A 111,499-nucleotide genomic window follows, 5' to 3' on the forward strand; every position below is an offset into this window, starting at 1 on the left:
ACCATACATCAGGAAGCCCGCATCGAAAGATGCGGGCTTTTTGCTTTCTGCCTTTTTTATCCTCCTTTATCTCTTTTGCCCTCCTGGGCTGGAACGGCTTTGCCCGGCGGAAGTCGAATGCAATGCCTGTGAGCCTATCTCTCCGACTTTTTTCCTGTGCTGTGTGTTTTCTTTTTCTGTCGAGGCGTCGCAGTCTCATAGATTCGGACGTTGCTCAGCTTTATGCCGCAAGCGCTTGTTCTTGCCGCGATTTTTTAACGTTTAAAACCGTCAAGCGGTGTATGATTGCGCCCGTCAGCCCCGCCGGGGCTTGTGGAATACCTCCATGGACTTACCCAGTAGTTACTCAGTATCCCGTTTTAACAATCATGAACTGACTGATTGATCCTTCCGGCGTGCTCCTCTGCTGGGAGTGGAGTTCGCCTATGACCGAAGTAGAAGTAAAGAAAACGCAGGAAAGCCTGCAAGACCGCCTGGCTCAAGTCGTCGAGCTGCTGCAGCGCCAGCGGGTAGTTGAAGACCTGACGCACCGTCAGGAAGGCCATCATCATGACCGGGTCGAGAACCTGGTCCATCGGCAGAACCTCGTCGAGTTGCAACGCAAGCTCGATGATCTGCACTCTGCTGACGTTGCCTACATCCTTGAAGCCTTGCCTCTGGAAGAGCGTCTGACCGTCTGGCAGTTGGTCAAGGCCGAGCGTGACGGCGACATCCTCCTCGAAGTATCCGATTCCGTACGTGAAACCCTGATCGCCGACATGGACGATCACGAGCTCCTGGCTGCCGCCAAGGAGATGGACGCTGACGAACTTGCTGACCTGGCCCCCGAGCTGCCGCGAGACGTCGTCCATGAGCTGATGGAGGCTCTCGACGGCCAGCAGCGTGAGCGTGTTCGCTCCGCGCTGTCCTATGACGAGGAGCAGGTCGGTGCGCTGATGGACTTCGAGATGGTGACCATCCGCGAGGATGTCAGCCTGGAAGTGGTCCTGCGTTATCTGCGTCGCCTGAAAGAATTGCCAAGCCACACCGACAAACTGTTCGTGGTGGACTACGACGGCGTGCTCAAAGGGGTGCTGCCGATCAAGCGTCTGCTGGTCAATGACCCGGACAAGCAGGTCGCCGAGGTCATGGCCAGTGATCCGGTGAGTTTTCACCCGGATGAAGATGCCTACGACGCGGCTCAGGCATTTGAGCGTTATGACCTGATTTCGGCCCCTGTGGTCGACAAGAACGACAAGTTGATCGGCCGTTTGACCATCGACGAAATGGTCGACCTGATTCGTGAGGAAAGTGAGACCGAAGTCCTCAACATGGCCGGTCTGCGGGAAGAGGAAGACATCTTCGCCTCGGTCTGGAAATCCTTGCGCAACCGTTGGGCCTGGCTGGCAATCAATCTGATTACCGCGTTTGTCGCGTCCCGGGTGATTGGGCTGTTCGAGGGCTCGATTGAAAAGCTGGTGGCGTTGGCGGCCCTGATGCCCATCGTTGCGGGTATCGGTGGCAACTCGGGTAATCAGACTATCACCATGATTGTCCGGGCAATGGCCCTGGACCAGGTGAGCACTGGCAACACCTCGCGCTTGATGCGTAAAGAGCTGGCCGTAGCCCTGATCAATGGCCTGGTCTGGGGTGGGGTGATCGGTGTCGTGGCGTACATGCTCTACGGGAGCTGGTCGCTGGGGGTGGTCATGACCGCTGCCATGACCTTGAACCTGCTGCTGGCGGCGCTGATGGGGGTTCTGATCCCCATGACCCTGGCGCGCCTGGGGCGTGATCCGGCGATGGGCGCTAGCGTGATGATCACCGCCATGACTGACAGTGGCGGCTTTTTCATCTTTCTCGGCCTGGCGACCATTTTCCTGCTTTGAGCCGTTCTTCCCTGCTGGTTACCGACGAAGCGCCTAAATGGCGCTTCGCTGCTTTTGGCGGGGCAAAAAAAAGCCAGCGACTAGGCTGGCTTGAGCTTGCGAGATGCAATCAGGTGGCGTCTGCGGCCATTTCAGCGTCATGGGCGATCAGCGAAACCAAAGCGTTTTGCTGGCGATGTGAGAGTTGGCGGAAACGTTGAAGCAGTTCGCGCTCATGCAAGGACAGTTCGGGGCTGTCCAGGCGCATGCTCAGCTCTTCACCCAAGGCGCCTTCCTGAATAAGACTCTGTTCCAGGCGCGCGATGATTTCGGAGTTCATGCTGCGGTGATGATTGCGAGCCACCTCGGCAATGCGTTCACGCATCCCGTCGGGTAGACGTACGACGAACTTGTCAGCCGTACGGCTGGAATAAATTGCCTGTTTCAATGGGCGCATATATTTAACCGGTTAGTTCAGGGGGAGCGGTTCTCGGAATTGGCCGCGGGCTGTCTTTTAGGACAAGCCTGAATGCCAAATGTTCAACCTGAATTGTTAAGAGGCCCGCATCATGCCTCAAAATTGCCAGATCCTTGGCGTCAATTCTGTGACAAATATTGAACTGGATAAAGGCGTTATGCCAGCACCAATTATCAGAAATGCGGACTGGTTTGAAAAGTTCGTCGGGTCCGCGTTGCTGGCCGCATTCTCCCATCCTGCGGGAGTGTCAGTGCACCGACGAAGGTGCATGCTATGCGGGTGAAAGTGTAATCCCTACCTTTCAGAGGATAGTGGCAAATGGCCGATTTACTAGTTGTGCTCTGCGGAGCAGCCACCCATGCCGGGTAGGTTGATCTACTTGATGGGGCCTTCAGGGGCCGGCAAGGATAGCCTGATTGATGCGGCCCGGCAGCCTTTAAGTGCGTTGGGCTGTGAAGTGGCAAGAAGGGTGATCACGCGCTCTGCCGAGTCGGTGGGAGAGGAGGCGATTGAGGTCACCGCCGAGGAGTTCGCGGGACGAGTAGGCCGGGGGGATTTCGCTTTGTTCTGGCAGGCCAATGGCCTGGGTTATGGGATTCCCGTGGTGATCGATAGCTGGTTGGCGCAGGGGCGCAATGTCCTGGTCAACGGGTCCAGAGGCTATCTGTCCAGGGCGCGAGCTCGGTATCCCGATCTGATTCCGATAGTTCTGACGGTTGATAACGAAGTATTACGCCGTCGCTTGCTACGTCGGGCCAGGGAAAGCCTGCCGGAGATAGAAGAGCGCCTGCAGCGTAATGAACAGTTTGCCCATGCCGGCTGGCTGGATGAGGAGGGAGTGGTTCGCCTGGATAATTCTGCCGAATTGCAGGTTACCTTGAGGCGCCTCTTAGGCATATTGCAAGAGCACGGTATCAGCGCAATACAGGGTCGAACTTGATCCTGCGGCCAGCCAGCAGTGCCAGCAGGAACAGGCCGAACAGTGAGCCGCTGATGATTAGTGGCGCGCTGCCCAGAGGTTCTTCAGGCAGGAACACAGCGGCAATGGCGCTGAGTAGCGTCAGAACAAGCAGGCTTTTGGCGGCGGTGGACATAAATGGCTCCTGTAGTCTCGGTCTCAAAATACCCAGCGTTCAGTGGGTGCGGCGGCTGGCTGTTGTGAGGCTTTTCCCTGGGTAACCCGGGTCACTGAGCCAGGCTCAATCTGGGTGTTCATGACTGCCAGCTGGGGTGCCAGGCGTTGCTGGTAATGGGCGAAGGATGTCCCGCCAGGGGCAGCGTCATCTGCAGGTTGAAAGTGAAAGGCCGCCAATACGGCGATGGCAATCGCATTCAAGAGCAACAGAGCGCTATTCATGGGCGGCATCTCCTCAGTGTTTATCCACTGATTAAGCAGCCTGCGTGCCAAGAGTTTACCTGGCGATAAAGTCTTTAAAAACAATATGTTGAGCTGATTTTTAAAGTCTCTTTAATTGCATTTTGCAATGATGGCTTTTTGCAGTGATGCAATTTGCACGACGCGGCATCGAAGCCGCGGGGCGAGCCTGATGCTTCCTGCAAAAAGCCCTATGGATCACATGACAAATGCAGCCTTGGCCGTTAACATGCACGCCGTCCTCCGCGCCGTGCCGCAATGGCGCTCGCTGTTTTGTCTCAGTAGCTCAATTGGATAGAGCATCCCCCTCCTAAGGGGAAGGTTGGCAGTTCGAACCTGCCCTGGGACACCATATAATTCGTATCTTTCTGGGCTGATCCCTGCGCGGTTGATCTGTTCTTGGACCCTGGAGCGAAAGAATAAAGAAAAGCCCCACCGGGCGATCCTCGGGCGGGGCTTTTTTGTTTTCGTCTATCCGAGGGGCACGTTAAATAACGGGCTCTTTTTCTTGTATTGGTGACAGCCTGACCAGCGTGGGGCTACGTGCTTGTGAATAGGGCCACAGTGAGTGTTTTTGATGGCCTGCAAGGATTCACGTTGTTTTACTGATCTGGCTGCTTGTCGCCAGGGCCAGAAATGTCAATCCGCTACCGGACAGAGCGCCGGCAATCCCTTCCAGTCAACGCTTGCCCACACTCCGCTGCCGGGTGCAAGCAACTGGCTCAGCTTCGCTTCATTGAATGAAGTTCCCAGCGAATCGGCCCTGAATGCGGCTATCCATTGCTGGCGGCCCAGCATGAAGGCCTTGCCGAAGTCTTCCCAATCGTTGAAGCAGTCCTGGGCCCGCTGGGCGTTGAGCAGCATGATGCGCCACCCTGTTTCAGGTTCGAGCCAGCTCATCAACATGGCGCAACGGACAAAAAATGCGCTGCGCACGCAGGCGAAGGCCATGGCTGCTCGCGGGTCGTCACTGGGATTCAGGCCATGCAGGTCAATACGAAACCACTGGCGCTCCAGGGTGCCATTGAGGTGGGCGCAGACTTCGTCGTCGGTGGCGTTGCTGCGAAAACCGATCTGGTGCAGCAACGAGGCCCGCAGGGTGCTTTTCGCCTGATCCATGAAGTGGGTGGTATCGGGGTCGTAGAAACCGGTCATTCCGGTGGCATCGACCATGGGTTGTGCCAGTGTCAGTGCCCAACGCTTACGTGGTGTGAATACCACCAGGGATGTTCCCGACGGGCGGCGAAAGTGACGCCAGCCCAGCCAGGCGCCGAATAGCACGACAATTACCGTCATCATCTGCGTATTACCTGCTTCTGTTTTGCCATGTGCTGATTTCTTCGGCCAGGGATGGGGACATATCTGACCAGGGCACGCCTTCGGTCCGATACTGCGGGTCCTCGGCCTGACGTGGTGGCAAGGGGGTTTTCTTGAAGATGTGGCGGGTGGCGTACTTGACGGTCGGCGCCTGGGGCGCGACCTCCAGCAGCAGGTCGGACTGGCGTGCCGCGACCAGCCACTCGACCATGGCCGAAGGGGCTTCCAGCCGTCGGAACAACTGTGGGTAACGGGCTACCAGACGGGTCTGGGTTTGAGGGTCGCTGACTTCTTCGATACGCAGCCAACCCGCCTCGGTACGTACTATGCCGATGGCAATGCAGTCGGCCGGGGTCTGTTGGTCGGTACCCAGGGTGTTGAGAAAGCGCAGCAGGTCGTGGAAATAACGTTCGACGGGCGGGCGGTTCTGCTTGCCTTTGACCTGCTCCACCGTCAGTGCACCGTCGTCCTGGATGATCAGGCTGAGGGTGATGTGGGGGTGGCCTTGAGCATCGCGCAGGCTGAACACGCGCATGCTCTGCTGTTCCACCGCTTCGGCGTAACGCTCTCCGTAGCCGCCGGTCAGGGCCCGACGGTCGGCGAACTGCCCGAGGCAATGGCGCATCACGTAGCTTTCAAAAGCCATCTCGGCCCGCAACTGCGGGCTTTGCGGGCGCAGTTCGACCCAGGTGTGCTCGGCACAGGTAAGGGTCACGGTCAGGGCTTGGGCAGAGCTCTGGCGCCATCCCTGATCGACCCGGGCCGCCATTTGTGCATGCTCCCTTTCCCACAATGCCAGCGCTTGCGGGCAAGTGATGCGATCCAGCTTGCCCTCCAGGGCCGTGCCTTTGCGTGAGGTCAGGAACTCCACCAGTTGGGCCTCCTGGTGCAGCAGATGCGGGTCCTGCGGGTTGACCCAGACCAGAGGCGCCAGGGCTTTGGCGCAATCTTCGGATTGCGCCTTGGCAGCGCGCTCGAAATAGCCGCTCACCCAGGCCGGCACCGAGTCGCTACCCAGAGCCGTACAGGCGTCATCCAGGGACTGGATGCGCCGTGCCGGTTCGAAGTTGCCCGCCAGGTGGCGATAGAAGTGGTTCAACAGCCAGCCCTGCACTGCTTGCTCGTCCCTGCGCTGCTGGCTGCGCTGGGTGATGCCGCGTTTCAGTTCATCGGCATTGAGCAGGTTGCGCGGGGCGTAGCTGGGGCTGCGCTTGTCGGCGCTTACTTCCATATCTGCCACCAGTTTTTCTTGCCGGCCGGTTGAGCCGGGGCTTGCAGCTCGCTCAGGATTTGCTCGATCCGGGCACGGCACCGGATGTCGTAGTCATCGTCCGGGGCACACAGGGCCAGGGTGCGTGCGCAGTAGTCAATGGCTTCGGCGGCCCGCCCCCGGGCCTTGAGGAAGTCCACCGAGGCGGACATGACCGAGACCTCGTTCAGGGACAGTACCGCCGGCTGGTAACGCTGCCAGAGGCTGTCGGCGTTGTCCGGATGGGCATGGGCCAGGTAGCGTGCGACCTGGATCCGGGCAAACAGCGCCGAGCTGTCGAGTTGCTGATCGCTGATGCCTTGCTCTTCCTGCCACTTGAGCAGGCGTTCGAGCCAGATGAGGATCTCATTGTCGCGATCGAGCTTGTACAGGGCGTACGCCACCGAGGCTACGTATTCATCCGGGTTGTGGCGGCTGTAGCCGAACTCGGCCGAATAATGCCAAAGCTGTTCCGCGGCATCGATAATGCCGGGCAGATCCTCCAGGCTGATACGCGCACTGAGCAGCCCGTTGTAGTGTTCGGCGAACGGGCTGGCGGCGATGCCCCGAGTATGCAGTTCGATGGCGTCTTCGTAGCGAATCGGGTTGTAGTAGCGGTAGTTGATCGCCAGGTTGTTGCAGAGCATGGAATACAGGTGCGCGCAGGCATCGTACGGGTGGCCGCTGCCGCTGGCGAAATAGCGCTCCATATGGGCCTGGCCCTGCTCGTAGGCATCTCTCTGGGCTTCGCTCAGCAACGAATAGGCCTGGTTCCGGGCGTCCGAGGGCAATTTGTCGGCTTCTGCTTCGGCCAGGTCTTCAATGCCCAGTGCGTAGTTGTAGGCGTGCTTGCCGCAGGACAGGACGGGCTTGGGCGCTTTGAGTGCCTCGATAATCCCCAGGCTGTTGATCCGAGCGGCAAACAGCGAAAACGCACTGCGGTTGTCTTGCATGCGGCCCGCCTGGATGGCGGTTTGCAGCAGGCTGACTTCAGTGGCCGCATCGATCAGGCCGTGCTCAGCGTCATGCACGGCTGCCAGGCGGGTGATCCAGGGGTGATCGGGCGCACGACGCACCGCTTCTGCACGAGCTTCGGTATACAGCGCGTCGCCAGCTTGCAGGTCCTCCATGGCCAGGGAGAGGGCGGCCAGCAGTGGCGTGGTGGCAGACTCGCTGGTTTCGATACTTGGCAGTGCTTGCAGGAAGCTCTGCAGCACTTCCTCGGTGATACAGGCACGCATCACGCAAATCGGCCACCAGGCACTGCGCTCATCAGGGTCCTGCAGGCGATCGAGTACCAGGCGGGCGGTGGCTGGCCATAGCTCGGTTTGCCGGTCATAGACATCGATGAATGCGCGAAATCCGGCTTCGTCGATGCGGCCAGCTTCCATCAGCCAGGGCAATTCGTATTCGATAAAGTTGTTGCCCCCGTCGGAATCCAGGCTCAGGGCTGCGGCATTGCAGATCTTCAGGGCGCCGGCCAGGTCGCCCTGGGCGTGCAGGGCGCGGGCCGCCAAGCGTGCAGTGCGCACTTCCCATTCGCGGCGCTGGGGCAGGGAGCGGCCAGCGGTCAGTTGCGCGATGGGTTGCTCGAACAGTGCCAGGCGCAGCGGAATGATCTCGATCAGCGAGTTGCCCAACCACAGCCAGTCGCCTTCATCGATATCCTGGTCCGGGCCGGCGGTACGTACGGCGTTGACCGCCTCCAGGGCTGCACTACGGGCCTCTTCATTGCGGTCGTGGTAGGCCAGGACTCGGGCGCGGCGCTGATACTGATCGGCGGCATCCCAGGCACGCAGGGCCGCGCGGGCAGGGTTGCCCAAGGTCAGGGCGTAGCGCACTTCGATGGTTTTCAGTGCTATTTCACAACTAGCGCGTTCCAGATCGTCGAAGATCCGATAGCGGCGGTAATGCTCGACATTGAAATCCAGGGTTTGCGTGGCCATCTGTTCGAGCTGTCCGAGCACTTCGATCAGGGTTGGCTCGTCATCGAGGTAGTTGGCGACCCGCAGGCGCAGGATAGCCAGGTTCATCATCAGCTCGGCGCGGGCCGACTCTGGGGCGGCTTGTACAAGAGCGTCGCCATCCCGATCGATGACGGCCCGGGCTGCCGCTGAATCACCGGCCTGCATCCACAGGGTGTGCAGGCGGTCGATGGACGCCAGGGAGTCGGCCTGCAGCGGTTGTGCCTGCAACTGAGCCAGCAGGGCATCGGTTTCCTGTTCTTGCTGTTGCGCCTCCAGGCGGTCCATGAACTGTTCCAGTTCAATGCCGGTTATCGCACTGCTGTTATGCGCCATCGTTAACTCCATTTGATAATGACCTGCGCATCACGTGATGCACTGCCTGGCAGACCGGCACTTCCTCGTCGTTGGTACCTCCGTGGGGTGTCATGCCGATCCTTCGACACCCGGGTCGCAAGCCTGAGACGCTTGCGACTGATGGACCCTTTATTGCGCGGCAGACCCTCTGCGATGCAGGGGCATTTCCGGCAAGAAACGATCGAGGCTGTGAGGCGCAGCACGCTATCAGGTGATGTTTCAGAATCCAAGGTTTGAGCGTGCAAACGGGCCTCTTTTACGGCCGAGTACACGGGCTGGTCGAGACTTGTGCAATCCGCGGTGAAATGCCGCCCGTCGGCTATAAGGGAATGCGTAATCCGGCCGATAACCTCAGTGGACAATTGTGTTCCCAAGTGGCGGCCTGGATCACAGGCCGACCGGAAAGTGCTTGATAGCCCGTGGCCAGCAGCTATTATCTGCGCGCCAAAAACAGGCTGCGAAGCCGGGTGGGTCCTGCTGTCTTTGGATTGATCTTCTTACTTGCCTGGAATCTTCGATGCTGGCGTACCACCAAAAGAGCTTTTTGATCGTCGATGATTTCTCGGACTTCCGCAGTTCGGTGCGTTCGATGCTGCGTGAGCTGGGCGTCAAGGATGTAGACACCGCCGACACTGGCGAGCAGGCCCTGCGCATGTGCGCGCAGAAGCGCTACGACTTCATCCTCCAGGACTATCACCTGGGCGACGGCAAGAAAAACGGCCAGCAGGTGCTCGAAGACCTGATGCTGGAAAAGCTCATCAGCCATGAGAGCGTGTTCCTCATGGTCACCGCCGAGAGCAGCCAGGCCATGGTGCTCAGTGCCCTGGAGCATGAGCCCGATGCCTACCTGACCAAGCCTTTCAACCGCTCCGGTCTGGCCCAGCGCCTGGAGCGCCTGCAGCAGCGCAAGACGTTGCTCAAACCCATTCTCCAGGCCCTTGACCGGGGCAAGCCGGTGGAGGTGCTCAACGCCTGCATCGCCCTGTGCAAGCAGGACCCGCGTTATGCGCCGTTGTGCCTGCGCTACCGCGCCGATGCCCTGCGCGACATGCATCAGAACGAGGCCCTGGAGCGCCTGTACAACAGCATCCTGGCGGACCGGCCGCTGCCCTGGGCCTACGTCGGGCTGGGGCGCCTGCTGTTCAAGCGCGGGCAGGTTGGCGAGGCCAAGGCGGTTTATGAAAAGGCCTTGAAGGCCTTTCCGATGATGCCGGGCCTCTACGACGGGCTGGCAGAGGTGCTGGTAGCCGAAGGCGATACCCAGCGGGCCCAGAACGTGCTGGAAGAGGCGGTGCGCCTTTCTCCCCTGGCCGTGCGGCGCCAGGCATTGCTGGGCAAGCTGGCCATGGCCAACGAAGACTTTGACAGCGCTTCCCGGGCCTATCGCCAGGCGGTGTCCCAGGGCGCGCAGTCGCGTTTCAAGGACCCGGAAAGCAACCTCGGGCTGGCCCATGCCCTGATCAGCAAGGGCAGCGAGAGGGGCCTGGACACGCGCACCCGGCTGGAAATCAACCAGACCCTGAGTGCCGTGGCCAAGGAGAATCCCACTGACCCGGGCCTGCAGATTCGCGCGCGGCTGATGAAGGCCACGAGCCTGTTGCTCAATGATGCCGAGACCGCGGAAAAACTCACCGAGCAGGCGCTGCTGCGCCTGGACGGCATGGAGCAGTTCATGAGCCCCGAAGCGGCGCTGCTGGTGGCCAAGCAACTGCAGATGCTGGGGCAGGCCAGTGCCGGTGCTTCGATGCTCAAGAACTGTGCGGAGATCTATGGTGACGATCCGAAGGTCATGCAGAACATCGCCAAGCTGACCGACGACCCGACTATCCTCAGTTCTTCCAATGCCGCCGCCGATATCAACCGTCAGGGCGTGCGCAGCTACAAGGGCGGCAACCTCGTGGAAGCGCGGGAGTTGTTCCGCAAGGCCCTGGCCATGCAACCGAAGAACATCAGTATTGCCCTGAACATGGCCCAGTCGCTGCTGCACGGCGCCGACGCCAATCCGGACGCGGCACTCCTGGAAGAATGCCGGGCGTGCCTTAAATTGGTGGGCATGATGCCCGATACCGACGCGCGTTATCCGCGCTATCAGAAGCTGCGAAGCAAGGCGTTTGGCCAATGATCGAAAAGCAACAGGCGCTCGACTTTTCCACGGTGATCGCCTCCACCGTACATGACATGAAGAACTCCCTGGCCATGCTGATGCAGGCTCACGCCCAGTGGCTGGCGCGCTTGCCCGAGCAGCAGAATGCGCCAGAGCAGGGGGTGATCGACTATCAGTTCGCCCACCTCAACGGCATGCTGGTGCAACTGCTGGGGCTGTACAAGCTGGGGATCAACCAGCTGCCGTTGCAGCCGGCCTACCACGAACTGGATGACTTCATCGAAGCGCAACTGGTGAGCCATCAGGACGTGTTCAAGAGCCGTGGCATTTCCGCCGCCTATGAAGTCGATCCGCTGAGCCCCCTGGGGTTCTTCGATCGTGAGCTGATCGCCTCGGTATTGGCCAATTGCATCAACAATTCCATTCGCCATGCACGTCATGCCCTGCTGATCAGCGTCAGTGATGAGGAAGGGCAGGTGGTGCTGTCCATCAACGACGATGGCGAAGGCTATCCCCAAGGGATGATCGAGCGTCAGGCCGACTATGTGCAGGGCATCAATCAAAGCAGCGGCAGCACCGGGCTGGGCCTGTACTTTGCCGGGCGCATTGCCGAATTGCATCAGCGCAATGGCGTGTGCGGCCACACTCGGATCAGCAACGGCGGCCCATTGGGCGGCGGGTTGTTCAAGCTCTACTTGCCCTGAGCCGCGAGTGGTTGAAGGTGTGCCTCGCCCAGTTGCCGCCCGGCCAGGGCCAGGCATTCCAGAAAGGTTGCCAGTGCGACCTTGGGTTCCTGGCCCTGGCGGGTGATGCAGTGAAAGTGCGAGCGGTAGGCCAGGCGCTCGGGTAGCAAGGCGCGCAGTTGGCCCTTGGCCACCCAGGCCGTTGCATAGTGGCTGGGCAGGTAACCCAGGTAGGTGCCGGAGAAAATCAGCGTGGCGATGGCCTCCATGGCGTAGGCGCTGACGCTCTGGTTGAAGTGCAGGTCATGGGGGCGCTGGTGCTCCGCCATGTAGCCCCGGCTCACATAGTCGGCGGCGCAGATCTCTTCCAGGGTCAGTGTTTCGTCGGTGCGCGGGAACAGCGGATGGCCGTTGGCGCAGTAGAGGTTCTGTTCCTCCTCGAACAGGTGCTGATAGTGCAACCCCGACAGTTGATGGTGGAAAGCGCCGATGGCCAGGTGCAGGCGTTCGTCGAGCACGGCCTGTTCCAGTTCGTCGGGGCGCATCAGGTGCAGGTTCGGCCGTACCTGGGGCAGGCGCCGGCGCAGATGGCCCAGGGCCAGAGACAGGGGGGCATAGGGCAGGCTGATCAGGCTGTCGACACTGCCGATCTGCAACTGCTCGCGGGTGATGGGGCCGAGGCGGTTGGCGTGCTGGCGAAAGCGCTCGATGTCGGCGAACAGCAACTGTGCTGCCTCGAACAGCTCCTGGCCCTGATCGGTCAGCTGAAATCCGCTGCTACCGCGCCTGCACAGGGAGTAGCCCAGGCGCTCCTCAAGGTCCCGGACCACCACGCTCAGTCGCGACAGGCTGGTGTTGAGCCGTGCCTGGGCTGCGGTGAACCCGCCGGCATCAACGATGGCGCAGAACACCCGCAGCATCCGCAAATCAATATCGGCAAGGCTTCCCAGCATGGGCGCTCCCTCAAGTTGGCGTAGGCGACGTGTCGAGCCTACTCCCTTGTCCTGATTGATGGACACCATGGACCTGTAACAAGGCTGGCGGCCTGCTTGCCCCGCCAGTGGGGGCAGGGCCGGGGATTTTACTCACGCCTGCTTGAAATCCTGAACGGGTGGTGCGTATTTTGTACGGGTCGCCGTTCGCGGCTCGTATAACAACAAGGATTGAGTCATGACAACCGATGGCCACAGTTCACTCGCCGAGCGATTGACGGGCATTGATGAGATCGAATGTGTCACCGCGGATCTGAATGGCGTGCCGCGGGGCAAGGTAATGACCGCCGAGGGGTTCCTCGAAGGGCGGCGCTTGCAGATGGCGCGGGGGGTGCTGCTGCAATGCATCATGGGCGGTTATCCGCCAGCACGTTTCTACGGCAGCGACGACGGCGACCTGGCGCTCAATGCCGACCCCCGGCAGATCCACCGCCTGCCCTGGAGCGAAACGCCCAGAGCGCTGGCTATCTGTGACGCCGATGAGCTCAGCGGCGAGAGTTCGCGGCTCTCCACTCGTGGGCAGCTCAAGCAGGTAATCGCCCGTTATGCCGCCCTGGGCCTGGCGCCGGTGGTGGCCACCGAGCTCGAGTTCTTCGTGTTCGCGGCCAATGACGATCCAGCGCAGCCCTTCCGGCCGCCGGTCGGCCTGGATGGGCGCCGGGAGGAAGGCTATTCGGCGTTCAGCGTGAGTTCCAACAATGGTCTGCGGCCATTCTTCAAGGAGGTCTACGAAGGCATGGCCGCCCTGGGCCTGCCCCGCGATACCTTCATGCACGAGATGGGCGTCAGCCAGTTCGAAATCAACCTGTTGCACGGTGACCCGCTGTTGTTGGCGGACCAGACCTTCCTGTTCAAGCACCTGCTCAAGGAGGTGGCGCTCAAGCACGGCCTGATCGTGGTCTGCATGGCCAAGCCCTTGGCTCACACGCCGGGCAGCTCGATGCATATACACCAGAGCCTGGTGGAGATGGGTAACGGCCGTAACGTTTTCAGTGACGACGCCGGGCAACCTACGGCGATGTTCCGGCATTTCATTGGCGGCCTGCAGGCCGGCCTCGCCGACTTCACCGCCTTGTTCGCCCCCAATGTGAACTCCTATCAGCGCTTGTGTCATCCTTACGCTTCGCCGAACAATGCGTGCTGGTCCCACGACAATCGGGCCGCTGGCCTGCGGATTCCGGCCAGTTCACCGGTGGCGCGACGGGTGGAAAATCGTCTGCCGGGGGCGGACGCCAATCCTTATCTGGCGATCGCCGCGAGCCTGGCAGCAGGTTTGCATGGCATCGAGAACGAGTTGGAGCCAACCGCTGCCATCCAGGGTGAGTTCGAAGTGCCGGACAATCTTTCGTTGCCCTGTACCTTGCATGCGGCCCTGGAGCGTCTGAAACGTAGCCAGTTGGCCAGGGAACTGTTCGGCAACGAGTTCATCGAAGGCTACATCGCTTCGAAGACCATGGAGTTGACCAGTTTCTTTGATGAAATTACTCCCTGGGAGCGGCGTGTGTTAGCGGCCCAGGCATAACCGAACCGTCGCTGGTCGGGCCCCGGTTTGCCGGGGCTCGATACCTCATTCAAGGAGCCGCTCGGAACGCCGATGCGCCAAATCTGGAAATCCTTTCGAGCGCTTTATTTCGCGTCGCTGATGATGCTGATCGGCTCTGGCCTGCTCAGCACTTATCTGGCCCTGCGCCTGGCCGCCGATCATGTCGACGGGCTATGGGTGGGGGCCTTGATGGCGGCCAACTATTTCGGCCTGGTTTTGGGGGGCAAGCTGGGGCACCGACTGATTGCCCGGGTCGGGCATATCCGTGCCTACGCCACCTGTGCCGGGATTGTCGGCGCGGCAGTGCTGGGCCACGGCCTGGTGGACTGGTTGCCGGCCTGGCTGGTGCTGCGGATGATCGTGGGCCTGGGGATGATGTGCCAGTACATGGTCATCGAAAGCTGGCTCAATGAGCAGGCCGACGCCAAGCAGCGCGGGCTGGTGTTCAGCGGCTACATGATTGCCTCTTACCTGGGCCTGGTGCTGGGGCAGTTGATACTGGTCATGCACCCGGCCCTGGGCCTGGAGCTGCTGATGCTGGTGGCGCTGTGCTTTGCCCTGTGCCTGGTGCCGGTGGCCATGACCCGGCGCATTCACCCGGCACCCTTGCGCCCTGCACCCATGGAGCCGCGCTTCTTTATCAAGCGTGTACCGCAATCGCTGAGCACGGTACTGGGTTCGGGGCTGATCGTCGGTTCGTTCTACGGTCTGGCGCCGCTCTATGCCTCGCAACAGGGCTTGAGCACCGAGCAGGTGGGTCTGTTCATGGGTAGCTGCATTTTCGCCGGGCTGGTGGTGCAGTGGCCGCTGGGCTGGCTGTCCGACCGCTATGACCGGGCGCTGCTGATCCGCTGTTTCGCCTTGTTCCTGGCGGTGGTGGCCCTGCCCCTGGCGATCCTGCCTTCGGTGCCGCTGGAGGTCCTGTTTGTTCTGGGCTTCCTGTGTTCCCTGGTGCAGTTCTGTCTCTATCCACTGGCGGTGGCGTTCTCCAATGACCATGTGGAAGGGGATCGACGGGTCTCGCTGACGGCGATGCTGCTGGTGACCTATGGCGTGGGTGCGAGTATTGGTCCTTTGGCGGCAGGGGTGCTGATGAAGTTGTTCGGTAGCCAAATGCTCTACGCCTTCTTCAGTTTCTTTGCCCTGGTGCTGGTCTGGCGGATTCGGCCGAAGGCCGTGACCAATCTGCATCAGGTCGACGATGCGCCACTGCATCACGTGGCGATGCCGGACAGCATGTCCAGTTCACCGTTGGTGGCGGCTCTGGATCCGCGGGTTGACGAACAGGTGGTTCAGGACCAGATGCAGAGCGCGCCCGCGCCGGAAGCTGCGCCTGATGAACCTGCAGCGGATACCCCGCAGGCTGCGGATGAACCGCCTGCCGAGGAATGCGCCCGGGAACACCTCAGCGGGGCCAGGCCTTAGGCGCAAAAAAAACGGGCAGTTGCCGCAAGGCAGTGCCCGTTTTCATTGATGCCTTTGAGTCAGAGGTCGTCTTTATCGAAGCGCCGCGCTTCACGCTGCAGTTGATAGACGAAGCGTTCGACCTGGCGCTGTACCAGGCCGCTCATGTTGTGGAAGCGTACGCCGGCAAAGGTGGTGTCGATGCGTTCTTCGTGGTGCAGGTAACGCAGTTCCACCGGGGCCGTCATGCTGCCGAAGGGCAGGGCGGCGATAAAGCGCTCGTAAACCTGGCCCAGTTGCAGGCGTGAGGAAATATCGCCGTCGAAACGCAATTTGCAGCCGGTGGCGGAAATGTCCAGCAGCTTGCCGCTGAGGGGCGACTTGAGTTTTTCGCCGCTCAGTTCGATGTCTACCAGTTGTGCCAGCTTCAGGGCGGCACGAAAGGCGTTGCGGCGCTGGTGGTAGACCACTTCGTCCGGCAGGGTGGTGCGGTAGCAGCGGCCGCCGTTGGATTCGTCGAGGGTGGGCAAGCCGTTGCTTTCCCAGGCGATGCGTACGCCTTCATGAAAGCCTTCAACGCGAAACGGTTCGCCTGCGAGCAGGAAGCGTTCACCGTCGCGGGGGATCATTTCGTCGAGGGCGATCATGTTGCTATCGCGGTCCACTTCCACCAGATAGCTTTGGAAGCGCTGGCTACGCTCGTGGAAAGTGATGATCAGCGGGTCATGGCTCTCTTGCAGCAACCGCAGGTTGGAAGAGATCTCCAACGCAGTGGTGAGCACCTTGGGTGGCTGCGGAGTATCTTCCGCATTTGAGGCGTTGAACACGGTTCATCAATCTCCAGACAAAATACAACTACACGCAGGAGCCAGCATTTTGCCAGCATGTTTCACGGCTTGGTAGCGCGCGCTCATTTTTTGGGTTTAAGCCTGACTGAGTGGGCGTGGCTTCGCAAGCATTGAGGTAGAGCCGCGGGCGTCGTATAGGGCAGGAGGTTCGCCACCATTGAGGATTTTCAGCTGGTTGGCGGTGGTGGCCTGTTGGATCTGGATCGAGCGACCATTGAGCTCGTTGGCAGCTTGGCACTCGGCAAGCAATTGGGTCAGGACATTGCTCTGTTCGAGCAATTGCGCGCCCAGGCTGGAGTGGCTGGCCAGTTGCTCGAGCCCCTCGCGGTTGGTCGGCAGGTTCAGGCTGGCAAGAATTTGCGTGCGCTTACGGCCATGCTGTTCCAGCAAGATGACCAAGGCTTGCTTCTGCGCCAGGATATCTTCCAGCAGCGGCATGTCGCGGCCGTGGAGGGCGATAGACTCGGCGCGTAGCAGCTCCAGCAAGTGTTGCGCTGGAGCAAGGTCATCGTTGATCAATTGCAGTAGGTTGGTGTCGTGCATGGCTGGCCTTGGGGATTAAGCGTCCAAAAGCCTGGCGCAAGCCTGGGGCTAGCGCTGGGCTTCGAAGTTAAGCAGTTTGCTGGCTACGCGGTTGCTGTCGACCTTATAGCTGCCATCGGCAATCGCTTGCTTCAACTCGGCCACCCGGGCTTTGTCGACGGCAGGCTGATCACGCAGCTTGTCAGTGACTTTCTGCAACTGTTGAGCCTCATTGCTCAGGTGTACCGATTCCCCGCTTTTGCTGGTCTCGGCGGCGGTTGTCAGCGGCGTGGATTTGCCGGCATCACCGGTTTCCTTGCTGGTGCTGGTACGCGTACTGCCTGTCAGTGAAGGGGAGCTGTTTAAACGGCTGAAGTCGATGACCATGATGAAGTAAACCTCTGGGTATTTGGACGCTTGCCATGTTTTCGGCCATACCCTGAAAAACTTTAGGCTCGATTGTCGACAAACCAGGTCAGGTATCTGCGACCCTTTATCGGCCACAGTTTAGGGAACGCACGGCTTGAGCGCCAGCTATCTACATGGCCACTTCCACTTGCCCTGGCGCCGTGATGCGGGCCTTGATCACTCGTTGCGAATTGAGATTCTTGACCCGGATCTGTTCGCTCATGCCGCCGTTGGACAGCGCCTCGCCCGGCATCCGTACATTCAACGTGCCGCTGCGTGCCGATATCACCACTTGATCGCCCTTGCGCACGACTTCCGCCTGCTCCAGATGGGCCAGGGTAACGAGCTGGTCGGCGACCATTGGTCGGACAAGTTTCTGACCAATGGCTTGGTCCACTGAGGTGAGGTAGCCCTGATTGTTCTGGCTGATGTCCCGTTCGCGCAGCACCACGTCTTCCGGTTCGATGATGCCGGCGCGCTTGAGCGGGCGTGCAGTGGTGACCACCTCGCGAAACAGCTTGACCTGCGCCGGCACGAATACCGTCCATGGCGAGGCGCCTTCGCAGCGCACTTTGACGGTGACCCGCCCCAGCGGTTGGGCCGGGCTTTCCAGGTTGGCTGTCAATTCCTTGTCGCAATTGGGCATGCGCATGCGCGGGTCCAGCTGGTTGACCTGGATTTCATAGCGACCTTCCGTTTGACTGGTGGCCAGGTAGTCTTCTACCGTGAATTCAAGAAACCCTTGAGTGACGCCGATAAGAAGATCAGGCAGGGTGACCGAATCAGCAACGGCAGGGTTGCCGGGGTTTAAAATGCACAAAGCCGACAGCCCGCACAGCAAAGTGCGGTAGCGGGATGTCAGGCGTCGGAAAAATGTCGTTTTGGCGTTCATAACAGTTAAAAAGCAAGCGCCGTGCCGTTTAGCAATGAGCGTGCGTCGGATCTTAAAGCTTTGGGGAGTCTGGGCATGGCTGGTGTAATGGATTCGGTGAACCAGCGCACGCAATTGGTTGGGCAGAATCGACTAGAGTTGTTGCTGTTCCGTCTGGACGGTGGGCAGCTCTACGGGATCAACGTATTCAAGGTTCGCGAGGTGCTGCAATGCCCTAAGCTGACCCTGATGCCCAAATCCAGTCCTGTGGTGTGCGGTGTCGCGAATATACGAGGGGCAACCATTCCGATCCTGGATCTGGCAATGGCTACGGGTTCTGGTGGCCTGCAGGACCAGAGCAATCCGTTCGTCATCATCACTGAGTACAACACCAAGACCCAGGGTTTCCTGGTGCGCTCGGTGGAGCGCATCGTCAACATGAACTGGGAAGAGATCCATCCGCCGCCCAAGGGGACCGGACGCGATCACTACCTGACGGCGGTCACTCGGGTGGACAACCAGTTGGTGGAAATCATCGACGTGGAGAAGATCCTGGCGGAAGTCGCGCCGACCTCGGAGGCGATCTCGGCAGGAGTGGTGGATGTCGAAACCCAGCACAAGGCTGTTTCCCTGCGGGTGCTGACCGTCGATGACTCGTCGGTGGCACGCAAGCAGGTCACCCGTTGCCTGCAAACCGTAGGTGTCGAGGTAGTGGCATTGAATGATGGCCGGCAAGCGCTGGATTACTTGCGCAAACTGGTGGACGAGGGCAAGAAGCCGGAAGAGGAATTCCTCATGATGATTTCCGACATCGAGATGCCCGAAATGGACGGTTACACCCTCACGGCCGAGATACGTAATGATCCACGCATGCAAAAGCTGCATATCATCCTGCATACTTCGTTGTCAGGGGTGTTCAATCAGGCGATGGTGAAGAAGGTCGGTGCCGATGACTTCCTTGCCAAGTTCCGCCCTGATGACCTGGCATCCCGGGTAGTCGACCGGATCAAAGCAGCAGATCACAGCTAAGGGCACTCGCCCTGGCGGACATAAGATTTAAGAGGCGGCAGCATTGTCTACGGGTAATTTGGATTTTGAACAGTTCCGGGTCTTCCTGGAAAAAGCCTGTGGTATTTTGCTCGGGGAAAATAAGCAATATCTAGTCTCGAGCCGTCTCAACAAACTGATGGAGCAGCAAGGGATAAAAACCTTGGGTGAGCTGGTCCAGCGGATTCAGACCCAGCCCCGCAGTGGTTTGCGCGAGATGGTCGTGGATGCCATGACGACCAACGAAACCTTGTGGTTTCGCGACACCTACCCATTCGAGGTGTTGAAGAACAAGGTGCTTCCCGAAGCCATCAAGGCCAGTCCCAACCAGCGCTTGCGCATCTGGTCGGCGGCCTGTTCGTCGGGGCAGGAGCCCTACTCGCTGTCGATGTCCATCGATGAGTTCGAGCGTAGCAACATGGGGCAGTTGAAGATGGGGGTGCAGATCGTTGCCACTGATCTATCCGGGACCATGCTCAACAACTGCAAGACCGGTGAATATGACAGCCTGGCAATTGGTCGTGGCCTGTCGGCCGAGCGCCTGCAGCGTTACTTCGACCCCAAGGGGCCGGGGCGCTGGGTGGTCAAGGCGCCGATCAAGAGCCGGGTGGAGTTTCGCTCGTTCAACCTGCTGGACAGCTACGCCAGTCTGGGCAAGTTCGACATCGTGTTCTGTCGCAATGTGTTGATCTACTTCTCGGCGGAGGTCAAGAAGGACATCCTGATGCGCATTCACAGCACCCTGAAGCCTGGCGGCTACCTGTTCCTGGGGGCTTCCGAAGCCCTCAATGGGCTGCCGGATCATTATCAGATGGTGCAATGCAGTCCGGGCATCATCTACCAGGCCAAGTAGCCAGCAGATCGTCGTACCGAAAAAGGAGGCCATTGGGCCTCCTTTTTTGTGCCTGCAATTATCTGGCGCGCCGGCTGAAAGCGGCAGGGTGGTTGCCGCTTTGCCGGTGTTTCGCGGAAATCCATTGCCGCTTTTCTGGCATTGCCGCCTTGCCGTCGCCGGCAAACCCCTGAAATACGGGGTTTGAAGACTTGGCACGCAGCTTGCTATATCCGAGTTACGAAAAATCAGGTCACCCAAAGGTTTCCGCCATGAGCATCAGCTTCGATAAAGCGCTCGGTATCCATGAACAGGCCCTTGGCTTTCGCGCCAAGCGTGCCGAAGTTCTGGCCAACAACATCGCCAACGCCGATACCCCGAACTACAAGGCTCGGGACCTGGACTTCTCTGCCGTGCTTGCCGAGCAGAATCAGAAGGCCCAGAACGGTACCTTCGCGTTGAACATGACCAACAACCGGCATATCGAAGCCCAGGGCTTGAGCAGTGGTGATGAATCGCTGCTGTATCGCACCCCGATGCAACCTTCGATCGACCAGAACACCGTGGACGCCCAGCTGGAGCAATCGAGCTACGCGCAGAACTCGGTGGATTTCCAGGCCAGCTTCACGCTGCTCAACAGCAAATTCAAAGGGCTGGTAGCAGCCCTGCGCGGAGAGTAATCCATGTCCCTCGCCAGTGTTTTCAATATTGCCGGTAGTGGCATGAGCGCCCAGACCACCCGTCTGAACACCGTCGCCAGTAACATCGCCAACGCCGAGAGCGTCTCGTCGAGCATCGACCAGACCTACCGCGCTCGTCACCCGGTGTTTGCCACCATGTTCCAGGGGGCGCAAAGCGGCGGCAGCGACTCGCTGTTCCAGAACCAGGACGCTGCCGGCCAGGGCGTGCAGGTACTGGGTGTGGTCGAAGACCAGAGCAACCTCGAAGCTCGTTACGAGCCGAACCATCCCGCCGCTGATGCCAAGGGTTATGTCTACTACCCCAACGTCAACGTGGTGGAAGAAATGGCCGACATGATTTCTGCCAGCCGTTCGTTCCAGACCAACGCTGAAATGATGAACACCGCTAAAACCATGATGCAGAAGGTCCTGACCCTGGGTCAGTGATAAGGGGCGAAGACCATGAGCGTTACTGATACCACCAACGCCCCATCCCTCAAGGATATCCTGGCGAATTCGTCGAAAACGACGAGCAATACCAGTGCCGACGGCCTGGCCGCGGCGACCAACAGCGCCACCGGCAAACAGAGCCTGGGCAAGGACGCATTCCTCAAGCTGCTGGTAACCCAGCTGAACAACCAGAACCCGCTGGATCCGCAGGACAACAGTGCGTTCGTTGCCCAGTTGGCGCAGTTCTCCACCCTGGAAGGCATCACCACCCTCAACTCCTCGGTGAATGCGATCACGGGTAACTACAAGTCTTCCCAGGCCTTGCAGGCTTCGTCCCTGGTGGGGCGCTCGGTCATCGTGCAGACCGGTACCACCCAGGTCGACACCAGCAAGAGCATGACCGGCTCGGTCACCGTGCCATCCAGCGTGAACTCGGTCACCGTGACCGTCACCGACAAGGACGGCAATACCGTCAAGACCATCGACATGGGCAGCCAGAAGGCCGGCAACGCCAGCTTTGTCTGGGATGGCACCAAGACTGACGGCACCAAGGCGGATCCGGGCAACTACACCTTCAAGGCCAGCACCACCATCGATGGCAAGGGCACTGATCTGATCACCTACCTGCCGGCCACGGTCAATAGCGTGACCATCAGCCAGACCGGCGGCGAGTTGATGTTGAACCTCGCCGGCATGAGCAGCCCGATTGCCCTGTCCAAAGTACAAACCATTGGTATCTAGAGCCGACTAACCGGCACAAGGAGTGGAATATGTCTTTCAATATCGGCCTTAGCGGTCTCTACGCTGCCAACAAACAGCTGGACGTTACCGGCAACAACATCGCCAACGTCGCTACCACCGGCTTCAAATCCTCCCGTGCGGAATTCGCCGACGTCTATTCGGCCACCAAGCTGGGCAGCGGTACCCAGGTGATTGGTAACGGTGTGCGCCTGGCCAACGTTTCCCAGCAGTTCACCAACGGTGATATCAACAACACCGGTAATGTGCTGGACATGGGCATCCAGGGCCAGGGCTTCTTCGTGCTGAGTACCAACGGCTCCCTGACCTACACCCGTGCCGGTACCTTCAAGACCGACAAGGAAGGCTACATCACCAACAGTGACGGCACTGCCCGCCTGCAAGGTTATGCGGTCGATGCCAACGGCAAGATCATCAACGGTGTGCTGACCGACCTGCGGATCGATACTTCGAACCTGGCGCCAAAGCCAACCGACTCGATCTCCTCGACGATCAACCTGAACTCCGATTCGACGCCGATCGATGTGGGTGCGACCACTCCGGCGTATGTGTTCAATCCGACCGACAACACCACCTACACCAAGCAGTTCAGCACGCCTGTGTATGACACCCAGGGCAACAAGCACGTCATGGATCAGTACATGATCAAGACGCCGAACGCCAATGAGTGGCAAACCTACACGCTGATTGATGGTCGCAACCCGGACGGTACTGCATTCACCATGGCCAACCAGTCGCCGATCACCATGAAGTTCGACTCGTCGGGCAAGCTCAGCAGCATGACCCCGCCAGCTGCGCCTGGGACCACGCCGTATACCATTACCGGTAACAGCATTGTCATGTCGGCTGCGGCCTGGACCCCGGGTACCGTCACTAACGGCGTGTTCACTCCCAATGGCGCCAAGCCTGCACCTAACGGTGTCAGCATCGACATGACCAAAACCGGTTCGGTGTTTGGCGAAAGCACCCGCTCGGTGATCGCGCAGAACGGCTACTCCACTGGCCAGATCAGCAGCCTGACCATCGATGGCACCGGTGTGATGCTGGCCAACTTCAGCAACGAGCAGACCAAGCCGATCGGTCAGATCTCCCTGGCCAGCTTCACCAACGAGCAGGGCCTGCAGCCGGTAGGCGGCACTCAGTGGAAAGAGACCTACTCGTCCGGTATTCCAGGTTATGACGCGCCGAAGACTGGCACCCTGGGGGCGATTCAGTCCAACTCCCTGGAAGAGTCCAACGTCAACCTGACCAACGAACTGGTAAACCTGATCAAGGCCCAGAGCAACTATCAGGCGAACGCCAAGACCATCTCCACCCAGAGCACCATCATGCAGACCATCATCCAGATGACCTGATGCTGGTTGGCTGAAACGCTTTACGAAAAGCCCCTCCTCGAGGGGCTTTTTTGTGCCTGTTCGATAGTGCTGTTCGCTCTGCAAGAACCGCTGCCGCAGGGGCTGGCTTGCCAGCGAAGGCGCTCTCGGTGCAGTGCAAGGCTTCGGGCCTCTTCGCTGGCAAGCAGGCTCCTGCAGCTTTGTTGCGGGCAAAAGAAAACCCCCGATAAACCGGAGGTCTATCGGGGGTTGGGGCAGGTGCCCGCAGGCACCTGTCGGCTCAGCTTATTGGCAAGCTTCGCAATCCGGCTCGTCGATGGCGCAAGCCTTAGGTACAGGAGCTGGGCCGGCTGGAGCCGCGAGGACCGAGTCGTCACCGTGGTTGCCGCCGCTGGAAACAGCGTTCAGCTTGCCGGTGTTGATGGTGGACTTCTCGGTGCTGGTGGCGGCCAGGGCGCGGAGGTAGTAGGTGGTTTTCAGGCCACGGTACCAAGCCATGCGGTAGGTCACGTCCAGCTTCTTGCCCGAAGCGCCGGCGATGTACAGGTTCAGCGACTGAGCCTGGTCGATCCACTTCTGGCGACGGCTGGCGGCGTCGACGATCCACTTGGTTTCCACTTCGAAGGCAGTCGCGTAGAGCTCCTTGAGCTCCTGCGGGATGCGCTCGATCTGCTGTACCGAACCGTCGTAGTACTTCAGGTCGTTGATCATGACCGAGTCCCACAGACCGCGAGCCTTCAGGTCGCGAACCAGGTACGGGTTGATCACGGTGAATTCGCCCGACAGGTTGGATTTCACATAGAGGTTCTGATAGGTCGGTTCGATCGACTGCGACACGCCGGTGATGTTGGCGATGGTGGCGGTCGGTGCGATGGCCATGATGTTGGAGTTACGAATGCCTTTCTGTACACGGGCGCGAACCGGTGCCCAGTCCAGGGATTCGTTGAGGTCCACATCGATGTACTTCTGGCCACGGGCTTCGATCAGGATCTGTTGCGAATCCAGCGGCAGGATGCCCTTGGACCACAGCGAACCCTGGAAGGTCTCGTAGGCGCCGCGCTCGTCGGCCAGGTCGCAGGAAGCTTGGATTGCGTAGTAGCTGACCGCTTCCATGGACTTGTCGGCGAACTCGACGGCTGCGTCGGAACCGTAGGCGATGTGCTGCAGGTACAGCGCATCCTGGAAGCCCATGATGCCCAGGCCGACCGGACGGTGCTTGAAGTTGGAGTTCTTCGCTTGCGGCACCGAGTAGTAGTTGATGTCGATCACGTTGTCGAGCATGCGCACGGCAGTGTTCACGGTGCGTTGCAGCTTGGCGGTATCCAGCTTGCCGTCGACGATGTGGTTCGGCAGGTTGATCGAGCCCAGGTTGCAGACTGCGATCTCGTCCTTGTTGGTGTTCAGGGTGATCTCGGTGCACAGGTTCGAGCTGTGGACCACGCCCACGTGCTGCTGCGGGCTGCGCAGGTTGCACGGGTCCTTGAAGGTCAGCCATGGGTGGCCGGTCTCGAAGAGCATGGACAGCATCTTGCGCCACAGGTCTTTGGCCTGGACGGTCTTGAACAGCTTGATCTTGTTGTACTCGGTCAGGGCTTCGTAGTACTCGTAGCGCTCTTCGAAGGCCTTGCCGGTCAGGTCGTGCAGATCAGGCACTTCCGATGGCGAGAACAGGGTCCACTTGCCGTCGTCGAAGACGCGCTTCATGAACAGGTCGGGGATCCAGTTGGCGGTGTTCATGTCGTGGGTACGACGGCGGTCATCACCGGTGTTCTTGCGCAGCTCGATGAACTCTTCGATGTCCATGTGCCAGGTTTCCAGGTAGGCACAGACAGCGCCCTTGCGCTTGCCACCCTGGTTCACGGCCACCGCGGTGTCATTGACCACTTTCAGGAAAGGCACGACGCCCTGGGATTTGCCATTGGTGCCCTTGATATAGGAGCCCAGTGCGCGTACCGGAGTCCAGTCGTTGCCCAGGCCGCCGGCGAATTTCGACAGCATGGCGTTGTCGTGGATGGCGCCGTAGATGCCCGACAGGTCGTCCGGAACGGTGGTCAGGTAGCAGCTCGACAGCTGTGGACGCAGGGTGCCGGCGTTGAACAGGGTCGGGGTCGAAGCCATGTAGTCGAAGGACGACAACAGGTTGTAGAACTCGATGGCGCGGTCTTCACGCTGTTTCTCTTCGATTGCCAGGCCCATGGCCACGCGCATGAAGAAGATCTGTGGCAGTTCGAAACGCACGCCATCCTTGTGGATGAAGTAGCGGTCGTACAGGGTCTGCAGGCCCAGGTAGGTGAACTGCTGGTCGCGCTCGTGGTTGATCGCCTTGCCGAGTTTTTCCAGATCGAACTCAGCCAGTACCGGGTTCAGCAATTCGAACTCGATACCCTTGGCGACGTAGGCCGGCAGCGCCTTGGCGTACAGCTCGGCCATTTCGTGGTGGGTGGCGCTTTCGGCTACTTCGAGGAAGCCCAGGCCTTCGGCACGCAGGGTGTCCATCAGCAGGCGGGCAGTCACGAACGAGTAGTTCGGCTCGCGCTCGACCAGGGTGCGGGCGGTCATCACCAGGGCGGTGTTGACGTCTTTGAGTGCCACGCCGTCGTAGAGGTTCTTCAGGGTTTCGCGCTGGATCAGGTCGCCGTCGACTTCTTCCAGGCCTTCGCAGGCTTCGCTGACGATGGTGTTCAGGCGGCCCATGTCCAGGGGCGCGAAGCTGCCATCGGTGCGGGTGATGCGGATCGAAGGGTGGGCTTGTACCGGCTCTTCGCTGGTGGAGCGGGTAGCCCGTTCCTTGGCGCGGGAGTCACGGTAGATCACGTAGTCGCGGGCGACTTTCTGCTCGCCGGCGCGCATCAGGGCCAGTTCGACCTGGTCCTGGATCTCTTCGATGTGGATGGTGCCGCCCGAAGGCATGCGACGCTTGAAGGTTGCGGTGACCTGTTCGGTCAGGCGCGCCACGGTGTCGTGGATTCGCGACGAGGCAGCGGCGGTGCCGCCTTCAACTGCGAGGAACGCTTTGGTGATCGCGACGGTGATCTTGTCATCGGTATAAGGAACGACAGTGCCGTTACGCTTGATCACGCGCAATTGGCCAGGTGCGGTAGCAGACAGATCCTGAGTGGAATCGGCGGCCTGCGGCGCATTGGCCTGCGAGTTCTCGCGAGTTGTGTCGGTTTGCATGGGTGTCTCCACGTTCTCTATGTTTGTTTGGGCACCGTTTGGGTGCCCACCGTTCCGTCCTGAAGCACTACAGCCGGCAGAGGCCGGGCATAACGACTTCGGGACAGTTCAGGAAGGGGGCTATAGGCGCCGCTTCCATGCCGAAGTCATGGGTGCCGAGCCGGGGCTCGGCACCTTATTCCTGGTGGGTGACAGTCTTGTTGCTGCAACACCCGTACCGCTTTCTCCTGGACAGGGTGGAAAACGATGCCATCCGCACGCGCGGTCTTGGTCTTCTGAAACAGCGATTGGTTCCACCAAACGGGGCAAGAAAAGGGCTTGAGTTTCTTGGCTGAATTGTGTTTGGTTTTTTGCGCAAAACCCTAGATATAGGGATTTTTAGCCGCCGGGCTACAAGATAATGCGTTTGGGGGACTGATTGCAACGTACTGCCTGTGGATAAGGTTGTGCGTAAATTGTGTATGGACTGGGTAAAACTCACGCAGCCCGCAGTCCCAGTGGATGGAACCGTTTGTCACTGTTTTTTACCGTCGAAAATTGCCTTGGGCGGATTTTTGCGGGCGCGAACCCTATCACAAAAAAACGCCCTGACCGAGTCGTTTTAGCCGCTTGTGTCGGCGCCTGTGCCGGTTGCTACAATCGGCAGCGATCGGCTGGGGTTTCCCGGCCTTTCCCATGGCAAACCAGCCACCTTTCCCAGAGCGTGTTATCCGCCTTTTTCATGACAGAAAGACGGGGGGCTTTACTGCTCAAGGTGGACTGGCAATAGAACAAGAAGAGGTCGTGCGTGGAACAGGAAGCCTGGCAGGTACTGATTGTCGAGGATGACCAGCGTCTGGCTGAGTTGACCCGTGAATATCTCGAAAGCAATGGCCTGCAGGTGGCGATCGAGGGCAACGGTGCCCGGGCCGCGGCCAGGATCATTGCCGAGCAGCCGGATCTGGTGATCCTCGACCTGATGCTGCCCGGTGAAGACGGCCTGAGCATCTGCCGCAAGGTTCGGGATCGTTATGACGGAGTGATCCTCATGCTCACCGCCCGTACCGATGACATGGACCAGATCATGGGCCTGGACCTGGGTGCCGACGACTATGTCTGCAAGCCGGTGCGCCCGCGGTTGCTGCTGGCGCGCATCCAGGCCCTGCTGCGCCGTAGCGAAGCGCCGGAGCCGGCGGTGGAGAAAACCCGCCGCCTGCAGTTCGGCCCGCTGGTGGTGGACAATGCCCTGCGCGAGGCCTGGCTGAGCGATGCCGGGATCGAATTGACCAGTGCCGAGTTCGACCTGCTGTGGCTGCTGGTGGCCAATGCCGGGCGGATCCTGTCCCGGGAAGAAATCTTCACCGCCCTGCGCGGCATCGGCTATGACGGCCAGGACCGCTCCATCGATGTACGGATCTCGCGCATCCGCCCGAAGATCGGTGACGACCCGGAGCACCCGCGGCTGATCAAGACCATTCGCAGCAAGGGTTACCTGTTCGTCCCCGAAGCCGCCGCCGACATGCGCTCGTGAACTCGATCTTCCTGCGGATCTACGGCGGTATGTGCGCCGCGCTGATCCTCGTGGCGTTGCTTGGGGTCCTGGCCCTGCATCTGTTGAACCAGGTGCGCAGCGAGCAGTACCGCGAGCGGCTGGCCCACGGCACTTTTTCGCTGATGGCGGACAACCTGCAGCCGATGAGCGAGATCGAGCGTCGCCGGGCGCTGGCGGTGTGGGAGCGCTTGCTGGGCATTCCCCTGAGTCTCAAGACCTTCAGCCAGACCGACCTGGACAGTAGCCAGCGCGGTCGGGTGCTGCGCGGCCAGGCGCTGGTGGAGCAGACCGGCCCCTTCGCCGCCCGGGTCTATCGCCTGGTCAGCGAGAAGGAACAGCTGCTGCTCAGTGCCGAGGTCCAGCAGATCAGCGAGCAGTTGGCCCGGGCCACTATCTACCTGCTGGCGGATGAGCTGGTGCGTTATCCGGTGGCAGAGCAACCCCAGCGCCTGGCTGCACTCAAGGAAGCCAAGGGGTTCGGCTTCGATATGCAGTTGTCGACTCTGGACGCCGCCGACATGGACGAGGATCAGCGGCGCCGGGTGGCGGAGGGCGACACGGTGATGGCCCTGGGCAAGGGTGGCGATTCGATCCGGGTCTTCGCCGGCCTGGTGGGCACGCCCTGGGTGCTGGAGATCGGCCCGCTGTATCAGATGAATCCCTATCCGCCGCAATGGCTGGTGCTGATTGCCGTGCTGGGCCTGAGCCTGATCGGCCTGATCGTCTATCTATTGGTGCGCCAGCTGGAGCGGCGCCTCAGCGGCCTGGAGTCGGCGGCCACGCGCATCGCCAAGGGCAGCCTGGAGACCCGCGTGCCGGCCCGTGGCGCGGACTCGGTGGGGCGCCTGGCGGCGGCCTTCAATGGCATGGCCGAGCACTTGCAGCGCCTGCTGGCGATTCAGCGCGAGCTGGTACGTGCGGTGTCCCATGAGTTGCGCACACCCGTGGCGCGGCTGCGTTTCGGCCTGGAGATGATTGCTTCGGCGAGCACCGATCAGGCCCGGCAGAAGTACCTGGACGGCATGGACAACGACATTCAGGACCTCGACCGGCTGGTGGACGAAATGCTGACCTACGCCCGTCTGGAGCAGGGCTCGCCGGCCCTGAATTTCCAGCGTATCGACCTGGATGCGCTGATCAACCAGGTGATCAGCGAACTGGCGCCGTTGCGGGCCAATCTCAAGGTCCGGCGTGGCCTGTGCCTGTCTGCCGCCGAGTGTGACGGTGCGTGGGTCGAGGCCGAGCCGCGCTACCTGCACCGGGCCTTGCAGAACCTGGTGGGCAACGCCATGCGTCATGCCGAGTCCCAGGTGACGGTCAGCTATCAGGTAGGGCAGTTGCGCTGCCGGGTGGATGTGGAAGATGACGGTCCCGGCGTACCGGAACATGCCTGGGAAAAGATCTTCACCCCATTCCTGCGCCTGGATGACAGTCGCACCCGGGCTTCCGGCGGGCATGGGCTGGGGCTGTCGATTGTGCGGCGGATCATCCATTGGCACGAGGGCCGCGCCCTGATCAGCAAGAGCAAGAACCTGGGCGGTGCCTGCTTCAGCCTGAGCTGGCCACGGCATCAGGAACCCCGCTGAGGGCGGCCCCGGTTCAGGCCTTGATGGCCACCAGGCTCAGCAGATGATCGTCTTGCACGGCGAACTGCCCTTGCAGTTCGCGGCCGTGCTGCCATTCCTCGGACAGATCGGTCAGCAGGCGCATCCGCACCGGCCCTTCGGCAGACCATTCCAGGACTTCGGCGTGTTCGAAATAGAAGCGTTTGTGCACCAGCGGGTACAGGGCCTTGAACAGGCTTTCCTTGATCGAGAAGGTCAGGGTTACCGCCAGTGCATGCAGCTCGGCCGGCAACTGGTCGCGGCGCTGCAGTTCGGCCGGGGTCAGGATCTGCTCAGCCAGTTTGGCCGCACGTTCTGCACTGAGCAGGTGCTCCAGGTCCATTCCTAGGCCACGCCAGTGTTGCTTGTCGGCGACGATGGCCGCGGCGCGTCCGCTGCTGTGGGTGATCGAACCGCAGATGTGTTCGGGCCAGATCGGCGCTCGGTCATCGCCAATGGGCGGTATCCAGTCCAGTCGTTGCAGTTGCTGCAAGGCGGCTCGGGCACACAGGCGTCCAGCGAGAAATTCGGCCTGACGCTTGGCCACCGAACGCTGGATGCTCGGCGGTGCCTCAATGCCGCTGCGCTGAAAATCATCCGCGGCAAGTTGCCCGGGATCGAACCGGGTACTTAGCCAGAGGGCTTGGGGCAGGACGTTCGGCAGCGGCCAGGCAGCGTCCAGAGGGGTGCAGCAAGCGGGGAGGGGGGGGAGAGCATTCATGGCCGCTAGTGTGCCGGGTTGCTGCGTTTGAGGGTAGTCGGGTGAAGCGCAAAGGGCTGCCGCAGCGCACTGACGGCAACCCAGGTACGGCGGCTAGCCAAACAGTTTTTTGAAGAATGCCTGCATGTCGGCCCAGGAACGCTCATCGGCGGCCTTGTTGTAGCCGATGTCCGGCCCGCCGTGTTCACCATGGCTCAGGCGGTCGGCATCGGGGTTGCTGAAGCCATGCTTGGCTCCCTCCAGGCTGACGAAGCGGTAGTCGGCGCCGGCCTTGTCCATTTCCGCCTTGAAGGTGGTGACGTTGTCCGCCGTCACCATGCTGTCCTGGGCCCCATGTTCCACCAGAATCTTGGCCTTGACGCTGCCGGGGGTAGCCGGTGTGGCGGTGGCCAGGGCACCGTGGAAACTCACCACGCCGGCCAGGGGCAGGCCCTGGCGCGCGGCGTCCAGGACAATCTTGCCGCCAAAGCAGTAGCCGATGGCGGCGAGTTTCTGCGGATCGGTCTGCGGTTGCTGTCTCAACAGCTCAAGGCCGGCGTTGAAACGTGCACTGGCAGCGGCACTGTCCTTCAGCGCGGCCTGCATGAAGGCCATGGCGTCCGCCGGGTGTTCGGTGTGCTTGCCCTGGCCGTACATGTCGATGGCCAGGGCACTGTAGCCAAGGGCGGCAAGGTCCCGGGCCCGGCGCTTGGCGTAGTCGTTGAGGCCCCACCATTCATGCACCACCACGATGCCCGGGCGCGGGCCCTGTAGGGCGTCGTCGTAGGCGTAGTAGCCGATCAACTGAGTGCCGTCGGTGCTGCGATAGGGAATTTCCTGAGTCTTGATGGCGGCCTGGCTGAGGCTGCCGAGGGTTAACAGGACCAATGCGACGAGCATGCGCATGAGGGGAACTCCGGTTGAAAAGGTGTCAGCACAGCCTAGTCGATCTGGTTCAGGCGAGGTTAAGGGTGTGTTCAGGGGGAGTTCAGGGCGGGCTGTTTACTCTAGCCCCGTACCCAAAAAGCCAATAGCGCAAAGGAAACTTCCTATGACTTCATTGAAAAAACTGTTCCTGGCCTTTACCGTCTTCGGCGCCAGCGCCGCCGCTCAAGCCGCTGACAGCAACTTCGTTGGGTTGTCCTTCGGCCAGACCAGCGACAAGATCAACAAGTCCAGCCAGCTCAACAGCAACCTGGGCCATCCGAACGCCGATGGCGTGATCGGCAAGGACAACACCTGGGGCATACGCGCCGGTCAACAGAATGACCAGGGTCGTTACTACGCTACCTACGATTATGTGTCTGGCTCCCACAACGGCATTAAACTGCGCCAGCAGAACCTGCTGGGCAGCTACGATATGTTCCTGCCGGTGACCAGCAGCACCAAACTCTTTGGCGGCGGCACGGCTGGCCTGACCAAGCTGACTCAGGAGTCTCCGGGCTTCAGCCGTGACAGCGACATTGGTTACGCGGTGGGCGTACAGGCAGGCGTCCTGCAACAGGTTTCACAGAACACCTCGGTGGAGCTCGGCTACCGTTACCTGCGCAGCAATGCCGGGACCGAGATGAGCGAGCGCGGTGGCAGCAAGCAGGGTTCGCTGAGCCTTACCAGCAGCGCCCAGACCTACCTGTCGGCCAACTACGCTTTCTGATAAGCGGCCTGGCCTGGACCGCGCCGGATCGTGCCTTGGGCACGGTCCGGCGTTGGCGCATTAATCATCAGGGCGCAGGGGCGCCCCTGGAGATGTCGAATTTTGCCTGGGAGAGCGTTATGAAGTTGCTGGTCGTCGAAGATGAGGCGCTGTTGCGTCATCATTTGCAAACCCGCCTCACCGACAGCGGTCATGTCGTCGAGTCCGTGGCCAACGCCGAGGAGGCGCTGTATCAGACCGAGCAGTTCAACCACGATCTGGCGGTGATCGACCTGGGCCTGCCCGGCATGGGCGGGCTGGACCTGATCCGCCAGTTGCGCAACCGTGGCAAGACGTTCCCGATCCTCATCCTCACGGCCCGTGGCAACTGGCAGGACAAGGTCGAGGGCCTGGCGGCCGGTGCGGACGACTATGTGGTCAAGCCATTCCAGTTCGAAGAGCTGGATGCGCGCCTGAATGCGTTGCTGCGGCGCTCCAGTGGCTTCACCCAGTCCACCATCATTGCCGGCCCGCTGCTGCTGGACCTGAATCGCAAGCAGGCCTCCCTGGATGAGCAGCCCCTGGCCCTGACGGCCTATGAGTACCGGATTCTCGAATACCTGATGCGTCACCATCAGCAAGTGGTGGCCAAGGACCGGCTCATGGAGCAGTTGTACCCGGACGACGACGAGCGCGATCCGAATGTCATCGAAGTGCTGGTGGGCCGCTTGCGGCGCAAGCTTGAGGGGCCGTCGGGCTTCAAGCCGATCGATACGGTGCGTGGCCTGGGCTACCTGTTCAACGAGCGTTGCCGATGATTCGATCGCTGCGCCTGCGCCTGATGCTGGCCGCCACGACCCTGGCGGTGCTGTTCATGCTGGCCCTGCTGCCAGCCATGCAGGGGGCGTTCAGCCTGGCGTTGCAGGACTCTATCGAGCAGCGCCTGGCTTCTGATGTCACCACCCTGATCAGTGCGGCGCGGATCGAGAACAACCGCCTGCAGATGCCGGCGCAATTGCCCGACGAGCGCTTCAACCTCGCCGACAGCCGCCTGCTGGGCTACATCTACGATCGCGAAGGGCACCTGGTCTGGCGCTCGCGGGCGACCCAGGAAGAGAACATCAACTACCGGCCGCGGTACGACGGGCGTGGCAATGAGTTCGCCAGGATCCGCGAAGCCAACGGCCAGGAGTTCTTTGTCTACGACGTCGAGATCAAGCTGCTGGGGGGCAAGAGCGCGGCCTTCAGTATCGTCGCGCTGCAGCCGGTGCGTGAGTACCAGCAAACCCTGGAAGGCGTTCGGGAAAACCTCTACCTGGGGTTCGGCGCGGCCTTGCTGGTGCTCCTGGCACTGCTCTGGCTCGGCCTGACCTGGGGTTTGCAAGCCTTGCGACGCTTGAGCCAGGAGCTGGACCAGATCGAAAGCGGCACCCGCCAGAGCCTTAGTGAGGAGCACCCGCGCGAGCTGTTGCGCCTGACGGGCTCGTTGAACCGCCTGCTGCAAAGCGAGCGTGAGCAGCGCAGCCGCTATCGTGACTCCCTGGATGACCTGGCCCACAGCCTGAAAACCCCGTTGACGGTGTTGCAGGGCGTGAGCGAGGACATGGCGCAACGGCCCCAGGATCGTGAGCAGGCCTGGGTGCTGCAGGCGCAGATCGAGCGCATGAGCCAGCAGATCAGTTACCAGTTGCAGCGCGCCAGCCTGCGCAAGAGCGGCCTGGTGCGCCACCAGGTGCGGCTGCGGCCGGTGCTGCAAAGCCTCTGCGACACCCTGGACAAGGTCTATCGCGACAAGCAGGTACGGGTGTCCTTCGACTTGCCGGAACGCTGCTACCTGCCGATCGAGCACGGCGCTTTGCTGGAGTTGCTCGGCAACCTGTTGGAGAACGCTTATCGCCTGTGCCTGAGCTCAGTGCGCATCAGCGTGCGCGAGACCCTGGAAGGCTCCGAGTTGTGTGTGGAAGACGACGGCCCCGGCGTGCCACCCGATCAGCGGGCGCGGATTCTGCGGCGCGGTGAGCGCCTGGATCGCCAGCACCCGGGGCAGGGCATCGGCCTGGCGGTGGTCAAGGACATCATCGAGAGCTACGGCGCGCAACTGACCCTGGGGGATTCGGCCCTGGGGGGGGCGGCCTTCCGGATTCACTTTCCGGCCCTGTAGGGGGCTACTGTTCCCGGGCGCGGTAGGCGCCCGGGGTCAGGCCGGTCCATTTCTTGAACGCCCGGTGAAAGGCCGAGGGCTCGGAAAAACCCAGTTGTTCGGCGATCTGTTGCAATGACAGGTCGGCCCGGCCGAGGTGGTAGATGGCAATGTCGCGGCGCAGCTCATCCTTCAGCTCCTGAAAGCTCGAACCCTCTTCGCGTAGATGCCGGCGCAGGGTCTGCGGGCTGACGTGCAGGTGCTGGGCGACGCTTTCCAGGTCGGGCCAGTGCTCGCGGTCGCGACTGAGCAGGCGGCGCAGCTGGCTGCTGAGGCTGTCGCCTTCATCCGGGCGCGACAACAGGTCGGCGGGAGAGCGTTCGAGAAAGTGCTTGAGGGTGCGTTCGTCCTGCAGCAGGGGCATGCCCAGGTAGCGACTGTGGAACAGCAGGCTGCTGCGCTCCCGGGTGAACTGCAGCGGGCAAGGGAAAAGCAGGTCGTATTCCGCGCCGTGATCGGGTTTGGGGTAGCTGAAGCAGGCCTGCTCCAGGCGGATGCGCTGGCCGATCAACCAACTGCCGAGGCGATGCCAGATCACCAGCAGGCTCTCGCTGAGAAAGTGCTCGGGATCCCATAGCTCGGAATCATCCAGGCTCAGCCGGGCCATTTCTCCTTCACGCGTCAGACTCAGACGCGGGGCTTCCGGAAACAGGCTATAAAATAATAAGCCGCGATTGAGTGCTTTTTCCAAGGTACGGCAGTGGATCAGCGCGTGGCACATCATGGCGAAGGTCCCGCGCTTGCTGGGGCCATGGCCGAACCCGAGGTACTCGTCATCCAGCTCCAGCCACAGTTGCTGCAATAGACGGGTGAATTGCTCGGGGGCGATACGGGCCTTGGGTTGGTTCAGCAGTTCGGGGCTGATGCCCAACTGATGCAGCAGGGGCGCGTAGTCATAGCCGTGCCGGCGTGCTCCGCCCAAGGCGGCACGGGCAAAGTGGCTGGCGATGGTGCGTTCGCGCATGCAGGCAGGTCCGTCCATTGAGTGGCGGATCTTAGCCAGCCCTCAGGAAGGGAACAAGGCGGATATCCGCCAAATTGTAGGACGAGAGAGGGTGAGTGGGCGGAAATCCGCCAGCTTCAGCCTGCGCAACGGATGCAAGGATCAGCCCGCACCCCTGATGTCTAAAGGCCTGCAAGGCTTTTTCACAAGGTGGCACGGGCTTTGCGATAGAGCCGGAAGATCTGCCAGCACGCAGCTCGACACAACAAATCCCTCCAGCGCAGGAGGGTTCGCACTTTAGGCACCGCATGCATCGACGGAAAGTGCATGCCGGGGCTCTTGAGGAAACTTGCAATGACGACTCGTCAGCCACTGTACAAATCCCTGTATTTCCAGGTGATCGTTGCCATCGCCATCGGCATCCTGCTCGGCCACTTCTACCCTCAGACCGGCGTGGCTCTCAAGCCCCTGGGTGACGGCTTCATCAAACTGATCAAGATGGTCATCGCTCCGATCATTTTCTGTACCGTGGTGAGTGGTATCGCCGGCATGCAGAACATGAAGTCGGTGGGCAAGACCGGCGGCTATGCGCTGCTGTACTTCGAAATCGTCTCCACCATCGCCCTGCTGATCGGCCTGATCGTGGTCAACGTGGTGCAGCCGGGGGCCGGCATGCACATCGACGCTTCGACCCTGGACGCCTCGAAAGTTGCAGCCTACGTGACTGCCGGTAATGACCAGAGCATCGTCGGCTTCATCCTCAACATCATCCCGGCCACCATCGTCGGCGCCTTCGCCAATGGCGATATCCTGCAGGTGCTGATGTTCTCCGTGGTGTTCGGTTTCGCCCTGCATCGCCTGGGCGCCTACGGCAAGCCGGTGCTGGATTTCATCGACCGTTTCGCCCATGTGATGTTCAACATCATCAACATGATCATGAAGCTCGCGCCCCTGGGTGCGCTGGGCGCCATGGCGTTCACCATTGGTGCCTACGGTGTGGGTTCCCTGGTGCAACTGGGCCAACTGATGATCTGCTTCTACATCACCTGCGTGGTGTTCGTGCTGGTGGTCCTGGGGGCAATCTGCCGCGCCCACGGCTTCAGCGTGATCAAGCTGATCCGCTACATCCGTGAAGAACTGCTGATCGTGCTGGGGACTTCCTCCTCGGAATCGGCCCTGCCGCGCATGCTGATCAAGATGGAACGCCTGGGCGCCAAGAAGTCGGTGGTCGGCCTGGTGATCCCTACCGGTTATTCGTTCAACCTCGACGGTACTTCGATCTACCTGACCATGGCTGCGGTGTTCATCGCCCAGGCCACTGATACCCACATGGACATCACTCACCAGATCACCCTGCTGCTGGTGCTGCTGCTGTCTTCCAAAGGCGCTGCCGGTGTGACGGGCAGTGGCTTCATCGTCCTGGCCGCGACCCTGTCGGCCGTGGGTCACCTGCCGGTGGCCGGCCTGGCGCTGATCCTGGGTATCGACCGCTTCATGTCCGAAGCTCGCGCCCTGACCAACCTGGTGGGCAACGCCGTGGCTACCGTAGTGGTTGCCAAGTGGGTCAAGGAGCTGGACGAAGACAAGCTGCAATCCGAGCTGGCTTCCGGTGGCCGGCCGATTACCGACACCCGTGAAACCGATGACCTGGGTGTGGCCGAAGGCCCGGCACCGAGCATCAAGTAAGCCTTGAGCTATATAAGGAACCCGCTTCGGCGGGTTTTTTATTGCCTGGCGATTGAGCGCAACGGTCAGCCCGGCTGACTGTTGCGGTGATTGTTGCGGGCGTCGCGGCTGCCTACTCTGTGGGCTGCCGATCAAGAGGAGAGGGCTATGCAAGGGCCGTTGGCGTCACTCAAGGTACTGGATTTCTCCACCCTGCTGCCGGGGCCCTTCGCCTCGTTGCTGCTGGCGGACATGGGCGCCGAGGTCCTGCGCATCGAGTCGCCGACCCGCATGGATCTGTTGCGGGTGTTGCCGCCTCACGATGCCGGGGTTTCCGCCAGCCATGCCTATCTCAACCGCAACAAACGCAGCCTGGCCCTGGACCTCAAGCGTCCCGAAGCGCTGGAGGTGGTGCGGCAACTGGTGCAGGACTACGACATTGTTCTCGAACAGTTCCGCCCGGGCGTGATGGAGCGCCTGGGGCTGGGTTACCAGGCCTTGAAGGCGATCAACCCGCGACTGATCTACGTCTCTATTACCGGCTATGGCCAGACCGGCCCCTACCGGGACCGCGCCGGGCATGACATCAACTACCTGGCCCTGGCCGGGCTGGCCAGCCAGACCGGCCGCCGCGATCAGGGACCATTACCCCTGGGCATCCAGGCCGCGGATATCGCGGGGGGCTCGCTGCATGGGGTGATCGGCCTGTTGGCAGCGGTGATCGCGCGCCAGCACAGCGGCCAGGGACAGTACCTGGACGTGAGCATGACCGACTGCGTGTTCAGCCTGAACGCCATGGCCGGTGCCGGCTACCTGGCCTGTGGGGTCGAGCCCGGAATGGAGCAGCAGGTGCTCAATGGTGGCAGCTTTTATGATTACTACCGCAGCCGGGACGGGCGCTGGCTGTCGGTGGGCAGTCTGGAGCCGGTGTTCATGCAGCAGTTGTGTCAGGCCCTGGGCCGCCCGGAACTGGCGGCCCAGGGCCTGTCTCCCTTGCCCGAACAGCAACAGGCACTGAAGCAGGCCTTGCAGGTCGAATTCGAGAAACACGATTTCGCCGAGTTGTGCCAGCTGTTCGCTGGCTTCGATGCCTGCGTCGAGCCGGTGCTGAGCCTGGGCGAGGCCCTGGAACATCCGCAGTTGCAGGCCAGGCAACTGGTCAGCCAGGTGCCCCGTGAAGACGGCAGCCGGCAGGCGCAGATGGCCTGCCCGTTGAAGTTTTCCGAGGGGCTGCCAGAGCCGCGGCATATTGGCGCCAGGTTGGGGGCGCATTCCGATCAGGTGCTGGAGGAACTGGGCTACAGCGCCGAGCGCATCGAGGCACTGCGGCGCGAGCGGGTCATCGCGTAGCTGCGGGTTTGCCGAGGCAGTGCTTTAAAACTGTCACTCGACCCTGGTTTCCCCGCTGTAGACCAGGGTTTGCCGACAACGCCGGCACAGATAGCGACGCCCCTGGGCCACCAGTTTGTGGCGTTGGGCGGAGAACGGGAAATCGCTCTCGGCGCAGGGGCAGCGGTAGATATAGCGGGTCACGCTGCGACGCTTGACGTCGTAGGTATGACAACGATTGGGCGGCAGTTCGTACACCCCGCGCATGATCAGTTGCCACTCTTCACCGTGGGGCTGGATACGTTCGCCAAACAGTTGGTGGGCGATCAGGTGTGCCACTTCGTGGGCCACGGTCTGCTTGAGGAAGTCCTCGGTGTTTTCCCGGTACAGCTGCGGGTTGAAGCGCAGCAGGTTCTCGTGCAAATGGGCGACACCGGCTTTCTGGCCACGCAACTTGAGGCTGACCACCGGGCGTTTGAAAGGACGTTTGAAAAAGGATTCAGCGAGTTGGAAACAATCTTCGACGCGGGTATTGAGTTGCTCGGGCATGCTTAACGGCTCTCCAGAGGGAGTGAGTATGCCGCAAACAGGGGGGGTTCCGAATCGCCCAGGCGCCGAATGGTCATCCATCCCGCGCCCATAAGAAGGCCGCCTTGCGGCGGCCTGTGCTGGCAGACAGAGGATTATTATTGGTGCGGCGTCAGTTGGTGTACACGGGGCCGACGCCCAGGCCCCAGACAATCACGGTGAAGGCCATGATCGCGACCAGTACCACCAGGCCGACTGCCAGCACTGAGCTGGAAAACAGGAACCCCTCGTCCGACGGGATATTCATGAAGGTCGGCAGCCCGACATACAGCAGGTAGACCGTGTAGCAGATGGCGGCAGTGCCGACGATCATGCCCAGCCACATGTGCGGGTACAGCGCCGCCAGGCCACCGACGAACAGCGGTGTGGCGGTGTAGGTGGCAAAGGCCACGCAACGTGCCAGGCTCGGGCTGGCGTCATAGGTCCGGGCCATCCAGTGGATGAACGCGCCCATCACCGCCACGCCGCCAAGCATGGCCAGGTACGACATGATGGTCATCCACAGGGCGCTTTCCATGGTCAACATCACCGGCGCGCGATTGCCGATGACCCAGCCGACCTGGGTGGTGCCGATAAAAGCCGAAATGGCGGGGATTGCCGCGAGGATCAGCGTATGGGTGAGGTACATGTGGCTGATGCTTTCCTCGGCATCGCCACGGATGTCTCGCCATTCCTGATCGGGGTGGGTGAAGAGTCCTACGACATGATGAATCATGGTCAGTCACTCCTTTATTGTTGCCATCGCCCCCCAACGGAGCGCTTACAGCCAAGTGGCACAGTCAGTATAGGTCTATATGTGCATGCGACCTTATGTCGCAGTATAGGGAGGAGTTTTCCGCAGATGTACGCACCTTTAGAGCAAATTGCGCTGTAAACCCCCGGGCTAATCGCTGCTGCATCTGTCATTGCGGCCCCGGCACCGCTGCTCTGCGGCGCTTTCACGGGGCTGGGGTTTTTGCGTAAAATGTCCGGCTTTTCGTCACATACCTCGCGGATTTCAAGAGCCATGGGCACTCTTACGGTCAACCAGAACAAACTGCAGAAACGTCTTCGCCGCCAGGCGGGCGAAGCGGTCGCCGATTTCAACATGATCGAAGAGGGCGACAAGGTCATGGTCTGCCTGTCCGGCGGCAAGGACAGCTACACCATGCTCGACGTGCTGCTGCACCTGCAGAAGGTGGCGCCGATCAAGTTCGAGATCGTCGCGGTGAACATGGACCAGAAACAGCCAGGCTTTCCCGAGCACGTGCTGCCGGCCTACCTCAATGAACTGGGGATCGAGTACCACATTGTCGAGAAGGACACCTATTCGGTGGTCAAGGAGCTGATCCCGGAAGGCAAGACCACCTGCTCGCTGTGCTCGCGCCTGCGTCGCGGCACCCTGTACACCTTCGCCGACGAAATAGGCGCCACCAAGATGGCCTTGGGTCACCACCGCGACGATATCGTCGAGACCTTCTTCCTCAACATGTTCTACAACGGTTCGCTCAAGGCCATGCCGCCCAAGCTGCTGGCCGATGACGGGCGCAACGTGGTAATCCGCCCGCTGGCCTACTGCAGCGAGAAGGACATCCAGGCCTATTCCGACCTCAAGCAGTTCCCGATCATCCCGTGCAACCTCTGCGGTTCCCAGGAGAACCTGCAACGCCAGGTGGTCAAGGAGATGCTTCAGGAATGGGAGCGCAAGACTCCAGGGCGTACCGAAAGCATCTTCCGCGGCCTGCAGAACGTGATCCCCTCGCAACTGGCGGACCGCAATCTGTTCGACTTCACCAGCCTGCGCATCGACGACAGCGCCACGCCGCGTTTCGTCAATGTGGTGAACCTCTGATCCGATCCTGGTGAATCCGTGCTGCGCTTGCGCAGCCCGGTCATTCAGCTCCCAGGCATGCGGGGAATGAAGGCCACGCTGCCTTGCGCCGGTTTCTTGGCCAGGCGCTCACCGTTGGTCGGGGTGGTGCGGACCAGTTGATGATCCTCGACCAGATACCCCAGTATCAGCGGCTCATCGTGCTTCTGCTGGACGAAGATCAGGGTGCGCTGCGGGTCCCAGTGCTGGCCACTGGTCTTGTCCAGCCAGGCCATGAAGTCCGCGCTGCTGCCGTTACGCGGGAAATCTGCGGTTTCTGCCACGTAGTAGAAGGGTGCGCCCTGGTTCTGCAGGTACATCGGCAGTTTGTTATCGATTTCCACCATGACCATCCGCCATTGATTCCAGGGAGCGATCCGGCTCGCGGCAGCCCGGGTATCGGCGCTGAACTGCATCACCCCCCCGCCGCTGTTGCTCCAGGGGTAGGCAACCCCCAGCACCAGCAGCATGACCAGGGCCGCACAGGAGAAGCCGAGGGGCCAGCCACGGGAAACGGGTTTGCCGGCGGCCTGGCGTAGCTGCAGCCGACGGTTGAGCCACCAGGCACCGAGCAACTGAGCGAAGGGCACCAGGGGCAGAACGTAATAGCTGCGCCGGCTGCCACTGGCGGTGAAGAACAGGAACAGCAGCCCCAGGGCCCACACCAGCCAGCGTTCATTGGGTTGCAACTGGCGCCAGTGCCGGGCCGCCAGCCATAGGCCGAGGATCCAGCAGGGCGCCCAGGGCAAGGTATAGGCCGGCAGGTAGATCAGGTAGGTGTAGATCGGCCCGACATGGTCGAAGGGGTTGAAGAAACGCACCACATTCTCGCGAAACACCAGGCTCAGGCCGCTTTCCCCGTAGCTGGGAGCGCCGTACAGGTGCGAGAGAACGAAGGGCACCATGTAGAACAGCGCGGCGATGCTCAAGGCCAGCACCAGGCGCAGGTTCAGGTGGCGTTTCCAGCGCCCCTGGCTCAGCAGGTGTGGCAACAGGATCAGCCCCGGCAGGACGAAGCCGATCAGCCCCTTGAGCAGCGAGGTCGCCGCCAATATCAGGAAGAACACCGTATAGCGGCCCAGGCGGGTATCTTCCGGGCCGCGCCAGTACCACCACACTGCAGCCAATACGCCACAGACGGTCAGGATGTCGGCCGTGGCCACCCGCGCCCAGAAGGCGAAATAGAAGGTGGTGGCCAGCATCCAGCCGGCGATCAGCCCAGTGCCTTTGTGGAACAGCCGTTCGCCGATCAGGTAAACCAGCCAGATGCTCAGCCATGCGGCGATCACCGAGGACAGGCGCAGCGACCAGTGCCCCAGGCCCCCCATCAGCCAGGCGCTGGCGGTAATCAGCCAGTAGGAGGGCAGGGGCTTGTCGTAGTAGGGAGCGCCCTTGAGGTAAGGGTCGAAATAGTCGCCACTCTGCAACATCTGCAAGGCGATGTTGGCCCAGCGGGTCTCCGGCCCCCAGAGTTCACGGGAGCCCAGGCCCAGCAGCAGGATCAAGGCAGACACGCCGAGCAGCAGGGCCAGGGCCCCGCGTTCGCTGCGAAACAGATTCATAGATGGATTTCCAGAGCGGCGGTGGGAAAAGTCGCAGCCATCCAGGGCATCGAAGCGTGAAGAAAAGCCAGCGCCAACCGTGGTCGGCGCTGTCGTTACAAGGGTACCCAGGGTCAGGGTTGGATTTGTGGCAGGATCAGGACCAGCATATTGCCTTCCTCATAGCGCTTGCCTCCGGGCGGCAGCAGCGCCACTTCCTCGCTTTCCACCACGTCCTTGACCCGCATCACCACACCCACCGAACCCTGTTTGCGGGCCTCGCTGACCCACTGCCCGACCTCGGCCATGCTTACCTTGCGCTGCGCCGAATCAGCATAAGCCAGGCCATATTTCAATTCGCCCTCGGTGTTGTACAGCGTCACCTCCGGGCGTTGCAGGCGCCAGGCCAGGGCCGAGGCGGCGCCCAGGTCATTGCTCAGCAGCGTCTTGGTCTGCCTGAGCTCCTCGATATGTTCCTTGATGAACTGGTCCGGCATCTGGTTATGCACGATGAACCCCGGCATGCCCGCCGGCAGCAGGGCCACCAGCAACCAGATGCCCAGGGCCGGGGCCGCCCAGTACTGCAGCGGCCGGGCGGCCGGCAGCAGGTTGGCGATGATCCAGCCCATCAGCATGATGAACACCAAGGACAGGCCGAGCATCTCGTTGTGGCCGTAGACCGGCCGGGTGAGCTGGATGTACAGCAGGGCCACCATGGCCGCCACGCCGATCAGCAGGTTGAGCAGGCTGTTGATGCGGATGCTCCGGCCCTGGCTGGCGTTGATACGGTCGATCAGGGCGCTGCCCATGAGCACGGCCAGCGGCAGCAGGCACGGCATGATGTAGGTTGGCAGCTTGCCGCGGCTCAGGCTGAAGAACGCCAGGGGCAGCAGGAACCACAGCAGCAGGAATCCGGTCGGAGCCTGGCGCTTGTCTTTCCAGGCTTGCATGAATGTGCCCGGCAACAGGGCTGCCCAGGGCAGGCTGGAGGCCAGCAGCAGCGGCAGGTAGAACCACCAGGGGCGGGTATGTTGGGCGTTGTCGGCGGCGAAGCGGCGAATGTGCTCGTGCCAGAAGAAGAAGCGCCAGAAGTCGGGCTCGTGGGCGTGAATGCTCAGTACCCAGGGCAGGCTGATGCCGATCGCTACCAGCACGGCCACCAGCCCGTAGCGCAGCAGTTCGCCCAGACGGCGTTGCCAGATCATGTAGGGCAGGGCGATGAGTACCGGCAACAGCCAGGCCAGGAAACCCTTGGTCATGAAGCCCATGCCACAGGCGACGCCCAGCCCGGCCCATGCCAGCAGGCGTTCGCGGGTGGTTCGGCCGTCCAGGGCGAACCACAGGGCTACCAGACTCAGGTTGACCCACAAGGTGAACTGCGGATCAAGGTTGGAGTATCCGGCTTGGCCGGCAATCAGGCCGAAGCTCATATAAAGCAGGGCGGCGGCGAAGCTCTTGCGCGGGTCGTTCCACATCCGGCGGGTGATCAGGTAGGCCAGCAGTACGCTCAGGCCGGTGCTCAGGGCCGAGGCAATGCGCACGCCGAACAGGTTGTCGCCAAAGACCGCCTGGCCGATGGCGATCAACCAATAGCCGGCGATGGGCTTCTCGAAGTAGCGGATGCCCATGAAGTGTGGCGCCACCCAGTCGCCACTGAGCAGCATTTCCTGGCTGATCTGGGCGTAGCGGGTCTCGTCGGGAATCCACAGGCCGTGGCTGGTCAGAGGTAGCAGGTAGAACAGGCCGAAGGCCACGAGCAACAGAGGAAGTGCCCAGCGCTGGAGAGTGCTGGTTGTACTTGCGCCGAGGCTAAAGCCGGATGGCGGGGCGCTTGTTCCATAAGCGGGGGGCGGCGAAGTGCGGTGCATTTGTATCCTCGAAGTCATTGGCCGATAGCGATTTCGTTATTTGCTGGGGGTTGCTGACAAAGCGTCAATTTTGTGGAACTGCTGGCTTTCCCAAGTTCGCGAAGTTTCAGCGGGTAGCATTCATTTGTTTGAGAATTTTTTTATAAATGCGGCTGTCCGTTTCTTATTAGTACAGAAACTTGTTAAGTCAATAATTAGCCGGCAAGTGTGTCGCTTCCCCTAATAAAGTCTGTTGGCATGTTGTTAAAAATAGTTACAAGTTACTCAAGGGGTTGATCAAGTACGTGCTGCCAGCTGCCTGCATCCAGGGTTCCCAGTACTTGCATGTGGCCTTGCGGGTCCAGGGTGATAAACAGCGAGCTGGTGTATTCGCTGGCCAGGGCGTGCGGGTAGCCCAGCTGGCGTTCCAGGCTGCTGATGCAGTCGCTGTGGGTTATCAGGATCAGATTGCGCTTGAGTGACTTGTGCGCCTTGATCGTCTGCTGGAAATGCTCGTCACAGGTGGCCAGCCAGTCCTGGGTCTGCGCCGCACCGTTGAACATGAATTCCGTCGTTTGCCGGGTGCGGGTTGCGGGGCTGCTGATGACATCAGTGGCGGCCATGCCCAGGGTGCGAAAGGCTCGTCCCAGGTCGCTGGCGCTGTGGCTTCCGAGCTGGGTAATGCCATCGGCGGGCCCCAGGCAGGGGTTGGCGGAGCGGTCACAACGCTCGGCATGGCGGACCAGGACTATCACTTCGCCCCCTTGCCAGTGACGGTAGATGTTGGCCTGCTGCATCTGGTTGCCGACCCCCAGGTCGCGAGGCGTGATGGGCCACAGGACAAAGCCGCTGACCAGGATTGCCAGGGCCGCCGCACAGACGCCACCGACGATTCGCCAGGTTCGGGGGGGCTTGTTGCCAGTGCCGGATTCAGCGGTGTTGAGCACGTGGTGTACCTGAGTAGGTTTTTGCCGAGTGTTGGTTGTTCGGGTTGGAACTGGTGCGCTGAAGACGAACGACATGCAGCCACTGGAGCCCGCACTGCAACTGGGGCCAATTTAGGTCGGACCAGGTGGGCGAAGAGTGAAAGCAATGTGAAAAAAACGAATGGGCGACGGCAGTTCTTTTAAAGCCGGACAGCCTTTGTTCAGGTTGTTGGCCCGAACGCTGCTTTGTTATCCGGTTATGCACGTCAGATGGCTTCGGGAGGTTATTCCCGGAGTTTCGTTTTTATCGTTGAGGCAAGTGCGAGGCGAACTTTATCCGATAAAAAACAGCGGATGAAAAATCCTCGCGTTTAGTTCAGCTTATTGTCAGCTTGGGCTGGAGGGCGGGCATGAGAAGGGAGGTTTTCCTGCCCGTTGTTTCGGGCAGGAAGTGATGCCGGGGAGCGGGCGGCTCAGTGATTGACGGTGTAGGCCAGCATTGCCGACAGCTGGCACAGTGGCCGGCCGCTTTCCTGCTGCCATTGGTTGAATACTTCCTGCACCAGGGCCTGGTCGCGTTTGCTGCTGGGTACCTTGTCGATGATGTTCTGGGCATTGAGGGCCGCGACCACGTCCCAGGTGGGGATAAAGGTGTCCTTGCCCACCATGCGCAGGAAGCGCGGGGCAGACAGCCCGCCCATCTGGTTGCCATGTTTGGCCAGGTACTGCCAGAGCCCGGTGATGTCCTGCACCGGCCAGTCGGCGATGAAGGCGCCAAAGCTGCCGTGCTGCTTTTGCACATCAAGGATCATCTGCGCGTTGCGCGGCACGCTCTTGAGCTTGCCCAAGTGGCGGATGATCCGCGTGTCCTGCATCAGCCGCTCCAGGTGCTCGGCGCCCATCAGCACCACCTTGTCCGGATCGAAGCCGAAAAACACCTGCTCGAACGCCGGCCATTTGGCGTCCACCAGGCTGTGTTTGAGGCCGGCGCGGAAAACCCGCAGGGCCAGGGTCGAGAGGTAGCGGTCGGCGCTCAATGCGCGCAGGTAGTCGTCGCTGGCCGGGGTGGGCAACTGGGCTTCCAGGGCCGCAGCGGAACCGAAGCGGTTGAGACAGTATTCATTCAGCCATTTGTAATCGTGCATGCCTGCTCCGGGACGGTCGGGAGGGTCGGAAAGTCTGTTGACCAAGGTTGGGGCCTTTGGCGGCATTACAAGTTCCCCGGGAGCCGGGGAACCTGGGGCGGATTCAGGCCGGGCTGGTGCCTTCGCCCGCGAGCCGGCGATTAAGTTGGAAGCGCCAGCGCACGTAGAGCAGCGCCGAAGTGAACACGGCCAGGCTGGCAAACATCTCCAGCAGGCCGAACATTTGGCGGTTCGGATCGTAGGCCGCCAGGGCGCCCTTGATGAAGTACAGGTTGACCACGAAGCACATCCACGAATGGCCACGGGCACTGCCGCTGAGCATACCGGGGGCCATCAGCAGCAGCGGCACCAGCTCGATCAGCAGGATGACCCAGGGGCGGGCACCGTGCAGATCGGCCACCAGCAGGTAATACCCGCAAAGCAGCCCCACCAGGCCGAAGAAGCAGACCAGGCTGAGGATTCGCATCAGGCGGACCCGGGGCTCCAGCCATTCCACCGGGGGCAGGATCTTCGGCTTCTTAGCCACGGCCGTTCTCCAGTCGCAGGGCGGTTTTCGCCAGACGCAGGCCCAGGGCCCGGCACAGCGCAATCTCGTGTTCGTCCAGTGGGCTCTTGCCATCTGCTCCGGCATGGTGGCTGGCGCCATACGGCGTGCCGCCACCGCGGGTTTCCAGCAGGGCCGACTCGCTGTAGGGCAGGCCGGTGATCAGCATGCCGTGATGCAGCAATGGCAGCATCATCGATAGCAGGGTGGCTTCCTGGCCGCCATGCAGGCTGGCGGTCGAGGTGAACACGCCGGCAGGCTTGCCCACCAGGGCACCGGTCAGCCAGAGGTTGCTGGTACCGTCGAGAAAATACTTCAGCGGCGCTGCCATGTTGCCGAAGCGGGTCGGGCTGCCCAGGGCCAGGCCTGAGCAGTGCTTCAGATCGTCGAGGCTGGCGTACAGGGCGCCGCTGTCGGGGATGTCCGGGGTGACCGCCTCGCATTCCGCGGAGATCGCCGGGACAGTGCGCAGACGAGCCTCCAGGCCGGCCTGCTCGACGCCGCGGGCGATCTGCCGGGCCATCTCGTTGGTCGAACCGTTGCGGCTGTAGTACAGGACCAGGACATAGGGCGCGCTCAAGGCAGGATCTCCAGCACGTTTTCCGGCGGCCGGCCAATGATGGCCTTGTCGCCGGCTTCGAGAATCGGCCGCTCCATGAGTTTCGGGTGCTGGGCAATGGCGGCGACCAGTTGCTCTTCGCTGAGGCTCGGGTCGGCCAGGTTGAGGGTCTTGTACTCGTCCTCGCCGGTGCGCAATAGCTGGCGCGCGTTGAGGCCGAGCTTGGCCAGAAGGCTGCGCAACTGGGCGGCATCCAGTGGGGTTTCCAGGTAGCGGACCACGGTCGGGGCCAGGCCGCGTTGTTCCAGAAGTTCCAGAGCACCGCGGGATTTCGAGCAGCGCGGGTTGTGATAAAGCGTCAGATCGGTCATGTGCGGGTCGCATCTTGCGTAAGGTGGCGGCTATTCTACCCGCGCGATGGGCACTCCTGAACCTTGGGAGTCGTTAGGTCGCAGCGACCCTGGGTCGACGGCTATTTTTCAAGACATCTTTCAAGACAGGAAACAGCGCATGGCAAGGCAATTGGCGGCGGTATTGGCGATCATCACAACCCTGCTGCTGGGCGGTTGTGGCAATGACTACGGGGTCGACCAGTATGGCCAGAAAGTCGCCGCCGAGCGTATCGACAAGCAGTGGCTGGTGCTCAACTACTGGGCCGAGTGGTGCGGGCCTTGCCGTACCGAGATCCCGGAACTCAATGCCCTGAACGAGCAGCTCAAGGGGCAGTCGGCATCGGTGATGGGGGTCAACTTCGACAATGTGCAGGGTGAAGAGCTAAAGAGCGCCAGCGAGAAGCTGGGGATCAAGTTCACCGTGCTGGCACGGAACCCCGCGGAGCTCTTCGATCTGCCACGCAGCGAGGCGCTGCCGGTGACCTACATCATTGACGACAAGGGCAAGGTACGTGAGCAGATGATGGGCGAGCAGACTGCAGCCGGCGTGCTGGCGAAACTGCAGGCCTTGCGCGGGCATTGAGGGCGCGAGGATCTGGAGCCGCTGCCGCGCAGTGCGAGCGCCCTCAAGTGACGCAGGGGGCCTGAAACTCGCCAGAGATTCATCCAGGAACATCCTGGAGTCCCGTTCGCAGCCTCGCGGGCTCGGCAGCGGCTAGCGCACTATCAGCCTTCTTCCAGCCACCAGCGCAACGGCTTGCCCTCGGCAGGCCAGAACCGCACCTGTTCGATCGGCGAGATGTCCCAGCGCTCAACGGTTTCCAGCGCCTGAAGGAAGCGCCGCTCCTGCTCCATCAACGCCGGTGCACAGAGTTTGCGGGTGCTGCCGACCTTGCCGAAGCTGAGTTTTTCGCCGTCCAGGGTGTAGGGCGCGAACCAGTGGTTGCAGCCGCCATTGCCATAGGCCCGACCGTCCTCGCCGAGGGTGATGGTCAGGTGGCTGTAATCGATCAGCGGACGCTCGCCAATCCATTCCAGGACGTAACTGCGGTCCTGCTGCAACTTCAGCGGCTCGGCGGCGCAGCCCAGCAGGCCGGTCCCCAGCGCCGCAGCCAGCATCAGGCGTTTCATTGGCCGGCCTGCTGGCATTTCGGGCAGCGGTGATGCTCACCCTCGCTACGCCAGCCGAGCTCGGCAATGCGCGCGCTGGCGGCAGGCTTCTGGGCCTTGCTGCCCAGCTTGGCATCCACTGCGAACTCGAAGTCCAGGGTGGCGTCGCAGCTGTCGCAATTGACCTGCCACTGGTGGATCGCCAGTTCGCCGAATACCGGGCCACGCGCCACGGCGACCCACTGGCCGACGGGGTTGATCAAGTGGCGCACGGTGTCCACGGTCAGGCGCATGGAGAGGTCCTTGCTGCCCTTGAGGGTGACCAGAAGCACGTCGTCGGTACGGATCGAGCCACCGTTGCCGGTGACTTGATAGCGGCCGGGCACCAGGGCACGGCATTCGATCAGGGTGTGTTGCGGGTTCATCAGGTTGTAGCGGAAATCGTGTTCGACCATGGGTCCTCCAAATCTGCCGCGTATGCTAGCACGGGCCCCTGCGGCGCAGGTTGCGGGCAGGTGACCTTCGATCAGCCCGTGGCGCGGATTTCAGCCGTGGACCCGGTTCTGCGGCTGGCCAGCTGCCCAGCTGGCGATGTTGTGCAAGGTGGTCTCGGCGATGGCCGCCAGGGCTTCTCGGGTCAGGAACGCCTGGTGCGCAGTGACTATCACGTTGGGAAAGGTCAGCAGCCGCGCCAGCACGTCATCCTGCAGGGGTAGATCGGAGCGGTCCTCGAAGAACAATTGCGCCTCTTCTTCATAGACATCCAGCCCCAGGTAGCCCAGTTGGCCGCTCTTGAGCGCCTCGATCAGCGCCGGGGTGTCCACCAGGCCGCCACGCCCGGTGTTGATCAGCATTGCTCCCGGTTGCATGTGGGCCAGGCTCTGCTGGTTGATCAGGTAACGACTGTCCTCGGTCAACGGGCAGTGCAGGCTGATGATCTGCGACTGGGCCAGCAGCTCGGGCAGGTCCAGGTAACGGGCACCGAGGGCTTCTACGGCGGGATTGGGGAAGGGGTCGTACGCCAGCAGCTGGCAGCCGAAGCCGGCCATGATCCGGGCGAAGGTGGCGCCGATCTGGCCGGTGCCGACAATGCCCACGGTCTTGCCCACCAGGTCGAAGCCGGTCAGGCCGTGCAGGGTGAAGTCGCCTTCGCGGGTGCGGTTGTAGGCCCGGTGCAGGCGGCGGTTGAGCGCCAGGATCAGGGCCACGGCATGTTCGGCGACCGCATGGGGGGAATAGGCCGGGACCCGCACCACATCCAGCCCCAGGCGCTGGGCCGCGCTCAGGTCGACGTGGTTGTAGCCGGCCGAGCGCAGAGCGATCAGGCGGGTGCCACCGGCAGCCAGCTGTTCCAGTACCGGGGCACTGAGGTCGTCGTTGATAAAGGCACAGACCACTTCATGGCGTTCAGCCAGGGCGGCGGTATCCAGGCTCAGGCGTGCGGCCTGGAATTGCAGTTCGATGCCTGCTGGCAGTTGAGCGCCGAGGAAACTCTCGCGGTCGTAGTTCTGGCTGCTGAAAAGAATCGTACGCATGGCTGCATCCTTGTTCGGGGCGCCCAGCATGGCGGCTGGGCGCCGGGCAGGTCTTGCCCTGGGTCAGGCGTTGGTCCGCGCTTCGGCAGCCAGGCGGCCGATGGCGTGGTCCAGTTCATCCAGGGCGGCAAAGGCTTTGGCATCTTCCTGCTTGAGCAGGGTCTCGCTGCGCTGGCAGGCGGCGCGCAATTGCGGCACACCGCAGTAGCGGGTGGCACCGTGCAGGCGATGGACCCGTTCGATCAGGGCGTTCTGGTCATTGGCGGCCCGCGCTGCCTTGATGGCTTCGCGGTCGGCGTCCAGGGACGCCAGCAACATGGCCAGCATGTCCGCCGCCAGATCGGCCTTGCCGGCGGCCAGGCGCAGGCCTTCATCCTGATCCAGTACCTGCAGCTCCAGCCCCAGTTCCGGGCGCTCGCTGGCCCGCTCCGGGCCCTGGTTGCGCAGGGCCAGGCCGGTCCATTTCAGCACCACCTGGGCCAGTTGGCGCTCACTGATGGGCTTGGTCAGGTAGTCGTCCATGCCGCTTTGCAGCAGGGCGCGCTTCTCGTTGGCCATGGCGTGGGCGGTAAGGGCGACGATGGGCAGCGGCGTACCGTGTCGCTCGCTTTCCCACTGGCGGATCGCCTCGGTACTCTGCCGGCCGTCCATGCCGGGCATCTGCACGTCCATCATTACCAGGTCGAAGGGTTCGGTCTGGATCGCGTTCAGCGCGGCGTAACCGTTGTCCACCGCCAGCACCTTGGCGCCCATGTCCTCCAGCAGGGTCTGGATCAGCAGCAGGTTGGCCGGGTTGTCATCGACACACAGCACTCGCGGCGCGCGGCTGGAAAGGGTTTCCTCCGGTTCGCTGCGAGCCCGGCGCGGGGTCACCAGGTCGGACAGGGCCCGGCGCAGCTTGCGGGTGCACGCGGGCTTGGCCTGCAACTGGCTGTGAGGGTTGGGTACCGACAGATGGAACAGTGTCTGTTCGGTGGTCGGGCACAGTACCAGGACCTTGCAGCCCAGGTGTTCGAGGTCCCAGATATGCTGGCTCAGGCGTTCCGGCGACATGTCGTTGGTGGTGATGCCCAATACCGCCAGGTCGATGGCCTGTTCGCTCTGGTGCACGCCGGTAATGCCGTTGGTCAGGGCCTCCAGGGTATTGAACGGGGTCACCTCCAGGCCGCAGTCCTCCAACTGGTGTTGCAAGGCCTGGCGCGCCAGCTCGTGGTTTTCCAGTACCGCCACGCGCCGCCCCAGCAGCGGCGGGCCGGGCAGGTCCTCGGCGTCGTCGCGGGTTTTCGGCAGGTTGAGGCTGATCCAGAACTCCGAACCTTCGCCCGGGGTGCTGTCGACACCGATCTCGCCGCCCATCTGTTCGATCAGGCGCTTGGAAATCACCAGCCCAAGCCCCGTGCCGCCGGGTTGCCGCGACAGCGAGTTGTCAGCCTGGCTGAAGGCCTGGAACAGGGCGCGCACATCCTGGTTCGACAGGCCGATACCGGTGTCCTGGATGCTGATGCGCAGTTGCACGCTGTCTTCGTGTTCTTCTTCCAGCATGGCCCGGGCGACGATAGTGCCTTCGCGAGTGAACTTGATGGCGTTGCTCACCAGGTTGGTAAGAATCTGCTTGAGCCGCAGCGGGTCGCCCACCAGCGACAGCGGCGTATCGCGATAGACCAGGCTCACCAGTTCCAGCTGCTTGGCGTGGGCGGCCGGGGCGAGGATGGTCAGGGTGTCTTGCAGCAAGTCCCGCAGGTTGAACGGGATGCTGTCGAGCACCAGTTTGCCGGCTTCGATTTTCGAGAAGTCGAGGATCTCGTTGATGATGCCCAACAGGCTGTCGGCGGATTTCTCGATGGTGCCCAGGTAGTCCAGCTGGCGTGGTGTCAGCTCGCTTTTCTGCAACAGGTGGGTGAAGCCGAGAATGCCGTTGAGCGGTGTACGGATTTCATGGCTCATGTTGGCCAGGAATTCCGACTTGATCCGGCTGGCCTCCAGGGCCTCCTTGCGCGCCAGGTCCAGCTCGATGTTCTGGATCTCGATGGTTTCCAGGTTCTGGCGCACGTCTTCGGTGGCCTGGTCGATGCTGTGCTGCAATTCTTCCTGGGCATTCTGCAGGGTGCTGGCCATGCGGTTGATGCCCGAGGCCAGCTCATCCAGCTCCTGGCTGCCCAGGGGTGGCAGGCGGGTTTCCAGGTTGCCGTCCTTGAGTTGCGCCACGGCCTGCTTGATCTGGGTCAGCGGGTTGTTGATTGTGCGGCCCATGCGCACTGCCAGTAGGGCGGTGCCGGCCAGCCCGGCGGCAATCAACAGCAGGCTGGCGAACAGGCTGCGGTAGCCGCGCAGCAGCATGCCACTGTGGGACAGCTCCAGTTCCACCCAGCCCAGCAGGCGGTCGGACTCATCGGGAATCAGGTCGCCGGCCAGGTTGCGGTGCCGGCCGAAGACCGGCAGTTGATAGCGGGTCGCGTCGCTGCCGGAGCGTTGCATCATGTGGCTGCTATTACCGGCGGGAGGCGGGTTGAGCATGCTGGGGCCGGCATGGGCCAGCAGGCTGCGATCCGGGGCAAGGAGCGATACGGCGCGCACGTCTTGCTGTTCCAGCGCCTGGGTGGCAATGCGCTCGAGCATCTGGGTGTTGTGGTTGCCCATGGCCGGGGCCACCAGGGAGGCCAGTTGTTCCGCGATCATCTCGCCACGCTGCAGGAGCTGGGTCTGCAGGTCCGAGAGCTGCATCCAGGTGAAGTAGCCGCCCAGCACCAAAGCCATCAGGCTGGTTGGCAACAAGGTCAGCAACAGTACGCGGCCTTTGATTCCCAGTTTCTTGAGCACGCAACTCTCCTGCTTCCACGCTGTTTTGAAAGGTCTACGGGCACGTCCGTGATGCGCCACCTGCGCAGTGTAACGATTTGCCGGGGGCTGATCTTGGCAAATTGCGCCAGGGCGGCCGTCGCCTGAAATGCCTGAAGCCGGGCTGCGACCAAGGCACTGGTTGCCGCGATCCGGGCAATCTTGAATAATCGCCCAACTGAGAATCACTTGCAGAAGTCAATGACTCCCGTATCTGTTGAGCCACCACGTATTCTGACCATTGAAGATGACCCGGTGCTGGGTGCCTATGTGCGCGAGCAACTGGAGCATTGTGGCTTTGCCGTGACCTGGTGCCAGAACGGCCCGGAAGGGCTGGGCATTGCCCGGCGCCGACCTTTCGATGTGGTGCTGCTGGATATCCTGTTGCCCGGAATGGATGGCCTGGAAGTGCTCACGCACTTTCGCCAGAGCCATTCCACGCCGGTGCTGCTGATGTCCGCCCTGGGGGCGGAAGCCGACCGAATCAGCGGTTTCCGCCTGGGGGCCGACGATTACCTGCCCAAGCCATTCAGCATGGCCGAGCTGCGTGTGCGCATCGAGGCCATCCTGCGCCGGGTCGCCCTGGACCGGCGACCGATGCCGCCGGTACCCGTCAGCCTGGCCCAGAGCCTGCGCTTCGACGATGAGCGCAGCGACGTGTTCTTTGCCGAGCAATGGGCCGGCCTGACCCGCAGTGAATACCGCCTGCTGGATACCTTGCACCGCAATGGCGACGAGGTGTTGAGCAAGGCCTTCCTTTATCAGCATGTACTGCAACGCGGTTATGCGGCCCACGACCGCAGCCTGGACATGCATGTCAGCCAGATCCGCCGCAAGCTCAAGGCGCTGGGCTACAGCGAGCGTGAGCTGCGAACCGTGTGGGGCAAGGGTTATGTGCTGAGCGCCTTAGATGAACTGGTCTGATCTGCCGGGGCGGCATTCGCTGTTCTGGAAGCTGGCGTGCCTGTTGGTAGCTTTCTGCCTGTTGATGATCTGGCTGAGCTGGTCTTGGGGGCGTTATGTGGAGCAGAAGAACCTCTACCTCTCCGATGAGGCCAGAGCCACCTTGGGCAGCTATGCCCGCGAGGCCGAGCAGGCCTGGAAGGGCGGCCAGAGTGCCGGTGTCGATGCCTGGATCCAGCAGATCGCCAGCCGCGAGAAAACCTGGATCGGCGTGATTGGCAGTGACCTGCAATCCCTGAGCAGCTACCCGTTGACGCCGGCGGAGGCCCAGCGCCTGACCTTCCTGCGCGGTGCCGACTGGCCGGTGAGCAGGCACGCCCGGGGCCTGCCGTGGCTGAAAGTACCCTTTCCCGAGGATCCGTCCCTGGGCAGCCTGGTGATCGAGTTGCCGCAACGTTTCATGCCGGGGCGCTACCGGGTGTTCTGGCAGGTGATTACCAATGGAGTGATTCCCGGGCTGTTCACCTTGTTGCTGTGTGTCGGCCTGTATCGTTTGCTGGTGGTGCCGCTGAACCAGTTGCGCGAGCAGGCCAACGCCTGGCGGGCGGAGCAGTTGAACGTGCGGCTGTCCAGTGAAACCACCCAGCGTCGGGACGAGCTGGGCGAACTGGGACGGGCGTTCGATCAGATGTCCGAACGTCTGCAGAGTACCGTGGCGGTGCAGCAGCAGTTGTTGCGGGACCTGTCCCACGAGTTGCGCACCCCCCTGAGCCGCCTGCGCGTGGCCTGCGATGGCGAGCGTGATCTTGCCGCGCTGCGCGAGCGCTTGGCGCGGGAGGTCGACGGCATGCAGCGCCTGGTGGAGGACAGCCTGCAACTGGCCTGGCTGGACACCGAGCGTGCGCCACTGCCGCAAGAGCAGATCCAGGTCCAGGCGTTGTGGGAGATGCTCAGCGAAAATGCCTGCTTCGAGAGTGGCTGGTCCGCGCAGCAGCTGCGTTGCGAGCTGGAGGCCGATTGCTGGGTTCGCGGGCACCTCAATACCCTGGTCCAGGCCCTGGAAAACATCCTGCGCAACGCTATTCGGCATTCGCCGGCCGGAGCACGGGTCAGCCTCGGAGGCCAGCGCGACGGCAAGTACTGGCACCTGTGGCTGGATGACGAAGGGCCGGGGGTGGCTGAAGAGGATCTGGAAAGGATCTTCGCCCCCTTCACTCGTCTGGATGGGTCGCGACCGGGGGATGGCGGTTTCGGCCTGGGCCTGAGCATCGCCCGCAATGCCGTAGGGCGTCAGGGTGGGCAGTTGTGGGCGCAGAACCTGGCCCAGGGCTTGCGCATCCACGTGCGCCTGCTGGCGGCCTGAGGCTTGCCCTGGGCTACCTTATTCCAATAAGCCATAAGGCTCGCACTTTGCGTGATATGGCGCTCGGTCGTTTGCCGGTATGATAGGCGCCCCCGCAGTCTGGATTGCGAATACGCCATGACCTTGCAGTACCCAACCATCGCCGATTGCGTCGGCAACACCCCCCTGGTCCGCCTGCAGCGCCTGCCCGGCGCCACCAGCAATACCCTGCTGCTAAAGCTCGAGGGCAACAACCCGGCGGGTTCGGTCAAGGACCGTCCGGCACTGTCGATGATTACCCGCGCCGAGTTGCGCGGGCAGATCCAGGCCGGCGATACCCTGATCGAAGCGACCTCGGGCAATACCGGCATCGCCCTGGCCATGGCTGCGGCGATCAAGGGCTACAAGATGATCCTGATCATGCCCGACAACTCCAGCGCCGAGCGCAAGGCGGCCATGACCGCCTACGGCGCCGAGCTGATTCTGGTCAGCCAGGAAGAAGGCATGGAAGGCGCTCGCGATCTGGCCGAGCGGATGCAGGCCGAAGGCCGCGGCAAGGTGCTCGACCAGTTCGCCAACGGCGACAACCCTGAGGCCCACTACAGCGGCACCGGCCCGGAAATCTGGCGCCAGACCCAGGGCAGCATTACTCACTTCATCAGCTCGATGGGCACCACCGGCACCATCATGGGCACCTCGCGTTACCTGAAGGAGCAGAACCCGGCGGTGCAGATCGTCGGTCTGCAGCCGATGGAAGGCTCGGCCATTCCCGGCATTCGCCGCTGGCCCGAGCAATACCTGCCGAAGATCTACCAGGCCAGTCGGGTCGACCGGATCGTCGACATGGCCCAGAGCGAGGCCGAAGACGTGACTCGGCGCCTGGCCCGTGAAGAAGGGATCTTCTGTGGCGTCTCTTCCGGCGGTGCGGTGGCAGCGATGCTGCGCCTGTCCCGGGAAGTGGAAAACGCGGTCATGGTCGCGATCATCTGCGACCGTGGCGATCGTTACCTGTCGACCGGTATTTTCGATGCGCCCAATTGATGGCTAAGCACGATAGAGGCCTGCGCTTCCAGCCGGCGGGCGGTAGCCGGGCGCCGCAGATTCCAGTGGGCAAGAAACAGCGTTTGACGATTCAGCGTCTGGCCAACGACGGCCGTGGCATTGCCTTTGTCGAAGGGCGTACCTGGTTTGTCAGCGGTGCCCTGGCCGGTGAAGAAGTCGAAGCTCGGGTGTTGGGCAGCCACGGCAAAGTGGTGGAGGCCCGTGCCGAGCGCATCTTCAACGCCAGTGATCTGCGTCGCCCGGCGGCCTGTGCCCATGCCGGGCGTTGCGGCGGTTGCAGTGTCCAGCATTTGCCCCATGACGAACAGCTTGCCCTGAAACAGCGCATGCTCGCCGAGCAGTTGTCCAAGGTCGCGGGTGTCGAGCCCGAGGCCTGGGCCGCCCCCTTGAGCGGTCCCGAGTTCGGCTATCGGCGCCGCGCCCGGGTGGCGGTGCGCTGGGACGCCAAGGGCAAGCAACTTGAGGTGGGTTTTCGCGCTGCCGGTAGCCAGGACATTGTCGCCATCGACGATTGCCCGGTGCTGGTACAGGCCTTGCAACCTGTCATGAACCGTTTGCCCGCCATGCTGCGACGCTTGAGCAAGCCTCAGGCATTGGGGCATGTGGAGTTGTTCAGCGGTTCGGCCCTGGCGGTGCTGTTGCGCCACATGGCGCCGTTGTCCGACAGCGACCTGACGATCCTCAAGGACTTCTGCGATTTCCATCAGGCGCAATTGTGGCTGCACGGTGAAGGCGAGCCGCAACCCTTTGATCCATCGCAGGCTCTGGGCTACCGCCTGGAGACCTGGGACCTGCACCTGGCGTATCGGCCGGGTGACTTCGTCCAGGTCAATGCGGGAGTCAATGAAGCGATGGTCGCCCAGGCCCTGGAGTGGCTCGCGCCGCAAGCTGATGAGCGGGTGCTGGACCTGTTTTGCGGCCTGGGCAACTTCGCGTTGCCGCTGGCCCGGCAAGTGCGGGAAGTGGTGGCAGTGGAAGGCGTGGCGACCATGGTGGCGCGCGCCGCGGAGAATGCCGCCAGCAACAATTTGCATAACACGCGCTTTTTTCAAGCCGATTTATCCCAACCTCTGAGCGCTGCCGAGTGGGCTGATGAAGGCTTTTCTGCGGTACTCTTGGACCCACCCCGCGACGGTGCTTTCGAGGTGGTCCGCCAGTTGGCGACCCTCGGTGCCAAGCGGTTGGTGTACGTGTCATGCAATCCGGCAACTTTGGCTCGTGACACGGTCGAACTGATCAAGCAGGGCTATAGATTAAAACGTGCCGGGATTCTCGATATGTTTCCTCAGACGGCGCATGTCGAGGCCATGGCGTTATTTGAAGCGAGCTAGGATGGCTTGTCTAATCCGACTGGTCTTTCGGGAGTGGCGCGCTGGCCCTGCGAGCCGCACCCGAGCGTTGAAGGTCAGCGATTTGACGCATTGAATGTGCGTCGTAGGGAAGGTAAAGCAAGATGGTACAGGTGAGAGCGCACCAGCCGATCAACACCGACGGCAGTATCAATCTCGAGGCATGGCTCGATCATACGGTCAGCGTCGACATGGCACTGGACCGTGAAGCCTTGAAAGAAGCCTGCGAGTTCGCTCGCGAGGCGGAACTGCAGCACATAGCAACGAAGAATCTCAGCCCCGAGGACGTGTCGAGTTTCAGCACTGGCCTGGAGATCGCCGAGATCCTCGCCGATCTCAAGCTGGATCAGGACTCCCTGGTTGCCGCGGTACTCTACCGGGGTGTCCGCGAGGGCCAGATCCAGTTGCCGGCGGTCAGCCAGCGGTTTGGTCCGGTGGTCACCAAGCTGATCGATGGCGTGTTGCGCATGGCGGCCATTACCGCCAGCCTCAGCCCCCGCCAGTCCCTGGTGCTGGGCACCCAGGCCCAGGTGGAAAACCTGCGCAAGATGCTGGTGGCCATGGTGGATGACGTGCGGGTTGCACTGATCAAGCTGGCTGAGCGTACCTGTGCGATTCGAGCGGTAAAAAGCGCCGACGAAGAGAAGCGCAACCGGGTTGCCCGGGAAGTCTTCGACATCTACGCACCCCTGGCTCACCGCCTGGGTATCGGGCATATCAAGTGGGAGCTGGAAGACCTGTCCTTCCGTTACCTGGAGCCCGAGCAGTACAAGCAGATCGCCAAGCTGCTGCATGAGCGGCGCCTGGATCGCGAGCGTTTCATCAGCGACGTGATGAACCAGCTGCAGAACGAACTGAAGGCCACCGGGGTCAACGCCGACATCAGTGGGCGGGCCAAGCACATCTATTCCATCTGGCGCAAAATGCAGCGCAAGGGCCTGGAATTCAGCCAGATCTACGACGTGCGCGCGGTGCGGGTGCTGGTGCCGGAAATGCGCGATTGCTACACCGCGCTGGGCATCGTGCATACCCTGTGGCGGCACATCCCCAAAGAGTTCGACGACTACATCGCCAACCCCAAGGAGAACGGCTACCGCTCGTTGCACACGGCGGTGATCGGCCCTGAGGGCAAGGTGCTGGAAGTGCAGATCCGTACCCACGCCATGCACGAAGAGGCGGAGCTGGGGGTTTGCGCGCACTGGAAGTACAAGGGCACCGACGTCAAGTCCGGCTCCAACCATTACGAAGAGAAAATCTCCTGGTTGCGCCAGGTGCTCGAATGGCACGAGGAACTGGGGGATATCGGCGGTCTGGCCGAACAGCTGCGGGTGGATATCGAACCGGACCGGGTGTACATCTTCACCCCCGACGGTCACGCCATCGACCTGCCCAAGGGCGCCACGCCGCTGGATTTCGCCTACCGGGTGCACACCGAGATCGGCCACAACTGCCGGGGCGCGAAGATCAACGGGCGCATCGTGCCGCTCAACTACAGCCTGCAGACCGGCGAGCAGGTGGAGATCATCACCAGCAAGCACGGCACGCCGAGCCGCGACTGGCTGAACCCGAACCTGGGCTATGTCACCACATCCCGGGCGCGGGCGAAGATCGTCCACTGGTTCAAGCTCCAGGCCCGCGATCAGAACGTCGCCGCCGGCAAGACCCTGCTGGAACGCGAACTGAGCCGACTCGGCCTGCCACAGGTGGATTTCGACAAGCTGGCCGAGAAGGCCAACATGAAGATCGCCGAGGACATGTTCGCCGCCCTGGGCGCGGGGGACCTGCGCCTGGCGCAACTGGTCAACCTGGCCCAGCAACTGGTGGAGCCGGAGCGGGGCAACGAGCAACTGGAGTTGATTCCGCGCAAGGCTGCCGGCTACAAGCCGGGCAAGCGTGGCGACATCCAGATCCAGGGCGTGGGCAACCTGATGACCCAGATGGCCGGCTGCTGCCAGCCATTGCCGGGGGATGCGATCGTCGGCTACATCACCCAGGGCCGCGGCGTGAGCATTCACCGCCAGGACTGCGCCTCGGTGCTGCAACTGGCCGGGCGCGAGCCGGAGCGGATCATCCAGGTCAGCTGGGGGCCGGTGCCGGTGCTGACCTATCCGGTGGATATCATCATCCGCGCCTACGACCGTTCCGGCCTGCTGCGTGATGTGTCCCAGGTGCTGCTCAACGAGCGGATCAACGTGCTGGCGGTCAACACCCGCTCGAACAAGGAGGACAACACCGCGTTGATGTCCCTGACTATCGAGATCCCGGGGCTGGACGCGTTGGGTCGCCTGTTGGGGCGGATTTCCCAGTTGCCAAACATCATCGAGACCCGGCGCAACCGGACCCCCTGATGCCTGTATGAAATGGATGAACTGATGTACAGCCTTGAAGACCTGCTCCACCTCATGGCGCGCCTGCGCGACCCGCAGTACGGCTGCCCGTGGGACATCAAGCAGAACTACGCCAGCATCGTCCCCCATACCCTGGAAGAGGCCTATGAAGTGGCCGACGCCATCGAGCGCGGCGACTTCGACCACTTGCAGGGCGAGCTGGGGGACCTGCTGTTCCAGGTGGTGTACTACAGCCAGCTGGCCCGGGAGGAGGGGCGTTTCGAGTTCGACGCGGTGGTGGACGGCATCACGCGCAAGCTGATCCGTCGGCATCCCCATGTATTTCCCACCGGGGACCTGTACGCGCCGCTGGACATTCCGCGGCTCGATGAAGACCAGGTCAAGGAGCGTTGGGAGCAGATCAAGGCCGAGGAGCGCGCGGAGAAGTCCGAGGCTCCCCAGCAGTTGTCCCTGCTCGATGATGTGCCGGTGGCCTTGCCGGCCTTGTCCCGCGCCGCCAAGTTGCAAAAGCGTGCGGCCCAGGTCGGTTTCGACTGGCCCGAAGCCCTGCCGGTGGTGGACAAGGTTCGTGAAGAACTGGATGAAGTGCTGGAAGCCATGGCCGACAACGATGCGGCGGCGATCACCGATGAAATCGGCGACTTGCTGTTTGTCGTGGTCAACCTGGCCCGGCACCTCAAGGTCGACCCGGAAACTGCCCTGCGCGGTGCCAACGCCAAGTTCGACCGACGCTTCCGATTTATCGAGCAGGCATTGCGCGACACTGCCCGTCCCATGGAAGATTGCACCCTCGAAGAGTTGGATGCCCTGTGGGGCGAAGCCAAACGTCAGGAAAAGAATTTGCCCAGCTGCGGCTGAGGCCGTTGCCTAAGTGAGTAAGCACCATGAGCCTTTCCCTTCGCGACCAGTTGCTCAAAGCAGGGCTGGTCAACCAAAAGCAGGCCAAGCAGGTCAGCAAAGACAAGCAGAAGCAGCAGCGCCTGGCCCACAAAGGCCAGATCGAACTCGATGACTCCCAGCAGCGTGCGGCCCAGGAAGCCATGGCCGAGAAGGTCAAGCGCGACCAGGAGCTCAACCGTCAGCAACAGGAAAAGGCCGAGCAGAAAGCCCGCGCGGCGCAGGTCAAGCAACTGATCGAAGTGTCGCGGCTGCCCAAGCTGAACACCGAGGACTACTACAACTTCGTCGACGACAAGAAGGTCAAGCGCCTGTCGGTGAATACCCTCATGCGCAACAAGCTGAGCAGCGGCTCCCTGGCCATCGTCCACCATGGCGGCGGCTACGAGGTGATTCCGCGGGAAGCCGCGCTGAAGATCCAGGAGCGCGACCCGCGCCGTATCGTGCAGCTCAATACGCCCACCGAGGCGCCGGATGAAGATGATCCGTACGCGGCCTACCAGATCCCCGACGATCTGATGTGGTAAGCCTTGAATAACGACAAACCCCGCTCATGGCGGGGTTTGTCGTTTGTGGGGGAGGCCGTTGATCCGCGTGGAGATCCCGGCACTCCGGCACTGAGGTCGAGTCAGGAGCTCTGGGGCGCGCGGTTCTGCTCGAGTTTTTCCAATTCAGCCTTGTAGCTGTGGGCGTCGCTCTCGGAGTGGAACATGCCCACCAGCATGTCTTGTTGATGTACATCCCAGATCCGTACACCCGCGGCTACGCCTTCATGGGACATATGTGAATCGTCGCGTTCAGTTACTTTTACAGTCATCTGCTAGCTCCAATCTCTGTTGATCTGCAGCAAGGCGTGTGCAGGACTCTGTTATATATTTTGTTAGCTTGCTAAGTAAATTGCCTGGCGCTGCAACAAACCTTTGCAGAATCGAAGAAAATCCTGCAGCCCGCGTAAACCGTGACATTTCGCCGCAGGGCGTACCGCTTCATGACAAAAGTTTCATCTTCGAGGGCTTGTGCCGGGGCTTGCTGTGCGGGCGAGGAACCAAATCCCGGGCAAAAAAAAGCCCCGCTTTCGCGAGGCTTCGTGACTGCTGCGGCTCAACTGCCTTTGACCGTCTTGCCGTCAACGGTGCCGTTGAGGAGCATGATGTTGTACTCCTTGCCGTCGGTTTCCACCTGTTGCAGACGCACCAGCAGGTAATCCCAGTCCTTGGCGAACCACATCACGGTGATGCGTTTGCTCTGTGTCGGGTCGCGAACGCGCTCGACCTTGATCGCATCGATCTGGCCAGCCTTGGTGTCAACCTTCTCCGAGCCCAGGACACGGAAGTCATAGGTGTCGACTTCACCGCCGTCGACCACTTGATAGCTCATGGTCTTCTTGCCGGCTGCCACATCGTGCTGCAGGGCCAGCTGGTAGGTGGATTTATCCACCATGCCGGTGTTCAGCGGCAGCTTGACCGCATCACCACGGTCGGTGCCGGTGACCATCTTGGCTTTCCAGTCGAAATCCAGGTCGGCTTTCTTGGCTTTGCCCAGACCGCCACGCTCGAAGCGATAGGACTGGGGCACCAGGGTGTCCTTGTCCAGGGTCAGGGTGCTTTCCTCGCTCAGGCTGGCGATCATCATCGATGCCTTGAAGCTGAGTTTCCACGCACCATTGGCGGTTTTTTCCAGGCTGCGTTCAGCAGTGCCGCTCATGGGCAGTTGCTTCCAGTCGGCGGTGTAGCTGGCGGAGAACGGGTGAAGGTCTGCCGCCTGCACAGCCGGCAGGGCGAACAGAGCGCAAGCGAAGAGCAGGGCGCGACGCATAAAATCTCCTAGGTTCGAATCAAATAGCCGCTGGCGGCCAGTAATTGACCATCCAGTAAAGCACCCTGATCGCCGAGCGTCAGCCGACCTTCGGCAAACCAGCGTACGGCCATGGGGTAAATCTGGTGTTCCTGGACGTGCACTCGCTGCGCCAGGCTCTGCGGCGAGTCGTGCAACTCTACCGGGATCACAGCCTGTACGACCAGAGGGCCGCCATCGAGTTCCTCGGTGACGAAGTGCACGCTGCAGCCATGCTCCGTATCTCCGGCCTCCAGCGCCCGCTGATGAGTGTGTAACCCTTTGTATTTCGGGAGCAGCGAGGGGTGGATATTCAGCAGCCGGCCCTCGTAGTGGCGGACGAACCCGGCGCTGAGAATGCGCATGAATCCGGCCAGGACCACCAGTTTGGGTTGGAAGGTATCGATCAGCTCGATCAGCCCCTGATCGAAGGCCTCCCGGCCTTCGAAGGCGGTGTGATCGAGGAAGCGGGTAGCGATACCCGCGTCCTTGGCGCGCTGCAGGCCATAGGCGTCAGCGCGGTTGGAGATCACGGCGGCGATGCGCACCGGGCTGTCGCCGGTGTGCACGCTGTCGATCAAGGCTTGCAGGTTACTGCCGGTGCCGGACAACAGCACCACAACATCACAGGTCGGCGACATCCGCTCTTGCATCAGTGAGCCTTGAGGTTCTTCAGCTCGACCTGGGCCGCGCCTTCGGCTGCGGTGGCGATCTGGCCGATGACCCATGGCTGCTCGCCCGCCTCGCGCAGGACCTTCAGGGCGTTCTCGACCTGATCCTGGGCCACGCAGATGACCATGCCCACGCCGCAGTTCAGCACGCGATGCATTTCGTGCTCGTCGACGTTGCCTTTTTCCTGCAGCCAGTCGAAGACCGCCGGGCGCTGCCAGCTCGCCACGTCGACTACGGCCTGGGCGCCTTTTGGCAGCACGCGCGGGATGTTGTCCAGCAGGCCGCCACCGGTGATGTGGGCCATGGCCTTGACCGCGCCGGTGTCCTTGATCAGCTTCAGCAGTGGCTTGACGTAGATGCGGGTCGGCGCCATCAGCAGGTCGGTCAGTGGTTTGCCGTCCAGCTGGATGCTTTCGATGTCGGCGTCGGAGACTTCGATGATCTTGCGGATCAGCGAGTAGCCGTTGGAGTGCGGGCCGGAGGAGGGCAGGGCCAGCAGGGCATCGCCGGCGGCAACTTTCGAGCCGTCGATGATCTCGGCCTTTTCCACCACGCCTACGCAGAAGCCGGCCAGGTCGTAGTCTTCGCCTTCGTACATGCCGGGCATTTCAGCGGTTTCACCGCCCACCAGGGAGCAGCCGGACAGCTCGCAGCCAGCGCCGATGCCGGTTACCACTTGGGCTGCGGTATCGACGTTGAGCTTGCCGGTGGCGTAGTAGTCGAGGAAGAACAGCGGTTCGGCGCCGCAGACCACCAGGTCGTTGACGCACATGGCTACCAGGTCGATGCCGATGCTGTCGTGCTTGTTCAGGTTCAGGGCCAGGCGCAGCTTGGTGCCGACGCCGTCAGTGCCGGAGACCAGCACCGGTTGCTTGTAGCCGGCCGGGATTTCGCAGAGGGCGCCGAAACCGCCCAGGCCGCCCATGACTTCCGGGCGCGCAGTGCGCTTGGCGACGCTCTTGATGCGTTCGACCAATGCTTCACCGGCGTCGATGTCTACACCGGCGTCTTTGTAGCTCAGGGAGGGTTGCTTGCTCATGATCCAGGCCTTTAGGGGGGATTCAGGGGTATCGACCGAACCAGTGAGACTGCCGGAAACACAGGAAAAGTGTTTCAGGGTGCCCAGCTGATGCCGGTCTGCGAAGGCGCGCGATTTTATCAGGCTTGAGGGGCAGCGGCCATCCTCGGGCCGACGGGGAGAGGCATATCCTGTTAAAAAAACCGCGATTGGTCGTGTTGGTGCTCCTGCCCATGCCTGTATAAGGTATAGCGCTCAAGTGGCTATCGTTATGACAGCGCGAAAACTATCGGGCGCCGGGTGAATGTTTTGCCCAGGCTTGTGGTCACAGCCTTGCTCGCCGTGGTTCAAGTGCGCTGTTTCAATCGTTTTCTGTCGTCGGGAATCTTCCATGCGTCTGGGTAAATTTCTGTTTGTGGGCTGTTTGTCATTGGTCAGCCTGGCGAGTCATGCCGAAACCCTCAATGGCCTGTATCAAGTGCGTGAGCCTGTGAGCAGCCAGTCGCCCGAAGAGCGCGACCAGGCCACGCAACGGGCCCTGGAAACCCTGGTGTTGCGCCTCACTGGCGACGCCAAGGCCGCCCAGGGGCCAGGGCTGGCGGCGATACGCAAGGACCCGCAGCAGATCATCAGTCAGTACGGCTACGACGCCGGCCCGCCGGAAAGCCTGCAGGTGGATTTCGATCCGGTCACCACCGATCGCGCCCTGCGTCAGGCCGGGCTATCGCTCTGGGGCAACAACCGGCCGTCGATCATCGGCTGGTGGTTGAGTGATTCCACCGAAGGCTCGAGCCTGGTGGGTGATGGCCAGGCCAGCGCGGCGCCCTTGCGGCGTGCGGCTCAACATCGTGGCTTGCCCCTGCGCCTGCCGCTGGGGGATCTGAACGAGCAGATCGTCGCCACGGCGCCGAATCTTGAAGGTTCCGATCCGGCGCCGCTGCGTGAAGCCTCCGAGCGTTACGGTGCTGATGCGTTGCTGGCGGTACATGCCCGGGAAGAAGGTGGCCAATGGCAAGCCAAGTGGCGGCTGTGGCTGGGCGATCAGAAGGAGCAGGGCACTGTCCAGGGCGCCGATACCGCGGCCCTGGCCGATGGGGTGTTGCTGGCGGTGAGCCAGCGTCTGGCGCCCCGTTTTGTCACTCGTCCTGGTGCTTCCAGCGAGCAGTTGCTGGAAGTGCAGGGCATGACTCTGGAGCATTACGCGGCCCTTGGGCACTTGCTGGAGCCTTTTGGTGCGCAGTTGCAGAGCGTTGACGGTGATCGGATCGTCTATCGCGTCAACGGCAGTGCGGAGCAGCTGCGGGCGCAACTGTCGCTGGCCAAGCTGCAAGAGATTCCGGCGGGTGAAGCGCCTGCGCCGCAAGCTCCTGTGCAAGGCGCTGAAGGGGCCGCCCCGGTGGCGCCGCAGGCCCAACTGCGTTTTCGTTGGTAGCAGGTTGTTTCCTTCTATATAGAAGCTGGAGAGGTATATGGCTGATACGCGTCGTTGGGTCTGGTTGGGTGTCGTGCTCCTGGCCTGCGGGTTCGTCTACCTGCTGCACCCGATCCTCAGTCCGTTCCTGGTGGCGCTGTTGCTGGCCTACCTGTTCGATCCGCTGGTGGACCGGCTGGAGCAATGGGGGTTGTCGCGGACCTGGGGCGTGGTGGCGGTATTCGCCTTGTTCACCCTGATCGTCATGACCCTGCTGCTGGTGCTGGTGCCCATGCTGGCCAAGCAGTTGGTGCGGCTCTATGAACTGGCGCCGCAGATGCTCGATTGGGTCCAGCACAGCGCCATGCCCTGGGTGCAGTCCAAGCTCGGTCTGGCGGACGGCTTCTGGAAGTTCGACAAGGTCAAGGCGGCCATCAGCGAGCACATGGGCCAGACCACCGATATCGTCGGCGTGGTGCTGAGCCAGGCAACGGCTTCGGGCCTGGCGCTGATCGGCTGGCTGGCCAATCTGGTACTGATCCCGGTGGTCAGCTTCTATCTGCTGCGGGACTGGGACTTGATGATGGCCAAGATCCGCAGCCTGTTGCCACGCAGTCGCGAAGAGCAGGTGGTGTCTCTGGCCGGGGAGTGCCATGAAGTGCTGGGGGCTTTTGTTCGCGGGCAATTGCTGGTGATGCTGGCTCTCGGGGTGATCTACGCCGCGGGCCTGATGCTGGTGGGGCTGGAGCTGGGGCTGTTGATCGGTCTGATTGCCGGTCTGGCGGCAATCGTGCCGTATATGGGCTTTGTCATCGGCATTGGCGCGGCGCTGATTGCCGGGCTGTTCCAGTTCGGTGGCGACCTGTATCCGATGATCGGCATTGTCGCGGTATTCATGGTGGGGCAAGCCCTTGAGGGCATGGTGCTGACGCCGTTGCTGGTGGGCGATCGCATCGGCTTGCACCCGGTGGCGGTGATCTTTGCCATTCTTGCCGGCGGCGAACTGTTCGGTTTTACCGGGGTGCTGCTGGCGCTGCCGGTGGCAGCGGTGATCATGGTGCTGGTGCGCCATGTGCATGATCTGTACAAGGATTCGGATCTCTACAGCGGTGCTGAAGACCCCGAGTTGTAAAGGGGCGCGCGGGCCTGCGTGACGGTTGGCGGCGCTTGGCTGGCCGTCACGGTAGCTGTCAAGGAACGCCCTTCGATTGCGTTTGGCTGTCGCAAACCTTTGATTTTGCTTGTGGTCTGCTGCATTGTGCGCTCGGCGTCACGGGTATAAACTTTGCAAACTTTACACAGAGGCCACTAACGGTTCGTTTGGAACTGTTCAGTCAGCATGAAACCGATTCAGCTGCCCCTAGGTGTGCGTCTGCGTGATGACGCCACCTTCATCAACTACTACCCAGGCGCCAATGCCGCAGCACTCGGCTACGTCGAGCGCCTCTGCGAAGCCGACGCCGGTTGGACCGAAAGCCTGATCTACCTCTGGGGCAAGGATGGCGTGGGCCGCACGCACTTGCTGCAGGCCGCGTGCCTGCGTTTCGAGCAGTTGGGGGAGCCGGCGGTGTATCTGCCGCTGGCGGAGCTTCTGGATCGCGGTATCGAGATTCTCGACAACCTGGAACAGTATGAGCTGGTCTGCCTGGATGACCTGCAGGCAGTGGCTGGCAAGGCGGATTGGGAAGAAGCGCTGTTTCATCTGTTCAACCGCTTGCGCGACAGTGGTCGGCGCCTGTTGATCGCGGCCTCGACCTCGCCTCGCGAGTTGCCGGTGAAGCTGGCGGATTTGAAGTCCCGCCTGACCCTGGCGCTGATCTTTCAGATGCGCCCGCTCTCCGACGAAGACAAATTGCGTGCCTTGCAGCTAAGGGCATCCCGCCGGGGGCTGCATCTGACCGACGAGGTCGGGCATTTCATCCTGACCCGCGGTACCCGCAGCATGAGTGCCCTGTTCGAGCTTCTCGAGCGCCTCGACCAGGCTTCGTTGCAGGCCCAGCGCAAGCTGACCATCCCTTTTCTGAAAGAGACCCTGGGCTGGTAAAGACAAGGCTTCCAGGGCTCTCGGGGGCGACCTTCGGCATATTCCAGGCGCCAGAAAACGCACCTTTGGAAGGGTTTCCAGAGGTGGGCGGACTTAAAATGGGCTTAAAGCCTTAGATGTACGGAAGAAACTCATAAGTCACATTCTGATCGATTGAATTTGCAAATGAGGGCGATAGAAGGCATAGTCGCGTCTTCTTTTATTTCAAGCCACGGTCGTGCCCATGCTAAATCGCTTCGCACCCCTCGTGCCTCTCGCACTCGTCACCCTGTTGTTTGGTTGCGCCTCCCACACTCCGGTGTCCCAGCAGCAACCTGTCCAGCAGGCTCAAGTCTCCGTCAAAAACCAGTCTTCCGCTGTTTATCAGGAAGAGCTGGCAACTGAAAAGGAACTGGCAGAGTTCTCTGACAGCAAGCCTTACCAGTTGCCAGTTCTGGCTGACAGCATCCTCGAGCGCGGCATGTCCCTGATCGGTACCCGTTACCGTTTCGGCGGTACCTCGGAAGCCGGCTTCGATTGCAGCGGTTTCATCGGTTATCTGTTTCGTGAAGAGGCGGGCATGAACCTGCCGCGTTCCACTCGCGAAATGATCAACGTGAAAGCGCCACTGGTAGCGCGCAACAATCTCAAGCCGGGTGATCTGCTGTTCTTCAGCACCAACGGCCGTGGGCGCGTCAGCCACGCAGGTATCTACCTGGGCGATGACCAGTTCATCCACTCCAGCAGCCGTCGCAGTGGCGGTGTGCGGGTCGACAGCCTGGGCGATAGCTACTGGAGCAAGACCTTCATCGAAGCCAAGCGCGCACTCGCCATGGCTCCAACCGTGGTCACTGCACGCAAATAAGCGGACTATTTGTAGGGCGAAGTTAAAGTCTTACTTGAAGTTTGGCGTGTAGGCGCTAGAATCCTGATCTATTGTTGAAACTAACCGCGTAAGCCTTGCTTACGCGGTTTTGTTTTCAGTGCCACGGCAGAGAAAGCCGCATCCCGATCAGGATTGTCCAGCTTATGTCGACCTCAGCCCGTTTCGCTCTCATTGCCCTCGCAGCGCTGCTCAGCGCCTGTGCCAGCCGTACCCCGCCGCCTGCGCCTGTGGTGCGTGCTCCGGTGTTCAACTCCTCCCAAACCTTCTCTCCGGTTGCCGAAGACGTGCTGTTCCGCGCCCTTGGGTTGGTGGGCACGCCTTATCGCTGGGGCGGCAACACTCCGGATTCCGGTTTCGACTGCAGTGGCCTGATCGGTTACGTCTACCGCGATGCGGCGGGTATTTCCCTGCCGCGTTCAACCCGGGAAATGATCGGCATGCAGGCGCCGGATGTGGGCAAGAACGCGCTGCAGACCGGCGATCTGATCTTCTTCGCCACCAATGGCGGCTCCCAGGTCAGCCATGCGGGCATCTACGTGGGGGAAGGGCGCTTCGTGCATGCGCCGGCCACTGGCGGCACGGTGAAGCTCGACAGCCTGTCCAAGGCCTATTGGCAGAAGGCCTACCTGAGCGCGAAGCGCGTCCTGCAGCCAGAACACCTGGCGCGCAATCCCTAATCTTCTCTGGTCGAGGTGCCTGTGACCGCTCAGACGCTGAACCTCGACGATGCCCTCTACCATTACCTGCTGGACGTTTCCCTGCGTGAAACGCCCCTGCTGCGTCGTCTGCGGGATGAAACCCAGGCATTGCCCACCGCCCGTTGGCAGGTGGCGCCCGAGCAGGGCCAGTTCCTCGCGTTGCTGGTGAAGTTGACCGGCGCCCGCCGCGTGCTGGAGGTCGGTACCTTCACTGGCTACAGCGCCCTGTGCATGGCCCAGGCGCTGCCTGAAGACGGTTCACTGATCTGCTGCGACATTCCCGGCGACTACAACGCTACGGCCCTGCGCTACTGGCAGGAGGCGGGGGTGGGCCAGCGCATCGAACTGCGCCTGGCCCCGGCCCTGGATACCCTGGCCGGCCTGGAGCGAGCGGGGCAGCTTGGCTGTTTCGACCTGATCTTCATCGATGCCGACAAGGCCAACTACCCGGCCTATCTGGAGGCTGCGCTGGGCCTGTTGCGCGTTGGCGGGCTGCTGGTGTTCGACAACACCCTGTGGAGCGGGCGCGTGCTGGAGACCGATTCCCTGAGTGAGGATACCCGAGCCATCCAGGCGCTCAATCGCGCCTTGAAGGATGACTCGCGTATCGATCTGTCGCTGCTGCCGCTGGGAGATGGTCTGACGCTGTGCCGCAAGCGTTGAGCCTAGGGGGCTTTGGCGGCGGACACTCGCCAGATCTTGTTGCCTACATCGTCGGCCACCAATAACCCGCCTTGCTGGTCGATCACCACTCCGACCGGGCGTCCCATGGCTTTCTCGTCGGCATTGAGAAAGCCGCTAAGCACATCGATCGGCGCTCCATTGGGCTTGCCGGCGCTGAATGGCACGAAAATTACCTTGTAGCCGCTATGGGGCTTGCGGTTCCAGGAACCGTGCTGGCCGATGAAGGCGCCTTCGGTGAAGGGGGCGGGGAGCTTGCTGCCGTCGGCGAAGGTCAGCCCCAGCGACGCGGTGTGCGGGCCTACCGCGTAGTCCGGGGCGATGGCCTTGGCCACCAGGTCGAGGTTCTGCGGCTTGACCCGTACATCCACATGTTGCCCGTAGTAGCTGAAGGGCCAGCCATAGAACGCGCCATCCTTGACCGAGGTGATGTAGTCCGGCACCAGGTCGCTGCCGATTTCGTCCCGCTCATTGACTGCGGTCCAGAGTGCGCCGCTGGCCGGCTCCCAGGCCAGGCCATTGGGGTTGCGCAGGCCGGTGGCGAACAGGCGGTGCTGGCCGCTTTCACGGTCCACCTCCCAGATCGCCGCTCGGCCTTGCTCCTTGTCCAGGCCGTTTTCGCCGACGTTGCTGTTGGAGCCCACGGTGACGTAGAGCTTGCTGCCGTCCTTGCTGGCGATGACGTTCTTGGTCCAGTGATGGTTGAGGGTGCCGCCGGGCAGGTCGACCACCTTGGTGGCGGCTGCGCTGATCTGGGTCTCGCCGCTCTGGTAGGGAAAGCGCAGTAACTTGTCGGTATCGGCCACATACAGGTCATTGCCCACCAGGGTCATGCCAAAGGGCGAATTGAGGTTCTCCAGAAACATTGTCCGGGTCTCCGCCACGCCATCGTGATCCTGGTCCCTTAGCAGGGTGATGCGGTTGGCGCTGGGCACGGCCGCCCCGGCACGGCCCATGACCTTGCCGGCGATCCAGCCGCGAATGCCCTGGCTGTCATCCGGTTTGGGCGGGGCGTTGGTTTCCGCCACCAGCACATCGCCATTGGGCAGGACGTAGAGCCAGCGTGGATGGTCGAGGTTCTCGGCGAAAGCCTTGACCTGGGTGCCGGCCGCGGCCTGGGGTTTTGCACCTTGCGGCCAGCCGATGGCGGGGGCGATGTTGACCGTGGGGATCAGCGTCGGGTTGGGTTCCGGCAGCTTGGGGTTGGGGCCGGTGCCGTCGGACACCTGCAGGCTGGAAGTTTCGCCGCAGGCGGCGAGGCTGGCGGCGATGGCGATCAGTAGGCTGTGCTGAAGCTTGAGCATGCGAATTTCCCTATGAGTGCACGGACGTCGTAGTCATAGAGAAGCATAGCCAGTCGATGGTTCCGCCCGATCAGCGGGCCTCCTTGAAGAGCACGGCGACGCCCGGGTGGTAGTGGCCGGCCTCGTTGTGCAGCTTGCGATAGGCGTAGGGGAAGTACCAGGCCACGGCGCAGCAGTGCTCTTTCTGCAGTTCGTCGAGCATGTCCTGGAGCTCTTCCGGTGTAGCGCTGTGCTGGGATTTTTGTGGGGCAACGAACAGGCACCCCAGTCTCAGGTCGCTGGCGTAGCTGATCTTTCTTGCATCCTGGGCAACGTCCAGCAGTGCCTGGGTCAGGTTCAGGCTGTTGACCCTTGGCCAGCGCTGGGTGGCGTGTATGTAGGCGCGCTCTTCCTTGGTGGCCAGGTACAGGTCGGTGCGGGCGTTGCGCGCACCTTCTTCCTGCTGTTTCCTGCTGGGGCTGTGTTCCAGGCTGACCATCTCGGCCATCCAGGCCGACGCGCTGAGCAGCCCGAGATTGGCCTGCTCGTCGAACCAGTAAGGCGTTTCGTTATCGCCGCGAACCACGTTGTAGCGATCGATGCAATCGAACCAGCGTTCCAGCATCGGGCGCAGGAATTCCAGCTTCGGATTGCTGATGATCATGCCTTGCATCGAACTTACCCCTTATTGTTGTGTGGTTGGCGCCGGGGGCGCTGAAAAGTGGCTATTTGATATCATTGCTCTGAGTGTGGCACAAGATTGGCGTCAGTTTATTGATGCAGTGCAGTTTTGTGCCGGGGGCGACGGCCGGCTTTAATTGACGCTCCACCCCCAACCCTCTAACCTTCGCGACTTGTTTCAGGTGCTCTGTGGCCCGTGGCCGACAGAGTGAAACAGGGAAGCCGGTCAGGGTCTGTTCCAGTGATGGAGCCGACGACGATTCCGGCGCTGCCCCCGCAACGGTAGATGAGTCAAGACTGCGCCTGACGCCACTGTGTCAATGACACGGGAAGGCGCGCAGTCCGGCAGCCATGCCGCTCATGAGCCCGGAGACCGGCCTGATCCATCCAACGGCATCACGGTGGGCGATGCCAGGCTAGCGCCGTCTGTTCCTTTTCCCTGCCCCCCGTTCCCCAGCCCCAACGGAGAGCTGCCCCATGAGTGAATCCCCCGATCGTGACGAGCGCCATCTGGCGCGCATGTTGCGCAAAAAAGCCGTGATCGATGAACGCATTGCCAACTCGCCCAACGAATGCGGCCTGCTGCTGGTATTGACCGGCAACGGCAAGGGCAAGAGCAGCTCGGCCTTCGGCATGCTGGCGCGGTCCATGGGCCACGGTATTCAGTGTGGCGTGGTGCAGTTCATCAAGGGGCGTAACAGCACCGGCGAAGAACTATTCTTCCGGCGTTTCCCCGAGCAGGTGCGCTTTCACGTGATGGGCGAAGGCTTTACCTGGGAAACCCAGGATCGCCAGCGCGATATTGCTGCTGCTGAAGCCGCCTGGGCGGTTTCCAGGGAGTTGCTGAGCAACCCGGATATTGGCCTGGTGGTGCTCGACGAGCTGAACATTGCCCTCAAGCACGGCTACCTGGACCTGGATCAGGTGCTCAGTGACCTGCAGGCACGTCCGCCCATGCAGCATGTGGTAGTGACCGGTCGCGGCGCCAAGCCGGAGATGATCGAGCTGGCCGATACCGTGACCGAGATGGGCATGGTCAAGCACGCCTTCCAGGCCGGGATCAAGGCGCAGAAAGGTGTCGAGCTGTGAGCGTGAATTCATGACTGATGTTCGTCATTGCCCGGCAGTGTTGATCGCCGCACCGGCTTCCGGCCAGGGCAAGACCACGGTGACCGCGGCCCTTGCCCGCTTGCACCGCAACCGGGGGCGCAAGGTTCGGGTCTTCAAGTGCGGCCCGGATTTCCTCGACCCGATGATTCTTGAGCGCGCCAGTGGTGCCGCGGTGTACCAGTTGGACATGTGGATGGTGGGCGAGCAGGAAAGCCGCCGTCTGCTCTGGGAGGCGGCGGGAGAGGCCGACCTGATTCTGATCGAGGGGGTCATGGGCCTGTTCGATGGCACCCCTTCCAGCGCCGATCTGGCACGGCATTTCGGCGTGCCGGTGCTGGGGGTGATCGATGGCACCGCCATGGCCCAGACCTTCGGCGCCCTGGCTCTGGGCCTGGCGCGCTACCAGCCGGACCTGCCGTTTGCCGGGGTGCTGGCCAACCGGGTTGGTACCCTGCGCCATGCGCAGTTGCTGGAAGGCAGCCTGACGGAAGGCTTGCGCTGGTATGGCGCCTTGTCCCGGGAAACCGATATCGAGCTGCCCAGCCGCCATCTGGGGCTGGTGCAGGCCAGCGAGCTGAATGATCTGGACCTGCGCCTGGATGCCGCCGCCGAGGCCCTGGCCAGCAGTTGCCAGGTGGAACTGCCGCCAGCGGTGAGTTTTGCCGCACCCACGCCGGTGGCTTGCGCGCCGCTGCTCAAGGGCGTGCGGATTGCCGTGGCGCGGGACGAGGCGTTTGCCTTCACCTATGGCGCCAGCCTCGATCTGTTGCGAGCCATGGGGGCGCAGTTGAGCTTCTTCTCGCCGATCCACGATACCCAGCTGCCCGACGCGGACAGCCTGTACCTGCCCGGCGGCTATCCCGAATTGCACCATCAGGCCCTGGCCCGCAACAGCAGCATGCTGCAGGCCATTCGTGCCCATCACGCGGCCGGCAAGCCGCTGCTCGCCGAGTGCGGCGGCATGCTCTACCTGCTGGACTCCCTGACCGATGTCGAAGGCCAGCGTGCCGAGCTCCTGGGCCTGCTGCCCGGAGATGCGGTAATGCAGAAGCGCCTGGCGGCACTGGCCTTGCAAGCGGTGGATTTGCCCGAAGGCAGTCTGCGCGGCCACACCTATCACCATTCCCTGACCAGCACCGAGCTGCTGCCCATCGCTCGTGGGCTCAGCCCCAACGGCGGGCGCGGCGCGGAAGCGGTGTATCGCCAGGGGCGGATGACGGCCTCTTACGTGCACTTCTATTTCCCGTCCAATCCGGCGGCGGTGGCGGCGTTGTTTGCGCCGGGCGCGCCTGTTGAGCCGGTTTTAGCCGAGGGCGTGGCGGGTGAGTGAGCAGGGGTTCTCTGAGGCGCAGCGCGAGGGGGTCTATCGGGCCATCGCTGAGCGCCGCGACATGCGTCATTTCGCGGGTGGCAGTGTCGAGCCGGCAGTGCTGCGGCGCTTGCTGGAAGCAGCGCATCAGGCGCCCAGTGTCGGGTTGATGCAGCCCTGGCGTTTTATTCGCATCAGCGACCGCCTGTTGCGCAAGCACATCCAGCAGTTGGTGGAGGCGGAGCGGGTGCGCACCGCCCAAGCCCTGGGTGAGCGTTCCGACGAGTTCATGAAGCTCAAGGTCGAAGGCATCAGCGATTGTGCCGAGGTGCTGGTGGCCGCCTTGATGGATGACCGCGAACGACACATCTTCGGCCGTCGGACCCTGCCGGAGATGGACCTGGCGTCCCTGTCCTGCGCCATCCAGAACCTGTGGCTGGCGGCCCGCAGCGAAGGCCTGGGAATGGGGTGGGTGTCTTTGTTCGATCCTCAGGCCCTGGCCGATCTGCTGGGGCTGCCGGCAGGTGCCAAGCCCGTGGCCGTGCTGTGCCTGGGCCCGGTCACCGAATTCTACCCGGCGCCGATGCTGGCACTGGAAGGCTGGGCGCAACCGCGGCCGCTGAGTGAGTTGTTGTATGAGAATTACTGGGGAGTGAGTCAATGAGTGTGGCCTTGCTGAGTGTCGCCGGGGTCGCGCTGGATGCGCTGCTGGGCGAACCCAGGCGCTGGCATCCGCTGGTGGCGTTCGGCCGTGTGGCCGATCGTATCGAGCAACGTTTCAACTCCGCCGGCCGTGGCTGGCGCAGCCATGGCGTCACCGCCTGGGTGCTGGCGGTGGTGCCCCTGACCCTGGTGGCCACAGCGCTGTCCTGGTTGCCCTACGTCGGCTGGCTGGTGGAAATCCTGGCGTTGTACTGCGCCTTGGGCCTGCGCAGCCTCGGCGAGCATGTGGAGCCGGTGGCCCAGGCGTTGCGCACTGACGATCTGGAAGAAGCGCGCCGCCGGGTGGGTTTTCTGGTGAGCCGCCAGACCAGCGAACTGGATGCCACCGAAGTGGCCCGAGCGGCTACTGAGTCCGTGCTGGAGAACGGCAGCGACGCCGTGTTTGCCGCGCTGTTCTGGTTTGCCGTGGCCGGCGCGCCGGGGGTGGTGCTCTATCGTCTGAGCAACACCCTGGATGCGATGTGGGGCTACCGTAACGAGCGCTTCGAGCGCTTCGGCTGGGCGGCCGCAAAGATCGACGACCTGCTCAACTACATTCCTGCGCGTCTAGTGGCCCTGACTTACGCCTTGCTCGGCAAGACCCGGCTGGCGTTGAAATGCTGGCACCGCCAGGGGCCGACCTGGGACAGCCCGAATGCCGGCCCGGTGATGGCGGCCGGGGCGGGCGCCCTGGGCGTGGAGCTGGGCGGCGCGGCGATTTATCACGGCCAATTGCACCAGCGTCCGTCACTGGGTGAAGGCGAGCCGGCCAGCGCCGGTTCCATCGATCGTGGCTGGCAGCTGGTGCAGCGGGGTGTCTGGCTGTGGCTGCTGATTCTTTGCCTGGGGGCTGAATTCTATGCTTGAGCACGGCGGACGACTGCGCAAGGCGGCCGAGCAATACGGGATTGCCGAAGATGCCTGGCTGGACTTGTCCAGCGGGTTGGCGCCCTGGCCGTTTCCCCTGCCGCCCATTGCGCTGCGTGCCTGGGCGCGCCTGCCGGAAACCGATGACGGACTGGAACAGGCGGCCCGCGAATACTATGGCGCCAGTGAAGTGCTGCCGGTGGCCGGCTCCCAGGCAGCAATCCAGTTGCTGCCGCGCTTGCGTCGAGCGGGCAAGGTCGGTGTGCTGTCGCCCTGTTATGCCGAGCATGCCGAAGCCTGGCGCCGCAGCGGCTACCGGGTACGCGAAGTGCTGGAGCAGGAAGTGGATTTCTTCCTCGACAGCCTCGATGTGCTGGTGGTGGTCAACCCGAACAACCCTACCGGCCTGAGCCTGACCCCGGAGCGCCTGCTGGACTGGCACGCGCGCCTGGCTCAGCGCGGCGGCTGGCTGGTGGTGGATGAAGCCTTCATGGACAACACCCCGCACCTGAGCCTAGCCCGCCACGCCCATCAGGTGGGGCTGATTGTGTTGCGTTCGTTCGGCAAGTTCTTTGGCCTGGCCGGAGTACGCCTGGGTTTTGTCCTGGCCGAGCGCCGGCTGCTCAAACTGCTGGCGGAGCAGGTCGGACCCTGGGCAGTCAGCGGGCCGACCCGGGTGGTGGGGCAGGCCTGCCTGCGCGATACCCAGGGGCACGCCCGGCAAAGGTTGCGCAGCGAAGCGGCGAGCGAGCGTCTGGTTGAAGTCCTCGAGCGTCATGGTCTCAAGCCCCAGGGCGGTTGCGCGCTGTTTCAGTGGCTGATCAGTGCCGAGGCCGAATCGCTTTATCACTTCATGGCGCGCCGCGGCATTCTCCTGCGGCTGTTCACTCATAACAGCAGCCTGCGCTTCGGCCTGCCCGCCGAGGAGGCCGATTGGGATCGCCTGGAACAGGCGCTGCAGGCCTATCGCAAGGAATATCCATGAGCACTCTGATGGTTCAAGGCACCACCTCGGATGCCGGCAAGAGCACCCTGGTGACGGCCCTGTGCCGTTGGCTGCGGCGCCAGGGTGTCAGCGTGGTGCCGTTCAAGCCCCAGAACATGGCCCTCAACAGTGCGGTGACTGCCGATGGCGGCGAGATCGGCAGGGCCCAGGCCGTCCAGGCCCAGGCGGCCAATCTGGCGCCCCACACCGACATGAACCCGGTGCTGCTCAAGCCCAACAGCGATACCGGCTCTCAGGTAATCATTCACGGCCGCGCCGTGACCAGCATGAACGCCGTGGCCTATCACGACTACAAGGCCATCGCCATGCAGGCCGTACTGGCTTCCCATGAGCGCCTGAAAAGCGCTTATCAGGTGGTGATGGTGGAGGGCGCCGGCTCGCCGGCGGAGATCAACCTGCGGGCCGGCGATATTGCCAACATGGGCTTTGCCGAGGCGGTGGACTGCCCGGTGCTGCTGATCGCCGACATCAACCGCGGTGGGGTCTTCGCCCATTTGGTGGGCACCCTGGAACTGCTGTCTCCCAGTGAGCAGGCCCGGGTAAAGGGCTTCATCATCAACCGCTTTCGTGGCGACCTGGCGTTGTTGCAACCGGGCCTGGACTGGCTGGAGGCCCGCACCGGCAAGCCGGTGATCGGCGTGCTGCCCTATGTCCTGGACCTGCACCTGGAAGCCGAGGACGGTATCGACCAACGCCAGGTGGGCAAGGTCGAACAGTTGCTCAAGGTGGTGGTGCCGGTGCTGCCGCGCATCAGCAATCACACGGATTTCGATCCGTTGCGCCTGCATCCTCAGGTCGACTTGCAATTCATCGGCCCCGGCCAGGCGATTCCTGCTGCCGATCTGATCATCCTCCCCGGCTCGAAAAGCGTACGGGGCGATCTGGCCTACCTGCGCAGCAACGGCTGGGATCGGGCAGTTGCCCGCCACCTGCGCTACGGCGGCAAAGTGCTGGGCATCTGCGGTGGCCTGCAAATGCTTGGCGAGCAGGTGCATGATCCGCTCGGGCTCGAAGGCGCTGCGGGCTCCAGCCCCGGCCTGGGCCTGCTGGCATTTGAAACCGTGCTTGAAGAAGAGAAGCAGCTGCGTAACGTCAGCGGTCGCCTGAGCCTGGAGAATGCCGCGGTCAGTGGTTATGAAATTCACGCCGGGGTCACTCGCGGGCCGGCCCTGGAGCTGGCCGCCGTGCAACTGGACGACGGTCGCAGCGATGGCGCCTGCAGCGCCGACGGGCAGATCCTCGGCACCTACCTGCACGGTCTGTTCGAAACCCCTGCGGCCTGCAGTGCGCTGTTGCGCTGGGCCGGGCTCGAAGCGGTGCAGGAGGTGGATTACCACGCCTTGCGTGAACGCGATATCGAGCGTCTGGCGGACCTGGTGGAGCATCACCTGGACACCGCTGCACTGCGTCGGCTCTGTGGCCTTTGAGCGCTCAACCCAGGCCGTCTTCCCTATCAGAGGTGCCCAAGCATGTTGCAACTGATCCTCGGCGGTGCCCGGTCCGGCAAGAGCCGCCTCGCTGAAAAGCTCGCCGGTGACAGCGCCCTGGCGGTGACCTACATCGCCACCAGCCAGCCCCTCGATGGCGAAATGAATCAACGCATTGCCCATCATCGCGAGCGGCGTCCGGCCCATTGGGGCTTGATCGAGGAGCCGCTGGAGCTGGCCCGGGTGCTGCAGGAATCTGCCGGCGAAGGGCGCTGCCTGCTGGTGGATTGCCTGACCCTGTGGCTGACCAACCTGCTGATGCTCGAGGACCCCGAGCGCCTGGCCGCCGAACGCGAGGCCTTGTTGCAGTGTGTGGCGAGCTTGCCGGGGGAGATCATTTTTGTCAGCAACGAAACCGGAATGGGTGTCGTGCCGCTGGGCGAATTGACTCGCCGCTATGTGGATGAAGCCGGTTGGCTGCATCAAGCCCTGGCCGAGCGTTGTCAGCGAGTGGTGCTGACGGTCGCCGGCCTGCCCCTGACTTTGAAAGGAACTGCGTTATGAATAACTCCTGGTGGCTGGAACCGTGCAAGGCAATCGACACCCAGATGGTCGAGCAGGCCCTGGCGCGTCAGCAGCAACTGACCAAGCCGGCCGGCTCTCTCGGGCGCCTGGAGCCACTGGCGGTACGCCTGGCGGGCCTGCAAGGACGGCTCAAGCCCGGCATCGAGCGGCTATGGATCGCCATCTTCGCCGGTGACCATGGGGTGGTGGCCGAGGGCGTTTCCGCCTACCCGCAGGAAGTCACCGGGCAGATGTTGTTGAACTTCGTCAGCGGCGGAGCGGCCATCAGCGTGCTGGCCCGGCAACTGCAGGCGCAACTGGAGGTGGTGGATCTGGGCACAGTGACGCCAGGCTTGAACCTGCCGGGGGTGCGCCACCTGAACCTGGGGGCCGGCACGCAGAATTTTGTCCAGGGGCCGGCGATGACCCGTGCACAGGGCGAGCAGGCCCTGCAAGCCGGCCGCGACAGCGCGCTGCGGGCTCATGCCGACGGCGCCCAGCTGTTTATCGGCGGTGAAATGGGCATCGGCAATACCACCGCAGCCAGTGCCATTGCCTGTGCCCTGCTGGGGATTCCAGTGGCACAACTGGCCGGGCCGGGCACCGGCCTGAATGCCGAGGGGGTCAATCACAAGGCGCAGGTTATCGAGCGTGCCCTGGCGCTGCACGATGCCTCTCGCGGCGATGCCTTGCAGACCCTGTTCAACCTGGGTGGCTTTGAAGTGGCGGCGCTGGTGGGGGCTTACCTGGCGTGTGCCCAGGAGGGCATTGCGGTGCTGGTGGACGGTTTCATCTGCAGCGTCGCCGCGTTGGTGGCGGTGCGTCTGAATCCGGCCTGCGCGCCCTGGTTGCTGTTCGCCCACCAGGGCGCCGAGCCCGGGCACCGGCATGTGCTGCAGACCCTGCAAGCCGAACCCTTGCTGGACCTGGGCCTGCGCCTGGGTGAAGGCAGCGGCGCCGCCCTGGCAGTGCCGTTGCTGCGGCTGGCCTGTGACCTGCATGGGCAGATGGCGACTTTCGCCGAGGCAGCGGTGGCGGATCGTCCGGCATGACCTTGTACCTGGACCTGTTGCGCCACGGTGAAACCGAGCTGGGTGGTGGCCTGCGCGGCAGCCTGGACGATGCGTTGACTGCAACGGGCTGGCAACAGATGCGCGAAGCCGTCCAGGGGCGGGGCCCCTGGGACCGGGTACTGAGTTCGCCATTGCAGCGCTGTGCGCGTTTTGCCCAAGAGCTGGCGGGGCAGTTGCAGTTGCCGCTGAGCCTTGAGCCCGACCTTCAGGAACTGCACTTTGGCGCCTGGGAAGGGCAGAGCGCGGCGGCGCTGATGGAAACCGACGCCGATGACCTGGGGCGTTTCTGGGCCGATCCCTATGCATTCACCCCGCCTGGGGGCGAGCCGGTAGAGCTGTTCTCCCTGCGGGTGCTGGGGGCGATAGAGCGCTTGTACCAGGCCTGCGCCGGGCAGCGTGTGCTGCTGGTCAGCCATGGCGGGGTCATGCGCCTGCTGCTGGCCCGGGCTCGAGGGCTGCCGCGCCAGCAGTTGTTGAACGTTGAAGTGGGTCATGGCGCGCTGTTTCGTCTGCAGGTCGCCAGCGAAGGCCGGATGAGCGAGGAGGGCTGAGATGTTGCCGTTCTGGATTGCCTTGCAGTTTCTCAGCAGTCTGCCGGTCCGCCTGCCGGGCATGCCTCGGCCTGAAGAGCTGGGCCGCTCGCTGTTGTTCTATCCGTTGGTGGGGCTGCTGTTCGGCGTGCTGTTGTGGGTGCTGAATGCCATGCTGGGCGGTGTTCCCCTGTTGCTGCATGCGGCCTTGCTGTTGACCGCCTGGGTTCTGCTCAGCGGTGGTCTGCACCTGGATGGCCTGGCGGACAGTGCCGATGCCTGGCTGGGAGGCTTTGGCGATCGAGAGCGGACCCTGAGCATCATGAAGGACCCCCGTAGTGGTCCGATCGCCGTGGTGACCCTGGTGCTGGTGCTGCTGCTCAAGTTCACCGCCCTGGTGGCGCTGATCGAACAGCAGCAGGGCTTTGCATTGTTGCTGGCGCCGCTGATCGGCCGCGGGGCATTGCTGGGCCTGTTTCTCTGCACGCCTTATGTGCGTGCCGGTGGGCTGGGGCAGGCGCTGGCTGACCACCTGCCACGTGTGGCCGGGCGGCAAGTGCTGGGCTTGAGCGTACTGGCCTGTTTGCTGCTGGGGGGCTACAGCGGGTTATGGGCAGTGCTGCTGGCCACTGTGCTGTTCTTCTGGCTGCGGCAAGTGATGATGCGGCGCCTGGGTGGTACCACTGGAGACACTGCCGGGGCTGTGCTTGAACTGTTGGAAACTGCCGTATTGCTCGGGGTGGCGCTGTTTTGAGTGGAGCACGGGATTGACGATTTTCATGAAAAATCTTGCCTTGGAATAATCACGGGTATATACACGCATCATGCTTCCCTCTCAGTGTTTGTGCACCAACCTGCGTCGCGCCGCCCGTGGCGTCAGCAGGTACTACGACGGCGCCCTTGATGGCTTCGGGATCAACGTTGCCCAGTATTCTCTGCTGAACAACCTGTTGCGCCTTGATCAGCCAAGCATTTCCAGCCTGGCGGAAGCCATGGGGCTGGATCGCAGCACGCTCGGGCGCAATGTGCGGGTCTTGGAAGCTGCAGGGCTGGTGTGCCTGCAGGAAGGCGACGATCAGCGAAACCGGCTGGTGCTGTTGACCGAGGCCGGGCATGAGCGGCTGGTGGCGGCCTTGCCTGCGTGGGAAGCGGCTCAGCAGCGGTTGATCGATCGCCTGGGTGTGGAAAAGCGTGAAACCTTGTTGGCCTTGCTGAACGAACTGTCTTGAGCGCCTTTCGTTCGACTATAAGCGGGTATATACCCGTAACTGGAGAATAAAAATGTCATCGATGTGGCGTACCAGCGGCTGGGTGCTTCTCGGCAGCGCATTGATCCTGGCCTTGTCGCTGGGGATCAGGCATGGCTTCGGCCTGTTCCTGCCGCCCATGAGCGCGCAGTTTGGCTGGGGGCGCGAAGTCTTCGCCTTCGCCATTGCCCTGCAGAACCTGATCTGGGGGCTGGCCCAGCCTTTTACCGGAGCCTTGGCCGATCGTTTTGGTGCGGCGAAAGTGGTGCTGGTGGGTGGCGTGCTGTACGCGGTCGGGCTGGTGTTCATGGGGCTGTCGGATTCGGCCCTGACCCTGTCCCTGAGTGCCGGGCTGCTGATCGGCATAGGTCTGTCGGGTACGTCCTTCTCGGTAATTCTCGGTGTTGTCGGCCGCGCCTTGCCGCCGGAAAAACGCAGCATGGGCATGGGGATTGCCAGTGCGGCAGGTTCCTTCGGCCAATTTGCCATGCTCCCCGGAACCCTGGGGCTGATCGGCTGGCTGGGCTGGTCTACGGCGCTGCTGGTGCTGGGCTTGCTGGTGGCCTTGATCGTGCCATTGGTGAGCATGCTCAAGGACAAACCGCTGCCGGCGCTGGGGCATGAGCAGAGCCTCATGGAGGCCTTGCGTGAAGCCTGTTCCCATTCAGGGTTCTGGCTGTTGGCATTCGGCTTTTTCGTCTGTGGCTTCCAGGTGGTGTTCATCGGCGTGCACCTGCCGGCGTATCTGGTGGACCAGCACTTACCGGCGACCGTGGGCACCACGGTGCTGGCCCTGATTGGCCTGTTCAATATATTTGGTACCTATACCGCCGGCTGGCTGGGTGGGCGGATGTCCAAGCCGCGCCTGCTGACGGGCCTGTATCTGCTACGGGCGGTGGTGATCGGGCTGTTCCTGTGGTTGCCGGTGACTCAGACCAGCGCCTATCTGTTCGGCATGGCCATGGGCTTTCTCTGGCTGTCCACCGTGCCTTTGACCAACGGCACCGTGGCCACCTTGTTTGGCGTGCGCAACCTGTCCATGCTCGGCGGCATTGTGTTCCTGTTCCACCAATTGGGGTCTTTCCTTGGTGGTTGGCTGGGGGGCGTGGTGTATGACCGTACCGGGAGCTACGACTTGATCTGGCAGGTGGCGATTCTCCTTAGTCTGTTGGCTGCGGCACTGAACTGGCCGGTGCGCGAGCGGCCGGTGGCGCGTTTGCAGGCCAGCGCGGCATGAACCGCTGGCTGCTGCGCGGTGCCGGCCTGGGCCTCGGCATTCTATTGTTGCTGCTGGCCTGGTGGGGCTGGCACCGGGGCGGCCTGGCGCTGATGCAGCTGGGCATGGGCGCTTGCTAGGGGAGCGAGGGGGCGAGTAACGTCGTAGCCCGACACTTTGACAAGGATTCTGGACATGGCTATGCGCTGGTTTGCGGTTCCAGCTTTACTCGCGACCTTGGCCGGCTCGGCATGGGCGGCGGACTGTCCGCCCCTGTTGCAGGGTTCCTTGCCCAAATTGCACGCCAAGGAATCCATCGACTTGTGCCAGCGCTTTGCCGGCAAGCCGCTGGTGGTGGTCAATACGGCGAGCTTCTGCGGGTTTGCTCCGCAATTCAAAGGCCTTGAGGCGCTGTACCAGCGTTACAAGGATCAAGGGCTGGAAGTGGTGGGCGTGCCCTCCAATGACTTCAAGCAAGAGGCCAAGGATGGCGCGAAGACTGCCAAGGTCTGCTACGTCAATTACGGCGTGACCTTCACCATGACCGAGCCACAGAAGGTTCGGGGGGCGGATGCGGTGCACCTGTTCAAGGTGCTGGCGCAGCAGAGTAGCGCGCCGAAGTGGAATTTCTATAAATACGTGGTGGATCGCCAGGGCAATGTGATTGCCAACTTTTCCAGCCTGACCAAGCCGGACAATCCGGAATTCATCGAAGCGGTGGAGAAGGCATTGGCGTCGAAATCCTGAGAAAGCCTATTCATTAGCCAATAAAAAACCCGCATCTGCGGGTTTTTTATTGGTTTGAAACTGCGCGGCCTAGAGCTCGTTAGAACTTGTAGGTGGCGCCCAGGCCGTAGCCCCATGCGCTGTTTTGGTAAGTAGCGCTGTAGGCATTGCCTTTGCCGGTTCTGTTGACGTTGACGTCCTCTTCCTTCAGGTAGGAAACCGCCAGGTCCAGAGTCAGGTCTTCAGTCGGGCTGTAGCCGGCACCGAAGCTGATGGCCTTACGGTCACCGGTAGGAATACGTACAGAACGGTCGGTGTTGTTGGTTGGCGCCTGGTCAACCGAGAGGCCGCTGCGCAGAACCCACTCTTTGTTGACCTTGTAGGAAACACCAACAGCCGAGGCCCAGGTGTCGTGCCAGTTCTGTGGCTCGGTGATGGTGCCGATCGGGCCCCTGGAACCGCCAAGCAGGGCAGGAACACCTTCGTTGTTCACGGTGATGTCTTTCAGGCGGCTCCAGCGAGTCCAGGTGCTACCTGCGTAGACGGTCCACTGGTCATCCAGTTTCTGGGTGACAGAGAAGTCGACGACTTCCGGAGTGGTGATGTCCAGCGAGGCGTCATAACGGCCGCCATTGAACGGACCGAAGCCCGGGCCGGCGATGTTGGTGTGGCCTTCCAGCTTGTACTTGACCTTCGAGTGGTAGGTCAGGCCCAGGCGAGTAGTGTCGGTAGGCTGGACGATGATGCCGACGTTGTAGCCGATGGCGGTATCGTCACCCTTGATCTTCACGCTGCCATCATTGCGGCCGAAGAGCGCAGGGTTTGGAAACGGAGTCGCGGAAGTCAGTTCACCGCTCAGGCGGTTGATGGTCGGGCCGAAGCCGATCGACACCATGTCATTGAAGGCATAGCTGACGGTCGGTTGCAGGGTGACGACCTTGACTACGCTCTTGTCGCCGTAATAGCGGCTGGCAGAAGTGGACTCATAGTTGGTAACCAGGCCGAAGGGTGCATAGGCGCCCAGACCCAATGCCCAGCCGTTGCCCAGTTGTTTGACGAAGAACCCCATAGGAACGCTGGTGAACGGAACCATGTCGCCGTCGCTGGTGCCGCCGGGTGGGCCGCCCTTGACGTTTTTCAGGTTGGTCTTGGCATCAATTGCCGCAACGCCGACAGTTACCTGGTCACGTTGCAGCAGGGACATGCCGGCAGGGTTACCGTAAACGGTGCTGGCATCTTCGGCAGAAGAGGAACGACCCGCGAAGCCGGTACCCATGCCGCTGATGCTTTGTTCGTTAAGAGCAAAACCGCTGGCGAAAAGTTGGGTAGAGGCAAGTGCAACCGCGAGACTTATGGTGGATTTGAGCATTACTTTTTTCATTATTAGAACTCCTGGTGATCACCGAGGCGAAAATTACCAACATTTCGATCTCGGCGCTATAGGCTGCAACAGTTGATTTAGAGCGGTTTTGTAGGACAATCCGACCAAAATCGGCTTCTTTCTCCGATTTTGCAAAAGTCGTTGTCAGCAGGCGACCTGGTTTAACGGTGCAATGCAGGTCTGCCAGGCGCAGGCGAAATCTCTTAAACGTCCTTGTGGTTGAAAGGTCTTCCTCCAGATGCGGGCCATGCCGAGCAGGTCGTCGGCAGCGGGGAGCGGCGTGTGTTGTTCTTCCACCAGCAACCAGGCAATGGCGGTGGCGTAACGCAGGTTGACGGTCAGTTCCAGGTGCGGCCCGCTGAGGAACGCATGCTGGCTGGCGAGCCCGCGAACCAGGCTGGCCCGTTCCGGATCCAGTGCCAGGTACTGGTCCCAGAGGGCTTGATGGCGCAATTCGGTGATGCGGTAGAGGCCGTGGCCACGACGATCGTGCAGGGCTGAGCCCAGCGCCGATTGGCTGGCGGCAATGCCCAGCAGCAGGACTTCAGCGGTTTTGCTATGGCTGCCCAGGTACATCAGCGTCGGGCGGATCACATAGCGGCACAACTCGCTGGCGGCGATACCCATAAAGCCCTCGAAGCGTGAAATGGCCGGCGAAACCTGAAGGGCGCTTGGCAGCAAAAAAGGATCAGGTTTGCCGGAAGCGGTTCAGGCCGCTTGAGTTGAAGTGTAGTGTCATATCTGTGCTGTAAAGGACTGTTTTTAAAATATTTCCGTCCTCTTGTTATAAGCCTTATATCGATTGGTACTTTTCTCTGTAGGGTAAATGGGCGAATTGCAGGCAATAAAAAGCCCCGCGATCAGGCGAGGCTTTTCAGGGTTTTCAGCAGTTCGGCGTATCAGGCAACCAGGGCTTGGCGCGCACGTTCGATCACTGCCTGCAGCGGTTCGGCGCTGGAATACTGGTCGGGATACAGGCGTTCGCTGTGACGGGCGATCCCATGTTCGTTGACCAGGGTGAAGCTGAAGCAACCTTTGCGAGCGGCCATGATCAGGCAGTTCAACGGTGCAAAGGCGTGGGTTAGGGTGCGAATGGCATCCTGAGTCTGGATTTGAGTAGACATAATTATTAGGTGTTCCTACAAATGACACGGTTAAGAGCCGTGCAACGTTAAAACGTTCCAGTAAACGTCGACCAGCATTGGTCAAACGAAGAACCTGACTGGAACAAAGCAGCCAGTTGCAGCGCGTTGATTGGTTGCGCTAGGGCTGGCAGGTAGGTACTTAGGAGGGCAGGCAACACAGCAAGGGCAAAGGTTCGGGGCCCAGGGTGGAGATCCTGATCAATTTGCAGGTTGGTTCGGTCAGAGTAAATGGCTCGAGCACTGCCGTTGAATTCGTATCAAGGGCGATAGGGTGAGCTTTACCTGGAAACCATCGAGGTGGTCGGTCCTTGGTGTTCGACGTTGTGCTCGGTTGGAGACGCTGTCGATGGGACTTGTTCGACCAGAATTGACTTTCAGCTTGGTACTAACGGCGAGGATTCTATTGGGTTGAACGACATAATGCAAGTGTGCTAGGAAAAAACTTTCAGAAGAGGCCAGAGGCTCAAGCATCAGCTGTGTAACCGTTGCTGTTGTGGCGTGTACGAAAACAGTGCGTTACCGGCGTTAATCTGCGCAAGGTTGTGCACACTTGTTGCGCAGCGTGTCACCCCGTTGTCACCTTCCCCAACGCCCGCCCCTTAGCCTGTCTCGAGAATTTAAGTCAATGATAAACATCGCTTTTTTTTACTGGTGAAAAAATCGTCAGTTTGACTGCAAGGCCCGTCTCATGGGGCTTTGGGAGGGTTGTGGAGGGGTTGTCCACTGAGTTATCCACAGCTTCTGTGGATTGTCCCAAGCGCTTGCTCTAGGACGGGCGTGCTGGCTCTTTTAGGCTTTACCCGGGCGAAAAAAGGAGTAGAGTGGCGCGCCTTCCGATCTGCCCCACAGTGCTTTATGAAGTTTCGCTCCGTATCACCTTCTGTTACCGCGACCCCTGCCAGTGTTACCGAACCCAAGCGGTTTTCCCTGCGCGTTGCTCTCTGGCTGTTGGACAGCCCGCGCCTTGGTCACAACCCCAACGTCAAGCATTTTGCTGGACGCCTGCTCAAGCAGCCGGCCCGGGAAGGCGTGGTCGCGGCGCAGAGTCGCCTGGGCCAGTTGATGTGCCGCGAATGCGGCAACGCCCGTGATCGTCGCATCGGCCATGACCTGTTGCGCCAGGCTGCCCGTGCCGGCGACCGCCGTGCGCAACTGGAGCTGGGCCGGATCGAAGACTGAGCTGTCCAACACTCGGACGCTTGGTTAACCTTCATTTCTTCTTTCTACGGCAGGAATCGCTATGGCTATGGACGTGACCAGCTTGCTGCTTGGCCTGGCGGGAGCGGCGCTGCCGCTACTGGTTCTGGCCTGGCAACTGCAACGTCGGGCCAGTTCCAGCCAGACTGAGCTGAGCCTGCTGGAAGAGCGCCTGGCCACGGCCCAATTGGCCCAGGAGGGGTTGGCAGCACAGTTGGATGCCAGCCGCGATGAAGTCAGCGACCTGAGCCAGGCCAATGCTCTGAAGCAGGCGGACCTGGCAGCCCTGCGCCGCGAGGTCGAATTGCTGCAGATCGAGCGCGATAACGCCCGTGATGCCGCCCACGCCTGGAACCTGGAACGGGCCGCCAAAGAAAACGAATTGCGCCGGCTGGATGCCCTGGCGGCGTCCTTGAATGCCGAGCTTCGTGAGCAGCAGGACAGCCACCAGCAGCGCCTGACCGATCTGCAAGGCTCGCGGGATGAGTTGCGCGCCCAGTTCGCCGAACTGGCGGGGAAGATCTTCGATGAGCGCGAACAGCGTTTCGCCGAGACCAGCCAGCAGCGCCTTGGGCAGTTGCTGGACCCGCTCAAGGAGCGCATCCAGTCCTTCGAGAAGCGGGTCGAGGAAAGCTATCAGGCCGAAGCCCGGGAGCGCTTCTCCCTGGCCAAGGAGCTGGAGCGCCTGCAACAGCTGAACCTGCGCCTGAGCGATGAGGCCACCAACCTGACCCGTGCCCTCAAGGGCCAGAAGACTCAGGGCAACTGGGGCGAGCTGATTCTGGAGCGAGTGCTGGAGCACGCCGGCCTGGAAAAGGGCCGCGAGTATCAGACTCAGGTCAGCCTCAAGGGCCCGGATGGCGAGCGCTTCCAGCCTGACGTGCTGATCATGTTGCCGGGTGACAAGCAGGTGGTAGTGGATTCCAAGGTCAGCCTCACGGCTTACCAGCAATACGTCGGTAGCGACGATCCGCAGGTCGCCCAGGCGGCCCTGAAACAGCACGTGCTGTCCTTGCGTAATCACGTCAAAGGTCTGGCCGGCAAGGATTACAAGCGCCTTGAAGGCTTGCACAGCCTCGATTTCGTGCTGTTGTTCGTGCCCATCGAGGCAGCGTTTTCCGCGGCTCTGCAGGCCGAGCCGAATCTGTTCCAGGAAGCCTTTGACCGGCATATCGTGATCGTCAGCCCAACCACGTTGCTCGCCACCTTGCGGGTGATCGACAGCCTGTGGAAGCAGGAACGCCAGAGCCAGAATGCCCGGGAGATCGCTGAGCGCGCCGGCTGGCTGTACGACAAGTTCGTGCTGTTTATCCAGGACCTGGATGAAGTGGGCAATCGCCTGCAACAACTGGACAAGGCCTACGCCGCTGCGCGTAACAAGCTGACTGAAGGGCGTGGCAACCTGGTCAGCCGTAGCGAGCAGCTCAAGCTGCTTGGCGCCCGGGCCAGCAAGAGCTTGCCGGCGGACTTGCTGGAGCGGGCCATGACCGACGCCGAAGGACGCGAGCTGGAATTGCCGGAGTAATCCGCCAAAGGCCCGTCAGCCCAGGGGCAGGTGCCGGCTCAGCAGGGCGCGCAAGGCCGCCGGTTTCACCGGCTTGGCCAGATAGTCCAGGCCCGCTGCATGGACCTGGGCGACCATTTCAGGGCGCCCATCGGCACTGATCACGACCCCCGGTACCGGCTCGCCCAGTTGCGTGCGCAGCCAGGCCATGACCTCGGTTCCGGTCTCACCGTTATCCAGATGGTAGTCCACCAGGGCCAGTTGCGGGCGGATGCCTTCTTTGAGCAGCGCCGCGCATTCCTCGCGGTTGCGGGCGGTCCAGACCTGGCAGCCCCAGCGGGTGAGCAGGCTGTTCATGCCGATCAGAATGCTGTCTTCATTGTCGACGCAGAGCACTTGCCCGCCATTGAGGGACTGGCCGTTGAGCTCGGCTGCCTTGCCTGGAGCCACCACGCTGCTGCGGGCCAGGGGCACGCTGACGCTGAATACGCTGCCTTTGCCGGGCCAGGAACGTACCTGCAACGGATGGCCGAGCACCCGGCACAGGCCATCGGCAATCGCCAGGCCCAGGCCCAGGCCTTTCTCGGCGCGGGTCTGGTGGCTGTCCAGGCGCTTGAATTCCTCGAAGATCACCTGCTGTTTGTCCTGGGGAATACCCGGCCCCCGGTCCCAGACTTCCAGGCTCAACGTTTCACCACGGCGGCGCACTCCCAGCAAAACGGGGCCCTTGGCGTAACGGAAGGCATTGGTCAGAAAGTTCTGCAGCACCCGACGTAGCAGCTTGCTGTCGCTGTCGATGCGCAGATCGCTGCCGCGCACCCGGAACTGCAAGCCCTGTTCCTGGGCCAGGGCCTTGAATTCGGCTCCCAGGGTGTCGAACAGTTCGTTGAGGGCAAAGGGCTTGCGATCAGGGGTGATCTTGCCGTTTTCCAGGCGCGAGATGTCCAGCAGGTCGCTGATCAGGTCCTCGGCGGAGCGCAACGAACTGTCCAGATGCTGCACCAGTTGCTGGGCTTCGGCGGACAGGCCGTCGTCCTGGTGGGACAGGGCCGCGGAGAACAGGCGCGCGGCGTTCAGCGGTTGCATCAGATCGTGGCTGACCGCGGCCAGAAAACGCGTCTTCGACTGGTTGGCCGCTTCCGCCGTGCCCTTGGCCTCAGTCAGTGCTGCGTTGAGTTGCGACAGTTCGTGGGTACGCTCAGCCACTCTTTGTTCCAGCCCTTCATTGGCCTCGGTGAGGGCCTGCTCGGCTTCGCGGAACGGGGTGATGTCGGTGAAGCTCATGACAAAGCCGCCGCCGGGCATGGGGTTGCCGATCAGTTCGATGACCCGGCCATTGGGGAACAGTCGCTCGGAAGTATGAGCTCGACCCTGGCGCATCCAGTGCAGGCGCCGGGCCACATGGACTTCCGCCTCGCCAGGTCCGCACAGGCCGCGCTCGGCATTGTGACGAATGATGTCGGCAATTGGCCGGCCCACGCTGATCAGCCCATCGGGGTAGTTGAACAGCTCCAGATAGCGGCGGTTCCAGGCCACCAGCTTCAGCGACTGATCGACCACGCTGATGCCCTGGGTAATGTTTTCAATCGCCCCTTGCAGCAGGGCCCGGTTGAACTGCAGCACCTCGGAGGCTTCGTCGGCGATGCGCACCACGTCTTCGAGCTGCATCTCCCGGCCTTCAATGGCGGCCTTGACCACGGCGCGGGTGGAAGAGGCGCCGAGCACACCGGCCAGCAGACGCTCGGTATGGGCGATCCACTCGCCGTCGGCATTCTGGTTCGGGTTGAAGCCTTTGCCCTGACGATAGGCGAAGCGGATGAAGCTCTGGCGCGCACGTTCCTCACCGACAAAACGCGCGGCCAGTTTCAGCAGGTCGTCGATCTGTACCGCCAGCATCGAGCGGGAGCTGAGGCGGCCGCTGATTTCCTGGCCGATGAAGCGTCCGGCCTGCCAGTGCTCGGAGACTCGGGTGCGCGAGAGCACCGAAACCCAGGCGAACAGGGTGAAGTTGCCCGCCAGGGACAGCACTACGCCTTGGGTCAGCGGGGTGATCGGCAGGTTCAGCGGATTGCCGTGCAGCCAGGCCAGGCCGGGGAAACTGCTCAGGGACCAGCCCAGGCTGTGGGCGGCGATGGGCAGGATCAGGGTGTAGAACCAGATGAAGGTGCCGGCAGCCAGGCCGGCGAATACACCGCGGCGGTTGGCCTGTTTCCAGTACAGCGCGCCGAGCATGGCCGGTGCCAGTTGGGTCACGGCGGCGAAGGCGATCTGGCCGATGGTGGCCAGGCTGGCGGTGGAGCCCAGCAGGCGATAGCTGACGTAGGCCAGCAACAGGATGACCACGATGCTCACCCGGCGCACCGAGAGCATCCAGTGGCGGAATACTTCGAACGGCCGCTCGGCATTCTTGTGGCGCAACAGCCAGGGCAGCAGCATGTCGTTGGAGACCATGGTGGACAGCGCCACGCTGGCGACGATCACCATGCCGGTGGCCGCCGAGGCACCGCCGATGAATGCCAGCAGAGCCAGGGCGGGGTGGGCCTGGGCCAGGGGCAGGCTGATGACGAAGGAGTCCGGCAATACGCTGCTGGGCAGGAGCATCTGTCCGGCGAGGGCGATGGGCACCACGAACAGCGCGGCGAGGGCCAGGTACGCCGGGAACACCCATTTGGCCAGGCGCAGGTCCTGGGGTTCGATGTTTTCCACCACGGTGACGTGGAACTGCCGCGGCAGGCAGATGATCGCCATCATCGCCACCCCGGTCTGCACCACCATCGACGGCCAGTTGATGGTTTCCTTCCAGTACTGCTCCAGGCGCGGAGCCAGCATGGCCTGGTTGAACAGGTCGTCGAAGCCGTCATAGAGGCCGAAGGTGACGAAGGCGCCGACGGCGAGAAAGGCAAACAGCTTGACCAGGGATTCGAAGGCAATCGCCAGCACCATGCCGCGGTGGTGCTCGGTGGCATCGAGGTTGCGGGTCCCGAAGACGATGGTGAACAGGGCCAGGATCAGCGACACGATCAGCGCCGTGTCCTGGGCGCGGGTGCCCATGGCGTCTGCACCGGCACCGATCAGCAGGTTGACCCCAAGCACGATGCCCTTGAGCTGCAGGGCGATGTAGGGCAGTACCCCCACCAGGCAGATCAGTGCCACCACCACCGCCAGCGACTGGGATTTGCCATAGCGGGCAGCAATGAAGTCGGCGATCGAGGTGATGTTCTCCTGCTTGCTGATCATCACCATCTTCTGCAGCACCCAGGGGGCGAACACCAGCAGCAGGATGGGGCCGAGGTAGATCGGCAGGAAGGCCCAGAGCTGCTCGGCCGCCTGGCCCACCGCGCCAAAGAAGGTCCAGCTGGTGCAGTAGACCGCCAGCGACAGGCTGTATACCCAGGCCCGCACCCGCGGCGGAAGTGGCGCGCTGCGGCGGTCACCGTAGAAGGCGATGGCGAACATGATGGCCATATAGGCCAGGGCAACGGCGGCGATCAGCCCGCTGGACAACGACATGGAAACTCCGGAACAAAGACACCGGGCACCTCAGCCCGGCCAGACAGTCTGGCACGATGTTGGATTGGCGTCAGTGTCGACCAAGGTATCAGCGCGGCCTGATGTCGCAGGGCTGAGCCGAGGCGGGGAAGGGCTACGGCTGCAGAGCGATCTCGATCAGTTCATGGAGTTCCTGAACCGGCAGTGGCGTGGCGGAGAACAGGATGCGAAACACTGTCGGTGCTACCAGCAGGTTCAGCAGGCGGTCGATGTCCGGCAGGTGTTCCGTGTGGCCCTGATAGCGCTCGAGGATGCACTGCAACTGCCCGCTGAGGATGGTCACGCAATAGCCCGGGGTCGCGCTGCATTGCACATCGCGCATCATGTTGCGCCCGGGCTCCGAGCTCATTTCGTCCAGATACTGTTCGGCCCAGGCCCGCAGGTCGCCGCGCAGGTTGCCGGTATTGGCCGGTTCGCTGTCCGGGCGCATTCGTTCCAGGGCGACATCGGCCAGCAGGGCCGACAGGTCGCCCCAGCGCCGGTAGATGGTCGACGGAGTGACGCCTGCTCGGGCGGCGATCTGCGGCACGGTGAGGGACGAGCGATCCTGCTCTTCAAGGAGCTCGCGGACCGCGGTGTGAATGGATTCCTGGACCCGGGCGCTACGGCCGCCGGGGCGCAGACCTTCTTTGATAGCCATGGGGCGGCACCTTAACACAAAGAATTTGCTTTAAGCATTGGCGGGTAGCACACTGCGCAAAAGCAAAATATTAGCTTTAGTGGAGCGTGCTTATGTCCGGTGCTATCGACACTTGCGTGTCCAACCGTCGCAGTCTGGTGTTTCTGGCCATTACCCTGTTGAGTTTTCTGGCTGCCTCCAGCGTACCGACCCCCTTGTACCACCTGTATCAGGAAAACCTGCACTTTTCCCCGGCGGTGCTGACCCTGATATTCGGGGTCTACGCGATAAGCCTGCTGGCGGCTCTGCTGACCGTAGGGTCGCTGTCGGATCACCTGGGGCGGCGACCGGTGATTTTTGTCGCCTTGCTGCTCAATATCCTGGCGATGTTGCTGTTCATCAATGAAAGCGGAGTGCAGTGGCTGATTGCCGCGCGGGTGATGCAAGGCTTTGCCACCGGCATGGCCACCAGTGTGCTGGGGGCGGCCCTGCTGGATACCGATCGCCAGCAGGGGCCGTTGGTCAATAGCGTTGCGCCTCTATTGGGCATGGCCTGTGGTGCCATGGGGGCCAGCCTGTTGGTGGAGTTTGCGCCCTGGCCGCTGCAATTGAGCTACTGGCTGCTGCTCGGAGTGTTCGTGCTCCAGGCCGGGTATGTCTGGCGCTTGCCGGAAAGTGTCAGCCCGCAACCCGGTGCCTGGGCGTCGCTGAAACCCACGCTGCATGTGCCGGTGCAAGCGCGGCGCGCGTTATGGCTGGCCTTGCCGGTGGACGTGGCGGTGTGGGCGGTGGGCGGCTTCTATCTGTCGCTGGCGCCTTCGCTGGTCCGTGCGGCGACCGGCTCCACCTCGAACCTGATCGGCGGTGGCCTGGTGGCGGTGCTGACACTCAGCGGCGCGCTGATGATCTTTTCCCTGCGTCAGCGTCCTGCAGACAGGGTGCTGCGCCTGGGCGCCGGGATGCTGGCGACGGGAGTGATGCTGATCCTCGCTGCGGTGCATAGCGCCAGCCTGCCGTTGTTCTTCTTTGGCACCTTGGTACTGGGCAGCGGCTTTGGTGCCGGTTTTCTCGGTGCGCTGCGCAGTGTGGTGCCACTGGCCCTGCCTCATGAGCGTGCGGGCCTGATGTCGGCGTTTTATGTGCTGAGCTATCTGGCCTTCTGTCTGCCGGCGTTGTTGGCTGGCAACCTGACCCGCAGCTTCGGCCTGATCGCTACTACCGACGGCTATGGTGCGGTACTGGTTCTCTTGTCCCTCGGGGCACTGCTGGCCCTGATGCGCCAGCGCCCGGTGACGGCGTGTGGGGCGTCGGGGCTTTGAGCCCGAGGCTTCAAGGGCTGCGGGATTGTGCCTGGGAAGCCGCAGGGGAGAGGTGCTGTACGCCAATCAGATACGGGCGTGTCGCCGGGCGCGGTCCGATTGCGGTGATCGCTCCTGGGGCCGTGCATAGATGTTTATCTGAAAAATAGATAACAGATAGAGAAATTACCCGTTATATAGATATTCGATTAGGTTCTACCATGTTTCCTACCTCATCGGAGGACAGGAGACACGACCATGACATGCCCCAATAGCGTTAAAACCGGCCACCGGCCATTGAGCCATCTGCCGCATCCCCTCGAAGCCATTCGCCAATTCACCCCCAACTGGTTCGCCGCCACCATGGGCACCGGGGTTCTGGCCTTGGCGCTGGCCCAGTGGCCGGCCGAGGTTCCCGGCTTGCACCAGGTAGCAGAGGGTTTCTGGTGGCTGACCATCGCCCTGTTCCTGTTGTTTACCGCGATGTATACCGCGCGCTGGGTGCTGTTCTTCGACGAGGCGCGGCGGATTTTCGGGCACTCCACGGTCTCGATGTTCTTCGGCACCATCCCCATGGGCCTGGCGACCATCATCAATGGCTTGCTGGTGTTCGGCATGCCTCGCTGGGGCGATGGTGTGGTGGAGGTGGCGCAACTGCTGTGGTGGCTGGATGTGGCCATGTCCCTGGCCTGCGGGATCCTGATTCCCTACATGATGTTCACCCGCCAGGAACACAGCATCGACCAGATGACCGCGGTCTGGCTGCTGCCGGTGGTGGCGGCCGAAGTGGCGGCGGCCAGTGGCGGCCTGCTTGCGCCTCATCTGCTGGATGCCCACGGGCAGTTGGTAATGCTCAGCACCAGCTACGTGCTGTGGGCCTTTTCGCTGCCGGTGGCGTTCAGCATCCTGACCATCCTGCTGTTGCGCATGGCGCTGCACAAACTTCCCCATGAAAGCATGGCGGCGTCGAGCTGGTTGGCCCTGGGGCCAATCGGCACCGGTGCCTTGGGGATGCTGGTGCTGGGCGCCGATGCACCGGCGATCTTCGCCGCCAATGGCTTGCCCGGCGTCGGTGAGATTGCCGCCGGCCTGGGCCTGGTGGCGGGGCTCACACTGTGGGGGTTCGGTCTGTGGTGGATGTTGATGGCCGTGCTCATCACCCGCCGTTACCTGCGCGAAGGCATACCCTTCAATCTTGGCTGGTGGGGCTTTACCTTTCCTCTGGGCGTGTATTCGCTGGCCACCCTTAAACTGGGTAGCACCTTGCACCTGGGGTTTTTCAGTGTGTTTGGCGCGGTACTGGTGGCGGCGCTGGCGGTGATGTGGCTGATCGTGGCCAAGCGCACGGTGCAGGGGGCCTATAGAGGAGAGCTGTTTGTCTCGCCGTGCATTGCGGGGTTACGGAAATAATCGGCAAAGATAGGTAAGGTTGTGGCCTGGATCGATATTCGACATTCCAATAACAGTATCCACGCCACTCAGGGACATGGAAGATGAGTCACCCTTCGCAGTTCACCTTGCTTCGCAAGCGGCGGTTCCTGCCGTTTTTCATCACGCAATCCCTCGGTGCCTTCAACGACAACATCTTCAAGCAGTCGCTGATCCTGGCCATTCTCTACAAGCTGAGCATCGAGGGTGACCGGTCGATCTGGGTCAACCTCTGTGCCTTGCTGTTCATCCTGCCGTTCTTCCTGTTTTCCGCCCTGGCCGGGCAGTTTGGCGAGAAGTTCGCCAAGGACTCGCTGATCCGCCTGATCAAACTGGGGGAGATCGCGATCATGGTGGTGGGGGCGGTGGGCTTCGCCTTCGATCACCTGTCGCTGATGCTGGTGGCACTGTTCGCCATGGGCACCCACTCGGCGCTGTTCGGCCCGGTGAAGTATTCGATCCTGCCCCAGGCCTTGCGTGAAGAGGAATTGGTGGGAGGCAACGGCCTGGTGGAAATGGGTACGTTCCTGGCGATCCTGGCCGGCACTATCGGCGCTGGAGTCATGATGTCCTCGGAGCATTACGCGCCGATAGTCTCCAGCGCCATGATCGGTGTGGCGGTACTGGGCTACCTGGCCAGCCGCGCCATTCCCCGGGCTGCCGCGGCGACCCCGGAGATGCGCCTGAACTGGAATATCTTCAGCCAGTCCTGGGCCACCTTGCGCCTGGGGCTGGGGCAGACCCCGGCGGTGTCGCGCTCGATTGTCGGCAACTCCTGGTTCTGGTTCGTCGGCGCCATCTACCTGACCCAGATTCCGGCCTATGCCAAGGAATGGATGCACGGCGACGAGACCGTGGTAACCCTGATCCTGACGGTGTTCTCGGTGGGGATTGCCGTAGGCTCGATGCTGTGCGAGAAGCTGTCGGGGCGCAAAGTTGAGATCGGCCTGGTACCGTTCGGCTCCTTTGGCCTGACGGTGTTCGGCCTGCTGCTGTGGTGGCATTCCGGTGGTATCCCGGAAAGCGCCACGGGCCATGGCTGGATTGAAGTGCTGGGTTTTGCCCATGCCTGGTGGGTGCTGTTCGATGTCCTTGGCCTGGGGATCTTCGGCGGCTTCTATATAGTGCCACTGTATGCCCTGATCCAGTCCCGTACCCCGGAAAACGAGCGGGCCCGGGTGATAGCCGCCAACAACATTCTCAATGCGCTGTTCATGGTGGTGTCGGCGATTGTCTCTATCGTGATGCTGAGCATGGTCCAGCTGACCATTCCCCACCTGTTCCTGGTGGTGTCGCTGCTCAACATTGCGGTCAACGTCTACATCTTCAAGGTGGTGCCCGAGTTCAGCATGCGTTTCATGATCTGGCTGCTCAGCCATTCCATGTACCGCGTCGAGCATCGCAACCTGGAGTTGATCCCTGATGAAGGCGCTGCCCTGCTGGTGTGCAACCACGTGTCTTTCGTCGATGCCTTGCTGATTGGCGGTGCGGTGCGTCGGCCGATTCGCTTCGTCATGTACTACAAGATCTACAACCTGCCGGTGTTGAACTTCATCTTCCGTACCGCCGGAACCATTCCCATCGCCGGTCGGCATGAAGACCTGCAGATCTATGAAAAAGCCTTCCAGCGCATTGCCCAGTACCTGCGCGATGGCGAACTGGTGTGCATTTTTCCCGAGGGCAAGCTGACTGCCGATGGCCAGATCAACGAGTTCAAGGGTGGGCTGACACGGATTCTCGAGGAAACCCCGGTGCCGGTGATTCCCATGGCTCTGCAAGGCTTGTGGGGCAGCTTCTTCAGTCGCGATCCGAGCAAGGGTTTCTTCCACCGCTTCTGGTCGCGAGTGACCCTGGTGGCCGGGCCATCGGTGGCGGTGGACGCGGCCGAACCGGCGCAGTTGCAGGCCATGGTGGCGCAGTTGCGGGGCCCACGGCGCTAGCTGCCGGATACGAAAACGCCCGCACATTTGCGGGCGTTTTCATTTCTGCCTGGGCTTTTCAGCTGGCGCTGACTTTCAGGCCCACCAGGCCGGCGATGATCAGCGCCACGCTGACCAGGCGCACCAGAGCCATGGATTCGCCAAACAGGATGATACCGGCGATCACCGTGCCGACGGCGCCGACTCCGGTCCAGATGGCATAGGCCGTGCCCAGGGGCAGTTCCTTCATCGCCAGGCCCAGCAGGCCGAGGCTGATGGCCATGGCAATGATGGTCAGGGCGGTGGGCAGCGGGCGGCTGAAGCCATCGGTGTATTTCAGGCCGACGGCCCAGCCCACTTCAAACAAACCGGCAAAAAACAGAATGATCCAGGACATGCCTACCTCATCGGTTGATGGGGTCGTCCCCGGAATTGATCGCTCGAATGAGTCGCGAGGTCGTCCTCGCGATGCGCAGTATACTGCCCACTCTCACGTGGGCGAGTATTTTTTTCCTCAGTCATGGCCTCGCTGTATTTCCAGCTTTTGTTCGGCTGGATCTTCCATTCGCCGGAAATAGGTCGAGAGCAGGGCCCCGGAAATGTTGTGCCAGACGCTGAACAAGGCGCTGGGTACCGCCGCCAGTGGCGAGAAATGAGCGCTGGCCAGGGCCGCGCCCAGGCCGGAGTTCTGCATGCCGACTTCCAGGGCCAGGGATTTTCGCTGCGCCAGTGGCAGCTTGAACAGACGCCCCGTGAAGTAGCCCAGCAGGTAGCCAAAGCTGTTGTGCAGCATCACCACGGCCATGATCAGCAGGCCCGACTCGGCGATTTTCGCCTGGCTGGCGGCCACCACCGCGGTGACGATGATGACGATGCTCACCACGGAAACCAGCGGCAGTACTTCCACCGCGTGCTGCACCCGCTGGCCCAGCAGGCGCTGGGCCAGCACTCCCAGCACGATCGGTAGCAGCACCACTTGCAGGATCGACCAGAACAGTTCCATGAACGAGACCGGTAGCCAGGCCGAGGCCAGCAACCAGATCAGCGCCGGGGTCAGCAGTGGGGCCAGTAGAGTGGTAACCGCTGCAATGGCCACCGACAGCGCCAGGTCGCCGCGGGCCAGCCAGGTCATCACGTTGGAAGAGGTGCCGCTTGGGCAGCAGCCGACCAGGATCACCCCGACGGCGATTTCCGGCGGCAGGTGAAATGCCTGGCAGAGCACCCAGGCCACCCCGGGCATGATCACGAAATGGGCCACCACTCCCAGGGCCACGCGCCATGGGTGGCGGGCCACTTCGGCGAAATCTTCGAGTTTCAGGGTCAGGCCCATGCCGAACATCACCAGGCCCAGCAGCGGCACGATGGCGCCCTTGAGACCGACGAACCAGCCAGGCTGGAAGAATGCCAGGATGGCGAAGATCAGTACCCAGTAAGCGAAGGTGTTGCCGACAAAGCGGCTCAGTGCAGCCAGTGCGCGCATGACCTGTTCCTTATTATGTGAAAACGCCACCGAAGGCGGTGGCGTCTAGTGCGTAGCGGTTATCCGGGCAAGGCGTCAGATGCCCTGCGGAATCTCCTCGCCGCCCAGGGCTTCGAACAGCGCCGGCAGGAAGTCGCCGAAGGTCAGCATCATCAGGGTGAAGCTGGCATCCTGCTGGCCGAGGGCTTCATCACCGCCGTCCTGTTCCGCCTGATCCTGCAGCAGGTCTTCGAACTTCAGGCGCTTGACCACCATTTTGTCGTCGAGCATGAAGGACAGTTTGTCCTGCCAGGCCAGGGACAGTTGGGTGACCACCTTGCCGGTGCTCAGGTGCAGCTGGATTTCCTCGCCGGTCAGGTCCTGGCGCTTGCAACGCACGATGCCGCCGTCCTCGTGGGTGTCGCGTAGTTCGCACTCGTCGAGTACGAAGAAGTCGTCGGCGGCTTTCTGGGTCTTGACCCAGTCGGTCATGATCGCAGTGGGGGCGATCTTCACGGTCAGCGGGCGAACCGGCAGGGTGCCGAGGACTTCGCGCAGGGTGGAGAGCAGGTCTTCGGCGCGCTTCGGGCTGGCCGAGTTGACCAGGATCAGGCCCTGTTTCGGGGCAATGGCGGCGAAGGTCGAGGAGCGACGGATAAACGCACGGGGCAGGAAGGCCTGGATGATTTCATCCTTGATCTGGTCGCGTTCCTTCTTGTAGACCTTGCGCATCTGTTCGGCTTCGATCTCTTCGACCTTTTCCTTCACTGCATCGCGCACCACGCTGCCAGGCAGGATGCGTTCCTCCTTGCGCGCGGCTACCAGCATGAAGTCCTGGCTGACGTGAACCAGGGGGGCGTCTTCACCTTTGCCGAAAGGGGCGACGAAACCGTAAGTGGTCAACTCCTGGCTTGCACAGGGGCGCGCCAGTTTGGTCGCCAGTGCAGTTTCCAGCGCCTCAGCATCAAAAGGCAGATCTTGGGTCAGGCGATAGATCAGCAGGTTTTTGAACCACATGGGGTGAATCTCTCCTTTATACAAAGGAGGGCATTATTCTCTTCGCTGCTGCTCAGGCCAACCCTTCGCTAAGCCTTTGGAAGGCCTGAAAAAATTATTATAAAAAGTGCTTGCCAGAGTGGGGGCTGCTCCGTAGAATGCGCGCCACACCGAACGTGAAGGGTGATTAGCTCAGCTGGGAGAGCGTCTGCCTTACAAGCAGAATGTCGGCGGTTCGATCCCGTCATCACCCACCATTCGCATTCAGTGTTACGCGCAGCGGTAGTTCAGTCGGTTAGAATACCGGCCTGTCACGCCGGGGGTCGCGGGTTCGAGTCCCGTCCGCTGCGCCATATTCGGTAACCTGGAACACTGAACGCCAGGTCACCACAGAAAGCCCGCTAACGCGGGCTTTTTGCTGTAACAGTTGTTGTAAAGAGTTACGTGGGTTGTGTTGCTGTACATGGAAATTTGGTTTTTTTAATAAAATTATTAATTAAATCAACACTTTAAGAATTTCTGTGGCATAATGCGTCCCGCAACGAAGGTAAAGGGTGATTAGCTCAGCTGGGAGAGCGTCTGCCTTACAAGCAGAATGTCGGCGGTTCGATCCCGTCATCACCCACCACTTACTTTCAACGCTACGCGCAGCGGTAGTTCAGTCGGTTAGAATACCGGCCTGTCACGCCGGGGGTCGCGGGTTCGAGTCCCGTCCGCTGCGCCATATTCGGCAACCTGGAACACTGAACGCCAGGTCGCCACACAAAGCCCGCTCAATGCGGGCTTTTTGCTGTCTGGGATTTGTATCGGTTCGAATCCTGCGCATGAAAAAAGCGGCCCTCGGGCCGCTTTTTGCGTTTTTGCCTACTGCTCGGCGTTACGGCTATGCCGGTAGTCGTTGACGGCTTCATACACCGCCTTGCGCAGACGGTTGATGCCGCCGATGGGGCGATGGGCTTCCAGACCGAACCAGGGGTTGAAGGACTGGTTGTCGCAAGCCAGGTTCTGCGCCGGGGTATCGAAGTCCTGGGCGGGAAGGGTCACCCGCGCCACCGTTTCAAAGGGGGCGTCACTTTCTTTCCATTCAATGCTGGTGTCTTCGATCGGCATGAAACGGTTCGGGTCCTGGCGCTGGACTTGCAGTACGAAACAGGCGCCAACCCGGTCGGTGGAGAGTTGCTGGGTCAGGGCGCTGCGCAGGAAGTTGGGCAGATCCTGGTTCTGTGCTGGCAGGCTGTAGGCCGGGCAACTCTCGGGGTCCGGCATGACCCGGAATTTGGCGTTGGCATTGCCGAACTTGTAGGGCGAGACCGAGTAGTAGGTGGTCTGGGTCGGGCTGGCCGGGGCCGGTGACAGGGTCGCCAGGGCGATGAACAGATGCCGTACCTGCCAGGTGCGCGGATCCCACCCGGGGAAGAATGCGCCGACTTTCTTGCCGTCCGCCTGGGCGGCGATGTTCTGCTGATATTCGGCTACGTCGCTGACGAAGAAATTCGGATGATTGAACATCACGAAGTCCTGTTCACGGCGTTGTGATTCCGACGCCATCAGTTGTTGCCCGGGAACATCCAGTAGCTTGATCGCCATGCCGCGGGCGTCGCGAATACTGTCGAACTGCGGGTAGGCGTTGCCGTTGGACAGGCGTACAACGGCCTGCCAGGTCTGGCCAGGGGTGGCAAATACTCCCTGGCGCAGTGGCAGGCTCAAGTCGTTGAGGACCTGGACCTGCGCCTTCACGCAACCGTGGGCCTTGGCATGGGCATCGCGCAGGTAGCGGGTGCCTTCGCGGTGCTGGTCAACGATGCGCACCGCGGTCTGGATGATGTCCTGGGTGCGGGCTGCCTCATCGGCAGGAACCTGCTCCTGCACCGCTACCGGGCCTCGGTGGTGCCAGGCGAACCAGGCACTGGACAGTGCCCAGCCCAGCAGGCCGATGACCAATAGCAATAACAGGGTCCTGCCCAGCAAGGCGCCGAGGCGCAGCCACAGTCGGGCCAGCAGGGACGGTCGTTTTCTGGCGAGATCGAGTTTCATGGCAATTGCGACTCCAATGGTCCGCCCAGCACTTTCAGGTATTCCAGCAAGGCCCAGCGTTCTTCTGGCTGCAGCAGTGGGCCGATAACGCCATTGCCACGCTGGCCGGCGCGGAATTCGTGGCCGCTGTTGTGGTTGCCGCTGATGCGGGTATCGAATTCAAAACCGTTCTTGAAGGCTTCCGGGCGATAGCCCAGGTGCTTGGGATCGTACTCGAAGGTGCCGCGGGAGAAGGTTGTCGAGCGCTCCGATTGCGGAGACAGCAGTTGATAGAGGTTGGGTACCGAGCCGTTGTGCAGGTACGGCGGTGTGGCCCAGACCCCGGCCAGCGGGCGGGCCTTGTAGGCGCGCAACTCGCGTACGCCGATCGGCAGCCCGTAGCCGTCCAGCCGCGGGCGCTCCTCGGGGGTGACCTTGGCGTCGCGATAGGCGCGCTCTTCGACAAAGGCCGTGATGTAGGCCAGGCCCTTGGCAGCCGAGAGTTGACGCAGGTCCAGCGGTTCGCTGGGTGTCGGGTGCAGCTCGACGTTGGACCTGGCCAGTTCGGCGGTATCCCACTGCAAGGAGCTCAGGTCATAGCGCAGGTCGGCGATATTGCTCGCCGAATTCGGGTCGGTGCCAATCACCGCTACCGGAAGCATTTTCAACTGCTGTACGGGGCGGCCGTTGTTGTCGCTGACCGAGGGTACATGGCAGCCGGCACAGTTGCTGGCGAACAGCTCGCGGCCCTTGGCGGCCAGCGGCTTGTCGATCGTGCCCAGCAAGGCTTCCGGCCAGGCCGGTGGCTTGAGGCGCTGCAAGGTTTCCTCGATCAGGTTGAGATCGCGGACACGTACGCTGGAAGGGTAGCGGGCCTCGCCGGTGAGGGGTTGGCCGTTGGCGTCGAACAGGTTCAGGGTGGCGCCAACCCCCAGGGCTTCGCCGATATTGCGCGCCATGGGTTGCTGCGCCGAGCCGTTCCACTGGACCCAGTCGAAGGTCCAGATATCCCAGAGTTGCGGGTAGTCCACCGGGGCATTGGCAATCCGATAGTTCTCAGGGGAAATGGCGTCGCCGAAGCTGGCATTGGCGATGCGGCCAAAGGCGTCGGTACGGCCCGGACCCTCTTCGGTTGGATAGAGGCCGCGATGGGTATCGTTCCAGGCCACCCGCAGGAAGTTATCCAGTGAGACCTTGAAGTCCTTGCGCAGCTGTTCGTGCCTGGCTTCGTAGTCGGCACCCAGCACCTTGCGGGCGAAGCGCTCGAATTTCCAGGGGTTGTAGTAGGTGCTGGTGAGGCTGGCCACGAGGGCCTGGCCGAAGCTGCCACCACGCAGGGTCGGTACGCTGGACGGCAGTACGTGCTGCGCCGAGCCGCCATCAATGCGCAGGGCTTGATGGTTGAAACGCAGCTCGCCGGTGTGGCAGGCAGCACAGGTGATGTCCAGGTATTGTTCCGCGCTGCCCGGATTCTGATGGCGGGCGAAGCCTACGGGCAGGTTGCCGGGATTCTGCGCTGTGGCTTTCTGTCCCGGCTCCACCAGGAAGCCGAAGCGGGCCAGGTACTCGGGAGCGGCAAAGGGCTGCTCGGAGAACGGCAGTTCCAGAGCGCTGAACCATTCATAGCGCAGGCCTTTGACCTGGGTGCCCTGGGGAGTGAAATAGTAGGTCTGGCGATCCTTGGCATCCCATTGGTCCAGGTAGTGCACCTGTTCAACGGGTACATAGTCGGGGAGTTTCGGATTGGCCACGTAGTACAGGACCACAGCCAGGACAATGCCGATCAGCACGGCAATCAACAGCAACACACGATAGATGAGGCGCAAGATGTACTTCCTTGTCGAATTTCGTTTCCTTATGCCTGAGCTCATCTGACGCGGCAAGTAGCCATTACTTGAGCTATGGTTATTCGCGCCCGTTCAAGCGCCTCGGTAAGCGGCCTGGGCAGGGTGTACCCCAGAGCATGAAAACGCGTTTAAAGACGTGAACTTATCGGCCATTTACTACTCTTACGCCGGTAGCCATTGGTCGTGGTCGCCTGATAAGCTCGCGGCTTTATTCGATTGCCCTTTAGGCGCATGAACAAGGAAATAGCATGAAACAGCATCGGTTGGCGGCGGCGGTGGCCCTGGTTAGCCTGGTACTTGCGGGTTGTGATTCGCAGACCAGCGTAGAGCTGAAAACCCCGGCGCAAAAAGCTTCCTACGGTATCGGCCTGAACATGGGCAAGAGTCTGGCTCAGGAAGGCATGGATGACCTGGACTCCAAAGCGGTCGCCCAGGGCATCGAAGATGCCGTCGGCAAGAAAGAACAGAAGCTGAAGGATGAAGAGTTGGTCGAAGCCTTCGCCGCGCTGCAAAAGCGTGCCGAAGAGCGCATGGCCAAGATGAGCGAAGAGTCGGCGGCTGCCGGCAAGAAATTCCTCGAAGAGAACGGCAAGAAAACCGGTGTGACCACCACCGCTTCCGGTCTGCAGTACGAAGTACTGAAAAAGGCTGACGGTCCTCAGCCCAAGCCGACTGATGTCGTGACTGTTCACTACACCGGCACCCTGACCAACGGCACTGTGTTCGACAGCTCGGTAGAGCGTGGCAGCCCGATCGATCTGCCGGTCAGCGGCGTGATCCCGGGTTGGGTCGAAGGCCTGCAACTGATGCACGTGGGCGAGAAGTATAAGCTGTACATCCCGAGCGACCTGGCCTACGGCGCCCAGAGCCCGAGCCCGGCCATTCCAGCCAACTCGGTGCTGGTCTTCGAACTGGAGCTGCTGGGTATCAAGGATCCAGCCAAGCAGGACGCCGCCAAGTAACCTGCGTCAGCGCCTGAAGCAACGCCCCGTTCTTACGGGGCGTTGTCGTTTCTGCAGGTTGCTGCTGGCAAATTATCCGAACCGACGGCAGTGCGGGTGGTCTGAACAGGGTATGAGCGGCAGGTAGTCGCTGGAGGCTGCCAAGTCAATGAAATTATGGGTTTTTTTATGTGAGTAAAAAACGCCCGATCTGAGCTCAGCCCTTATGAAACGGGGCTTTCAGCCGTGAAAAATAGCTCTGTTCACAAGGTTATCCACAATTTGTGTGGATAACATTTCAGTGGGAGTGATGATGAAAGCACCCTGGAATTTTGCTCGTTTCCTGCCGTTGGCGGGGCGCTTGCTGAGCCGCGGTCGTTTGCCCACGCTGCTGTTCGCCGTGGCGAGCAAAGGCGCCAGCCAGGGCGGACGCCTGGGCAAGGTCAAACAGGACCTGCGCTTGTTGCAGGCACTGTGCCTGGCGTACTGGCGTGGCGAGTACCGGGCCATCAGCCCCAAGGCGCTGCTGTCGGTGGTGGCAGGCTTGATGTATTTCCTCAGCCCTGTGGATGCCATTCCCGACTTTATTCCGGTGTTCGGCATGCTTGACGATATCGCCGTTCTGGCTTGGCTGATGAAAACCCTGGATGACGAACTCAACGCCTTCCGAACCTGGCGTAATCGGCAAATGCCGGAAAAACTCGCGGTTGTCGAGCGCTTGCCGGACACTGCGGAGCAATTGTTGCTGGAAGGACCGCAGAAAAACTAAGGGTATTCACCGCCTCCCACAACAATCATGCTCCCCGCGACCATTGCCGCTGTTAGGATTACACTTCAAGGGAAAAGTCCGACTCGCTAAGTGTCGTTGTCCTACGGGGTAGTAATGGATATTCAGATTATTGAACGCGATGGCGAGCCCGAATATGTGGTTCTGCCGTGGGCTCAGTATCAAGCTTTATTGTCAGCCGCAGGTCTTACCGAACAACCACCGCACGCTGCCGCAACTTCTCAGGCAGCGCCACCAGCCCAGAATCTTCCGGGCCTGGATCAATTACGCAGTCTGCGCGAAGGGAAGGGCATCGCCATCGAGGCGCTGGCCCGCAAAGTTGGTATCAGTCCGTCTTACCTGGCCCTGATTGAAAGTGGCGAGCGTCAACCCGACGCTGCGATTCGCCGCAGCCTGGCCTGGGAGTTGACGGTGCCGGGGTGGAGGGAGCAATCGTGAGTGTAAGGATCAGTCGTCAGCACTGGGATGGGCTGTTGGGTGAGCTGGATCAGGCCCGTCGTCAGCGGCATCTTTTAACCTATCGAGCCTTGTTGGAGCGCTTGCAACTGCCCAGCCCGGCCATGCAGACCCTGACAGCCGCGCTGGAGCATCTGGCAGCGCTGGATGCACGGGCCGAACAGCCTTTGCGCAGTTCCCTGGTGATCAGTCAGGGGGCCAGCCGCTTGCCGCGTACCGGATTCTTCGAGTGCGTGGAGCGTCTGGGGCGTTTTTCCGGCCCTTCCGACGGTGTTGCCGCGGCTTCATGGCATGCCTCGGAAGTGGTGCGGGTCTTCGAGTACGAGTATCCTGAATCAGCGGAGGCTTGAATGTTCCTGGCACTCAAGGCGCGACTCGGCTATTGGCTGGCGCGCCGTTTGTTTCATTGGCCGTGGTTTGTCCGCCAACCCCGTGTCTGGCGTTGGATGGAAGGTCAGTTCGCGCGCATGGCCAATCTGGGCAATGTCGGTGCGCTGAGCTTTTATGGGCACATCCTGACTTTTCGTGGGCAGGGGCTTGGCGCCCGTCAAGAAGGTCAACGCCTGCTGCGGCTGGCTGCACTGGCAGGGGATGGCAAGGCAGCCTATCAGTTGGGCGTGATCAGCCTGGCCGGCTCGCCCAGCAAGGCTCCCGACGCTGTCGAAGCGGCGCGCTGGTGGACGCTTTCGGCCCAGGCCGGGCATCCTCTTGCGGCGCTCAAACTGACGCAGCTCGATCAGCCGACTGATCCCGCAGCGGCTCACTGAGGTTTTGCGCTCCCAGGCTGGCTGCCGCTTCCAGGCTGTCGATCACATGGATGCTGTAGCCCTGGATATTCTTGGCGTGATGCTTGGCCTGGGAGGCCAGCTCCGCCAGTTGGCTGGAGTCCAGTTGGCCACAGGCCTGTGGATACAGGTGCACTACGCCGATGGACAGTGACAGCAAGGGAAATTCCTGACGGATACCTTGCCGATTGGGGGCGACAAAACAGCCGGCTTCCAGGTGTTCGCTGCGATAGAAGCGCCGGCACTGGCTGTGGAAGTCATCCAGCAACTGGTTGAGCCGTCGGCGCCAGTCTTCCGGCCCCAGCACCAGCAGAAAGTCATCCCCACCGATATGTCCGACGAAGTCGCGGCTCGGGTCTACCCGGTCGTTCAGGCATTGGGCCAGGCACAGCAGCACCTCATCGCCGCGGCCATAGCCATAGATATCGTTGAAGGGTTTGAAACTGTCGATGTCGACGTAGCAGATCACCGATTCCCGTGCTTGCTGCAGCAGGCGGCTCAGGCACTGCTGGATCGGCACATTGCCGGGCAGCAGAGTCAGCGGGTTGGCGTAGCGGGCTTGCTGGATCTTCAGCTCCGTAATCAGCTTGAGCACATCGATGACCCGCCCCAGCCCCAGATAATGGCCATTCAAGGTGATGATGAAATCTTCCTCGATGCGTTGGCGGGCGCGGCTGGTGATCAGGCGGCTGACCTGCTGCAGGGACTGGCTGAGTTCGACCGCGAGAAAGTCATCGTTCATCAGGCGGCTGATGGGCTTGCGGGCGAACAGGTCGGTGGCAAAGGGCTTGAGCAGGGCGTCGGAGAGCGAGTGCCGATGGACGATGCCGCAAGGCTGCCCCTGTTCGTCCAGCACGGCGAGGGAGTTGAGGTTGGCTTGCCGGCGAAAGGCTTCCAGGACGTTGGCGGTGGGCGTATTGCGGGCAACGGCCGGTTGCTCGTTGAGCAGCGCACTGAGGTCGCTGCCATCATCGTTGAGGGCCACGCTGGTGTGATCATGCTTGGGCATCATTGCCCGAGCGTCCCTCGGCGGCTGTTCCTGGGGGCGACACAACAGGTAGCCCTGGACCAGGTCGACGCCCATCTCGGTCAGCACTGCCAGTTCTTCGGTCAGTTCGATCCCTTCGGCGATCACCTGGGCGCGGGAGGCTTTTGCGATTTGCAGAATCGAGCCGACGAACTCGCGCTTGAGGGCATCCTGGTGAATGCCGTCGATAAAGTGCCGGTCGATTTTCACGTAGTCCGGGCGCAGCTCCGACCACAGGCGCAGGCTCGAATAACCGGCGCCCAGGTCGTCCAGGGCGATGGAGAAACCCATGTCGCGGTAATGGTGCAGGGCGTTCTGCAGCAACTGGAAATCGTCGATCGGGGTCTGTTCGGTAAGCTCGATCACCACCTGGCTGGGGGGGATGCCGAAGTCCTCAAGCAGCTGCAAGGTACGCCCTGGTTGGTGGGCGGCCTCCAGCAGGGATTCCGGCGAGACGTTGAGGAACAGCTTGCCGGGCAGTTGTTGTTCGCTGAAGCGTTTGCAGGCGCTTTGCCGACAGGCAATCTCCAGCTCGCTCAGGCGCCCGGCCTGGCGCGCGACGGCGAACAGCGCGACAGGGGAGTGCAGAGGGCTGTTTGAGGGGCCGCGACTCAGGGCCTCATAACCCAGGATGCGCCGCTCGGACAGGGAAATGATCGGTTGGAACAGACTGTGCAAACCGCTTTGAGCCAGGATTGAACTCAATGCACTGAGCTGTTCGGTCGTGGTCATGGCGATCTCTGTCGATAAAAAAAGGACCGGGCGCGGCTCTGGCTAGAGAGCGGCGCCCGGTCCTTTATTTCACGACAGAATGATGACTGTTTAATGACGATCCGAGGCGCGATCGAATTAAATTGCCATCATCCTCAGTGCTTGGCCACCGAGGTGTTGAGCTTCAGATAGTCCAGCAGGATGCGCCCGGTTTCACTCAGGTAGGCGTCGTCTTCCGGCTTGGTCTTGTCCGGCTCGGCAGCAGCCAGTGCATCTTCGTCTTCTTTCTTCAGCTCTTTGAGCGGCTCCTCGCCCTTGGCTTTGCGACGGGCGTTTTCCAGGGCCAGTTGCTTGGCTTCGATATCGGCATGTTGCGCCCGACGATCGGCTTCATTGAGGCTGACGGTTTTTTCCGCCATCAGTTTCTGTGCCAGGGCCAGCTTGTCGCGGATGAACACGAACTCCGGATCTTTCGCCGAACGGCTTTCGTGTTCGGCCTTGAGCTGAGCCAGGAACGGTTTGAACGGGTCTACCGCAGGCTTGATGGCCGGGCGGATGGTGTCCCATGGCATGGCTTCAGGCAGGGCACTTTCGCCGATTTCCTTGGTGTCGATGATCGACGGATAGCCGATATCTGGCAGCACGCCCTGGTGCTGGGTGCTCTGCCCGGAAACCCGGTAGAACTTGGCCAGGGTCAGCTTCAGCTCGCCGTGGTTCAGCGGCTGGATGGTCTGCACGGTGCCTTTGCCGAAGGTCTGGCCGCCGATGATCAAGGCGCGGTGGTAGTCCTGCATGGCGCCGGCGAAGATCTCCGAAGCCGAAGCCGAGAGACGGTTGACCAGCAGTGCCATCGGGCCTTTGTAGAAGGCACCGGGGTTTTCATCTTCCAGTACATCCACCCGGCCGTCGGCGTTGCGCACCAGCACGGTAGGACCCTTGTCGATGAACAGGCTGGTCAGCTCGGTTGCTTCCTGGAGGGAGCCGCCGCCGTTGTTGCGCAGGTCGATGACCACACCGTCGACCTTGTCTTTCTGCAACTCGGTCAGCAGTTTCTTCACGTCGCGGGTAGTGCTCTTGTAATCCGGATCACCAGCGCGGAAGGCCTTGAAGTCCAGGTAGAAGGCCGGGATCTCGATCACCCCGAGCTTGTAGTCCTTGCCGTCCTGCTTGAGGTTGAGGATCGACTTCTTCACCGCCTGGTCTTCGAGCTTCACCGCTTCGCGGGTGATCGGCACGATCTTGCTGGTCTGGTCGTTTGGCGCATTGCTGGCCGGAATCACTTCCAGGCGTACCAGGGTGCCTTTCGGACCACGGATCAGCTTGACCACTTCGTCCAGGCGCCAGCCCACCACGTCGACCATTTCCTTGTCGCCCTGGGCCACACCGATGATCTTGTCCGCAGGGGCTACCTGCTTGGTCTTGTCCGCCGGGCCTGCCGGCACCAGGCGCACGACCTTGACCTGGTCGTTGTCGCTCTGCAACACGGCGCCGATGCCTTCCAGCGACAGGCTCATGTTGATGTCGAAGTTTTCCGCGTTATCCGGCGACAGATAGTTGGTGTGCGGGTCGTAGGACATGGCGAAGGTGTTGATGTAGGCCTGGAAGATATCTTCGGCACGGGTCTGGTCCAGGCGCGCCAGCTGGTTCTTGTAGCGCTTGGTCAGGGTTTCCTGGATCTGCTTGGGATCCTTGCCGGCGATCTTCATCCGCAGCACTTCGTCCTTGACGCGCTTGCGCCACAGGTCGTCGAGTTCGGCGGTGGTCTTGAGCCAAGGAGCATCCTTGCGATCGATCAGCAAGGTTTCCTTGGTGTTGAAGTCGATCTTGTCGACGCCCTTGTTAAGCTCGGCCAGGGCGAAGTCCAGGCGGGATTTGACCCGGTCCAGATAGCGCTTGTAGATGGTGAACCCGGCGTTCAGGTCGCCGCTCTTGAGGAAGTCGTCAAACTGGGTTTTCCATTTGTCGAACTCCGCGATGTCGCTGGCCATGAAGTAGCTGCGCGACGGATCCAGCAGCTTCAGGTAGCTGTCGTAGATGATCACCGAGCGCGCATCATCCAGCGGCGGTTTGCTGTAGTGGTGACGTTTGAGCAGTTCAACGACATTGAGGCTGGCAATTACCTCATCGCGATCGGGCTGAAGATTGTCCCAGCTATTGGCTGCGAACGTATTGGTCGACATCGGCAGCAGGCCGAAACCAATGAAAAGAGCGAGGGCGGTGCTGGGGAACAAATGCTTCATGCTGATTCGACGCGGGGGCAATTGATAACGCATATTAGGCCGTCTTTGAAGTCGCCGGTTCCATAAGGACCGGTCGCATAATGCAAAAAGCCCGGTGCTACCGCTCCGGGCTCAGTCCAGACTCACTATGGAGGCACTGTGAAAGCATTGCAAGGCGTTGAAGGTCATGTGGAGTGGGTGGAAGAGCCAAGTCCGGCCTGTGATGTGGGGCAAGTTCGCATTCGGGTGGCGGCTGCTGGCCTCAATCGGGCCGACCTGTTGCAGCGTGCGGGGCTCTATCCCCCACCTCCCGGAGCCAGCAAGGCCCTTGGCCTGGAATGCTCCGGGGTAGTCAGTGAAGTGGGCCCGGGTTCGTCCTGGCAAGTGGGTGATCGGGTCTGTGCCCTGCTGGCGGGCGGAGGCATGGCTGAAGAGGTGGTGGTAGATGCCCGCCATGTACTGCCAGTACCCGAAGGGTTGTCCCTGGCCGAGGCCGCGGCGCTGCCCGAGGTCTACAGCACAGCCTGGCTGAATCTGTTCCAGCTGGCAGCGCTCAAGCCGGGCGAGAAGGTCCTGCTGCACGCTGGCGCCAGTGGCGTCGGCTCGGCGGCTATCCAGCTGTGCAAGGCGTTCGGCA

The 111,499-nt window shown here is 61.8% G+C and carries 105 protein-coding genes, 5 tRNA genes and 1 riboswitch (1 of these 111 running past the window's edge); of the genes, 64 read left to right on the forward strand and 46 right to left on the reverse strand.

What is annotated here, in order from left to right:
* The first annotated feature begins 425 nt into the window (after positions 1-425).
* On the forward strand, positions 426-1,868 hold the full coding sequence (gene mgtE, locus AC1RGE_RS19555) for a magnesium transporter (RefSeq protein ID WP_011062760.1): 1,443 nt from the start codon (positions 426-428) through the stop codon (positions 1,866-1,868).
* A 109-nt stretch (positions 1,869-1,977) separates the two neighbouring features.
* Here the strand turns inward: mgtE and AC1RGE_RS19560 are convergent, their stop codons facing one another.
* The gene (locus tag AC1RGE_RS19560) at positions 1,978-2,304 is read right to left on the reverse strand and encodes an Arc family DNA-binding protein (protein ID WP_003204761.1); all 327 of its coding nucleotides are present in this window, start codon (positions 2,302-2,304) and stop codon (positions 1,978-1,980) included.
* A gap of 379 nt (positions 2,305-2,683) precedes the next feature.
* On the opposite strand from AC1RGE_RS19560, the gene phnN reads away from it, so the two are divergent.
* Complete coding sequence (gene phnN, locus AC1RGE_RS19565; protein ID WP_015636675.1) at positions 2,684-3,265, forward strand: phosphonate metabolism protein/1,5-bisphosphokinase (PRPP-forming) PhnN; 582 nt, start codon at positions 2,684-2,686, stop codon at positions 3,263-3,265.
* Here the strand turns inward: phnN and AC1RGE_RS19570 are convergent.
* Together AC1RGE_RS19570 and AC1RGE_RS19575 are read right to left on the reverse strand one after the other, a co-directional pair.
* The gene (locus tag AC1RGE_RS19570) at positions 3,240-3,419 is read right to left on the reverse strand and encodes a PA3371 family protein (RefSeq protein WP_011062759.1); all 180 of its coding nucleotides are present in this window, start codon (positions 3,417-3,419) and stop codon (positions 3,240-3,242) included. The genes phnN and AC1RGE_RS19570 overlap by 26 nt on opposite strands.
* A 23-nt stretch (positions 3,420-3,442) precedes the next feature.
* On the reverse strand, positions 3,443-3,682 hold the full coding sequence (locus AC1RGE_RS19575) for a hypothetical protein (protein WP_011062758.1): 240 nt from the start codon (positions 3,680-3,682) through the stop codon (positions 3,443-3,445).
* 293 nt (positions 3,683-3,975) lie between these two features.
* Here AC1RGE_RS19575 and AC1RGE_RS19580 point away from each other — a divergent pair.
* A tRNA-Arg gene (locus tag AC1RGE_RS19580) sits at positions 3,976-4,052 on the forward strand.
* A 287-nt stretch (positions 4,053-4,339) separates the two neighbouring features.
* Here the strand turns inward: AC1RGE_RS19580 and AC1RGE_RS19585 are convergent.
* From AC1RGE_RS19585 to AC1RGE_RS19595, 3 genes are read right to left on the reverse strand one after another with little or no spacing between them, the layout of a single operon-like run.
* Positions 4,340-4,999: a DUF1266 domain-containing protein gene (locus AC1RGE_RS19585; RefSeq protein ID WP_015636673.1), complete on the reverse strand. Its 660-nt coding sequence runs from the start codon at positions 4,997-4,999 to the stop codon at positions 4,340-4,342.
* Between the two features lie 7 nt (positions 5,000-5,006).
* Complete coding sequence (locus tag AC1RGE_RS19590) at positions 5,007-6,248, reverse strand: hypothetical protein (RefSeq protein ID WP_346624654.1); 1,242 nt, start codon at positions 6,246-6,248, stop codon at positions 5,007-5,009.
* Entirely contained in the window at positions 6,239-8,566 is a 2,328-nt protein-coding gene (locus AC1RGE_RS19595; RefSeq protein ID WP_492584864.1) for a hypothetical protein, read from the reverse strand. The genes AC1RGE_RS19590 and AC1RGE_RS19595 overlap by 10 nt, the downstream gene beginning before the upstream one ends.
* Before the next feature lie 538 nt (positions 8,567-9,104).
* On the opposite strand from AC1RGE_RS19595, the gene AC1RGE_RS19600 reads away from it, so the two are divergent.
* Together AC1RGE_RS19600 and AC1RGE_RS19605 are read left to right on the forward strand one after the other, a co-directional pair.
* A complete protein-coding gene (locus AC1RGE_RS19600) occupies positions 9,105-10,709 on the forward strand; it encodes a tetratricopeptide repeat-containing response regulator (RefSeq protein WP_011062754.1) in 1,605 nt (534 codons plus the stop codon).
* Positions 10,706-11,395 carry a sensor histidine kinase gene (locus AC1RGE_RS19605; RefSeq protein WP_011062753.1) on the forward strand — a complete coding sequence of 230 codons (690 nt, stop codon included), beginning with the start codon at positions 10,706-10,708 and terminating at the stop codon, positions 11,393-11,395. The genes AC1RGE_RS19600 and AC1RGE_RS19605 overlap by 4 nt, the downstream gene beginning before the upstream one ends.
* Here the strand turns inward: AC1RGE_RS19605 and AC1RGE_RS19610 are convergent.
* Positions 11,383-12,327, reverse strand: coding sequence for a LysR family transcriptional regulator (locus AC1RGE_RS19610; protein ID WP_011062752.1), 945 nt, complete (start codon positions 12,325-12,327; stop codon positions 11,383-11,385). The genes AC1RGE_RS19605 and AC1RGE_RS19610 overlap by 13 nt on opposite strands.
* 319 nt (positions 12,328-12,646) lie before the next feature.
* On the opposite strand from AC1RGE_RS19610, the gene AC1RGE_RS19615 reads away from it, so the two are divergent.
* Together AC1RGE_RS19615 and AC1RGE_RS19620 are read left to right on the forward strand one after the other, a co-directional pair.
* Positions 12,647-13,888, forward strand: coding sequence for a glutamine synthetase family protein (locus AC1RGE_RS19615; protein ID WP_169892267.1), 1,242 nt, complete (start codon positions 12,647-12,649; stop codon positions 13,886-13,888).
* Positions 13,889-13,960: 72 nt separating this feature from the next.
* Positions 13,961-15,334: an MFS transporter gene (locus AC1RGE_RS19620; protein ID WP_019092800.1), complete on the forward strand. Its 1,374-nt coding sequence runs from the start codon at positions 13,961-13,963 to the stop codon at positions 15,332-15,334.
* Positions 15,335-15,393: 59 nt separating this feature from the next.
* Here AC1RGE_RS19620 and AC1RGE_RS19625 read toward each other — a convergent pair whose 3' ends face one another.
* From AC1RGE_RS19625 to flgA, 4 genes are all read right to left on the reverse strand, one after another.
* Positions 15,394-16,140: a flagellar brake protein gene (locus AC1RGE_RS19625; RefSeq protein WP_011062749.1), complete on the reverse strand. Its 747-nt coding sequence runs from the start codon at positions 16,138-16,140 to the stop codon at positions 15,394-15,396.
* Positions 16,141-16,236: 96 nt separating this feature from the next.
* Positions 16,237-16,704: a flagella synthesis protein FlgN gene (locus AC1RGE_RS19630; RefSeq protein ID WP_011062748.1), complete on the reverse strand. Its 468-nt coding sequence runs from the start codon at positions 16,702-16,704 to the stop codon at positions 16,237-16,239.
* Positions 16,705-16,752: 48 nt separating this feature from the next.
* The gene (gene flgM, locus AC1RGE_RS19635) at positions 16,753-17,070 is read right to left on the reverse strand and encodes a flagellar biosynthesis anti-sigma factor FlgM (protein ID WP_011062747.1); all 318 of its coding nucleotides are present in this window, start codon (positions 17,068-17,070) and stop codon (positions 16,753-16,755) included.
* A gap of 151 nt (positions 17,071-17,221) precedes the next feature.
* Positions 17,222-17,983, reverse strand: a complete 762-nt coding sequence (gene flgA / locus AC1RGE_RS19640; protein WP_011062746.1) for a flagellar basal body P-ring formation chaperone FlgA — start codon at positions 17,981-17,983, stop codon at positions 17,222-17,224.
* Positions 17,984-18,058: 75 nt separating this feature from the next.
* Here flgA and AC1RGE_RS19645 point away from each other — a divergent pair, with 75 nt between their 5' ends.
* The 6 genes from AC1RGE_RS19645 (at position 18,059) to flgE (ending at position 23,085) form a co-directional block, all read left to right on the forward strand.
* The gene (locus AC1RGE_RS19645) at positions 18,059-18,991 is read left to right on the forward strand and encodes a chemotaxis protein CheV (protein WP_011062745.1); all 933 of its coding nucleotides are present in this window, start codon (positions 18,059-18,061) and stop codon (positions 18,989-18,991) included.
* A 43-nt stretch (positions 18,992-19,034) separates the two neighbouring features.
* Complete coding sequence (gene cheR, locus AC1RGE_RS19650) at positions 19,035-19,862, forward strand: protein-glutamate O-methyltransferase CheR (protein ID WP_011062744.1); 828 nt, start codon at positions 19,035-19,037, stop codon at positions 19,860-19,862.
* A 251-nt stretch (positions 19,863-20,113) separates the two neighbouring features.
* The gene (gene flgB, locus AC1RGE_RS19655; protein ID WP_011062743.1) at positions 20,114-20,521 is read left to right on the forward strand and encodes a flagellar basal body rod protein FlgB; all 408 of its coding nucleotides are present in this window, start codon (positions 20,114-20,116) and stop codon (positions 20,519-20,521) included.
* A 3-nt stretch (positions 20,522-20,524) separates the two neighbouring features.
* Positions 20,525-20,968, forward strand: coding sequence for a flagellar basal body rod protein FlgC (gene flgC, locus AC1RGE_RS19660; RefSeq protein ID WP_011062742.1), 444 nt, complete (start codon positions 20,525-20,527; stop codon positions 20,966-20,968).
* 15 nt (positions 20,969-20,983) lie between these two features.
* Positions 20,984-21,712 (forward strand): flagellar hook assembly protein FlgD, encoded by a 729-nt coding sequence (flgD, locus tag AC1RGE_RS19665; RefSeq protein WP_011062741.1) that lies wholly within the window; start codon positions 20,984-20,986, stop codon positions 21,710-21,712.
* A gap of 29 nt (positions 21,713-21,741) precedes the next feature.
* Positions 21,742-23,085 (forward strand): flagellar hook protein FlgE, encoded by a 1,344-nt coding sequence (flgE, locus tag AC1RGE_RS19670; protein WP_011062740.1) that lies wholly within the window; start codon positions 21,742-21,744, stop codon positions 23,083-23,085.
* Positions 23,086-23,349: 264 nt separating this feature from the next.
* Here flgE and AC1RGE_RS19675 read toward each other — a convergent pair whose 3' ends face one another.
* Positions 23,350-26,241 (reverse strand): ribonucleoside-diphosphate reductase subunit alpha, encoded by a 2,892-nt coding sequence (locus AC1RGE_RS19675; RefSeq protein WP_011062739.1) that lies wholly within the window; start codon positions 26,239-26,241, stop codon positions 23,350-23,352.
* Positions 26,242-27,028: 787 nt separating this feature from the next.
* On the opposite strand from AC1RGE_RS19675, the gene AC1RGE_RS19680 reads away from it, so the two are divergent.
* Together AC1RGE_RS19680 and AC1RGE_RS19685 are read left to right on the forward strand one after the other, a co-directional pair.
* A complete protein-coding gene (locus AC1RGE_RS19680) occupies positions 27,029-27,751 on the forward strand; it encodes a response regulator (protein ID WP_011062738.1) in 723 nt (240 codons plus the stop codon).
* On the forward strand, positions 27,748-29,358 hold the full coding sequence (locus tag AC1RGE_RS19685; protein ID WP_011062737.1) for an ATP-binding protein: 1,611 nt from the start codon (positions 27,748-27,750) through the stop codon (positions 29,356-29,358). The genes AC1RGE_RS19680 and AC1RGE_RS19685 overlap by 4 nt, the downstream gene beginning before the upstream one ends.
* Before the next feature lie 13 nt (positions 29,359-29,371).
* Here the strand turns inward: AC1RGE_RS19685 and AC1RGE_RS19690 are convergent, their stop codons facing one another.
* Positions 29,372-30,097 carry a 4'-phosphopantetheinyl transferase family protein gene (locus tag AC1RGE_RS19690; RefSeq protein ID WP_492584866.1) on the reverse strand — a complete coding sequence of 242 codons (726 nt, stop codon included), beginning with the start codon at positions 30,095-30,097 and terminating at the stop codon, positions 29,372-29,374.
* Positions 30,098-30,190: 93 nt separating this feature from the next.
* Complete coding sequence (locus AC1RGE_RS19695; protein ID WP_053159795.1) at positions 30,191-30,982, reverse strand: dienelactone hydrolase family protein; 792 nt, start codon at positions 30,980-30,982, stop codon at positions 30,191-30,193.
* 145 nt (positions 30,983-31,127) lie between these two features.
* Between AC1RGE_RS19695 and AC1RGE_RS19700 the strand changes: the two genes are divergently transcribed.
* The 3 genes from AC1RGE_RS19700 to AC1RGE_RS19710 all read left to right on the forward strand — a co-directional run bounded on the left by AC1RGE_RS19700 (position 31,128) and on the right by AC1RGE_RS19710 (position 33,870).
* The gene (locus tag AC1RGE_RS19700) at positions 31,128-31,730 is read left to right on the forward strand and encodes an outer membrane beta-barrel protein (RefSeq protein WP_015636661.1); all 603 of its coding nucleotides are present in this window, start codon (positions 31,128-31,130) and stop codon (positions 31,728-31,730) included.
* Between the two features lie 119 nt (positions 31,731-31,849).
* The gene (locus AC1RGE_RS19705) at positions 31,850-32,527 is read left to right on the forward strand and encodes a response regulator (protein WP_011062733.1); all 678 of its coding nucleotides are present in this window, start codon (positions 31,850-31,852) and stop codon (positions 32,525-32,527) included.
* A complete protein-coding gene (locus AC1RGE_RS19710; RefSeq protein ID WP_401020420.1) occupies positions 32,524-33,870 on the forward strand; it encodes an ATP-binding protein in 1,347 nt (448 codons plus the stop codon). Before AC1RGE_RS19705 ends, AC1RGE_RS19710 begins: the two co-directional genes overlap by 4 nt.
* Positions 33,871-33,874: 4 nt before the next feature.
* On the opposite strand, the gene AC1RGE_RS19715 is transcribed toward AC1RGE_RS19710, so the two are convergent.
* Positions 33,875-34,873 carry an AraC family transcriptional regulator gene (locus tag AC1RGE_RS19715; RefSeq protein WP_019094597.1) on the reverse strand — a complete coding sequence of 333 codons (999 nt, stop codon included), beginning with the start codon at positions 34,871-34,873 and terminating at the stop codon, positions 33,875-33,877.
* 333 nt (positions 34,874-35,206) lie between these two features.
* On the opposite strand from AC1RGE_RS19715, the gene AC1RGE_RS19720 reads away from it, so the two are divergent.
* Both AC1RGE_RS19720 and AC1RGE_RS19725 read left to right on the forward strand, forming a co-directional pair.
* Positions 35,207-36,538 carry a dicarboxylate/amino acid:cation symporter gene (locus AC1RGE_RS19720; protein WP_011062730.1) on the forward strand — a complete coding sequence of 444 codons (1,332 nt, stop codon included), beginning with the start codon at positions 35,207-35,209 and terminating at the stop codon, positions 36,536-36,538.
* A 147-nt stretch (positions 36,539-36,685) separates the two neighbouring features.
* On the forward strand, positions 36,686-37,867 hold the full coding sequence (locus AC1RGE_RS19725; RefSeq protein WP_019094596.1) for a CaiB/BaiF CoA transferase family protein: 1,182 nt from the start codon (positions 36,686-36,688) through the stop codon (positions 37,865-37,867).
* 33 nt (positions 37,868-37,900) lie between these two features.
* On the opposite strand, the gene AC1RGE_RS19730 is transcribed toward AC1RGE_RS19725, so the two are convergent.
* Both AC1RGE_RS19730 and AC1RGE_RS19735 read right to left on the reverse strand, forming a co-directional pair.
* Positions 37,901-38,395, reverse strand: a complete 495-nt coding sequence (locus tag AC1RGE_RS19730) for a SprT family zinc-dependent metalloprotease (protein ID WP_011062728.1) — start codon at positions 38,393-38,395, stop codon at positions 37,901-37,903.
* Positions 38,396-38,546: 151 nt separating this feature from the next.
* Positions 38,547-39,149, reverse strand: a complete 603-nt coding sequence (locus AC1RGE_RS19735) for a Yip1 family protein (protein WP_011062727.1) — start codon at positions 39,147-39,149, stop codon at positions 38,547-38,549.
* A gap of 291 nt (positions 39,150-39,440) precedes the next feature.
* Here AC1RGE_RS19735 and ttcA point away from each other — a divergent pair, with 291 nt between their 5' ends.
* On the forward strand, positions 39,441-40,265 hold the full coding sequence (gene ttcA, locus AC1RGE_RS19740) for a tRNA 2-thiocytidine(32) synthetase TtcA (RefSeq protein WP_492584868.1): 825 nt from the start codon (positions 39,441-39,443) through the stop codon (positions 40,263-40,265).
* Positions 40,266-40,309: 44 nt separating this feature from the next.
* Here ttcA and AC1RGE_RS19745 read toward each other — a convergent pair whose 3' ends face one another.
* The 7 genes from AC1RGE_RS19745 to arsC form a co-directional block, all read right to left on the reverse strand.
* Complete coding sequence (locus AC1RGE_RS19745; RefSeq protein ID WP_492584870.1) at positions 40,310-41,845, reverse strand: ArnT family glycosyltransferase; 1,536 nt, start codon at positions 41,843-41,845, stop codon at positions 40,310-40,312.
* 113 nt (positions 41,846-41,958) lie between these two features.
* Positions 41,959-43,710: a lipid IV(A) 4-amino-4-deoxy-L-arabinosyltransferase gene (gene arnT / locus AC1RGE_RS19750; RefSeq protein ID WP_492584872.1), complete on the reverse strand. Its 1,752-nt coding sequence runs from the start codon at positions 43,708-43,710 to the stop codon at positions 41,959-41,961.
* A gap of 242 nt (positions 43,711-43,952) precedes the next feature.
* Entirely contained in the window at positions 43,953-44,618 is a 666-nt protein-coding gene (pmrG, locus tag AC1RGE_RS19755; RefSeq protein WP_053159789.1) for a lipopolysaccharide core heptose(II)-phosphate phosphatase PmrG, read from the reverse strand.
* Between the two features lie 452 nt (positions 44,619-45,070).
* Complete coding sequence (locus AC1RGE_RS19760) at positions 45,071-45,742, reverse strand: DNA-3-methyladenine glycosylase I (RefSeq protein WP_011062722.1); 672 nt, start codon at positions 45,740-45,742, stop codon at positions 45,071-45,073.
* A gap of 103 nt (positions 45,743-45,845) precedes the next feature.
* Entirely contained in the window at positions 45,846-46,268 is a 423-nt protein-coding gene (locus tag AC1RGE_RS19765) for a DUF2069 domain-containing protein (protein WP_011062721.1), read from the reverse strand.
* Positions 46,261-46,866: an NAD(P)H:quinone oxidoreductase gene (wrbA, locus tag AC1RGE_RS19770; protein WP_011062720.1), complete on the reverse strand. Its 606-nt coding sequence runs from the start codon at positions 46,864-46,866 to the stop codon at positions 46,261-46,263. The genes AC1RGE_RS19765 and wrbA overlap by 8 nt, the downstream gene beginning before the upstream one ends.
* Positions 46,863-47,216: an arsenate reductase (glutaredoxin) gene (gene arsC, locus AC1RGE_RS19775; RefSeq protein WP_011062719.1), complete on the reverse strand. Its 354-nt coding sequence runs from the start codon at positions 47,214-47,216 to the stop codon at positions 46,863-46,865. The genes wrbA and arsC overlap by 4 nt, the downstream gene beginning before the upstream one ends.
* 139 nt (positions 47,217-47,355) lie before the next feature.
* Between arsC and AC1RGE_RS19780 the strand changes: the two genes are divergently transcribed.
* Positions 47,356-47,820, forward strand: a complete 465-nt coding sequence (locus tag AC1RGE_RS19780) for a TlpA disulfide reductase family protein (protein ID WP_011062718.1) — start codon at positions 47,356-47,358, stop codon at positions 47,818-47,820.
* A 143-nt stretch (positions 47,821-47,963) separates the two neighbouring features.
* Here AC1RGE_RS19780 and AC1RGE_RS19785 read toward each other — a convergent pair whose 3' ends face one another.
* The 4 genes from AC1RGE_RS19785 to AC1RGE_RS19800 all read right to left on the reverse strand — a co-directional run bounded on the left by AC1RGE_RS19785 (position 47,964) and on the right by AC1RGE_RS19800 (position 52,699).
* On the reverse strand, positions 47,964-48,368 hold the full coding sequence (locus AC1RGE_RS19785) for an META domain-containing protein (protein ID WP_401020405.1): 405 nt from the start codon (positions 48,366-48,368) through the stop codon (positions 47,964-47,966).
* Positions 48,365-48,802, reverse strand: a complete 438-nt coding sequence (locus AC1RGE_RS19790) for a hypothetical protein (RefSeq protein WP_011062716.1) — start codon at positions 48,800-48,802, stop codon at positions 48,365-48,367. The genes AC1RGE_RS19785 and AC1RGE_RS19790 overlap by 4 nt, the downstream gene beginning before the upstream one ends.
* A 90-nt stretch (positions 48,803-48,892) precedes the next feature.
* Positions 48,893-49,882 (reverse strand): 2-hydroxyacid dehydrogenase, encoded by a 990-nt coding sequence (locus AC1RGE_RS19795; protein ID WP_011062715.1) that lies wholly within the window; start codon positions 49,880-49,882, stop codon positions 48,893-48,895.
* A gap of 63 nt (positions 49,883-49,945) precedes the next feature.
* Positions 49,946-52,699: a response regulator gene (locus AC1RGE_RS19800; protein WP_011062714.1), complete on the reverse strand. Its 2,754-nt coding sequence runs from the start codon at positions 52,697-52,699 to the stop codon at positions 49,946-49,948.
* A gap of 219 nt (positions 52,700-52,918) precedes the next feature.
* Between AC1RGE_RS19800 and AC1RGE_RS19805 the strand changes: the two genes are divergently transcribed.
* The 7 genes from AC1RGE_RS19805 to AC1RGE_RS19835 all read left to right on the forward strand — a co-directional run bounded on the left by AC1RGE_RS19805 (position 52,919) and on the right by AC1RGE_RS19835 (position 61,145).
* The gene (locus AC1RGE_RS19805; RefSeq protein WP_011062713.1) at positions 52,919-53,641 is read left to right on the forward strand and encodes a response regulator transcription factor; all 723 of its coding nucleotides are present in this window, start codon (positions 52,919-52,921) and stop codon (positions 53,639-53,641) included.
* Positions 53,628-54,983: a histidine kinase sensor domain-containing protein gene (locus tag AC1RGE_RS19810; RefSeq protein ID WP_492584874.1), complete on the forward strand. Its 1,356-nt coding sequence runs from the start codon at positions 53,628-53,630 to the stop codon at positions 54,981-54,983. The genes AC1RGE_RS19805 and AC1RGE_RS19810 overlap by 14 nt, the downstream gene beginning before the upstream one ends.
* A 117-nt stretch (positions 54,984-55,100) precedes the next feature.
* Positions 55,101-56,003, forward strand: a complete 903-nt coding sequence (gene cysM / locus AC1RGE_RS19815; protein WP_011062711.1) for a cysteine synthase CysM — start codon at positions 55,101-55,103, stop codon at positions 56,001-56,003.
* Positions 56,003-57,355, forward strand: a complete 1,353-nt coding sequence (gene rlmD, locus AC1RGE_RS19820) for a 23S rRNA (uracil(1939)-C(5))-methyltransferase RlmD (protein WP_011062710.1) — start codon at positions 56,003-56,005, stop codon at positions 57,353-57,355. The genes cysM and rlmD overlap by 1 nt, the downstream gene beginning before the upstream one ends.
* A 122-nt stretch (positions 57,356-57,477) precedes the next feature.
* Positions 57,478-59,721: a GTP diphosphokinase gene (gene relA / locus AC1RGE_RS19825; protein ID WP_011062709.1), complete on the forward strand. Its 2,244-nt coding sequence runs from the start codon at positions 57,478-57,480 to the stop codon at positions 59,719-59,721.
* Positions 59,722-59,745: 24 nt separating this feature from the next.
* Entirely contained in the window at positions 59,746-60,579 is an 834-nt protein-coding gene (gene mazG, locus AC1RGE_RS19830) for a nucleoside triphosphate pyrophosphohydrolase (protein WP_011062708.1), read from the forward strand.
* A 26-nt stretch (positions 60,580-60,605) separates the two neighbouring features.
* On the forward strand, positions 60,606-61,145 hold the full coding sequence (locus tag AC1RGE_RS19835; RefSeq protein ID WP_011062707.1) for a DUF2058 domain-containing protein: 540 nt from the start codon (positions 60,606-60,608) through the stop codon (positions 61,143-61,145).
* Positions 61,146-61,246: 101 nt separating this feature from the next.
* Here AC1RGE_RS19835 and AC1RGE_RS19840 read toward each other — a convergent pair whose 3' ends face one another.
* The 4 genes from AC1RGE_RS19840 to purM all read right to left on the reverse strand — a co-directional run bounded on the left by AC1RGE_RS19840 (position 61,247) and on the right by purM (position 64,162).
* Complete coding sequence (locus AC1RGE_RS19840; protein ID WP_011062706.1) at positions 61,247-61,435, reverse strand: hypothetical protein; 189 nt, start codon at positions 61,433-61,435, stop codon at positions 61,247-61,249.
* 284 nt (positions 61,436-61,719) lie between these two features.
* Positions 61,720-62,433, reverse strand: coding sequence for a DUF3108 domain-containing protein (locus AC1RGE_RS19845; RefSeq protein WP_011062705.1), 714 nt, complete (start codon positions 62,431-62,433; stop codon positions 61,720-61,722).
* An 8-nt stretch (positions 62,434-62,441) separates the two neighbouring features.
* Positions 62,442-63,092: a phosphoribosylglycinamide formyltransferase gene (purN, locus tag AC1RGE_RS19850; RefSeq protein ID WP_346624677.1), complete on the reverse strand. Its 651-nt coding sequence runs from the start codon at positions 63,090-63,092 to the stop codon at positions 62,442-62,444.
* An 11-nt stretch (positions 63,093-63,103) separates the two neighbouring features.
* A complete protein-coding gene (purM, locus tag AC1RGE_RS19855; RefSeq protein ID WP_346624650.1) occupies positions 63,104-64,162 on the reverse strand; it encodes a phosphoribosylformylglycinamidine cyclo-ligase in 1,059 nt (352 codons plus the stop codon).
* 370 nt (positions 64,163-64,532) lie between these two features.
* On the opposite strand from purM, the gene AC1RGE_RS19860 reads away from it, so the two are divergent.
* The 6 genes from AC1RGE_RS19860 (at position 64,533) to AC1RGE_RS19885 (ending at position 69,822) form a co-directional block, all read left to right on the forward strand.
* Complete coding sequence (locus tag AC1RGE_RS19860; RefSeq protein ID WP_077934627.1) at positions 64,533-65,573, forward strand: DUF2066 domain-containing protein; 1,041 nt, start codon at positions 64,533-64,535, stop codon at positions 65,571-65,573.
* 37 nt (positions 65,574-65,610) lie between these two features.
* Positions 65,611-66,684: an AI-2E family transporter gene (locus AC1RGE_RS19865; protein WP_011062701.1), complete on the forward strand. Its 1,074-nt coding sequence runs from the start codon at positions 65,611-65,613 to the stop codon at positions 66,682-66,684.
* A gap of 207 nt (positions 66,685-66,891) precedes the next feature.
* Entirely contained in the window at positions 66,892-67,596 is a 705-nt protein-coding gene (gene hda / locus AC1RGE_RS19870; protein WP_007898944.1) for a DnaA regulatory inactivator Hda, read from the forward strand.
* Positions 67,597-67,819: 223 nt separating this feature from the next.
* Positions 67,820-68,440 carry a C40 family peptidase gene (locus tag AC1RGE_RS19875; protein WP_015636644.1) on the forward strand — a complete coding sequence of 207 codons (621 nt, stop codon included), beginning with the start codon at positions 67,820-67,822 and terminating at the stop codon, positions 68,438-68,440.
* A gap of 164 nt (positions 68,441-68,604) precedes the next feature.
* The gene (locus AC1RGE_RS19880) at positions 68,605-69,138 is read left to right on the forward strand and encodes a C40 family peptidase (RefSeq protein ID WP_011062699.1); all 534 of its coding nucleotides are present in this window, start codon (positions 68,605-68,607) and stop codon (positions 69,136-69,138) included.
* A 21-nt stretch (positions 69,139-69,159) separates the two neighbouring features.
* Positions 69,160-69,822, forward strand: a complete 663-nt coding sequence (locus AC1RGE_RS19885; protein ID WP_492584876.1) for a class I SAM-dependent methyltransferase — start codon at positions 69,160-69,162, stop codon at positions 69,820-69,822.
* A gap of 2 nt (positions 69,823-69,824) precedes the next feature.
* Here the strand turns inward: AC1RGE_RS19885 and AC1RGE_RS19890 are convergent, their stop codons facing one another.
* Positions 69,825-71,144 (reverse strand): PQQ-dependent sugar dehydrogenase, encoded by a 1,320-nt coding sequence (locus AC1RGE_RS19890; protein ID WP_103289452.1) that lies wholly within the window; start codon positions 71,142-71,144, stop codon positions 69,825-69,827.
* Between the two features lie 70 nt (positions 71,145-71,214).
* Complete coding sequence (locus tag AC1RGE_RS19895) at positions 71,215-71,796, reverse strand: hypothetical protein (protein WP_103289454.1); 582 nt, start codon at positions 71,794-71,796, stop codon at positions 71,215-71,217.
* A 171-nt stretch (positions 71,797-71,967) separates the two neighbouring features.
* A riboswitch (cobalamin riboswitch) is annotated at positions 71,968-72,200 on the forward strand.
* Positions 72,201-72,281: 81 nt separating this feature from the next.
* On the opposite strand from AC1RGE_RS19895, the gene cobO reads away from it, so the two are divergent.
* From cobO to AC1RGE_RS19965, 14 genes are all read left to right on the forward strand, one after another.
* Positions 72,282-72,893: a cob(I)yrinic acid a,c-diamide adenosyltransferase gene (gene cobO / locus AC1RGE_RS19900; protein ID WP_011062695.1), complete on the forward strand. Its 612-nt coding sequence runs from the start codon at positions 72,282-72,284 to the stop codon at positions 72,891-72,893.
* Positions 72,894-72,903: 10 nt separating this feature from the next.
* Positions 72,904-74,244, forward strand: coding sequence for a cobyrinic acid a,c-diamide synthase CobB (locus AC1RGE_RS19905; protein ID WP_011062694.1), 1,341 nt, complete (start codon positions 72,904-72,906; stop codon positions 74,242-74,244).
* Positions 74,237-74,887: a 5,6-dimethylbenzimidazole synthase gene (gene bluB / locus AC1RGE_RS19910; RefSeq protein WP_011062693.1), complete on the forward strand. Its 651-nt coding sequence runs from the start codon at positions 74,237-74,239 to the stop codon at positions 74,885-74,887. The genes AC1RGE_RS19905 and bluB overlap by 8 nt, the downstream gene beginning before the upstream one ends.
* Positions 74,884-75,792, forward strand: a complete 909-nt coding sequence (cbiB, locus tag AC1RGE_RS19915) for an adenosylcobinamide-phosphate synthase CbiB (protein WP_492584878.1) — start codon at positions 74,884-74,886, stop codon at positions 75,790-75,792. The genes bluB and cbiB overlap by 4 nt, the downstream gene beginning before the upstream one ends.
* Positions 75,785-76,777 (forward strand): threonine-phosphate decarboxylase CobD, encoded by a 993-nt coding sequence (gene cobD, locus AC1RGE_RS19920; RefSeq protein WP_011062691.1) that lies wholly within the window; start codon positions 75,785-75,787, stop codon positions 76,775-76,777. Before cbiB ends, cobD begins: the two co-directional genes overlap by 8 nt.
* On the forward strand, positions 76,774-78,225 hold the full coding sequence (locus AC1RGE_RS19925; protein WP_093407693.1) for a cobyric acid synthase: 1,452 nt from the start codon (positions 76,774-76,776) through the stop codon (positions 78,223-78,225). Before cobD ends, AC1RGE_RS19925 begins: the two co-directional genes overlap by 4 nt.
* Before the next feature lie 42 nt (positions 78,226-78,267).
* Positions 78,268-78,789 carry a bifunctional adenosylcobinamide kinase/adenosylcobinamide-phosphate guanylyltransferase gene (gene cobU / locus AC1RGE_RS19930; protein WP_011062689.1) on the forward strand — a complete coding sequence of 174 codons (522 nt, stop codon included), beginning with the start codon at positions 78,268-78,270 and terminating at the stop codon, positions 78,787-78,789.
* A complete protein-coding gene (gene cobT / locus AC1RGE_RS19935; RefSeq protein ID WP_011062688.1) occupies positions 78,786-79,841 on the forward strand; it encodes a nicotinate-nucleotide--dimethylbenzimidazole phosphoribosyltransferase in 1,056 nt (351 codons plus the stop codon). Before cobU ends, cobT begins: the two co-directional genes overlap by 4 nt.
* The gene (cobC, locus tag AC1RGE_RS19940) at positions 79,838-80,413 is read left to right on the forward strand and encodes an alpha-ribazole phosphatase family protein (RefSeq protein ID WP_072450682.1); all 576 of its coding nucleotides are present in this window, start codon (positions 79,838-79,840) and stop codon (positions 80,411-80,413) included. Before cobT ends, cobC begins: the two co-directional genes overlap by 4 nt.
* Position 80,414: 1 nt before the next feature.
* Positions 80,415-81,146, forward strand: coding sequence for an adenosylcobinamide-GDP ribazoletransferase (locus AC1RGE_RS19945; RefSeq protein ID WP_011062686.1), 732 nt, complete (start codon positions 80,415-80,417; stop codon positions 81,144-81,146).
* A gap of 70 nt (positions 81,147-81,216) precedes the next feature.
* Positions 81,217-81,621: a MarR family winged helix-turn-helix transcriptional regulator gene (locus tag AC1RGE_RS19950; protein ID WP_011062685.1), complete on the forward strand. Its 405-nt coding sequence runs from the start codon at positions 81,217-81,219 to the stop codon at positions 81,619-81,621.
* 52 nt (positions 81,622-81,673) lie between these two features.
* The gene (locus tag AC1RGE_RS19955) at positions 81,674-82,876 is read left to right on the forward strand and encodes an MFS transporter (protein ID WP_047337533.1); all 1,203 of its coding nucleotides are present in this window, start codon (positions 81,674-81,676) and stop codon (positions 82,874-82,876) included.
* Complete coding sequence (locus AC1RGE_RS19960; RefSeq protein ID WP_015636629.1) at positions 82,873-82,995, forward strand: hypothetical protein; 123 nt, start codon at positions 82,873-82,875, stop codon at positions 82,993-82,995. The genes AC1RGE_RS19955 and AC1RGE_RS19960 overlap by 4 nt, the downstream gene beginning before the upstream one ends.
* A gap of 55 nt (positions 82,996-83,050) precedes the next feature.
* The gene (locus AC1RGE_RS19965; RefSeq protein WP_053153249.1) at positions 83,051-83,602 is read left to right on the forward strand and encodes a glutathione peroxidase; all 552 of its coding nucleotides are present in this window, start codon (positions 83,051-83,053) and stop codon (positions 83,600-83,602) included.
* Between the two features lie 79 nt (positions 83,603-83,681).
* On the opposite strand, the gene AC1RGE_RS19970 is transcribed toward AC1RGE_RS19965, so the two are convergent.
* The 3 genes from AC1RGE_RS19970 to AC1RGE_RS19980 all read right to left on the reverse strand — a co-directional run bounded on the left by AC1RGE_RS19970 (position 83,682) and on the right by AC1RGE_RS19980 (position 86,086).
* Positions 83,682-84,962: an OmpP1/FadL family transporter gene (locus AC1RGE_RS19970; RefSeq protein WP_011062682.1), complete on the reverse strand. Its 1,281-nt coding sequence runs from the start codon at positions 84,960-84,962 to the stop codon at positions 83,682-83,684.
* 144 nt (positions 84,963-85,106) lie between these two features.
* Positions 85,107-85,589: a hypothetical protein gene (locus tag AC1RGE_RS19975; RefSeq protein WP_015636627.1), complete on the reverse strand. Its 483-nt coding sequence runs from the start codon at positions 85,587-85,589 to the stop codon at positions 85,107-85,109.
* Between the two features lie 272 nt (positions 85,590-85,861).
* Positions 85,862-86,086, reverse strand: a complete 225-nt coding sequence (locus AC1RGE_RS19980) for a hypothetical protein (protein ID WP_011062680.1) — start codon at positions 86,084-86,086, stop codon at positions 85,862-85,864.
* Between the two features lie 876 nt (positions 86,087-86,962).
* On the opposite strand from AC1RGE_RS19980, the gene AC1RGE_RS19985 reads away from it, so the two are divergent.
* A complete protein-coding gene (locus tag AC1RGE_RS19985; protein WP_011062679.1) occupies positions 86,963-87,286 on the forward strand; it encodes an SEL1-like repeat protein in 324 nt (107 codons plus the stop codon).
* 175 nt (positions 87,287-87,461) lie between these two features.
* Positions 87,462-88,829 (forward strand): DNA recombination protein RmuC, encoded by a 1,368-nt coding sequence (locus AC1RGE_RS19990; protein ID WP_162865008.1) that lies wholly within the window; start codon positions 87,462-87,464, stop codon positions 88,827-88,829.
* A gap of 15 nt (positions 88,830-88,844) precedes the next feature.
* On the opposite strand, the gene AC1RGE_RS19995 is transcribed toward AC1RGE_RS19990, so the two are convergent.
* Both AC1RGE_RS19995 and AC1RGE_RS20000 read right to left on the reverse strand, forming a co-directional pair.
* Entirely contained in the window at positions 88,845-92,318 is a 3,474-nt protein-coding gene (locus tag AC1RGE_RS19995) for a hybrid sensor histidine kinase/response regulator (protein ID WP_053153245.1), read from the reverse strand.
* A gap of 133 nt (positions 92,319-92,451) precedes the next feature.
* Positions 92,452-92,997 carry a TetR/AcrR family transcriptional regulator gene (locus AC1RGE_RS20000; protein WP_019094578.1) on the reverse strand — a complete coding sequence of 182 codons (546 nt, stop codon included), beginning with the start codon at positions 92,995-92,997 and terminating at the stop codon, positions 92,452-92,454.
* Positions 92,998-93,089: 92 nt separating this feature from the next.
* On the opposite strand from AC1RGE_RS20000, the gene AC1RGE_RS20005 reads away from it, so the two are divergent.
* The 3 genes from AC1RGE_RS20005 (at position 93,090) to AC1RGE_RS20015 (ending at position 97,642) form a co-directional block, all read left to right on the forward strand.
* Positions 93,090-94,295 carry an MFS transporter gene (locus AC1RGE_RS20005; protein ID WP_011062675.1) on the forward strand — a complete coding sequence of 402 codons (1,206 nt, stop codon included), beginning with the start codon at positions 93,090-93,092 and terminating at the stop codon, positions 94,293-94,295.
* A 237-nt stretch (positions 94,296-94,532) separates the two neighbouring features.
* The gene (locus tag AC1RGE_RS20010) at positions 94,533-95,684 is read left to right on the forward strand and encodes a TDT family transporter (protein WP_492584880.1); all 1,152 of its coding nucleotides are present in this window, start codon (positions 94,533-94,535) and stop codon (positions 95,682-95,684) included.
* An 83-nt stretch (positions 95,685-95,767) separates the two neighbouring features.
* Positions 95,768-97,642 carry an MFS transporter gene (locus AC1RGE_RS20015; RefSeq protein WP_011062673.1) on the forward strand — a complete coding sequence of 625 codons (1,875 nt, stop codon included), beginning with the start codon at positions 95,768-95,770 and terminating at the stop codon, positions 97,640-97,642.
* A 58-nt stretch (positions 97,643-97,700) separates the two neighbouring features.
* Here the strand turns inward: AC1RGE_RS20015 and sugE are convergent, their stop codons facing one another.
* From sugE to rdgC, 3 genes are all read right to left on the reverse strand, one after another.
* Entirely contained in the window at positions 97,701-98,018 is a 318-nt protein-coding gene (gene sugE / locus AC1RGE_RS20020; RefSeq protein WP_011062672.1) for a quaternary ammonium compound efflux SMR transporter SugE, read from the reverse strand.
* Between the two features lie 117 nt (positions 98,019-98,135).
* Positions 98,136-99,101, reverse strand: a complete 966-nt coding sequence (locus AC1RGE_RS20025; RefSeq protein ID WP_011062671.1) for a bile acid:sodium symporter family protein — start codon at positions 99,099-99,101, stop codon at positions 98,136-98,138.
* Positions 99,102-99,176: 75 nt separating this feature from the next.
* Positions 99,177-100,097 carry a recombination-associated protein RdgC gene (gene rdgC, locus AC1RGE_RS20030; protein ID WP_011062670.1) on the reverse strand — a complete coding sequence of 307 codons (921 nt, stop codon included), beginning with the start codon at positions 100,095-100,097 and terminating at the stop codon, positions 99,177-99,179.
* A gap of 160 nt (positions 100,098-100,257) precedes the next feature.
* On the opposite strand from rdgC, the gene AC1RGE_RS20035 reads away from it, so the two are divergent.
* The 4 genes from AC1RGE_RS20035 to AC1RGE_RS20050 all read left to right on the forward strand — a co-directional run bounded on the left by AC1RGE_RS20035 (position 100,258) and on the right by AC1RGE_RS20050 (position 100,800).
* Positions 100,258-100,333, forward strand: a tRNA-Val gene (locus tag AC1RGE_RS20035).
* A 19-nt stretch (positions 100,334-100,352) separates the two neighbouring features.
* Positions 100,353-100,429, forward strand: a tRNA-Asp gene (locus AC1RGE_RS20040).
* Between the two features lie 199 nt (positions 100,430-100,628).
* Positions 100,629-100,704: transfer RNA gene (locus tag AC1RGE_RS20045), tRNA-Val, on the forward strand.
* Positions 100,705-100,723: 19 nt separating this feature from the next.
* A tRNA-Asp gene (locus AC1RGE_RS20050) sits at positions 100,724-100,800 on the forward strand.
* Positions 100,801-100,940: 140 nt separating this feature from the next.
* Here AC1RGE_RS20050 and AC1RGE_RS20055 read toward each other — a convergent pair.
* Positions 100,941-102,110, reverse strand: a complete 1,170-nt coding sequence (locus tag AC1RGE_RS20055; protein ID WP_492584882.1) for a catalase family protein — start codon at positions 102,108-102,110, stop codon at positions 100,941-100,943.
* Entirely contained in the window at positions 102,107-103,915 is a 1,809-nt protein-coding gene (locus AC1RGE_RS20060; RefSeq protein ID WP_041774409.1) for a di-heme-cytochrome C peroxidase, read from the reverse strand. Before AC1RGE_RS20060 ends, AC1RGE_RS20055 begins: the two co-directional genes overlap by 4 nt.
* A gap of 269 nt (positions 103,916-104,184) precedes the next feature.
* Here AC1RGE_RS20060 and bamJ point away from each other — a divergent pair, with 269 nt between their 5' ends.
* The 5 genes from bamJ (at position 104,185) to AC1RGE_RS20085 (ending at position 106,887) form a co-directional block, all read left to right on the forward strand.
* Positions 104,185-104,898, forward strand: a complete 714-nt coding sequence (bamJ, locus tag AC1RGE_RS20065) for a BamJ family beta-barrel-assembly machinery protein (protein WP_011062667.1) — start codon at positions 104,185-104,187, stop codon at positions 104,896-104,898.
* A 292-nt stretch (positions 104,899-105,190) separates the two neighbouring features.
* The gene (locus tag AC1RGE_RS20070; protein WP_011062666.1) at positions 105,191-105,646 is read left to right on the forward strand and encodes a YkvA family protein; all 456 of its coding nucleotides are present in this window, start codon (positions 105,191-105,193) and stop codon (positions 105,644-105,646) included.
* 114 nt (positions 105,647-105,760) lie between these two features.
* Complete coding sequence (locus tag AC1RGE_RS20075) at positions 105,761-106,102, forward strand: helix-turn-helix domain-containing protein (protein WP_492584884.1); 342 nt, start codon at positions 105,761-105,763, stop codon at positions 106,100-106,102.
* Complete coding sequence (locus AC1RGE_RS20080; protein WP_003179080.1) at positions 106,099-106,470, forward strand: hypothetical protein; 372 nt, start codon at positions 106,099-106,101, stop codon at positions 106,468-106,470. Before AC1RGE_RS20075 ends, AC1RGE_RS20080 begins: the two co-directional genes overlap by 4 nt.
* The gene (locus tag AC1RGE_RS20085; protein ID WP_011062665.1) at positions 106,471-106,887 is read left to right on the forward strand and encodes an SEL1-like repeat protein; all 417 of its coding nucleotides are present in this window, start codon (positions 106,471-106,473) and stop codon (positions 106,885-106,887) included.
* Here the strand turns inward: AC1RGE_RS20085 and AC1RGE_RS20090 are convergent.
* A complete protein-coding gene (locus AC1RGE_RS20090; RefSeq protein WP_015636618.1) occupies positions 106,838-108,664 on the reverse strand; it encodes a bifunctional diguanylate cyclase/phosphodiesterase in 1,827 nt (608 codons plus the stop codon). The two genes, AC1RGE_RS20085 and AC1RGE_RS20090, sit on opposite strands and share 50 nt — an antisense overlap.
* A gap of 134 nt (positions 108,665-108,798) precedes the next feature.
* Positions 108,799-110,883, reverse strand: coding sequence for a carboxy terminal-processing peptidase (locus AC1RGE_RS20095; protein WP_492584886.1), 2,085 nt, complete (start codon positions 110,881-110,883; stop codon positions 108,799-108,801).
* Between the two features lie 138 nt (positions 110,884-111,021).
* Between AC1RGE_RS20095 and AC1RGE_RS20100 the strand changes: the two genes are divergently transcribed.
* On the forward strand, positions 111,022-111,499 hold the 5' portion of the coding sequence (locus AC1RGE_RS20100) for an NAD(P)H-quinone oxidoreductase (RefSeq protein ID WP_011062662.1). Its footprint extends 485 nt past the window's final position; only the first 478 of its 963 coding nucleotides appear in the window; it begins with the start codon at positions 111,022-111,024; its stop codon lies beyond the right edge, outside the window.

It is taken from the genome of Pseudomonas sp. GW823-FHT02C05, assembly GCF_058797595.1.

Coding starts and splice junctions, on each gene's coding strand:
- mgtE (WP_011062760.1), top strand. CDS start 426: ATGACCGAAGTAGAAGTAAAGAAAACGCAGGAAAGCCTGCAAGACCGC.
- AC1RGE_RS19560 (WP_003204761.1), bottom strand. CDS start 2,304: ATGCGCCCATTGAAACAGGCAATTTATTCCAGCCGTACGGCTGACAAG.
- phnN (WP_015636675.1), top strand. CDS start 2,684: ATGCCGGGTAGGTTGATCTACTTGATGGGGCCTTCAGGGGCCGGCAAG.
- AC1RGE_RS19570 (WP_011062759.1), bottom strand. CDS start 3,419: ATGTCCACCGCCGCCAAAAGCCTGCTTGTTCTGACGCTACTCAGCGCC.
- AC1RGE_RS19575 (WP_011062758.1), bottom strand. CDS start 3,682: ATGAATAGCGCTCTGTTGCTCTTGAATGCGATTGCCATCGCCGTATTG.
- AC1RGE_RS19585 (WP_015636673.1), bottom strand. CDS start 4,999: ATGATGACGGTAATTGTCGTGCTATTCGGCGCCTGGCTGGGCTGGCGT.
- AC1RGE_RS19590 (WP_346624654.1), bottom strand. CDS start 6,248: ATGGAAGTAAGCGCCGACAAGCGCAGCCCCAGCTACGCCCCGCGCAAC.
- AC1RGE_RS19595 (WP_492584864.1), bottom strand. CDS start 8,566: ATGGCGCATAACAGCAGTGCGATAACCGGCATTGAACTGGAACAGTTC.
- AC1RGE_RS19600 (WP_011062754.1), top strand. CDS start 9,105: ATGCTGGCGTACCACCAAAAGAGCTTTTTGATCGTCGATGATTTCTCG.
- AC1RGE_RS19605 (WP_011062753.1), top strand. CDS start 10,706: ATGATCGAAAAGCAACAGGCGCTCGACTTTTCCACGGTGATCGCCTCC.
- AC1RGE_RS19610 (WP_011062752.1), bottom strand. CDS start 12,327: ATGCTGGGAAGCCTTGCCGATATTGATTTGCGGATGCTGCGGGTGTTC.
- AC1RGE_RS19615 (WP_169892267.1), top strand. CDS start 12,647: ATGACCGCCGAGGGGTTCCTCGAAGGGCGGCGCTTGCAGATGGCGCGG.
- AC1RGE_RS19620 (WP_019092800.1), top strand. CDS start 13,961: ATGCGCCAAATCTGGAAATCCTTTCGAGCGCTTTATTTCGCGTCGCTG.
- AC1RGE_RS19630 (WP_011062748.1), bottom strand. CDS start 16,704: ATGCACGACACCAACCTACTGCAATTGATCAACGATGACCTTGCTCCA.
- flgM (WP_011062747.1), bottom strand. CDS start 17,070: ATGGTCATCGACTTCAGCCGTTTAAACAGCTCCCCTTCACTGACAGGC.
- flgA (WP_011062746.1), bottom strand. CDS start 17,983: ATGAACGCCAAAACGACATTTTTCCGACGCCTGACATCCCGCTACCGC.
- AC1RGE_RS19645 (WP_011062745.1), top strand. CDS start 18,059: ATGGCTGGTGTAATGGATTCGGTGAACCAGCGCACGCAATTGGTTGGG.
- flgB (WP_011062743.1), top strand. CDS start 20,114: ATGAGCATCAGCTTCGATAAAGCGCTCGGTATCCATGAACAGGCCCTT.
- flgC (WP_011062742.1), top strand. CDS start 20,525: ATGTCCCTCGCCAGTGTTTTCAATATTGCCGGTAGTGGCATGAGCGCC.
- flgD (WP_011062741.1), top strand. CDS start 20,984: ATGAGCGTTACTGATACCACCAACGCCCCATCCCTCAAGGATATCCTG.
- flgE (WP_011062740.1), top strand. CDS start 21,742: ATGTCTTTCAATATCGGCCTTAGCGGTCTCTACGCTGCCAACAAACAG.
- AC1RGE_RS19675 (WP_011062739.1), bottom strand. CDS start 26,241: ATGCAAACCGACACAACTCGCGAGAACTCGCAGGCCAATGCGCCGCAG.
- AC1RGE_RS19690 (WP_492584866.1), bottom strand. CDS start 30,097: ATGAATGCTCTCCCCCCCCTCCCCGCTTGCTGCACCCCTCTGGACGCT.
- AC1RGE_RS19695 (WP_053159795.1), bottom strand. CDS start 30,982: ATGCGCATGCTCGTCGCATTGGTCCTGTTAACCCTCGGCAGCCTCAGC.
- AC1RGE_RS19700 (WP_015636661.1), top strand. CDS start 31,128: ATGACTTCATTGAAAAAACTGTTCCTGGCCTTTACCGTCTTCGGCGCC.
- AC1RGE_RS19705 (WP_011062733.1), top strand. CDS start 31,850: ATGAAGTTGCTGGTCGTCGAAGATGAGGCGCTGTTGCGTCATCATTTG.
- AC1RGE_RS19710 (WP_401020420.1), top strand. CDS start 32,524: ATGATTCGATCGCTGCGCCTGCGCCTGATGCTGGCCGCCACGACCCTG.
- AC1RGE_RS19715 (WP_019094597.1), bottom strand. CDS start 34,873: ATGCGCGAACGCACCATCGCCAGCCACTTTGCCCGTGCCGCCTTGGGC.
- AC1RGE_RS19720 (WP_011062730.1), top strand. CDS start 35,207: ATGACGACTCGTCAGCCACTGTACAAATCCCTGTATTTCCAGGTGATC.
- AC1RGE_RS19725 (WP_019094596.1), top strand. CDS start 36,686: ATGCAAGGGCCGTTGGCGTCACTCAAGGTACTGGATTTCTCCACCCTG.
- AC1RGE_RS19730 (WP_011062728.1), bottom strand. CDS start 38,395: ATGCCCGAGCAACTCAATACCCGCGTCGAAGATTGTTTCCAACTCGCT.
- AC1RGE_RS19735 (WP_011062727.1), bottom strand. CDS start 39,149: ATGATTCATCATGTCGTAGGACTCTTCACCCACCCCGATCAGGAATGG.
- ttcA (WP_492584868.1), top strand. CDS start 39,441: ATGGGCACTCTTACGGTCAACCAGAACAAACTGCAGAAACGTCTTCGC.
- AC1RGE_RS19745 (WP_492584870.1), bottom strand. CDS start 41,845: ATGAATCTGTTTCGCAGCGAACGCGGGGCCCTGGCCCTGCTGCTCGGC.
- arnT (WP_492584872.1), bottom strand. CDS start 43,710: ATGACTTCGAGGATACAAATGCACCGCACTTCGCCGCCCCCCGCTTAT.
- AC1RGE_RS19760 (WP_011062722.1), bottom strand. CDS start 45,742: ATGCACGATTACAAATGGCTGAATGAATACTGTCTCAACCGCTTCGGT.
- arsC (WP_011062719.1), bottom strand. CDS start 47,216: ATGACCGATCTGACGCTTTATCACAACCCGCGCTGCTCGAAATCCCGC.
- AC1RGE_RS19780 (WP_011062718.1), top strand. CDS start 47,356: ATGGCAAGGCAATTGGCGGCGGTATTGGCGATCATCACAACCCTGCTG.
- AC1RGE_RS19785 (WP_401020405.1), bottom strand. CDS start 48,368: ATGAAACGCCTGATGCTGGCTGCGGCGCTGGGGACCGGCCTGCTGGGC.
- AC1RGE_RS19790 (WP_011062716.1), bottom strand. CDS start 48,802: ATGGTCGAACACGATTTCCGCTACAACCTGATGAACCCGCAACACACC.
- AC1RGE_RS19795 (WP_011062715.1), bottom strand. CDS start 49,882: ATGCGTACGATTCTTTTCAGCAGCCAGAACTACGACCGCGAGAGTTTC.
- AC1RGE_RS19805 (WP_011062713.1), top strand. CDS start 52,919: ATGACTCCCGTATCTGTTGAGCCACCACGTATTCTGACCATTGAAGAT.
- AC1RGE_RS19810 (WP_492584874.1), top strand. CDS start 53,628: ATGAACTGGTCTGATCTGCCGGGGCGGCATTCGCTGTTCTGGAAGCTG.
- cysM (WP_011062711.1), top strand. CDS start 55,101: ATGACCTTGCAGTACCCAACCATCGCCGATTGCGTCGGCAACACCCCC.
- rlmD (WP_011062710.1), top strand. CDS start 56,003: ATGGCTAAGCACGATAGAGGCCTGCGCTTCCAGCCGGCGGGCGGTAGC.
- relA (WP_011062709.1), top strand. CDS start 57,478: ATGGTACAGGTGAGAGCGCACCAGCCGATCAACACCGACGGCAGTATC.
- mazG (WP_011062708.1), top strand. CDS start 59,746: ATGTACAGCCTTGAAGACCTGCTCCACCTCATGGCGCGCCTGCGCGAC.
- AC1RGE_RS19835 (WP_011062707.1), top strand. CDS start 60,606: ATGAGCCTTTCCCTTCGCGACCAGTTGCTCAAAGCAGGGCTGGTCAAC.
- AC1RGE_RS19840 (WP_011062706.1), bottom strand. CDS start 61,435: ATGACTGTAAAAGTAACTGAACGCGACGATTCACATATGTCCCATGAA.
- AC1RGE_RS19845 (WP_011062705.1), bottom strand. CDS start 62,433: ATGCGTCGCGCCCTGCTCTTCGCTTGCGCTCTGTTCGCCCTGCCGGCT.
- purN (WP_346624677.1), bottom strand. CDS start 63,092: ATGTCGCCGACCTGTGATGTTGTGGTGCTGTTGTCCGGCACCGGCAGT.
- purM (WP_346624650.1), bottom strand. CDS start 64,162: ATGAGCAAGCAACCCTCCCTGAGCTACAAAGACGCCGGTGTAGACATC.
- AC1RGE_RS19860 (WP_077934627.1), top strand. CDS start 64,533: ATGCGTCTGGGTAAATTTCTGTTTGTGGGCTGTTTGTCATTGGTCAGC.
- AC1RGE_RS19865 (WP_011062701.1), top strand. CDS start 65,611: ATGGCTGATACGCGTCGTTGGGTCTGGTTGGGTGTCGTGCTCCTGGCC.
- hda (WP_007898944.1), top strand. CDS start 66,892: ATGAAACCGATTCAGCTGCCCCTAGGTGTGCGTCTGCGTGATGACGCC.
- AC1RGE_RS19875 (WP_015636644.1), top strand. CDS start 67,820: ATGCTAAATCGCTTCGCACCCCTCGTGCCTCTCGCACTCGTCACCCTG.
- AC1RGE_RS19880 (WP_011062699.1), top strand. CDS start 68,605: ATGTCGACCTCAGCCCGTTTCGCTCTCATTGCCCTCGCAGCGCTGCTC.
- AC1RGE_RS19890 (WP_103289452.1), bottom strand. CDS start 71,144: ATGCTCAAGCTTCAGCACAGCCTACTGATCGCCATCGCCGCCAGCCTC.
- AC1RGE_RS19895 (WP_103289454.1), bottom strand. CDS start 71,796: ATGCAAGGCATGATCATCAGCAATCCGAAGCTGGAATTCCTGCGCCCG.
- cobO (WP_011062695.1), top strand. CDS start 72,282: ATGAGTGAATCCCCCGATCGTGACGAGCGCCATCTGGCGCGCATGTTG.
- AC1RGE_RS19905 (WP_011062694.1), top strand. CDS start 72,904: ATGACTGATGTTCGTCATTGCCCGGCAGTGTTGATCGCCGCACCGGCT.
- cbiB (WP_492584878.1), top strand. CDS start 74,884: ATGAGTGTGGCCTTGCTGAGTGTCGCCGGGGTCGCGCTGGATGCGCTG.
- cobD (WP_011062691.1), top strand. CDS start 75,785: ATGCTTGAGCACGGCGGACGACTGCGCAAGGCGGCCGAGCAATACGGG.
- AC1RGE_RS19925 (WP_093407693.1), top strand. CDS start 76,774: ATGAGCACTCTGATGGTTCAAGGCACCACCTCGGATGCCGGCAAGAGC.
- cobU (WP_011062689.1), top strand. CDS start 78,268: ATGTTGCAACTGATCCTCGGCGGTGCCCGGTCCGGCAAGAGCCGCCTC.
- cobT (WP_011062688.1), top strand. CDS start 78,786: ATGAATAACTCCTGGTGGCTGGAACCGTGCAAGGCAATCGACACCCAG.
- cobC (WP_072450682.1), top strand. CDS start 79,838: ATGACCTTGTACCTGGACCTGTTGCGCCACGGTGAAACCGAGCTGGGT.
- AC1RGE_RS19945 (WP_011062686.1), top strand. CDS start 80,415: ATGTTGCCGTTCTGGATTGCCTTGCAGTTTCTCAGCAGTCTGCCGGTC.
- AC1RGE_RS19950 (WP_011062685.1), top strand. CDS start 81,217: ATGCTTCCCTCTCAGTGTTTGTGCACCAACCTGCGTCGCGCCGCCCGT.
- AC1RGE_RS19955 (WP_047337533.1), top strand. CDS start 81,674: ATGTCATCGATGTGGCGTACCAGCGGCTGGGTGCTTCTCGGCAGCGCA.
- AC1RGE_RS19960 (WP_015636629.1), top strand. CDS start 82,873: ATGAACCGCTGGCTGCTGCGCGGTGCCGGCCTGGGCCTCGGCATTCTA.
- AC1RGE_RS19965 (WP_053153249.1), top strand. CDS start 83,051: ATGGCTATGCGCTGGTTTGCGGTTCCAGCTTTACTCGCGACCTTGGCC.
- AC1RGE_RS19970 (WP_011062682.1), bottom strand. CDS start 84,962: ATGAAAAAAGTAATGCTCAAATCCACCATAAGTCTCGCGGTTGCACTT.
- AC1RGE_RS19975 (WP_015636627.1), bottom strand. CDS start 85,589: ATGGGTATCGCCGCCAGCGAGTTGTGCCGCTATGTGATCCGCCCGACG.
- AC1RGE_RS19980 (WP_011062680.1), bottom strand. CDS start 86,086: ATGTCTACTCAAATCCAGACTCAGGATGCCATTCGCACCCTAACCCAC.
- AC1RGE_RS19985 (WP_011062679.1), top strand. CDS start 86,963: ATGAAGTTTCGCTCCGTATCACCTTCTGTTACCGCGACCCCTGCCAGT.
- AC1RGE_RS19995 (WP_053153245.1), bottom strand. CDS start 92,318: ATGTCGTTGTCCAGCGGGCTGATCGCCGCCGTTGCCCTGGCCTATATG.
- AC1RGE_RS20000 (WP_019094578.1), bottom strand. CDS start 92,997: ATGGCTATCAAAGAAGGTCTGCGCCCCGGCGGCCGTAGCGCCCGGGTC.
- AC1RGE_RS20005 (WP_011062675.1), top strand. CDS start 93,090: ATGTCCGGTGCTATCGACACTTGCGTGTCCAACCGTCGCAGTCTGGTG.
- AC1RGE_RS20010 (WP_492584880.1), top strand. CDS start 94,533: ATGACATGCCCCAATAGCGTTAAAACCGGCCACCGGCCATTGAGCCAT.
- AC1RGE_RS20015 (WP_011062673.1), top strand. CDS start 95,768: ATGAGTCACCCTTCGCAGTTCACCTTGCTTCGCAAGCGGCGGTTCCTG.
- sugE (WP_011062672.1), bottom strand. CDS start 98,018: ATGTCCTGGATCATTCTGTTTTTTGCCGGTTTGTTTGAAGTGGGCTGG.
- AC1RGE_RS20025 (WP_011062671.1), bottom strand. CDS start 99,101: ATGCGCGCACTGGCTGCACTGAGCCGCTTTGTCGGCAACACCTTCGCT.
- rdgC (WP_011062670.1), bottom strand. CDS start 100,097: ATGTGGTTCAAAAACCTGCTGATCTATCGCCTGACCCAAGATCTGCCT.
- AC1RGE_RS20055 (WP_492584882.1), bottom strand. CDS start 102,110: ATGAAACTCGATCTCGCCAGAAAACGACCGTCCCTGCTGGCCCGACTG.
- bamJ (WP_011062667.1), top strand. CDS start 104,185: ATGAAACAGCATCGGTTGGCGGCGGCGGTGGCCCTGGTTAGCCTGGTA.
- AC1RGE_RS20070 (WP_011062666.1), top strand. CDS start 105,191: ATGAAAGCACCCTGGAATTTTGCTCGTTTCCTGCCGTTGGCGGGGCGC.
- AC1RGE_RS20075 (WP_492584884.1), top strand. CDS start 105,761: ATGGATATTCAGATTATTGAACGCGATGGCGAGCCCGAATATGTGGTT.
- AC1RGE_RS20085 (WP_011062665.1), top strand. CDS start 106,471: ATGTTCCTGGCACTCAAGGCGCGACTCGGCTATTGGCTGGCGCGCCGT.
- AC1RGE_RS20090 (WP_015636618.1), bottom strand. CDS start 108,664: ATGACCACGACCGAACAGCTCAGTGCATTGAGTTCAATCCTGGCTCAA.
- AC1RGE_RS20095 (WP_492584886.1), bottom strand. CDS start 110,883: ATGAAGCATTTGTTCCCCAGCACCGCCCTCGCTCTTTTCATTGGTTTC.